The organism is Marichromatium purpuratum 984 (assembly GCF_000224005.2).
Taxonomy (GTDB): Bacteria; Pseudomonadota; Gammaproteobacteria; order Chromatiales; family Chromatiaceae; genus Marichromatium; species Marichromatium purpuratum.
Genome location: NZ_CP007031.1, coordinates 3286988 through 3400682, shown reverse-complemented (window position 1 = coordinate 3400682; position 113695 = coordinate 3286988). Strand labels below are relative to the sequence as shown.

Below are 113695 nucleotides of genomic sequence, written 5' to 3'. Positions count from 1 at the left end.
GTCGGCGCTCGATGCTGCGCTGAGCGGGGCCTCGTCCCTGCCCGAGGGGCGCCGGATGTATTCCCCCAGGCTGCTCGCCGCCTTCTATGCCGCGCGTGACCAGCGTCCGGTGTGGACCTCGCGGGCGCGGGTCGGCTCGCTCGCCCGGTTGCTCGCCGGGGTCGAGCGCGAGGGCTTCTCACCGGAGGACTTCCATCTCGCGACGCTCGCCCGTCTGACCGTTGCGCCGCCGCGTGACGAACGGGTGCGTGCCGGGCTGGAGCTGTTGCTGAGCGATGCGCTGCTGCGCTATGTCCATCACACCCGCTACGGCAAGCTCGACCCGGTACAGATCGCGCCCGGGCACAATGATCGTGCGCCGGTCGCGGCGGCGCAGATCCTCGCCGACATGCGTCTGGCGCTCGCCGCCGAGGACATGGCCGAGGCCCTTGCCGGACGCTTCTCGTTGCCCTTCTGGTATCGCGATCTGCGCCGCGCCCTGCGCGACTATGTCGCCCAGGACCACCTGCTCGAGCTGCCTCCACTGCCCGCCGGTCCGCCGCTCGGCCTCGGCAGCCGCGGCGAGCGGGTCGTCGAGGTGCGCGAGCGGGTCCGCCTGATCGCCGGTGAGGCGCTGCCGGCGGCGGGCGACGAGACGGCGCGCCGCTTCGACGCCGGGCTCCGCGAGGCGGTGCGCGAGTTGCAGCGGCGCTACGGGCTGGTCGACGACGGTGTCGTCGGGCCTCGGACCTTGGCGGTCCTCAACCGCCCGATCGATGCCGCACGGATCGCGCGCGCGCTGATCAACCTGGAGCGGATGCGCTGGTTGTATGCTGAGCTGCCGCCGGACCATCTGTTCGTCGATCTCGCCGGGTATCGGGTGGTGTTGGTGCGCGGCGGCGAGGCCGTCTGGGAGACCCGGGCGATCGTCGGCAGCGTTGAGGACCAGACGCCGATGTTTCGCGATCGCATGGACCATCTGGTGATCAACCCGACCTGGACGGTACCGGTGTCGATCCAGAAGGGAATGGGCTGGGTCTCGCAGAACTATCTGCTGGTCGATCGCCGCAGTGGAGCGGTACGCCGGGGGGGCGACGCCAGCAACTATCGGCGCTACCAGCTGGTGCAGAAACCCGGTGCCGACAATGCCCTGGGACGGGTCAAGTTCATGTTCCCAAATCGCCACGCCATCTATCTCCACGACACCCCGAGCCGCTGGCTGTTCTCGCGACGGCAGCGGACCTTCAGCCACGGCTGCATCCGGGTCGACGAGCCGGTCGCGCTGGCCACCACCCTGCTCGAGGGGAGCGCCTGGGACCGGGAGCGGATCGAGCGTCAGATCGCGCGCGGTCGCACCCGGCACATCCATCTCGAACGCCCCCTGCCGGTGCTGCTCTATTACCTGACGGTGCGTGCCGACGACGCCGGTCGACTGGTCTTTCGCGACGATGTCTATGATCGCGACCCGACGCTGCTCGAGGCCTTCTTCGCGCCGGTGCTCGGCACGCGCATCGATTTCGAGGGTGTCGGGGATCCACTGCGGCTCGGTCGGGCCGGAGACGATGGCTGAGTCCGGAGAGTCTTGCACCGCCCCGGGATCCCTTCGTCTTTCCTCCGTGCGCGGTTAGAATCCGGTCATATTTTGAATCCATGCCTCCCCGCTCATCGCCGCGATCCCCGATGGTCGTCGGTCACGGCGCGCCCGTGCGTGTCCGCGATGCTCCGGGTGGGGTGAGACAGCAGGCGGAGGAAGGCGTTTGAACAGTAAATGGATTGGCGCGCTGGTGGCGCTGCCCCTGGCGTGCGCCGGGGCGCTGGTCGAGGCGAGCGTGAGCGAGGGGGTTGCGTCCTATTATGCCGATCGCTTCAACGGCCGGCTCACCGCGAGTGGGGTCCGCTTCGACATGCACGCCTTGACCGCGGCACACCGGACCCTGCCGTTCGGCACCCGGGTGCGGGTCAAGAACAAGGACAATGGTCGGTCGGTGGTGGTCACCATCAATGATCGGGGGCCCTATATCGATGGGCGCTCGATCGATCTGTCGAAGGGTGCGGCAAAGGCGCTCGGCATGCTGCACACCGGGCTGGCACGGGTCGAGCTGCGGATCCTCGATGTCGACGAGCCGGTCACACCCTCGGGACAGACGGTGGCCGAGGCACAGGCGGTGCTGATGGCGCTGTTCTGATCGAGCCGCCGAGACGCTTCCCGGCGGTGCCGGGGCGGCGTCGCGATCAGTATCCCGCGCCGCGCAGCTCGAAGCGCTCGAAGCGCTCGGTGGGGAGTTCGGTGACGAGCTGGCGCAGGGCGGTGGCGGGCAGTTCGCGCAGCCCCGGGTCGAGGCTCAGGGTCGCGTCGCAGCGCTGCAGACAGTAATCGCGCACGCCGGCCTCGGCGAGTGCCGTGACCAGGGGGGCGAGTTGCTCCAGGCCCCAGCCTGGCGGGACCGTGGTGCGGACCTCCAGTGCCACCTCGGAGGCGAGCAGCAGTGCGAGACTCTCCCACGCCGGTTGGCCCGAGCCGGTCACCCCGGTGAGCGCCGGGTAGTCGTCGGCCAGCGCCTTGATGTCGAGCGCGACCCAGTCGACCAGCGGCAGGATCCGCCGCAGTCGTTGCGGGTAGGCGCCGCCGGTGTGCAACCCGACCTTGAAGCCGAGCGCGCGCGCGGCGCGCATCGCCGCGCCGAGTGCGCCCTGGGCGGTCGGCTCGCCGCCGCTGAACACCACCGCGTCGAGCAGCCCCCGGCGATCCTCCAGGAAGCCCATCACCTGATCCCAGGCAATCCTCTCCCCATCGCTCGCGTCCTGTTCGAGCAGATGGCCGTTGTGACAGTAGCGACAGCGCCAGGGGCAGCCCTGACAGTAGATCACCGCCGCCAGCTCACCCGGGTAGTCGATGGTGGTCAGCGGGGTCAGGCCGCCGACGCGCAGCGCGTCGGCCTCGGCTGGGTCGTGCACGCGGATCAGGCCGCGACGCGCTCGTCGTCGGCGCGAGCGGTAGGGTTCTCGGTGAAGTAGCGACGCTGGGCGTGCTCGGCGCGCTTGCCGCCGTTGAACGCCGAGACCGGGCGGTGATAGCCCATCACGCGGGTCCAGACCTCGCACTGGGTGCGCTCTTCGGGCTTGAGTTCGATGTTGGTGTCGGTCATTGCGTGGCTCCTTGGTCGATGCGGTTGCAAGTGGCCCTTGCGGGCTTGTTCGGGTCGATGGGCCGCGCCCCGACCGGGGCGCGGCCGCCGCCTTGTTGGGCGGGTGATCGTGGGCGAATCAGCAGGCGCAGGCCTGGCTGGCGCGCTTGTGGGCGATCAGCTCCTCGTCGCACAGCGGGCAGAACTCGTGCTCGCCGGAGATGTAGCCGTGCTTGGGGCAGATCGAGAACACCGGGGTGATGGTGATGTAGGGCAGACGGAAGTTCTCCAGCGCGCGGCGCACCAGACGCTTGCAGGCGTCGGTCGAGGAGATCTGTTCGGCCATGTAGAGGTGCAGCACGGTGCCGCCGGTGTACTTGCTCTGCAACGCTTCCTGCTTGGCCAGTGCCTCGAAGGGGTCGTCGGTGTAGCCGACCGGCAGCTGCGAGCTGTTGGTGTAGTAGGGCGTCTCTTCGGTGCCGGCCTGGATGATCGCCGGGTAGCGCTTCTTGTCCTCGCGGGCGAAGCGATAGGTGGTGCCCTCGGCCGGCGTCGCCTCGAGGTTGTACATGCTGCCGGTGCTCTCCTGGAATTCGACCATGCGGGCGCGCACGTGGTCGATGAGACGGCAGGCGAGGGCATGGCCCTGCGGCGTGGTGATGTCCTCGGCGTCCTTGGTGAAATTGCGCACCATCTCGTTGATGCCGTTGACGCCGATGGTGGAGAAGTGGTTGCGCAGGGTGCCGAGATAGCGCTTGGTGTAGGGGAAGAGCCCGGCGTCCATGTGACGCTGGATCACCTTGCGCTTGATCTCGAGGCTGTTGCGGGCGATCTCGAGCAACTCGTCGAGTCGCGCGAGCAGGCCCTGCTCGTCACCCTGGTGAGTGTGACCGAGCCGCGCGCAGTTGATGGTGACGACGCCGAGCGAGCCGGTCTGCTCGGCCGAGCCGAACAGGCCGTTGCCGCGCTTGAGCAGCTCGCGCAGATCGAGCTGCAGACGACAGCACATCGAGCGCACCATGTTCGGCGAGAGTTCGGAGTTGATGAAGTTCTGGAAGTAGGGCAGGCCGTACTTCGCGGTCATCTCGAACAGTCGCTCGGCGTTCTCGCTCTCCCACGGGAAGTCCGGGGTGATGTTGTAGGTCGGGATCGGGAAGGTGAAGATCCGGCCCTTGGCATCGCCCTCGGTCATGACCTCGATGTAGGCACGGTTGATCATGTCCATCTCGGTCTGCAGCTCGCCGTAGGTGAACGGCTGCTCCTCGCCGCCGATCACCGGCACCTGTTCGCGCAGGTCCTCGGGGCACACCCAGTCGAAGGTGAGGTTGGTGAAGGGCGTCTGGGTGCCCCAGCGCGAGGGCACGTTGAGGTTGTAGATCAGTTCCTGGATGTACTGACGCACCTGCGGGTAATCGAGCCCGTCGACCCGCACATAGGGGGCCATGTAGGTGTCGAAGCTGGAGAACGCCTGGGCGCCGGCCCACTCGTTCTGCAGGGTGCCGAGGAAGTTGACGATCTGGCCGATGGCGCTCGACATGTGCTTGGGCGGCGCCGCCTCGACCCGGCCGGGCACGCCGTTGAGGCCCTCGGTGAGTAGGGTGCGCAGCGACCAGCCGGCGCAGTAGCCCGAGAGCATGTCGAGGTCGTGGATGTGCAGGTCGCCGTCGCGGTGGGTCTGGCCGATCTCGGGCGGGTAGACGTGGTTGAGCCAGTAGTTGGCGATCATCTTGCCCGAGGTGTTGAGGATCAGCCCGCCGAGCGAGTAGCCCTGGTTGGCGTTGGCCGAGACGCGCCAGTCGGAGCGGTCGAGGTACTCGTTGATCGAGCTGCCGACGTCGACCAGGGTACGGCTGTCGTCGCGCAGCTTCTTGTGCTGCTCGCGATAGACGATATAGGCGCGCGCGGTCTCGAAGTGATTGGCGCTGATCAGGGTCTGCTCGATGATGTCCTGGATGCCCTCGATGTCGGGGCTGCGACCGTCGTCGCTGCGGTGTGCCAGCACCTTGATCACCTGAGCGGTGAGCAGCCGCGCCTCGGCGGCGTCGAACTCGCCGCTGGCCTGGCCGGCGCGCAGGATCGCCGACTCGATCTTGGACACATCGAAACGCACCTCCGTGCCGTCACGCTTGAGCGCGCGGGTGGGAATCGCTGGGAGGTCGGTCTGCGTCGTGTCCATGAAAATCGGTCTCTCTGGTGGGTGGCACAAGATATTGTGGCGCGAACTATAGCGCCAACAAGATGGTGTGTATAGGGCGTTTGTCTTTTTGTTTTTTGTTGATTTAGGTCAGTGTTTTTGGGTTGCTTTTTGCGGCATTTCTGTCCCCGTGACCGTTGCCGCTCAGCCCTTCAGTCTTGACAGTCTGCTCGCGAGCCAGCACAGTTATTCGTTTCCTGTCATTCTCGGCCCAAAGTCCGGAGTCCCGTTTCCGGTCCATGTCGTCGCCGCGCTCGCGGCCCCGGCGCAACTCACAGACGGCCATGCATCGCAAGCTCTACATACAGACCTACGGCTGCCAGATGAACGAGCACGACTCCGCGCGCATCGCGGATCTGCTGCGTGTCTCGGCCGACATGGAGCTCGTCGAGCGTCCCGAGGACGCCGATGTGCTGCTGCTCAACACCTGCTCGATCCGCGAGAAGGCGCAGGAGAAGGTGTTCTCCCAGCTCGGACGCTGGCGCCCCTGGAAGACGCGCCGTCCCGAGCTGGTGATCGGCGTCGGTGGCTGCGTGGCCAGCCAGGAGGGCGAGGCGCTGCGCCAGCGCGCGCCCTTCGTCGACCTGGTGTTCGGCCCCCAGACCCTGCACCGGTTGCCGCAGATGCTGCGCGCGCTGGATGCGGGTGAGCCGCCCCAGGTCGATGTCTCCTTCCCCGAGATCGAGAAGTTCGACCGCCTGCCGGCGCCGAGCGTCTCCGGGCCGAGCGCCTTCGTCTCGGTGATGGAGGGCTGCTCGAAGTACTGTACCTATTGCGTGGTGCCCTACACCCGCGGCGAGGAGATCAGTCGGCCGTTCGACGACGTGATCGCCGAGGTCGCGGGACTGGCCGAGCGCGGGGTGCGCGAGGTTAACCTGCTGGGGCAGAACGTCAACGCCTATCAGGGACCGATGCACGAGCCGGCCGGTGAGTGCGCCGACCTGGCGCTGCTGGTACACTACGTGGCGGCGATCGAGGGCATTGAGCGCATCCGCTTCACCACCAGCCACCCGCTGGCCTTCTCCGATGCGCTGATCGAGGCCTTCGCCGAGGTGCCGCAGCTGGTCGATTTCCTCCACCTGCCGGTGCAGTCGGGCTCCGATCGGGTGCTCGAGGCGATGAAGCGCGGCCATACCGCGGGCGAGTATCGCGACAAGATCGCGCGGCTGCGTGCGGTGCGCCCGGACATCTGCATCTCCTCGGACTTCATCGTCGGCTTCCCCGGCGAGACCGAGGCGGACTTCGAGGAGACCCTGGCGCTGGTCGACGAGATCGGCTTCGACCACAGCTACAGCTTCATCTACAGCCGGCGTCCCGGGACACCTGCGGCCGATTACCCGGACGATGTCCCGCTGGAGGTCAAGAAGCATCGCCTGGAGCGCCTCCAGCAGCGCATCGACACCAATGCCCAGCGCATCAGCCGACAGATGGTCGGCACGGTGCAGCGGGTGCTGGTCGAGGGACCCTCGCGCAAGGATCCCTTCCAACTCGCCGGCCGCACCGAGAACAATCGGGTGGTCAACTTCACCGGGGACCCGGCGCTGATCGGCGACTTCGTCGACCTGATCATCACCGAGGCCCTGCCCAATTCACTGCGTGGGCGTCTGGACGTCTAGGATCGCTTGTCTATTCAACCCGAAACCCTCGATCTGGAACTCGAACCCGAGGACAATCTCCGTCTGGCCAATCTCTGCGGTCAGTTCGACCAGCACCTGCGTCAGCTCGAGCGGCGCCTCGGCATCGAGATCGGTAACCGTGGCACGAGCTTCCGCCTGATCGGCGAGCGCGATGCCGTGCGCCTCGCCGAACAGTTGCTGCAGACGCTCTACCGCGAGGCCGCCGAGACCACGCTGACCCCGGAGTCGATCCATCTCGCGCTCCAGCAATCGGGTGCCGACGCCCTGCTCGAGCAGGTCGGGGCACGGCTGCCCGAGGTGGTGATTCGTACCAAACGCGGGCTGATCAAAGGGCGTGGTCCCAGCCAGCAGGCCTATCTGCACGCCATCCTCAACCACGACATCAACTTCGGGGTGGGGCCGGCCGGCACCGGCAAGACCTATCTGGCGGTGGCCTGCGCGGTCGAGGCGCTGGAGTCCGACCGGGTGCGCCGGGTGCTGCTGGTGCGCCCCGCGGTCGAGGCCGGCGAGCGTCTGGGGTTCCTCCCCGGCGATCTGGCGCAGAAGATCGATCCCTATCTGCGCCCGCTCTACGACGCGCTGTTCGAGATGCTCGGCTTCGAGAAGGTCAACAAGCTGATCGAGCGCAACGTCATCGAGGTCGCGCCGCTGGCCTACATGCGCGGGCGTACCCTCAACGAGTCCTTCATCATCCTCGACGAGGCGCAGAACACCACGCCCGAACAGATGAAGATGTTCCTCACCCGCATCGGCTTCGGTTCCACCGCGGTGATCACCGGTGACGTGACCCAGGTCGATCTGCCGCGTGGTCAGCTCTCCGGGTTGCGTCAGGCCGTCGAGATCCTCAGGGATGTCGACGGCATCAGCTTCAGCTTCTTCAGCGCGCGCGACGTGGTGCGTCATGCCCTGGTGCAGCGCATCGTCGGTGCCTACGACGCCTTCGAGAGCGCCGGTTCGCGCTCGGGGGCCTGAACGGAGTCTCCCTCCATGTCACTCGAACTGGATCTGGACCTGCAGGTCGCCACGACCGCGGCGGGGTTGCCCGCGCACGCCGATTTCGCGGACTGGGTGGCGGCGGCGGTGGCCGAGCGCCGTGCCCGTTGCGAACTCACCATTCGTCTGGTCGATGCCGACGAGTCGCAAGCGCTCAATGCCCAATATCGTGGTGTCGACCGCCCGACCAATGTACTCTCGTTTCCCTTCGAGCTGCCGCCCGGGGTCGATTCCACCGATCCGGTGGCCGACTATCTCGGGGATCTGGTGATCTGCCCCGAAGTGGTGCGCCGCGAGGCGCTGGAACAGGGCAAGCAGGATGCTGCGCACTGGGCCCACATGGTGGTCCATGGCGTCTTGCATCTCTTTGATTACGATCATATTACCGATGAGCAGGCGGCGGAGATGGAAGGTCTGGAAACGACTATCCTGAGCAGGTTAGGATTTCCGCCGCCCTATGAAGACGACCCCCCAACGGAGGATCCATAACCCCCCATGACGAGCGATCGATCTACCGAGGGTTCGCATCCACGCAGCTGGTTCGAGAAGATTGGCCAGCTGTTCGGGAGCGAACCACAAGACAAGGAACAACTCGTCGAGTTGCTCAAGGATGCGCGCCAGCGCGAGCTGCTGGACACGGACGCCCTGAACATGATCGAAGGGGTATTGCAGGTCTCCGACCTGCGGGTCCGCGACATCATGATTCCACGTGCGGAGATGGTCTATCTGCGCCGTGACGACCCCCTGGAACAGATCCTCAAGGTGGCGGTCAAGTCCGCCCACTCACGCTTCCCGGTGATCGGTGAAGACAAGGGCGAGGTGGTCGGCATCCTGCTGGCCAAGGATCTGCTCTCCTTCTGCCTCGATTCCGGCCATCGTCGGGCCTTCAACATCCGCGACCTGTTGCGTTCGGCGGTCTTCGTCCCTGAGAGCAAGCGACTCAACGTCCTGCTCAAGGAGTTCCGTACCAGTCGCAACCACATGGCGATCGTGGTCGACGAGTACGGTAGCGCCGCTGGTCTGGTGACCATCGAGGACGTACTCGAGCAGATCGTCGGCGAGATCGACGACGAGCACGACTTCGACGACGGCTTCGGCATCTTCCGCCGCAGCCACAATGAGTTCAGCGCCAAGGCGCGCACCCCCATCGAAGACTTCAACGAGTACTTCGGTTGTGCACTCCCCGACGACGAGTTCGACACCATCGGTGGGCTGGTGGTCAACGCCCTGGGGCACCTGCCCAAGCGTGGTGAATCGGCGCGTATCGACGATTTCCGCTTCACCGTGATGCGTGCCGACAGCCGTCGTGTCCATTTGCTCAGCGTCGAGCGGATCGACCCGGATGCCCCCGAGACCCCCGGGTCTGCTCCCCGCTCTCCCGACGAGTCGCACTGAAGGTAGGGCCGTCCCCTCCCTGGCCGCGGCGGTGCAGTCGGCACCGCCGCCGGATTCCGATGTCAACGATTGGTGTTTCGGTCTTGCGCCGGACGTGTTGTGTCACCATTGAAAAATCATGGCAACAGTGAGCGTTCGTCCATCCGTGTTGCCGTGACCCGCCCAGGATTCTATTCGGTCTGTGCCGAATGATCGTGTGTTGAGGCGGTACCCTGGTCATTTCGAGCCTGGCGGTGGTCCAACCCCGGAAATCCTCATGTTTCTCTCCGATTCCCTTTTTATTTCATCGTGTTGATGATTGTTGAAGGGGCGTCTCTTGACAGTGGTATATTAGAGGATCATTTCACACTCATCGCGGCGTGAGCAGCGGGTGAAGTGCGAAAGAGACATTAAAAGAGAACGAGGAGATCAGCATGTCGAAGAAACACCCGATCATTGCCGTGACCGGTTCCTCGGGGGCGGGGACCACCACCGTCAAGCGTGCCTTCGAACACATCTTCTATCGCGACGGCATCAGTGCCGCGGTGATCGAGGGCGACAGCTTCCACCGCTACGACCGCACCACGATGAAGGCGGAGATGGCGCGCGCCTCCGAGCAGGGGCGCAACCTCAGCCACTTCGGCCCCGAGGCCAATCGCTTCGACCTGCTCGAGGAGCTGTTCCGCGACTATGGCGAGAGCGGCACCGGCAACAAGCGTTATTACATCCACAGCGATGAAGAGGCCGAGTTCCACAACACCCGGCTCAGCACCCAGCTGCGCCCGGGCGAGTTCACCCCCTGGGAGCCGGTGCCGGAGAAGACCGACCTGCTGTTCTACGAGGGCTTGCACGGGTTGGTGGTGACCGAGGACGTCAATGTCGCTCACCATGTCGATCTCGGCGTGGCGGTGGTGCCGATCGTCAATCTGGAGTGGATCCAGAAGATCCATCGCGACAATCTCGAGCGCGGTTACTCGGCCGAGGCCATCGTCGACACCATCCTGCGGCGGATGCCCGACTACATCAATTACATCACCCCGCAGTTCACCCTCACCGACATCAACTTCCAGCGGGTGCCGACGGTCGATACCTCCAACCCCTTCATCGCCCGCGACATCCCCACGCCCGACGAGAGCTTCGTGATCATCCGTTTCAAGGACCCGGAGAAGCTCGAGGTCGATTTCCCCTATCTGCTGTCGATGATCCACGACTCCTTCATGTCGCGGCGCAACAGCATGGTGGTGCCGGGCGGCAAGATGGGGATGGCGATGGAGGTGATTCTGCAGCCGATCATCGAGCGCATGATGGAGGCGCGCAAAGTGTGAACCGGGGCCGGGCGGACGTCTTGCCGCGCCCGCCCGGCCCGGCTGGAGAGGTTCGTCCCGGCCGGTTGCGCTCCCGCCCCCCGACCCGATTTCCAGAAGATGCTCGAAACCTCCTCGATCACCACCGTCGCCCATGTCATTGAGCTGGCCGTGGCGCCGGTGTTCCTGCTCTCGGGCATCGGTGCCATGCTGGCGGTGATGACCAATCGGCTCTCGCGCATCGTCGATCGTGCCCGCCGGGTCGAGGCCAGGCTCGGTGGCGACGACGAGCCGGCCATCCGCGCCGAGCTGCGCGTACTGGTGCGTCGCGCGCGGCTGATCAGCCTGTCGATCGGGCTCTGTACCTCGACCGCGCTGTTGATCTCCGGGGTGATCGTCAGCCTCTTCCTCAGCGCCTTCCTGCGCTTCGATGCCGCCTTGCTGGTCTCGCTGCTGTTCATCGCCGCGATGCTCGCCTTCATCGTCGCGCTGCTGTGCTTCCTGCGCGAGGTGCTGTTGGCGACCGCCGGGCTGCGCTTCGGACGCCCCGGCTGAGCGCTACTCAGTCGTCGTGTCGCGCCGGCGCGCGCTCGAGCAGCGCCGCGGCGGTGGCCTCGGGGATCACCGAGGCGTCGCCTCGGGCGCGCTCGCGCCCCTGGTCGAGCACCAGGATCTGGTCGACCCAGTCGAGACCGGCCGGTCGGTGGGTGATCAGCAACACGGTACGTCCCTGCATCAGTCGGTCGAGCGCGGCCATCAGGCTGCGCTCGGTCGCGGCGTCGAGTCCCTCGGTGGGTTCGTCGAGCAGCAGGATGGGCGCATCCTTGAGCAACGCGCGAGCGACCGCGATACGCCGCCCCTGTCCGCCCGAGAGCCGCACCCCGGTCTCTCCGACCCAGGTGTCGTAGCCCTCCGGCAACTCGGCGATGAAGTCATGGATCTGCGCGACCCGACAGGCCTGCTCGAGTTCGGTCTGGGTGGCCTCGGGACGGGCCACCAGCAGGTTCTCGCGGATGGTGGTGTCGAACAGGTGGGTGTGCTGGCTGACCACGGCGATATGGCGGCGCAGGGTCTCGCTGTCGATGTCGCGGATGTCGTGGCCGCCGACACGGATGCTGCCGCAGTCGGTCGACCAGAAGCGCAGCAGCAGATTGAACAGGGTGCTCTTGCCCGAGCCGGTGGCGCCGACCACCGCGGCGCGGGTGCCCTCGGGGACTCGCAGGTCGATCTCGGCGAGCGCCGCGCGATCGGCGTCGGGATAGCTGAAACCAACCCCCTCGAAGACGATGTCGAACTGTTCCAGTCGCGGCGACGGGCCGTCCGGCTCGCGGATCGCCGGGGCGGTGTCGACGATGGCGAACAGCCGTCGCGCCGCAGCGAGCGAGCGTCCGAGCAGCTGGAAGGCGTGGGGCAGGGGGGCGACGGCCTCGAAGCTCGCGAGGGTGAAGAGCGCGAGCATCGCCAGCTCGGGCGGCGGCAGCTCGCCGGCGCGCACCAGCGGGATCGCCAGCCACAACAGCAGCCAGAGGTTGAGGTTGGCGCACAGCCCGATCGCCGCCTGGGTCAAGCCCTGGTCGCTGTTGATCCGCGCCTGATCGGCGATCAACTGCTCGCTCAAGCCCTCGATGCGTCGCGCCTGACGCTCGGTGGCGCCGTAGACGGTGAGTTCGGCCATGCCCTGCACACCGTCGATCACCGCGGCGCGCAGCGCGCCCTCCTGCTCGGCCAGCCGCTGTCCGGGCGCACGCCCGCGCAGCTCGGCCCACCACGGCAGCCCGATCCCGGCAAGCAGCAGGAAGACGAGTCCGAGCAGTGCCAGGGCGGGGTCGTGGAGGGCGAGGAAGACGACGAACAGAGTGACGCTGATCAGCGCCACCACCACCGGTACCAGGACCCGGACATAGAGGTTGTCGAGCGCATCGATGTCGGCGCGGATCCGGCTGAGGATGTCGCCGCTGTGGTATTGCTGCAGTCGCGCCGGGGCGAGTGGTTCGAGGTGACGGTAGAACCACACCCGCAGGCTGGCGATCAGGCGGAAGGTCGCCTCGTGATTGACCAGACGCTCGCCGTAGCGCCCGGCGGTGCGGATCATCGCACTGCCGCGGATCAGCGCTGCCGGGGCGAAGTAGTTCATCGCCACCCCGGCGGCGCCGGCGCTTGCCATCGCGGCGATGAACCAGCCCGAGGCAGCCATCAGGGTGACGTTGGCGAGCAGGGTCAGTACCGCCGCCAGGGTGCCGAGCAGCATCCAGGCGCGATAGGGCCGGAACAGCCTCCACAGTCTCAGCAGTTCGCGCATCTGCGCATCACTCCTCTGTCGTGACGCCGGTGAGCGCCGGCGCGTCTCCGTAGGCGGCGGTCATCCGCGCATAGAGCCCGGCGGCGGCGATCAGCTGTCGGTGATCGCCCTGCTCGACGATGCGTCCCTGGTCGAGCACCAGGATGCGGTCGGCCCGGCGTACCGTGGCCAGGCGGTGGGCGACGACCAGCAGGGTGCGGTCGCGGGCGAGATCGTCGATGCCCTGCTGTACCAGCCGTTCGCTCTCGGGGTCGAGGTTGGCGGTGGCCTCGTCGAGGATCACCAGCGGCGCGTCACGCAGGAAGGCGCGCGCCAAAGCAATACGCTGGATCTGGCCGCCGGAGAGCCCGGCGCCACGCTCCCCGACCGGGTGGTCGTAGCCCTGGGGCAGGGCCTCGATGAAGTCCGCCGCGCGCGCCCGCTGCGCCGCCCGGCGTATCGCCTCGGGATCGGCCTCGGGGAGACCGAGACGGATGTTGTCGGCGATGCTCCCCTGGAACAGCCGTGGCTGCTGCGGCACCCAGGCGAGATGGGCGTGCCAGTGCGCCGGGTCGAGGGTGGCGAGGTCGGTGTCGCCGATGAGGATCCGTCCGCGGGTCGGCTGGAGAAAGCCGAGCAGCAGGTTGATCACCGTGCTCTTGCCGGCGCCGCTGGTGCCGACCAGGGCGACGCGTGCCCCGGGCGGGAGTTCGAGGTCGATCGCGCGCAGCGCCTCGCGCTCGGGCTCGTAGGCGAAACCGACCTGCTCGAAGCGGACCCCGAGCGGCGCGGGCAGCGCCGGGCGGGCGGTGCCCGGGGTGATCGCCGGTGGGGTGTCGAGTACCTCGATGAGCTGCTCGGCGGCGGCGACCGCGGCCATGCGAGCGTGGTACTGGGTGCCCATGTTGCGCAGCGGGGCATAGAACTCGGGGGCGAGCATGAGCACGAACAGCCCTTGGAGGAAGCCGATGTCGGGCACGCTCAGCCAGTGCGGCACCGGCAGCGCGAGGTCGTAGAGCCGGAAGCCGATGAACACCGCGACGATGGCGATGCCGACGGTGGCGAAGAACTCCAGCACCGAGGAGGAGAGGAAGGCGATGCGCAGCACCTGCATGGTGCTGGCGCGGTAGTCGTCGGAGATGCGCCCGATCACCTCGACCTCGCGACGGCTGGCGCCGAACAGCTTGAGCGTGGTCAGGCCCTGGATGACGTCGAGGAAGTGCGCGCTCATCCGCGCCAGTTGCTTCCACTGGCGCTGGTTGCGTGCCTCGGCCCCGGAGCCGATGAGGATCATGAAGACCGGGATCATCGGTGCGGTGATCAGCATCACCACCGCCGAGAGCCAGTCCATCGGCAGCACCACCATCAGCAGTGCCAGCGGCAGCACCATGGTCAGGGTCATCGCCGGGAGGAAGCGGGCATAGTAGCCTTCCAGGTCGTCGATGCCTTTGGTCAGGGTCTCGACCAGGGTGCCGCTGCGGGTGCCGGAGAGATAGGCCGGACCGAGCCGTTGCAGGTGACGGTAGACCTGGTCACGCAGTCCGGCGCGCACCCGCGCCGCGGCGGTGAAGGCGGCGCGCTCGGAGAGCCAGGTGATGAGCGCGCGCAGCGCGAGCAGCGCGAGCAGCCAGCCGAGCCAGTCGCCGACCTCGGCGAGTCCGGCCCCGCCGAAGATGACCGCGTCGAGGATCAGGGCGAGAAACCAGGCCTGGGCGACGGCCAGCAGGGCATGGATCAGGCTCAGCACGATCGCTCCCTTGAGGGCGTGACCGGCGAGTGGACGCTGGGACTTGAGCCAGGCGTTGACGGACATGGTGCGAGCTTCCGGGTAGTCTGTCTGGTGTTGGCGTCGGGAGGACGAGGATACGGAAGCAGCCAGGGAGGCGGCAACGGAAATTCACAAGCTGCGATCGCTCGATGCCGTGCCCCGCTGGTCGGCGCTGCTCGATCGAGGCCATCGATTGGAGGAGGGGATGCTGCGCAATCCATTGCTGCTCACCGCGCTCGGGCTGACCTCGGTGGTCGCGCTCTGGGGGGTGTTCGACACCGAGAGCCTGGCGCGACTGGCGCAGGCGCAGGTGGCACAACAGTTCCGCAGTCGCGCCTGGTTCATCATGCTGATGACCAGTCTGGTCGTGGTCACGGTGCTGACCCTGGCGTTCTCGCGTTTCGGCGCCATCCGGCTCGGGCGCGATGACGAGCGCCCGGAGTTCTCCACCCTCAGTTGGCTGACCATGCTGTTCGCCGCCGGCATGGGCGTGGGCTTGCTGTTCTACGGCGCTGCCGAGCCCCTGACCCATTATCAGTTGGTGAGCGGGCGGGCCGAGTCCGATCTGGCGGCAAGCTATGCGTTGGTCACCACGATCTTCAACTGGGGGCTGCACGCCTGGTCGATCTATGCCATCACCGCACTGGTGATCGCCTATTTCAGCTACCGCAAGGGGCGCCCGGGGTTGGTCAGCAGCCCGATCCGCTACACCTTTCGTCGTGGCCGCTGGGTGGGCGCACTGGCCTGGGTCGCCGACCTGCTGGCGATCTATGCCATTGCCATCGGTCTGGCCGGGTCGTTGGCGATCGGGGTGTTCCAGGTCGAGGGCGGGCTGGGGCATCTGTTCGGGATCACCGGTGACTGGGTGAGATACCTGGTCTTCGGCGCGCTCTGTCTGGCCTTTCTGGCGCCGCTGACCCTGGATCTCGGTCGCGGCATGGCGCTGCTGTCGAATCTGGCGATGGCCATCGCCCTGGGGCTGATGGTCTATCTGTTGCTGGTCGGGCCGACTCACTACCTGATGAACGGGGTGGTCGATACCCTGGGCGCCTATCTCTCGGGGGTGGTGCAGCAGGGCTTCGCCACCTATCCGTTCTTCGGTAAGGCCTTCCAGGACTGGTTCCATGGCTGGACGCTGAACTACATGGTGTGGTGGATCGCCTGGGCACCCTTCGTCGGGGTGTTCGTGGCGCGGATCTCGCGCGGGCGCACCATCCGCGAGTTCGTCTTCGGCGTGGTGCTGGTGCCGACGCTGTTCTCGCTGCTGTGGTTCGGGGTCTTTGGCGGTACCGGGTTCTACGCCTTGCTGCGCGAGGGTCTACCGTTGCTCGAGGTGGTGCGCGAACGCCCCGAGGATACCACCTTCTTCGTGCTCGAGGCGTTGCCGCTGGCGTGGCTGACCGGCTCGGCGAGCATGATCGCCGCCTTCCTGTTCCTGGTCACCAGCGTGGTGAGCGCGGCCTATGTGCTGGCGATGTTCTCCACCAGTGGTGATGAGGACCCGCCGGTGCGGGTCAAGCTCGCCTGGGGGGTGCTGTTGGCGCTGCTCGGGTTGGCGATGCTGCTCGCCGATGATGTGACGACGGTGCGCGCGATCATTGCGCTCGGTGCCATGGCCTTCGTCTTCATCCTGCCGCTGCTGGTGGTGGCTCTGCTCAAGACGCTGATGCGCGAGGAGCGGCGATGATCTGGGAGAACCTGCTCGACACCCTGCTCAATCTGATCGTGTTCGCCTTCATCGGCGCGCTGGTCTGGCTCTATGTCCGCGACGAGGGCGACGGCGGCTAGCTCGCCGTCTCCCACTGCTGCGGCACCCGCTCGATGCGATCGGTGTCGTAACCGATGCCGGCGAGGAAGGCGAGGATCTCGCGATAGGTCGCGGGGGCGATCTCGGGCGCGCGCGCCATGATCCAGACATAGTCGCGCTTGGCCCGTCCGATCACGGTGACACTGTAGTCCGGGGCCAGCCAGATGATGCGGAAGTCGCCCTTGAACGGCCAGATGAACTGCATCCCCCAGTGTGCGTTGGTGGTGGTGTCGAGCACGAAGCCCTTGGGGTTGTAGGTCTTGAGCGGGCCGTCGAAGGCGTCCTTGTGGAAGGTGAAGGTGGTGGCGATGGTGCCGTCGGGGTTGAGCGCGTAGGACTCGATGGCGTTGTGCGCGCCCTTCTCGACGAAGGTTGGAATGTTGGCGATGACGTACCAGTCGCCCATGAAGCGTTGCAGGTCGACCTGATCGACGGTGTCCATGGGACGGCCTCCGGTCTCGGTGCAGGCGTTGACGAGGAGCAGCGCGGCGAGCGCGGCCAGGGATTTGAGTGAGCGGTTCATGGTGGTGTATCCGCGGGGTTGGGGTGCGGTGCTCGGGTGCGGGCGTCAGCGCCCATCGCCGCCCCCAGCGGGTGCGCGGCGCGGTGGACCGGGGATGAAGGCATTGGTGCGCGCGACATAGTCGCGGTAGCCGGGACGACGCTCGCCGATGTCGCGCTCGAGCAGGGCGACGCCGGAGACGCGCAGCAGCAGGATCGTCATCAACAGCGGCGCGATCAGGGCCCACCAGGCCCCGGCGGCGAGGGCGAAGAGGTAGAAGGCCCACCAGATGCAGGCCTCGCCGAAATAGTTGGGGTGACGGCTGTAGCGCCACAGCCCGCGGTCCATCACCTGTCCGGCGTTCTCGGGGGCGGCCTTGAAGACGGCCAGCTGGCGGTCGGCCAGCGCCTCGAAGGCGAAGCCCAGGCACCACAGCGCCAGCGCCAGCGCGTCGAGCCAGCCGAGTGGGGCGGGTAGCGCCATGGCGCCGAGCAGCGGCAGCGAGATCACCCAGGCGAGGATCGCCTGCAGGCCGAACACCAGATAGAGACTCTTCCACCAGAACCCGGGGTCGTTGTCGGCGCGGATGGCCCGATAGCGCCGGTCCTCGCCCTGGCCCTGGTTGCGACGGCTGATGTGCAGGCTCAGTCGCACCGCCCACAGCGTCAGCAGCACGAAGACCAGCAGCGCACGCGGTCCGGTCTCGGGGATGAGCAGCATGTAGACCAGCCCCATCAGCAGGAAGAACAGTGACCACAGCGCGTCGACGATGCTGACGTCGCGCGCGATCACACTCGCCCCCCAGCCGCAGATGCCGAGCACCAGCGCGGCGGCCAACCCCGAACCATAGACGAAGAGATCAGGCATCGGCGCCCTCGCTGTTGATGGGTCCCTCGGGTGTGTCGCGCTCGGCGGCGGTGCGGGCGAAGCGCGCGGCGATTGCCAGACTCGCCGGCATCAGGAACGACCAGCCGCCGCCGAGCACCGCCAGTGCCACCACTGGGTCGGGAAAGTGCACGCCGCCGAGTTTGGCACCGGCGTAATAGGCCAGTGGCGCGCCCAGGGCGCCGATGGTGAAGGCCAGGTACCAGCGGCCCTGGAGCCAGGCGAGCGAGACGTTGAGGGTGGTGGCGAAGGCTACCCAGATAGCGATGATCCACACCGGGGCGAGCCAGGGCAGCAGCATCCCCGAGGGATAGACGAGAAAGCCGAAGCGTGCCAGCAGCCCGTCCCACAGCGCGCCCATGACCGCGATCAGCACCAGCAGCCGGGCCTCGCTGCCGCGTTCGGGCGTGGTCGTCAGGTGCAGTGCAGCAACCAGCGCCACCACGCCGACGCCGAGCCAGGGCAGTTGGTGCGCGCCGCCGAGCACGCAGGCGAACCAGCCGGCCTGGAAGGCGGCGAGGTTGATGAGGATGCGGGCGAGCGACGGGGTTGCTGACATGGACTGGACTCGATCTTGTGGGTTCGCGGAAACGAGACCGGCTTGAGCTTCAGGTGATGCCGGCCGGAAGGGTTACAAGGGGTGGTTGAGGCCCGTGCGTGTCGACGCTGCTATGATCTGCATCCCCGGCCGTATACGGCCGATCGTCGCAACACGCAGGAGTTTTGATGAAGCATACAGCGCTTACCAAGGGTACCGCGGCCGCCGCCGTGGTGGCGGTCCTGATCTCCGGCTGCGCCGCCGATGGCTCGGGGATGACCGAGACCGGCCAGGGGGCGGCGATCGGCACCGCCACGGGCGCCGCGGCCGGGGCGATCATCGGCTCGTTCAGCGGTAACGCCGGGCGCGGTGCGCTGATCGGCGCCGTCGGTGGCGCGCTCGCCGGCGGCATGGTCGGTGCCTACATGGAGGAGCAGCGGCGTGACTTTGAGCGCGCGCTGGCCGACGAGATCGCGCGCGGTGTGATCCGGGTGCAACTGCTGCCCGGCGATCAGCTGGTGGTGGGAATGACCGGTGCGACCAGCTTCGAGGTCGACTCCGATCGCATCAAGCCCGGTTTCTACAGCACCATGGACAAGATCGCGGCGATCGTGCGGCGCTACGGCAAGACCGAGTTGCGGGTCGCCGGTCACACCGACAGCACCGGCTCGGCGAGCTACAACCAGACGCTCTCGGAGCGTCGGGCCGTCGCCGTGGAGGGGTATCTGGAGCGTAGCGGCGTGATGCCGCAGCGTATCTTCGCGCGCGGTTATGGTCAGGACCGACCGATCGCGAGCAACGCGAGCGAGGCGGGACGCCGGCTCAACCGGCGGGTGGAGATCACCATCGTGCCGATCCAGGCGCGGGGCTGAACGCACCGCGCCCGGGCGGCGAGATCAGTCGTCGTCGGCCGGGCCGCGGAACTGCTCGGACTCGTACCACATCACGTTGATGACCCCGAAGGCGAGCGCGAGCAGCACGCCGAGGAGCCAGGAAAAGTACCACATGGATGCGATCCTCCCAGTATGACCCCGCCCGGCATCGGCGGGCGGGGTCGGCTGTAACGTGCGCGCGGTCGGACCGCGCGCGGTTGCTCAGTAGGCCAGGTGGTCCTGTGCCTCGATCTCCTCGACCGTTACCCGTCGCCACATCTTGGCGTAGGTCCAGGTGGTGTACATCAGGATCAGTGGGACGAAGATCACCGCTGCCCAGAACATCACCGTCAGGGTGAGGTGACTCGACACCGCGTCCCAGACGATCAGGCTGCTGTCGGGGTTGGTGCTCGAGGGCATGATGAAGGGGAACATCGCCGCCCCGGCGGTGACGATGATCCCGGTCAGTCCCAGACTGCTGGCGACCAGACCGAGCCCTGGTCGGTCACGCAGCGACAGCAGCACCGCCAACCCCAGTCCGGCGAACCCGAGCACCGGGAAGAGCAGCGTCCAGGGGTGAGTGCCATAGTTGGCCAGCCAGGCATAGGGGACGATCTCGACGTCCTTGGTCAGCGGATTGGGAGTGGCGTCGAGTGCCGGCATCGCGCTCACCCGATAGCCGTCGACTCCCAGCGTCAGCCACAGCCCGGCGAGGGCGAAGGCGATGATGGTGAACAGCCCGGCGAGCTTGACCATCCGTTTGGCGCGCCCGGCGATCGGCTCGGCGGTGCGCAGCTGCAGCCAGACCGCGCCGTGCATCACCAGCATCCCCAGGCTCACCAGCCCGGCGAGCAGGGCGAAGGGATTGAGCAGACCGAAGAAGCTGCCGGTGTAGTAGGGGCGCAGCAGGTTGTCGAGATGGAAGGGCACGCCCTGGAGCAGGTTGCCGAAGGCAATGCCGAACACCAGCGCTGGGACCGCGCCGCCGATGAACAACCCCCAGTCCCAGGCGTTGCGCCAGTGGGGGTTGGCGATCTTGCTGCGGTAGTCGAAGCCGACCGGGCGGAAGAACAACGCGAACAGCGCCAGCAGCATGGCGAAGTAGAACCCCGAGAAGGCGGTCGCATAGACCAGCGGCCAGGCGGCGAAGATCGCGCCGCCGGCGGTGATCAGCCACACCTGATTGCCGTCCCAGTGCGGGCCGACGGTGTTGATGATCACTCGCCGCTCGCTGTCGTTCTTGCCGAGAAAGGGCAGCAGGGCGCCGACGCCCATGTCCATGCCGTCGGTGACGGCAAAGCCGATGAACAGCACCCCGACCAGCACCCACCAGATGAATTTCAGGACTTCGTAATCGAGAATCATGTCTGATCTCCGTCTCAGTCGCTCTGTTTCTGCGGGGCGGTGGCCGGCGTCATGCCCGCGCTCGGGCTGGCAAGACGTTCGTGGTGATAGCGCCCGGTGTGCAGCGAACTCGGGCCGAGTCGCGCGAACTTGAACATCAGATACATCTCGATCATGAACAGCAGGGTGTAGAACAGGATGAAGCCGGTGAGGCTGATCACCAGGTCGTTGACCGTCAGGCTGGAGGCGGCGATGCTGGTCGGCAGCACCTCACCGATGGCCCAGGGCTGACGGCCGAACTCGGCGACGAACCAGCCGGTCTCGGCGGCGATCCAGGGCACCGGGATGCTGTAGAGGAACAGGCGCAGCAACCAGCGCTTTTCCTGGATCACCCGCTTGGCGTTGTAGTAGAAGCCGAGCGCCAGCAGCAACAGCATCCACACCCCGGCGGCGACCATGACGCGGAAGGTCCAGAACAGCGGCGCGACCTCGGGGATCGAGTCCTTGACCGCGAGCTGGATCTGCTCCTCGGTGGCCTCGGCGGGGTTGTCGGTATAGGGCTTGAGCAGCAGCCCGTAGCCGAGATCGTCCTTGTGCTCCTCGAATACCGCGCGGTTGGCCGGAGTGTCCTCGCCGCCACGCAGTCGCTCGAGGTAGTCGTAGGCGATCATGCCGCTGCGGATGCGCACCTCGTGCTCGTGCATCAGATCCTTGAGCCCCTCGACCTCCTGGTCGAGCGAGCGGGTGGCGATCAGCCCGAGCAGCCAGGGGATTTTCACCGCGTCGTGCGTCTCCTCGTCCTCGTTACTCGGTCGACCGTAGAGGGTGAAGGCCGCCGGAGCCTCCTCGGTGTGCCATTCGGCCTCGATCGCCGCGAGCTTGACCTTCTGCACGTCGCCGACCTCGTAGCCCGACTCGTCACCGAGCAGGATCACCGACAGGATCGAGGCCAGGCCGAAGCCGACCGCGACCGAGAACGAGCGCTTGGCGAAGGCCAGGTCACGGCCTTTGAGCATGTACCAGGCGCTGATCCCGAGCACGAACATCGAGGCGGTGACATAACCGGCGGCGACGGTGTGCACGAACTTGACCTGGGCGACTGGATTGAAGACCACCTCCATGAAGCTGGTCATCTCCATGCGCATGGTCTCGTAGCTGAACTCAGCTCCCACCGGGTGCTGCATCCAGCCGTTGGCGATGAGGATCCACAGCGCCGAGAGGTTGGAGCCGAGCGCGGTGAGGAAGGTCACGGTCAGGTGCTGGCGCTTGGAGAGCCGCTCCCAGCCGAGGAAGAACAGGCCGATGAAGGTCGACTCGAGGAAGAAGGCCATCAGCCCCTCGATCGCCAGCGGTGCGCCGAAGACGTCGCCGACATAGTGGCTGTAATAGGCCCAGTTGGTCCCGAACTGGAACTCCATGGTCAGACCGGTGGTGACACCGAGGGCGAAGTTGATACCGAACAACTTGCCCCAGAACTTGGTCATGTCGCGATAGATCTCGCGACCGGTCATCACATAGACGCTCTCCATGATCACCAGGATCCAGGACAGACCCAGGGTCAGGGGGACGAACAGGAAGTGATACATCGCGGTGCTGGCGAACTGCCACCGCGAGAGTTCGATCATGGTACTGTCGAGCATAGGCGGGTCTCCAGAGGGAGCCGAAACATAGGGTGAAGCGACGACGTCGCTGCGCTGGATCAATGACGTGCCACCCTGATGGCGGCGGTGGCGCGTAAAATCCAGCCCGGGGGCGCCTGAGGCCACAGGTTAGTGCGCGGAATATGCGAGAGGAATGACCTGCGGCAAGATCGGTGGGCAGGCGGAGGTCAGCCGTCGGCTGCTTCAGTGGGGGCGGAGCGCCCCATCAGGGTGTGTCCGAGGCTGTGCCTGGGCTTCTTCAAGTGTTTGTTTCGGAAAGACTTGTCGGCAAGGCTAGAGCCTTGCCGATGAGGCCGAACCTGTCAGGTTGGAGGGCTAATCGGCGCTCTTCCCCACGTTTTCTTCGTGGGATTGGCGCCGCTCGCTGAGGGACGGCGGCGCGGTCGGTTCAGTGCTCGTGCGGGCGTGCAGCCGGGAGCAGTTTGCCGGCGGCGAGCATGGTTGCGGCCTCGAACGGATCGGTGGCGCTGGTGGTGTGTACCACTACACCTTGTCGCGACATGCGCTGCACGAACCCCTGACCGGCGCCCTGGGTGAGCAGCGCATCGAGCCCGAGCATGAACAGTGGGTGGTCGTCGCCGTGGTAGTCGTGCAGCGACATGCCCGCGGGCAGATCGAGCCGCTCGATCTCGGTGGCGCCCTCGGCACCGGCCTCGAGGATGAGGAAGCGACGGGTCTTGCCGGCGTGTCCGGTGATGGTGCGGAAGTTCTGGCTGGTGACGGCGATGCGCATGGCACGGCTCCGGTTGCTGGTCGTTGGCAGGGGATGTCTGTCGCAGAGACCGCAGGCCCAGTCCTCCATCGCGGCGTTGACCACCGGCATCGGGGCTTCCATGAAGGTGATGACGAAGCCGGACTCGGTCTCGGCGATGCCGATCGAGCGGGGACGCAGCGCCAGCACCTGAACGTCCGGCAACGAGATGCCGAAGCAGAAGATCAGGTTCTTGGCCGCGAGGATGCCCTCGCCGACGTGGCCCTCGGGCAGCGCGCTGGTGTGGGCGTGGTGATCGAACTCGGCGATGAAGCGCGCCGAGTCGTAGCGCTCGATACAGGCGCGGAAGTAGTCGCAGATGGCTTCGACCGAGTCGTAGCTGGTCTCTTCGCGACCGATCTCGAGACAATAGACCGGATACCGTTCCTGGTACAGGCTCTGTTTCATGCGCTCAAAAACTCCGTCGGTGATCGCGCGCGTGTCTGGCCCTGCCTCCTTGCGCGTCCGCCGGCGGGCGGCTGGTCTCCTCTATCCCTTGGGAGTCGAGACCTCGGGCCGCGAGAGCGGAAGCTGGTGGGTGTGGCGCTCGGCTTCCAGAGCGGGGAGGGTAGGGCGCGGCCCCCGAGGGGGCATTGAAATCGGTCAACCGCGTGGCATGGCGGACTCGGCTCAGTCCTCGGCGATGCGGCGCAGGTTGGGGATATCGAGCAGGAAGGTGTTGGGCGCGGTCTCGACCAGCAGGCTCTGACGCTTGAACTCGGCGATGGTGCGACTGGCCGTCTCGGTGGTGACACCGAGCATGGCGCCCATATCCTCGCGGCTGAACAGCTGGCATTCGCTGGTCTGGCGGTCGCGCACCAGCCGCAGCAGCAGGCGCGAGACGCGCTGTCGGGCCGATCCGGTCGAGAGTTCGGTGAGCCAGGCGTCGGCCTCGCTCAGGGCGTGTTGCCAGCGCGCCATCAGCTCGCGGTGCAGTGCCGGGTTCTCGATCCCCAGCTCGCGCACCGCGCGCGCCGGGAAGCGGCAGACCTCGGTCGGTTGCAGGGCGACGGCATCGTGGTGGTAGCTCTCCTCGAGCAGCGCCTCGAGCCCGAGCACGTCGGTGGTGCGCACGATGCGTACGATGCGTTGGCTGCCGTCGGGGAGGTACTGCACCAGCTTGAGCGCCCCGCTGCGGACCGTGAACATGAACCCGGCGGCGTCGCCGGCCTGATAGAGGGCGGTGCCTGGTTTCAGCGTGAACTGGTCGATCGGGTCGTGGATGCGCTCGAAGTCCGTCTCCTCGAGCCCGGCGAACAGCACCGAGGCTCGCAGCGAGCAGTTCAGGCAGTTTGCCTCTCCGGACCAGGCATCCCGAAGTGTGACGCTCTTCACCATCGGATCGGTATCAACTCCAGGGTGGCGCGCGGGTCGCGCGTGCGAATCAGGGACTGAGAGTGTACCCCGTTTTCGTCTCGTGGGCGCAGCCACCCACCCAGGGTGGCGGCGGTGTCGGCTGTTGCGCGCCTTGGCCGCCCTCTCTAACCTCGGGGATCTTCGATCGGCCGTGCCGACGCTCTTTTCCCGCAATCGCATCAGGATACCCGATGAGCCTACTCAGTCTCGATGATGTTTCCCTCTCCTATGGTCTGCCGCCGTTGCTCGACGGTGTCTCCTTCACCATCGAGCGGGGCGAGCGCGTCTGTCTCATCGGTCGTAACGGCGCCGGCAAGTCGACGCTGATGCGGATCGTCGCCGGCGAGGTCCAGCCCGATGGCGGCCAGCGCCGGGTGGGGCAGGGGATGCGTATCGCCAAGCTCGATCAGGAGTTGCCGGTCGGTCATGAGGCGAGCGTGTTCGAGGTCGTCGCCGGTGGACTCGGCGAACTCGGCGAGCTGGTGCGCGAGTATTTCACCTGCTCGCACGCCCTCGGCGCCGATGCCGGCGAGGACGAGCTGGCGCGGCTGGCGCGGCTGCAGCAGCGGCTCGACGACGAGGGCGGCTGGGAGATCGAACAGCGCACCGAGCGAGTGATCTCGCGCCTCGGGCTGGACCCGCAGGCACGCTTCGAGGCGCTCTCCGGCGGTCAGCAACGCCGCGTGCTGCTCGCCCGTGCCCTGGTCACCGAGCCCGATCTGCTGCTGCTCGACGAGCCGACCAACCATCTCGACATCGACTCGATCGACTGGCTCGAGTCCTTCCTCGTCGACTTCCAGGGGGCGCTGCTGTTCATCACCCATGATCGCCGCTTCCTGCAGCGGCTCGCCACCCGCATCCTCGAACTCGATCGCGGCAAGCTCACCGACTGGCCGGGCGACTACGCCAACTATCTGCGCCGGCGCGAGGAGCGGCTCCACGCCGAGGCCCAGGCCGCCGCCCAGTTCGATCGCCGGCTCGCCGAGGAAGAGCGCTGGATCCGTCAGGGCATCAAGGCCCGGCGCACCCGCAACGAGGGCCGGGTGCGCGCGCTCGAGGCGATGCGCGAGGCGCGCCGGGCGCGGCGCGAGCAGCAGGGGCAGGCGCGGATCCGCGTCGACGCCGGCGAGCGCTCGGGCAAGCTGGTGGTGGAGGCCGAGGGGCTTGCCCACACCTGGGGCGAGAAGACGGTGATCCGCGACTTCTCCACCCTGATCCTGCGCGGCGACAAGGTCGGGGTGATCGGTCCCAACGGTGCCGGCAAGAGCACCCTGCTCAAGCTGCTGCTCGGCGCGCTCGAACCGCAGCAGGGGCGGGTGCGGCTCGGGACCAATCTGGAGGTTGCCTATTTCGATCAGCTGCGCGCCCAGCTCGACCCCGAGCGCAGCGTCCAGGACAACGTCGCCGAGGGCAGCGACCAGATCGAGGTCGAGGGCCGCAGCCTGCACGTGCTCTCCTATCTCAAGGACTTCCTGTTCACCCCGGAGCGGGCGCGCCAGCCGGTCAAGGCGCTCTCCGGCGGCGAGCGCAATCGCCTGCTGCTGGCCAAGCTGTTCACCCGACCGGCCAACCTGCTGGTGCTCGACGAGCCGACCAACGATCTCGACGCCGAGACCCTGGAGCTGCTCGATGAGCTGCTGGTGAACTTCCAGGGCACCCTGCTGCTGGTCAGCCACGACCGCGCGCTGCTCGACAACGTGGTCACCAGCACCCTGGTGTTCGAGGGTGATGGGCGGATCGGTGAGTATGTCGGCGGTTATACCGACTGGCAGCGTCAGCAGGCGCGTCGCGAGGCCGAGGCGGCCGCCGCCGAGCGCGAACGCGCCCGCCCGGCCAAGACGGCGCCGGCGCCGCGGCCCAAGCGCGAGGGCGGTAAGCTCGGCTACAAGGAGACCCGCGAGCTGGCCGAGTTGCCGGCGCGGATCGAGTCGCTCGAGCAGGCCCAGGCCGAGCTGCACGCGCGCATGGCCGATCCCGCGTTCTATCGCGAGGCGGGCGAGGCGGTGGCGACGACGCGTGCCGAACTTGAGGCGGTGGAGCGCGAGCTGGAGCAGGCCTTCGTGCGCTGGGAGGCGCTCGAGGCGCGGCGTGGTTGACGCCGACGCTGGTCAGCGCTGGACGGACTGACTACCATCGGGTGCAGATCCCGGTCGCCGCCGCCGGGCGCGGGGCTCGCCTCGCCGGCGCGCGGTGATCGTCCATCGCAGCATCCAGGAGCATTGTCCTTGAAGTTCACGGTCGAAGAATTCCGCGCTTGGCCCCACAAGTGCGTCACCCTGCTCGGCATGTCCGGTGTCGGCAAGACCCATCTGTCGGCGATGCTGCGCCGTCAGGACTGGTTCCACTATTCCGGCGACTACCGCATCGGCACCCGTTATCTCGACGAGCCGATCCTCGATCTGGTCAAGGCGCATGCGATGCGCGATCCCTTCTTGCGCGAGCTGCTGCGGCGCGACTGGATTTCGATGCGCAACAACATCAAGGTCACCGACCTGGGGCCGGTGATGAGCTTCGTCGGCAAGCTCGGCAACCCCGAGCGCGGCGGGCTCGGACTCGAGGAGTTCAGCCGCCGTCAGGCGCTCTATCGTCAGGCCGAGATCGCCGCCATGCTCGACCTGCCCGAGTTCGTACGCAAGGCGCAGGACATCTACAACTATCCCCATCTGGTCAACGATGTCGGCGGCAGCCTGTGCGAACTCGACGAGCCGCGAGTGATCGATCTCCTGGCCGCGCACAGCCTGATCCTCTATATCCGTGTCCCCGAGGTCGACGAGATCAAGCTGATCGAGCGCGCCCAGGCCGATCCCAAGCCGCTCTATTATCGTCCCGACTTCCTCCGCGAGGCGGTCTCCGACTATCTCGCCGAGCGCGGTCTCGACTATGTCGCCGAGATCGAACCCGATGACTTCACCCGCTGGGTGTTCCCGCGTCTGTTCCACTCGCGGGTACCGCGCTACGAGGCCATCGCTCGTCCTCACGGCTATACGGTCTCCTCGGAGGACGTTGCCCAGGTGCGTGACGAGCAAGACTTTCTGCAGTTGGTCGAATCGGCGATCGCCGCCCAGGCGGTGGCCGCCTGATCGAGAGGAGCACTGAGACGTCCATGCCCATCGTCGCCCACAACGATCTGCCCACCTTCAGCCGGTTGCGCGAGGAGGGGCAGACCATCCTCGAGCCCAATCGCGCGTTGCAGCAGGACATCCGCGAGCTGCACATCGGGTTGTTGAACATGATGCCGGACCCGGCGCTGGCGGCCACCGAGCGGCAGTTCTTCCGGCTGATCGGTCAGAGCAACCAGATCGCCCAGTTCTACATCCACCCCTTCACCCTCGACGGGCTCAAGCGTAGCGACGAGGCCCGCGCCTATATCGAGCGCTATTACGAGTCGTTCGACACCATTCGCGCCGAGGGGCTGGATGCGCTGATCATCACCGGCGCCAACGTCACCGGCCCGGAGCTGGCCGACGAGCCGTTCTGGGCGCCGTTGATCGAGGTGGTGGAATGGGCCAGTGAGTACGTCTGTTCGACCCTGTTCTCCTGTCTGGCGACCCATGCGGTGCTGCAGTTCGCCTATGGCCAGCGTCGTCGGCGCCTGATGGAGAAGCGCTGGGGGGTCTATCCGCACCGGGTGTTCGATCGCTCCCATCCCCTGGTGAGCAACGTCAACACCTGTTTCGACGTGCCGCACTCGCGCTACAACGAGGTCTCGCGCGCCCAGTTCGAGGCCGCCGGCCTGCACGTGCTCGCCGAGAGCGCGGCCGGGGTGCACCTGGCGGTGAGCGCCGATGGGCTGCGTCAGGTCTTCTTCCAGGGCCACCCGGAGTACGACACCATCTCGCTGCTCAAGGAGTACAAGCGTGAGGTGCGTCTGTTCTTCGCCGGTCAGCGCGCGGAATATCCGCCCTTCCCCGAGGCCTACTTCGGGCTGCAGGCGCGGGCCATCCTCGACGAGTATCGCGCTCGGGTGGTCGCGGCGCAGGCACGGGGGGATGCGCTGCCGCCCTTCCCCGAGGCGCGGATCGTCGCCGGACTCGACAACACCTGGCACGACACCGCCGAGGGCGTGCTCGGCAACTGGATGGGCCTGATCTATCAGGTCACCAACAGCGATCGCAAGCTTCCCTTCATGCCGCATATCGACCCGCGCGACCCGCTGGCCCTGAGCTGGCGTCGCGATGAGGCGGTGCATCCAAGCTGATCCCGCTCCGCGTTCGGCGCCACCGGCGCCGCGCCGGAGTCGTCGTATTCGTATCGTGTGCGATGTGCGTGAAGCCTCTCATCGTCGCTTCTTGCGCGCTCCAGCACCTCATTCATCCTGTTTCCCCTGGCCGGGATCGCGCGCCATGACTGGCGATGGTCGAGATGGGATGTTTTCAAGTCGCTGTTTTGATTGGACCATCGCCAGTCCGAACAGCCCCGTCCGGTGCACCCCCGTCTCTCGTACACTGCGTCTTGTTGCGCTAAGGTTACACAAAAGGTCTTCGTGTTGTGAAAAATCCACGATCGTCACAGGGCGATTGCCTGGATGGAACCTGTATCGGGTTTTGTGAAGACAGCATCAGTTTCCAGCTTTATGGACATTTCGACTCGATTGTGCTTGTTGGCTGTTGCTTTTTTGTACTAGACTGAAAGTGTGAGATAGCGTTGATGATGCAACCCGGATGGTTTGTTGCTTATTTGCATCATTCCTGTTCCCAGTTGGCCACAGGTACCGCGTCTCCCCTCGATCGCCCGCCCCTCAAATGCTCAACCGGACCAGGCCCGACAATGTTTGACGAAACTGAAAACAGCATCCGTTACAAGTGGAATCCACGCACCCAGACCGGCTACAAGCTGCGCTTCGATGCCGAGGGTGCCGCCAAGGGTGGTCACTGCTGCTATCACGTCGAAGACTGGAATTGCCACACCGTCACCAACGAGTGGCCGTGCGAGAACCTCGACGAGGCGCTGCAGGTGCTCAACCACTTCTTCTCGCTCGACCTCGAGCGCGAGCGTGAGCGACTCAGCTCCTGGCTGCCTCGCTACAACGCCGCCTGATCATGACCTGATGCCTGCCGGCGACGCATGGATGCGTCGCCGCCCCTTGCGGACGCCTGCGGCGTCCGTTTTCGTTCCCGCTTCCCGCTTCCCGCTTCCCGCTTCCCGCTGGTCCGTCTGCTTGTCCTGCGTTGGTCACCATGGTGGTATTCATTTGTATAAATAAAATGAATAGGCCAATCATTTAATAAGCTTTTTCATCGGCATCTTTGGGTTTGAAAGATAGACGACTGCAATATTAGAATGCGGTAAAACAAATCATCCCCAAGGGTGTGCCGATGCAAGAAGCTCCCAGTCATTCGGATAGCGCGCTCGGTCAGGTCGAGATCAAGGAGACCACCTGCTATATGTGCGCCTGTCGCTGTGGCATTCGCGTGCATCTGCGTGACGGCGAGGTCCGCTATATCGATGGTAACCCGCGTCATCCGCTCAACAAGGGGGTGATCTGCGCCAAGGGCAGCTCGGGGATCATGAAGCAGTACTCGCCGGCGCGCCTGACCCGCCCGCTGCGGCGCAGGCCCGGGGCCGAGCGCGGCGAGAGCGCCTTCGAGGAGATCTCCTGGGACGAAGCGCTGGAGCTGCTCGAGACCCGGCTGCGCCGACTGCGCGCCGAGGACCCCAAGCGTTTCGCGCTGTTCACCGGGCGCGATCAGATGCAGGCGCTCACCGGGATGTTCGCCAAGCAGTTCGGCACCCCCAACTATGCCGCCCACGGTGGCTTCTGCTCGGTCAACATGGCCGCCGGGATGATCTACAGCATCGGTGGTTCGTTCTGGGAGTTCGGTGGCCCGGATCTCGATCGCGCCAAGCTGTTCGTGATGATCGGCACCGCCGAGGATCATCACTCCAATCCGCTCAAGATCGCGATCTCCGAATTCAAGCGGCGTGGCGGTCGATTCATCTCGATCAATCCCGTGCGTACCGGTTATTCGGCGATCGCCGATGAATGGGTGCCGATCCGTCCGGGAAGCGATGGCGCCTTGTTGCTCGCGATCAATCACGAGATCCTTGAGCGCGGGCTGTTCGATCGCGACTTCCTCATTCAATACACCAATGCCGCCGAACTGGTGGTGAGCGATGAGGCGCATGACGAGGCCGGTCTGTTCTATCGTATCGAGACCGATGCCGCCCCCGACTGTTTCGATCCCCAGGACCGGCTGTGGTGGGATCGCGCGAGCGATGCCGCGGTGCGCGCCCGCACCCCCGGCGTCGAGCCGCGGCTGCTCGGCGCCTATACCCTGGAGGACGGTACTGCGGTCACACCCGCCTTCCAGCTGCTCAAGGACCGACTTGCCGACTACACCCCGGAGTGGGCCGCCGAGGTCACCGGCATCCCCGCCGCGACCATCCGCCGGCTCGCCCACGAGATGGGCGTGACCGCGCGCGATCATCAGATCGAGCTGCCGATCCCCTGGACCGACTGCTGGGACCGCGAACACGCCTCGGTCACCGGCAATCCGGTGGCCTTCCACGCCATGCGCGGCATGGCCGCGCACTCCAACGGCTTCCAGGGCATCCGCGCGCTCGGCGTGCTGATGAGCCTGCTCGGCACCATCGACCGCCCCGGCGGCTTCCGTCACAAGGCGCCCTTCCCACGCCCGATCCCGCCCTGTCCCAAGCCGCCGAACGACCCCGCGGCGGTGCGCCCGGATACCCCGCTCGACGGTCTGCCGCTGGGCTGGCCGGCCGACCCGGACGATCTCTTCGTCGATGACGCGGGCGAGGCGGTGCGGCTCGACAAGGCCTTCTCATGGGAGTACCCGCTGGCGGTGCACGGGCTGATGCACAACGTCATCACCAACGCCTGGCGCGGCGACCCCTATCCGATCGACACCCTGGTGCTGTTCATGGCCAACATGGCCTGGAACTCGACGATGAACACCAGCGAGGTGCGACGGATGCTCGTCGACAAGGACGAGCAGGGCGACTATCGCATCCCCTTCCTGGTGGTCTGCGACACCTTCTCCTCCGAGACCGTCGCCTTCGCCGATCTGGTGCTGCCCGATACCAGCTATCTCGAGCGTCACGACGTGCTGTCGATGCTCGATCGGCCGATCTCCGAGTTCGACGGTCCGGTCGACGCGGTGCGGGTGCCGGTGCTGCCGCCCAAGGGCGAGTGTCGGCCCTTCCAGGACGTGCTCATCGAACTCGGCAGCCGGCTCGGGCTGCCGGCCTTCGTCGACGGCGAGGGACGGCGCAAGTACCGCGACTACCCCGACTTCATCGTCAACTACGAGACCTCGCCCGGCTCCGGCATCGGCTTCCTCGCCGGCTGGCGCGGCGCCGAGGGCGATCAGGTGCTCAAGGGCGCGCCCAACCCCGAGCAGTGGGAGCGCTATGTCGAACACGGCTGCGTCTTCCACCACCAGTTGCCGCCGAGCTACCAGTACATGCGCAACTGGAACAAGGGCTATCTGCACTGGGCGCGCGCCCACGGCATGATCCGCTATGCCGACCCGATCATCATCCACCTCTACTCCGAGGTGCTGCAGCGCTTCCGTCGCGCCGCCCAGGGCAAGGGCGAGGGACGGCGCCCGCCGCCGCGGCTACGCGAGCGCATCGCCACCTACTTCGATCCCTTGCCCTTCTACTACGCGCCGCTCGAGGACGGGCTGATCGATGCCGAGCGCTATCCGCTCAACGCCCTGACCCAGCGACCGATGGCGATGTATCACAGCTGGGACAGCCAGAACGCCTGGCTGCGTCAGATCCATAGCCACAACTATCTGTTCGTCAATCCACGGGTCGGCGCCGCCGAGGGCTTCGCCGACGGCGACTGGATCTGGGTGGAGTCGGCACACGGTCGGGTGCGCTGCATGTGTCGCTTCTCCGAGGCCGTCGAGCCCGGCACGGTGTGGACCTGGAACGCCATCGGCAAGGCCGCCGGGGCCTGGGGGTTGGCGGCCGATGCCGACGAGTCGCGCAAGGGCTTCCTGCTCAATCACCTGATCGCCGAGGAGCTGCCCGAGCACGCCGCCGGGGCGCACCTCTCCAACGCCGATCCGGTGACCGGCCAGGCGGCCTGGTTCGATCTGCGGGTGCGGGTCTACAAGGCCGACCCCAGGGAGCCTGCGATCACCGCGCCGCAGTTCGCGCCGATGCCGCGACTGCCCGGTCAGGAGCCGGGGCGTGGCCGCTGGCAGGCCTATGTGGCCGGCATCTTCTCCAAGAAATGAGCCCCCGGCGACTGCATCGCGAGTGCCGGCGTCTGCGCCACGCCGTCTCGCCGATCACTGACCGTTGGTGGCAGGAGGCCCTCTGACATGACCCAACTCGCCCTCGTCATCGATCTCAACGTCTGCGTCGGTTGTCATGCCTGTGTCACCTCCTGCAAGGAGTGGAACACCTCGGGCGCGGCCGGTCCCCTGGTCGACGAGCATCCCTACGACGGCTCGCCTAGCGGTACCTTCTTCAACCGTGTCCAGACCTTCGAGGTCGGCACCTTCCCCGACACCGAGACCGTCCACTTCCCCAAGAGCTGTCTGCACTGCGAGGATCCGCCCTGCGTGCCGGTCTGTCCCACCGGTGCTTCCTACAAGCGTGCCGACAACGGCGTGGTGCTGGTCGACTACGACAAGTGCATCGGCTGCAAGTACTGCTCCTGGGCCTGCCCCTATGGCGCGCGCGAACTCGACGCCCAGGAGCGGGTGATGAAGAAGTGCACCCTGTGCATCGACCGCATCACCGACGACAGCCTCCCCGAACGTGACCGTCAGCCGGCCTGCGTGCTCGCCTGCCCGACCAGCGCACGACTGTTCGGTGATGTCCACGATCCCGACTCCGAGGTCTCGGTGGCGATCCGCGAGCGCGGCGGTTATGCGCTGATGGCCGAGTGGGGCACCAAGCCCGCCAACCACTATCTGCCACGCCACAAGACCCGGATGCACATCGCTCCCGAGGACCTCGAGCGGGTCGACAACCCGCTGCGTCGCGAGGACCTCACCGACTACACCGGCGAGGAGTCCGTCGACGACGTGGCCTGGTAAGAGCCGTTCCCGTCCACCGCAACCAGGAAGCCGCCCATGCATCCCGCCTTCTCCGTGATCCTGCTGACCACCCTGATCGGCGCCGGCCAGGGGCTGTTCCTGGCGATGTTCACCGGACAGCTCTATGCCATCGCCCACTTCTTGCCGCTGCAGACCTCGGACTTCTACGCCAGCGGCAGCCTGCTCGCGCTGTCGCTGCTGCTCGGCGGGCTGGCCGCTTCCTTCTTCCATCTCGGTCGTCCCGAGCGCGCCTGGCGCGCGGCGAGCTGCTGGCGCACCTCGTGGCTCTCGCGCGAGGTGATCGTGCTGCCACTGACCATGGGACTGGTCGCGGCCTATGCGCTGACCCACCTGTTGGGCTGGACCGCGCCCTGGTTCCGGGTCGGCGCCCTGGCCGTCGACCTGTCGTTGGTCCTCGGCGTGCTCGGCACCTTGGCGAGTCTGGCGCTGTTCGTCTGCACCGCGATGGTCTATGCCGCGGTACGCTTCCTTGAGGAGTGGCACTCGCCGCTGACGGTGACCAACTTCCTGCTGCTCGGTACCGCCTCGGGCTTCATGCTGGCGGCGGCCTATTCGGCCTGGCTCGGCAACCCGCTGGTCGGCTTCTTCGGCACCTGGGCGGTGATTCTCACCCTCGCGGCCGCGCTCTCGCGTAGTGCTCACCTGCTGCGCAACGCCCGGCTCGAGCCTCGCAGCACGGTGCAGAGCGCCATCGGGGTACGTCACAGCGCCTTGCTGCAGAAGGCCCAGGGCGCCACCGGCGGCAGCTTCAACACCCGCGAATTCTTCCACGGGCGCAGCGCGCGGACCCTGCGCTGGGTGCGGGCCTTCTTCCTCGTGACCGTGTTCCCGCTGCCGGTGGTGTTGATCGCCCTGGCCCATGCCGAGGCCTCGAGCCCCTTGGCGCTGACCGCCTTCGTCGTCCAGTTCGTCGGCCTGATGGCCGAACGTTGGTACTTCTTCGCCGAGGCCCGCCACCCGCAGAACCTCTACTATCAATCGGTGGCCTGACCCCCTCGGTCATCGGCCGCTGTCACGGCTGAGACGAATATCCGCCATGTGTCACCCTTGGCGCTGCGCTGGCGCGTTTGCTCGATTGAAGCCCTGGGCAAGTCGGCGTCTGCATCGCTGACCGGCCCTGACCCTATTCGAGGCGACGGCGTGGTTCGCGGTCCCTGACCTGCGGTGATTGATCGCGCTGTCCGGCGAGCGTATCTTGCCTCCTCAATACAGCACGCGCGCCCTTGGATCCGGCGCTCGCTCGACCGCCCCTCCGCGCCCCTCCAGCCGATGAAACCCCCCTTGTGTGACCAGATCGTGCTCGTTAGCGCCGACTCCGAGGCCCGACGGGTTCGTCTCACCCTGCGTGCGTCGCTGCTCGGGGTGGCTCTGAGCGCGTTCTTCACTTGGTTCGACTTCTGGGTCACCGGCTATCTGTTCCACGCCGTCGCCGAGGGGAGCTTCTGTGTCCTGCTGTCGTGGCTCGCCTGGGGACTGTATCGCGGTCACGGCCAACGCATTCTGCCGCTGCTCGGTGTGGTCCTTGCCGGAGTGTTGCTCGCGGTGCTGTCGATCACCGGTGAGGCCGGTGACGGAGTGTTGATCTGGGCGGCGTTGCTGCCGCCGCTGGCCTTCTTCGTGCTCGGACTGTGGTTGGGACTGGCGGTCTCGCTGGGGTTCTGCGTGGTGCTGGTGTCGATACTGTGGCTGCGGATCGCGTTGGATCCCGGCTTCGGCCTGAACTGGCTGGCGATGGTCAATGGTGGTGGGGCCTTGCTGGCCTCGACCGTGATCTCACTGCTCTACGAGCACAGTCGTGCCCATACCGCGCGGCGCCTGGCCCATGTGGCCAACACCGATCCGCTCACCGGGGTGGCCAACCGGCGTGGCTTCCTCGCCGGTTTCGCGTGCCGGATGACGCTGGCGCAACGGTCGCGGACGCCGGTCTCGCTGCTGCTCTTCGACCTCGACCGGCTCAAGCAGCTCAATGACGAGCTGGGGCATGCGGCGGGGGATGCTGCCATCCGTCATGTGGTACGGGTGATCCAGGGGCTGGTGCGGCGCCAGGACCTGTTGGCGCGGCTCGGCGGTGATGAGTTCGCGCTGCTGTTGCCCGACACCGACCTGGATGGGGCTGCGACCCTCGCGCACAAGCTGCGCGAGACGCTGGCGCGTGCGCCGCTGGAGATGGCGGGATGCACCCGGGCGCTGACCCTGAGCATCGGGCTGGCCCAGGCCGAGCCGGGCGAGACCGACTACGATCGGCTCGCCTCGGTGGCTGACCGCTGTCTCTACCGCGCCAAGGAAGGGGGGCGCAATTGCGTGGTCGATCGCTGCTGAGGGCTGGCGCGTCGTGGCGCCAGCCCGGTGCGCGTCAACAACCGTATTCGCAGACCTGATAGCTGCTGACGGTGCCGCCACAGTTCTCGTAGCAGAGACGGTACTCCTCCTCGCACTGCCTGGTGTCGGCGTCCTGGCTGCAGTAGCTGGTCGCGGAGCACTTGCTGCGCTCGCTGTCGCTCTTGGCCGTGGCCATGCAGGCGGTATAGTTGATCATGGCGTTGCGCTCGCAGTCGGCGCGGGCATTGGCGGCGCGGCTCTCGGCCTGGCTGCGGCACATCGCGCGCATGTTCAGGCACTGGTTCAGACACTGTTTGCCGGCACGGTCGGCCGGGGGGACATAGCTGTACTCGGTGCGATAGACCGGCCCGCAGGCGACGAGCGCGACGGCGAGCGTGGCGAGGAAGACGAGACGCTTCAGCGAGCGTGATGACATGGGCATGGTCAATCCTTGAGCCGGTATCCGGCTGTCGTTGGGTCCGTCGAATTCTAGCCAATTCTGTCCCTAATGCAGGTGCGCTGGCGCAGGTCGTGACGTCTTCATTGAGGTGCCGGGGCGAAGCGGTGGGTCAGGGCGCTCGGTCCGCTCGGCCATTGTCCCTTGAGCCGATTCTCGGCGCGTGCGCCGACGAAACCGAGATAACCGTACTTGCCGTAGTGCGGCAGCTTGCGGGCCAGTGCCGGCAGCGCCTCGGCCAGCTCGGTGCCGAGCCAGGCGAGCGGCTGTTCACCACGCGTGGCGGTGAGCACGATGCTGTCGAGCCCGTCGAGACGTTGCGTCGGGGGCGCTGCGGTGGGGTCGGGGACGGCGTGCTCGAAGGTTGCGCGATGGCGATTCTCCCAGCCGAGCAGCCAGATTGCGCCGTGCTCGGGCAGGGTCTCGAACGCGCTGTCGAGTGCCACCCGCCAGCCCGGATGTCCGCTGCGCCAGCGCTCGGCCAGCGCCCGATAGCCGTCGAGCAATGCTGCCGGCGCCCGTGCTGGCAGCAGGATCAGCCCCTGCTCGGCACCGAACAGGTTGCCGAGTGCCACCGGGGTCTCGCCGGGCAGCAGGGTGCGGAAGACGTCGAATCCGGGGTCGACGGCGAGGGCGAGCGGGCGCTGTTCGAGCGCGATGCCGAACGCCTGGGCGTGCTCGGTGGTGTCGATCCAGACCGTGCGACTGCTGCCGTCGGGCAGTGCGAGTCGCAGCGGCAGGTGCAGCGGGAAGGGCGCGCCGGGCTGGGTCTGGCGGATCTCGCCGTGGACCTCTATCTGGCCGTCGTGTTGTTCGAGTCTGACTCCCTCGAGCGCCAGGGTCGGCGCCCCGGGTCGCTCGGCCCAGGCGGCGAAGAACTCGCCGAGGCCGGTGCCCGAGACTTGCTCGAAGGCATGTCGCAGCTCGGCGTAGCCGGCGGCGCGGAAACGGTTGTCGGCATAGAAGCGGCGCAGCCCGGCGTCGAAGGTGTCGTCGCCGAGGCGGCGGCGCAGCATGTGGAAGACCATCGCCCCCTTGCCGTAGCCGATCGCCTGGGAGCCGCCGTCGTGACGGGCACGGAAGGCGCTCAGCGGGAAGTCCTCGCCGTGGTGGACGTGATCGGCGTAGGCCTTGAGCATCTCGCGTCTCGCCTCGAGCCCGGTGCCGGCGCGCTCGCGCTGCCAGTAGTCGGCGAGATAATTGGTCAGCCCCTCGCTCCAGTTGCCCGAGTCGGCGTCGACATAGACCCCGTTGCCCCACCAGTTGTGGAGGATCTCGTGCGGGTAGGAGGTGTGGAGGATGAAGGGCAGGCGGATCACCCGTGAGCCGAGCAGGGTGAAGGAGGGCATGCCATAGCCGCTCTCCCAGAAGTTCTCGACCAGCGCGAACTTGGCGTAGGGGTAGGGGCCGATGCGCTCGGCGTAGTCGCGCAGATAGCTGGCGGTGGCGTCGAGATAGCGTCGCGCGAGTGCGGGGTCGGGCGCGCGCAGATAGACCTGGGTGGCGATGCCCTCGCTGCTGTCGCGATAGAGGGTGAAGGGTGCGGCGACCAGATAGATCGACTCCTGCGGCTGCGTCTCGCGCCACTGTGAGCGTCCCGACTCGGGTGCCGCGCCGGGACCACTGCCCTGGGAGACGGCGATCCAGCCCGCGGGCAGGGTGACATCGAGCGTGAAGCGCAGTCGCTGCCCGGGCAGCAGCGGGTACCAGCCGCTGGCCCCGGAGAGGAAGATGCCATCGCCGCTGATGGTGCCGAGCGACCACTGTCGGTCGCGTCCAACCCCCTCGATCTGGCGGCGCAGGCCGTGACGGATCTGACCCCGGTAGTCGAGGGTGAGCGGCCCGGTGCCGGCGTGTCGCAACCGATAGACGGTGAGGTGGCCGCGTCGCCCGACCGGGGTGAGGGTCGCCGTCTCGTCGCCGACGGTGGGCGTGAGTCCGGCATCGAGCAGCAGCAGGGTGTCGTCGAGCCCGGCGGGGAGCTGCAGCCGATCGCTCGCCTCCAGGGTGCCGGTGGCAGGGTCGATGTGCACCGCGAGCTGGTGCTCGACGAGCGGCGGCTGTGGCGCGGCCTGGGCTGGGATCAGGCCGAGCAGCAGCAGGGTTGAAAGGATCAAGTGTCGCATCAGTATCCGGATCCTCGGCAGAATAGGGAGCGGGGCGGTGTGTGCCCCGGGCAACAGGGTCGGTGCTCGGCGTTTCTTCTCGATGCTCGAGGGAAACGCAGAGCGCGTGACCTGGTCAATCATGCGGGCCGCGGTGGCCCGAAACCAGCGGGGTGAGACGTGTCCTACAAAAGCTTGGCGATGATTGCCGTCGCCGTCGTGCTGGCGGCGCCGGGGGCGAGTGTCCTCGCGCGGGATGCCGAGCCTGTGGCGGGGGCGGCCACCCGGGTGCTCGAACTCGATGCGCTGACCGGGGTCGAGGCCCTGCTCGGGCGCATCGCCGAGCGGCGTGTGGTCTATGTCGGCGAACACCATGATCGCTATGCCGACCATCTCGACCAGCTGGCGGTGATCCGCGGCCTGCATGCCCGTGGCAAGCCGCTGGCGATCGCTCTGGAGTGCTTCCAGCAGCCCTTCCAGATCCATCTCGACGCCTATGTCGCCGGCGCCATCGACGAGGCGCAGATGCTGCGCCGCACCGAGTACTTCGAGCGTTGGCGCTTCGACTACCGGCTCTATCGTCCGATCCTGCGCTTTGCGCGCGAGCACGAGATCCCGCTGATCGCGCTCAATCTCGACCAGGCCCTCACCCGTCGGGTCGGCGAGGTCGGCATCGACGGGCTCGACCGTCACCAGCGCGCCGCCCTGCCCGCGTCGCTCGCTCCGCCCGACGAGGCCTATCGCGAACGGCTGCGCGAGATCTTCGCCCAGCACCCCTTCGGCGACGAGCGCGATCTCGATCACTTCATCGAGGTCCAGCTGCTGTGGGACGAGGGCATGGCCGCGCGCGCCGCCGACTATCTCGCCGCCAACCCCGAGCGCACCCTGGTGGTGCTCGCCGGGGCCGGGCACCTCGAGTACGGCATCGGCATCCCCGACCGGGTCGAGCGCCGGCTCGGGCTGCCGGGTGCGGTGTTGCTCAACGGCGAGGGACGACCGATCGAGCCGCCGGCGGCCGATTTCTATCTCTACCCCGCCCCGGCCGAGCTGCCCCCGGCCGGGCTGCTGGGGGTGCAGCTCGGCGAGGGCGAGGAAGGGGCCGGCACCCGCGTGGTCGGCTTTGCCGCCGACAGTGGCGCGCAGGCCGCCGGGGTAGCGGTGGGAGACCGCATCCTCGCCCTTGCCAGGCGCCCGATCGCCGACTATGCCGACATCCGCCTGGCGCTGCTCGATCGCACCCCCGGCGAGCGGGTCGCGGTCACCATCCTGCGTGGCGCCGAGGAGCGGCTCGATCTCGAGGTGGAGTTGCGCTGATGTCGATGTCGCCCCGTCCCGAGCTGCTCTCCCCGGCCGGCAGCCCCAGCCATCTCGACTATGCCTTCGCCTATGGTGCCGATGCCGTCTACGCCGGGCTGCCCCGATACAGCCTGCGGGTGCGCAAGGGCGGCTTCGACGCCGCCTCGCTCGCCACCGGCATCGCCACGGCCCATGATCTCGGCAAGCGCTTCTATCTCGCCGTCAATCTGATGCCGCACGGGGCCAAGCTGCGCACCTTCGTCGACGACATCGGCGCACTGGTCGCGCTCGGCCCCGATGCGCTGATCATGGCCGACCCCGGGCTGATCATGCTGGTGCGCGAGCGTTGGCCCGAGCTGCCGATCCATCTCTCGGTGCAGGCCAACACGGTCAACGCCGCGGCGGTGCGCTTCTGGGCGGCGCAGGGGGTCGAGCGGGTGATCCTCTCGCGCGAGCTTTCGCTCGACGAGATCGCGGCGATCCGCGAGGCCTGCCCCGACACCGAGCTGGAAGTCTTCGTCCACGGCGCGCTCTGTATCGCCTATTCCGGGCGCTGTCTGCTCTCGGGGTACTTCAACCACCGCGACGCCAACCAGGGGGTGTGCACCAACGCCTGTCGCTGGCGCTACCGCCTGGGCGAGGTGGGTGGCGCCGAGCCCGAGTTCGTGCTGGAGGAGGGTGAACGCCCGGGCGAGTACATGCCGGTGTTCGAGGACGAGCAGGGCACCTACATCATGAACTCGCGCGATCTGCGCGCCGTCGAGCACGTCGCCCGGCTGATCGAGATCGGCATCGACTGTCTGAAGATCGAGGGGCGCACCAAGTCCGACTACTATGTCGCGCGCACCGCCCAGGTCTATCGTCAGGCGATCGACGACGCGCTCGCCGGGCGCGCCTTCCGTGTCGACCTGCTCGAGGCGCTCGAGGGCCTGGCCAATCGGGGCTACACCGAGGGCTTCTATCGCCGTCACGGCGCCGATCCGGCGCTGCAGAACTACGACTGCGGCGCCTCGCGCAACCAGCGCCAGCTGTTCGTCGGCGAGGTGCTGGCGGTACGCGACGGCTGGGCCGAGGTGGCGGTGCGTAACCGCTTCGCCCGTGGCGATCAACTGGAGTTGATGAGCCCGGGCGGCAACCACCCGTTCCGTCTCGAAGCGCTCAGCGATCGCGAGGGCGCGCCGCTCGAGGTCGCGCCGGGTGCGGGTTGGACGGTGCGGGTGCGCCTGCCTGAGGGTGTCGTGCCCGGGGCGCGGGCGCTGCTCACCCGCGCGGTCTGAGCGCGGCGGCTCAGCGCACCCAGTCGATCAGGTGCATCAGCGGATTCTCGCCGGTCTCCGGGCTGAGCACGCGTCCGCGCACGCTCTCGCCGGCCTCGACCACCGACTCCGGGTCGCCGCTGATCAGCGGGTGCCAGCGCGGTAGGGGGCGGCCCTCGGCGAGCAGCCGGTAGGCGCAGGTCTCCGGGAGCCAGGTGGGGTCGTCGAGGTGCGCCAGGGTGAGGGTGATGCAGTCGGGCATGTGACGCGCGCGGTTGGGGTAGTCGCGGCAGCGGCAGGTGTCGAGGTCGAGCAGGGCGCAGGCGATGCGCGAATAGACGATGCGACCCGTGTCCTCGTCCTCGAACTTCTCCAGACAGCACTTGCCACAGCCGTCGCAGAGCGCGTCCCATTGCTCGGCGTCCATCAGCTCGAGCGGGGTGGTCTCCCAGAAGGGGGCGGCAATCTGGTTCATGCGGGGTCCTCGGTCGCCCGATCGGGCGCGAAAAGCGCTTCATCTTGCCGTAAAGCCGAGGGTCTCGCCAGGGGGATGATTGAACCGCAAAGACACAAAGGAGCAGAGTGCTAACAGCGTCCTGTCGCCTGTGGATGCATTCAGCTTGCTCGGCGATCCCCGGCGAGCGGTGTTGCTTGCGGGTGGGCGAGTCTGGGGGACCACTGGAGGTGGTCATCCCGTCAGCGCTTTGCGCGCTTTGGGTCTTTGCGGTTCAGACCGTCCCTGGTTGCTGAAGGTCGACCGCCGGGCGCCTGGGCTATAATCGCCGGTCCGGTCGCTGGGCCGGTGGCCGGGTCGAGGAGGAGGGAAACATGGCGAAGGCGCTGATCCAGGCCCCGTTCGGGCCGATCGCCGTCGACTGGCGCGGGGGTGCGTTGGCCGGAATCGATCTCGTGGCGCAGGGCGAGGAGAATTGCGCCGCGCCGTTGGCCGTCAAGCGCGGGTTGCTGCGCCACGAAGGCTGGGAGGAGGACTGATGGCCGAGGACGGGATCCTGATCGAGCGCTTCGTCGAGTCGCTGTGGCTCGAGCGCGGCGCGAGCCGCAACACCCAGAGCGCCTATCGCTCCGATCTGCGCGCCTTCGCCGCCTGGCTCGCCGCCGAGCGCGAGCGCGGGTTGGCCGCGGCCGCGCGTCAGGACCTGCTCGACTATCTGGCGCTGCTCGCCGAGCAGGGGCGCAAGCCGCGCTCGAGCGCCCGGCTGGTCTCCTCGCTGCGTCAGTTCTATCGCTATCTGCTGCGCCGCGAGGTGATCGCTGACGACCCCAGCGCGCGCATCGAGACCCCGCGCCTGGGTCGCCCCTTGCCCAAGAGTCTGAGCGAGGCCGAGGTCGAGTATCTGCTGCGCGCGCCCGATACCACCGACCCGCGCGGTCATCGCGACCGCACCATGCTCGAGGTGCTCTATGCCAGCGGGTTGCGGGTGACCGAGCTGGTCACCCTGATGCCTGCCCAGATCAGCCTCACCCAGGGGGTGGTGCGGGTGCAGGGCAAGGGCGGGCGCGAGCGTCTGGTGCCGCTCGGCGACGAGGCCACCCACTGGGTGCGCGAATACGTCAAGGGGCCGCGCCTGGAGCTGCTCGGCGGGCGTTGCAGCGACTATCTGTTCCCCACCAGTCGCAGCGAGCACATGAGCCGTCAGGCATTCTGGATGCTGATCAAGCGCTATGCCATTGAGGCCGGGGTGCTCAAGCCGCTCTCGCCCCACACCCTGCGTCACGCTTTCGCCACCCATCTGCTCAATCACGGCGCCGATCTGCGCGTGGTGCAGATGCTGCTCGGGCACAGCGACCTTTCAACCACCCAGATCTATACCCACGTTGCCCGTGAACGGCTCAAGCGGATGCATGCCGTGCATCATCCGCGCGGCTGAGCCGGTCGGGCCATATCCCTGTTCGAGGTTCTTCATGCCATCGTTTGACATCGTTTCCGAGTTCGATCTACAAGAGGTGCGCAACGCGGTCGATCAGGCCAATCGCGAGATCGGTACCCGCTTCGACTTCAAGGGCGTCACCGCCAGCTTCGAACTCGCCGAGGACAAGATCCAGCTCGTCGCCGAGCAGGAGTTCCAGCTCCAGCAGATGCTCGACATCCTGCGCCAGAAGCTGGTCAAGCGTAAGATCGATCTCGCCGCGCTGGAGCCGGGCGAGGCGGTGCAGACGCTCAATGCCGCGCGCCAGGAGATCGTCCTCAAGCAGGGCGTCGACAGCGACACCGCCAAGCGCATGGTCAAGGCGATCAAGACGAGCAAGCTCAAGGTGCAGGCCCAGATCCAGGGCGAGCAGGTGCGGGTCACCGGCAAGAAGCGCGACGACCTGCAGGCGGTGATCACGCTACTGCGTGAGTCCGACTGGGGGCTGCCGCTGCAATTCGAAAACTTCAGAGACTAGGAAGCCCCATGCTGAGAATCAGATCCCTCGCCCTGGCCGCCACCCTCGGCTGCCTCGCCACCGCCGTCCACGCCGGTCCCGAGCAGCAGATTCGCGCCGCGCTCGAGGCGGTGTCCCCGGACATCGAGATCCGTGACATCCGCCCGGCCCCGATCGATGGCCTCTACGAGGTGCTCGTCGGCAGCGAGCTGATGTACATGACCGCCGACGGTCGTTATTTCATCGATGGGCGCATCGTCGACCTCAAGACCCGCACCGATCTCACCGAGCCGCGTCTGGCCGAGGCCCGTAAGGGGTTGATCGACGCCCTTGGCGAGGAGTCGATGGTGAGCTTCGGTCCCGCCGACGCCGCGCACACGGTGACGGTGTTCACCGACATCGAATGTGGCTACTGCCGCAAGCTGCACAGCCAGATCGACGACTATGTCGCCAACGGCATCCGCGTGCGCTATCTGTTCTTCCCCCGCGCCGGCGAGGGCAGCGAGGCCTATCGCGAGGCCGTCTCGGTGTGGTGCGCCGGTGATGCCGAGGCGCGTCGCGAGGCGATGACCGAGGCCAAGCAGGGCAAGTCGATCGAGATGCGCAAGTGCGACAACCCGGTGGCCGAGCACATGGCGCTGGGGCGTGAGCTGGGGCTGCGCGGCACCCCGGCGATCGTCACCGAGGACGGCACCCTGATCCCGGGCTATGTCGATCCCAAGCGCCTCGCGGTCGAACTCGACCAGATGGCCGGCTCCTGAGCGCGGCGACGGCGAGTGGCCCCGTGATGTGGTCGCATCAGCTCGAGTACGCCTGGCAGACCGACTGCGGTCGGGTGCGCGCGCACAATGAGGACGCCGTCGGCGTCCATCCCGCGCTCGGCCTGATCGTGGTCGCCGACGGGGTCGGTGGCGCGAGCGCCGGCGAGGTGGCCAGCCGCACCGCGGTCGAGACCATCGCCGAGCGCTTCCGTCGCCACCCCTCGCCACGCCACGACGCCGAGCGTACCCGGCTGTTCGTCGAGGCGGCGATCGAGGAGGCCAACATCGCCATCTGGCGCCATGCCAACACCAATCCGGGGTGCGCCGGGATGGGGACCACGGTGGTGCTCGGCGTGCTCGGTCCCGGCTGGATGGTGGCCGCCCATGTCGGCGACTCGCGTCTCTACCGGCTGCGCGACGGCGTACTCGAACAGCTCTCGCGCGATCACAGCCTGCTCCAGGAGGTGCTCGACCAAGGGCTCTACGACTCGCGCGAGGAGGCGATGGCGAGCGGCATCGGCGAGAACATCCTCACCCGTGCGCTGGGTTCGCTGCCGAGCCCCGGAGTGAGTTCGTCGATCTGCACCCTGGCACCCGGAGATCTCTATCTGTTCTGCAGCGACGGGCTGAGCGGCATGCTCGGCGAGGCGCAGCTGCGCGAGGCGCTGCGCGCGGCCGACCCCGCGTCCCTGGGACGGACCGCCGAGGACCTGATCACCGCGGCCAACGCCGCGGGCGGCAAGGACAACATCACCCTGGCGTTGCTCGGTGTCGGCCCCCGGCTGGTGCCGGAGACCGATCCGCTCGGCTGAGCGGCGTGCCGGCTCAGTTGGTCGTCAGCAGTGCCCGCAGTCGGTAGAGCGCGTCGAGCGCCTCGCGCGGGCTGAGCGCGTCGGGGTCGAGTGCCTCGAGCGCCTCGTGCAGCGGGTCCGGTGCCGGCGGTTCGGGCGTGGGTGCGGCCGCCGGCTCGGCGGCGAACAGCGACAGCTGCACCGTCTCGCGCTCGGCGTGGGCGCGGGCGTTGTGCTCCAGCTCCTGCAGCCGCGTGCGGGCCCGCGCGATCACCGGCTGCGGCACCCCGGCGAGCGCAGCCACCGCCAGTCCGTAGCTCTGGTTCGCCGGTCCCTCGCGCAGCGCGTGCATGAACACCACGGTGTCGCCGTGCTCGACCGCGTCGAGATGGACGTTGGCGATCCCCGGATACTCCTCGGGCAGCGTGGTCAGCTCGAAGTAGTGGGTGGCGAACAGGGTGTAGGCGCCGATCCCGGTGGCCAGCTCGACCCCGCACGACCAGGCCAGCGACAGCCCGTCGAAGGTGCTGGTGCCGCGACCGATCTCGTCCATCAGCACCAGGCTCTCGGCGGTGGCGTTGTGGAGGATGTTGGCCGTCTCCTCCATCTCCACCATGAAGGTCGAGCGCCCGCCGGCGAGGTCGTCGGAGGCGCCGATGCGCGAGAACACCCGGTCGACCGGGCCGAGCCGGGCGCTGCGCGCCGGTACGAAGCTGCCGGTATAGGCCAGCAGCACGATCAGCGCGCACTGACGCATGTAGGTCGACTTGCCGCCCATGTTGGGGCCGGTGATCACCAGCATCCGCCGCTCGGCGTCGAGGCTGAGCGAGTTGGCGACGAAGGGCTGGTCGATGACCTGCTCGACCACCGGGTGACGGCCGTCGACGATCTCGATCCCGGGCGTGTCGTCGAGCGTCGGGCGCGCCCAGCCGAGGCGCTCGGCGCGCTCGGCGAGGTTGGTGAGCACGTCCAGGGTGGCGATCCCGGTGGCGCTCCTCTGCAGCGGCGCGAGCCGTTCGGCCAGGGTCGTGAGCAGCGCCTCGTAGAGCGCCTTCTCGCGGGCCAGGGCGCGCTCGCGGCTGCTCAGGATCTCGTCCTCGAAACCCTTCAGCTCCGGGGTGATGTAGCGCTCGGCGGCCTTCAACGTCTGGCGGCGCACGTACTCGACCGGCACCGCGTCGCCGTGGCTGCGCCCGACCTCGATGTAATAGCCGTGCACCCGGTTGTAGCCGACCTTGAGGGTGGCGATGCCGGTGCGCGCGCGCTCGCGCTGCTCCAGTTCGACGAGGAAGCGGTCGGCGTTCTCCGAGAGGCCGCGCAGCCGGTCGAGTTCGGCGTCATAGCCCGCGGCGATCACCCCGCCGTCGCGGATCAGCAGCGGTGGCTGAGGGATGACGGCGCGGGCGAGCAGACCCTGGGTCTCGGGGTGGGTGGCGATCCTGTCGGCCAGCTCGGCGAGCAGCGGGTCGTCGATCGCCTCGAGGTGTTCGCCGAGTGCCGGCAGCAGTGCCAGCGAGTCGCGCAGCACCGCGAGGTCGCGCGGGCGCGCCGAGCCGAGCGCGACCCGGGCGAGGATGCGTTCGAGGTCGCCGATGCCGGCGAGCAGCTCGGCGAGATCATCACGCCCCGGGGCCGCGAGCAGCGCGGCGACCGCGCCGTGACGGCGGGCGACGGCGTGACGGTCGCGCAGCGGGCGGTTGATCCAGCGGCGCAGCAGCCGGCTGCCCATCGCTGTGGCGGTGTGATCGATCACCCCGGCGAGGGTGTGCTGGTGCTCGCCGCCGAGGCTCTCGGTCAGCTCCAGGTTGCGCCGAGTGGCGGCGTCGATGATCAGCGCCTCGTCGCGCTGCTCGGTGCTCAGCCCGCGGATGTGGGGCAGGGCGGCGAACTGGGTGTCGCGTACGTACTGCAACAGACAGCCGGCGGCGCCGATCGCCAGCGTCATGCCGGCGCAGCCGAAGCCGCCGAGGTCGCGGGTGCCGAATTGCTCGCAGAGCATGCGCGCGCCGTTGTCGGCCTCGAAGTGCCAGGCCGGGCGACGGGTGAGGCCGCGCTCGAGGCGCAGCGCCTCGGGCAGCGAGGACGACTCGTCGACCAGCACCTCGGCGGGGCGCAGGCGTTCGAGTTCGCTGGCGAGTGCCTCGCGTCCGCTGACCTCGAGCACCGAGAAGCGGCCGCTGGAGAGTTCGAGCTGGGCCAGCCCGTAGCCCGCGCGCGCCGATTCGGCGATCGCCACCAGCAGGTTCTCGCGACGGTCCTCGAGCAGCGCCTCGTCGGTGAGGGTGCCGGGCGTGACCACGCGGGTGACCTTGCGCTCCACCGGTCCCTTGCTCTTGGCCGGGTCGCCGATCTGCTCGCAGATCGCCACCGATACGCCCTGACGCACCAGTCGCGCGAGATAGCCCTCGGCGGCGTGATAGGGCACCCCGGCCATGGGGATCGGACGCCCGGCCGACTGGCCGCGCTTGGTCAGGGTGATGTCTAGCAACCGGGCGGCGCGCTCGGCGTCCTCGAAGAAGAGTTCGTAGAAGTCCCCCATGCGATAGAACAGCAACAGGTCCGGGTACTCCGCCTTGAGTCCGAGGTATTGCCGCATCGCCGGGGTGTGCTGAGAAAGATCCTGGGACATCCGCGCTCGTCTGCCGTGGCCGGGTGGAAAAGGCCAGCTAGTCTAGAGACTTTGACGCATGCGTGCAGCGGGGGAATTTGAACCGCGAGACGCCAGGTGCGCAAATCGGTTGCAAGTTGCAAGCGACCCGCGAGCAATGGCTGTGCGTCCTCGACGGCAGCACGGCTTGCCATCAGCCGTGGCGCACGTGCTCGGCGTCAGTGTTTGAGGGTCGGCAGCGACTGGCGACTGGTTGCTAACTCCGCCCGTAGACCGGGATCGCCGCGCCGGTGACGGCGCGTGCGGCGGGGGAGGCGAGGAAGACGATGACCTCGGCGATCGCGGCCGGCTCGACCCAGTCGCCGGGGTCCTGGTCGGGCATGGCGGCGCGGTTCTCCGGGGTGTCGACGGTGCCGGGGAGGATGCAGTTGACGTTGATGCCTTGGTCGCGCAGCTCGGCCGAGAGGGTCTCGGTGAGTGCGATCACCGCCGACTTGGCGGCGCTGTAGGGGCCCATGTAGGCGCCGGCGGGGCGGGCGGCGCGGGCCGAGACATTGACCATGGCGCCGCCGCCGCCGGCGATCAGGTGAGGCACGGCGGCGCGCGCGCCGTGCAGCAGGGTGCGGACGTTGATGTCGAGCATCCGGTCCCAGTCGGCGTCACTGGTCTGGTGCAGCGGCGTGCCCATGGCGAAGCCGCCGGCGAGGTTGGCCAGGGTGTCGAGTCGGCCGTGGCGTTCGACCAGCCGGGCAAGCTCGGCGCCGAGCGCGTCGGGGGCGAGCAGGTCGCAGGCGAGGCACTCGACGGTGATCCCGGTGCCGAGTTCGTCGCGTGTGCGTTCGAGCGCCTCGCGGTCGCGCGCGAGCAATGCCAGCCGGGCGCCACGTCGGGCGAAGGCGGCGGCGGTGGCGCGGCCGAGGTTGCCGGTGGCGCCGGTGATGAGGACCAGTTGCTGGTCGGGTTCGCGGATCATGTTCGGACCTCCTGCCCGAGGGGCTCGTGCCGAGCAATCTGGGGTGGTCGCGGGACGGACTCAAGGCCGACCGGCCCGGAGGCCTCGGCGTGCCTCGTGCGGTCGGTCGTGCCGGCCTGTTATGATTGAGACGGTGAGCGACCGATCCGGATCACTTGACGGCCCCCCTCTCGGTCCTTGCGCTCCTGGGGTGCGAGGTACACGGGCGGTCATGCGCGTGCCGCACGGTGACGCTTGCCGTGATCCCTTGCCGTGGTCGTGCCGCGCAGCCTCAGGCACGGCCCCGGCCCGGCTCGATGGAGTGCGCGCGTGATCGAGATCCTGTTCCTGCTGCTGCCGGTTGCGGCGGCCTCCGGTTGGTGGCTGGCGCGACACGAGCGTCCCGCGCCCCGGCGGTCTCGCCGCGCGGCCCATCCGAGCTTCCTGCGCGGACTCAACTATCTGCTCGACGAGCAGCCCGACAAGGCGCTCGACATGTTCATCGAGCTCGCCGAGGTCGACGACGAGACCGTCGAGACCCATCTCGCCCTCGGCAGCCTGTTCCGTCGCCGTGGCGAGGTCGACCGCGCGATCCGCATCCACCAGAACCTGATGGCGCGTCCCAGCCTCGATGCCGAGCAGCGCGGCTATGCCCTGCTCGAGCTGGGCCAGGACTACATGAGCGCCGGGCTGCTCGATCGCGCCGAGCTGCTGTTCCAGGAGCTCGCCGGGCTCGGTCTGCACCGTCAGCGCGCGCTCGCCGGGCTGCGCGAGATCTATCAGCAGGAGCGTGACTGGGAGCGCTGTCTGGAGGTCGCCGAGCAGCTGCGTCCCGGCGGCGAGTCGGTGCTCGACGCCGAGATCGCCCACTATCACTGCGAGCTGGCCGAGGAGGCGCGCCGTCGCGGCGAGCACGAGCGCGTTCGCGCGCAGCTCGCGCGGGCGTTGCAGATCGACCCCGAATGCGTGCGCGCCAGCATGCTCGAGGCCCGGGTGGCGCTCGAGGAGGGCGAGCCTCAGCGGGCGCTGGCGCTGTTTCGCGGGCTGGTCGAACGCCACGGCGCCTATCTGCCGGAGATCCTGCCGGCGCTGATCGAGGCGCTCGAGCGTGTCCCCGGGGAGGACCCGCTGGCGGTGCTCGAGGGGCTGGCGGCGCGTCATCCCAGTCCGGCGTTGGTGGTGACGCTGGCCGAGCGGGTCGCCGCCGAGCGCGGTCGCGCCGAGGCGCTCGACCTGCTCTGCGCGCACCTGCGTCGGTTCGCCGACCTGGTGGGGCTCGAGCGCCTGCTCGCGCTCGAGCTGACGGAGCTGCCGGACGCCGCCGATGTCCATCGGCTCGAGCGCGCGCTGGCGGTGATCCGCCATCTGGCCGCGCGCCAGCCGGCCTATCAATGCGATCATTGCGGCTTCCAGGCGCGCTCACTGCACTGGCAGTGCCCGAGCTGCAAACGCTGGGGCTCGGTGGTGCCGGTACAGCCCGAGCCGCTGGTGATCGACGCCGGGCTCGACGGCCCGCGCCTGGCCTAGACGCCGATCTCAATCCGAACCCTTGAAGGAACCCTCGTGACCCAGTCGACACGCATCATCGTGGCCCTCGATTTCCCCGCCCGCGAGCCGGCGCTCGCCCTGGTCGATCAGCTCGACCCGGCACGCTGTCGCCTCAAGGTCGGCAAGGAGCTGTTCACCCGGCTCGGGCCGGACTTCGTCGCCACCCTGCAGGCGCGCGGCTTCGAGGTCTTCCTCGACCTCAAGTTCCACGACATCCCCAACACCGTCGCCGCGGCCTGTGCCGCGGCGGCCGATCTCGGGGTGTGGATGGTCAACGTCCATGTCACCGGCGGGCGGCGGATGATCGAGACCACCCGCGAGCGGCTCGATGCCCTGCCCAAGGCGCCGCTGCTGATCGGGGTGACCGTGCTCACCAGCCTCGACGGTGACGATCTGGCCGAGGTCGGCTGTCCGGGCGAACCGGCCGAGCGGGTGCTCGCGCTCGCCGAACTCGGCCGCGAGGCCGGGCTCGACGGCATCGTCTGCTCGCCGCGCGAGGCCGCGGCGGTGCGGGCCGCCCTCGGCGAGGATTTCGTGCTGGTCACCCCGGGTGTGCGCCCGAGCTGGGCGGCGACGGGGGATCAGAAACGGGTGATGACCCCGCGCGAGGCGGTTGCCGCCGGCTCCGATCATTTGGTGATCGGTCGTCCGATCGCCGCCGCGCCCGATCCGCTGGCCGCGCTGGCCGAGATCGAGCGCGAACTCGCGGGCTGAACACGGCGCCCCGCCGGTGCCGGTCGAAGCCGATCGGGCCTCCCGCCGGCGATGCGTGGAGGTGCTCGCCCCGGGCGGGGTGCGCCGTATCAAGCAATCAATATCGACGAGAGGAGATGACTCGATGGCGAAGATTCACAAGGCAGTCTTTCCGGTGGCCGGTCGCGGTACCCGCTTCCTGCCGGCGACCAAAGCCAGTCCCAAGGAGATGCTGCCGATCGTGGACAAGCCGCTGATCCAGTACGCCGCCGAGGAGGCCGAGGCCGCCGGAGTGGAACAGTTGGTGTTCATCACCGGACGTCACAAACGCTCGATCGAGGATCACTTTGACAAGGCCTTCGAGCTGGAAGTGGAGTTGGCCGAGGCGGGCAAGGACAAGCTGCTCAAGGTGGTGCGCAACGTGCTCGCCGAAGGCACCTCCTGTGCCTACGTGCGTCAGGCCGAGGCCCTGGGGTTGGGCCATGCAGTGCTCTGTGCCAAGCCGGTGGTCGGCCGCGAACCCTTCGCGGTGCTGCTCGCCGACGACCTGATCCGCGCCGAGGGCAAGGGCGTGGTCGAGCAGATGGCCGAGGTCCACGCGCGCCATGGCTGCAGCGTGCTCAGCGTCCAGGAGGTGCCGCGCGAGGAGACGCACAAGTACGGTATCGTCAAGGTCGAGCCCGGCCCCGATGGCGAGCTGCGAGTGGTCTCGATCGTCGAGAAACCGGCGCCCGAGGACGCGCCCTCGAACCTCGCCGTGGTCGGGCGTTACCTGCTCACCCCGGCGATCTTCGACAAGCTCGAGAACACCGGAACCGGCGCCGGCGGTGAAATCCAGCTCACCGACGCGATCTCGGCATTGCTCGCCGACGAGCCGGTGATCGCTCACCCCTTCGAGGGCAAGCGCTACGACTGCGGCAGCAAGCTCGGCTATCTGGAGGCGACGGTGGAACTCGGTCTCGACCACCCCGAACTCGGCGAGCGTTTTGCCACCTATCTGCGCGATTTCATCGCGCAGCAGTAGGGGGTTGGCAGAGGCGTCTTTGAACCGCTAAGACGCCAAGAACGCAAAGGGGAAGACAGCTACCAGCTACCAGCTGGCAGTCACCAGTGAGCGGTCTGACTCGACCGTGACCATGGCTGCCAGAGTCACCGGAGGCAGGGAGGCCCGGAAGACTGCCTGCAAAGGTGACCGACAACCACAAGGCTTGAGGCCTCATTCCCTTCGCGCCCTTGGAGTCTTTGCGGTTCAACTCCCCTGGTCGCTGTCACTGATCCGCTGGCAGCGGCGCGCGGCGCGTCTGCGGGACGCGTTCGATGCGCCAGTGCGCGGTGGCGTGTTCCCAGAAGCGCTGCAGGGTACAGTGCGGCGGCGGGGGCGGCTGACCGAGGAAGGCCCAGGCGCGGTGCAGTGCTGGTAATGGGTCTGCGGGATCGACCGGGGCGGCGGCGAGACGCTTGCTGAGCTTGCGCCCCTCGGGGTCGAGCACCAGCGGGACATGGGCGTAGCGCGGCTGGGGCAGGTTCAGAGCGCGCTGCAGCCAGATCTGGCGTGGGGTAGAGTCGAGCAGGTCGGCGCCGCGCACCACCTGATCGATGCCCTGCCAAGCGTCGTCGACCACCACCGCGAGCTGGTAGGCGTGGATGGCATCGGCACGATGCAGCACGAAGTCGCCGACCGCCTGTTCGAGATTCTGCGTGCACGGGCCGAACACCCGGTCGTCGAACTCGACGGGGATGCTGTCGGTGCGCATGCGGATGGTGCGCGGCGCGCGCCCGGGCGGCAGCCCGGCGCGACAGGTGCCGGGATAGATCGGTCCTTCGTCGCCGCGCGCGGCGCGGTGGGCGATCTCGGCGCGACTGCAGCCGCAGGGGTAGGTGAGTCCGCGTGCGGCGAGCCGGGCGAGTGCGGCGTCATAGGCGGTGAGCCGGTCGTGCTGGTAGCACACCGGTCCGTCGTGGCGCATGCCGAAGGCGGCGAGGGTGTCGAGGATGGCGCGAGCCGCCCCCGCGACCTCGCGCGGGCGGTCGAGGTCTTCGATACGCACCAGCCACTCGCCGCCATGGGCGCGCGCATCGGCATGGCTGGCCACCGCAGTGACCAACGAGCCGAAGTGCAGTGGCCCCGTGGGGGAGGGGGCGAAGCGCCCCCGGTAACCGGTGATCAGCCGCGCTGACGCTCGCGGATCTCGTCGAGCGTCTTGCAGTCGATGCAGAGCGTGGCCGTCGGCCGGGCCTCGAGCCGGCGGATGCCGATCTCGACGCCGCAAGCGTCGCAGTAGCCGTATTCATGCTCGTCAAGACGATCGAGTGCCTCGTCGATCTTCTTGATCAGCTTGCGCTCGCGATCGCGGGTACGCAGCTCGAGGCTGAACTCCGACTCCTGGGTGGCGCGATCGTTGGGGTCGGGGAAGTTGGTCGCCTCGTCCTGCATGTGATGCACGGTGCGGTCGACCTCTTCCATCAGCGACCGTTTCCAGGCCTGGAGGATGGCGCGAAAGTGCGCCTCCTGCTCGGGGCTCATGTAGTCCTCGTCGCTCGCGGCTTCATAAGGTTCGAAACCGAACGCCTTGGCGTCTTGTGCTCTTGCTTCGGCCATGGATGTGCTCCCGAAGGCTCTTCTCGTGGGGTGTCCTAGCGACCGGGTCCATTCGGACCTGTTCGCGAAAAACGCCCTTAAGTACCAGATCCCCGCGCGGTGGGCAACTCATGATGAGACGTTCGGCCGTGCGCGGGCGTCGCTGGTCGGCTAATCTGGGAGGCTTGCCGCCACCCGCCGTCTTCCGTCAGTACAACAGGAGATCGAGCATGTATCCCTTTGAGGCGATCATCTGGGATGTCGACGGCACCCTCGCCGATACCGAGCGTGACGGCCATCGTCGCGCCTTCAACGCGGCCTTTGCCGAGGCCGGCCTGGACTGGTGCTGGGATGTTGCTACCTATGGCGAGCTGCTCGAGGTGACCGGTGGGCGCGAGCGCATCGCCGCCTTCATCGCCGCGCGCCGCCCGGCGTTGCCGCCCGGTGTCGAGTCCGAGGCGCTCGCCGCGCGCCTGCACCGGGCCAAATCACGCCACTATGCGCGGTTGCTCGCGGCTGGCGCGATCGGGTTGCGACCAGGCGTGCTGCGACTGTTGCGCGCGGCGCGCACGGCGGGTATCCGTCTGGCGATCGCCACCACCTCGACACCGGAGAACGTGCACGCATTGCTCGCGCATGTCGGCGAGTCGGGGCTGGCCGAGTGGTTCGAGGTGATCGCCGCCGGGGACATGGTGGCGCACAAGAAGCCGGCGCCGGATGTCTACCTGCTGGCGCTCGAGCGCCTCGGGCTCGGCGCCGCCGCTTGCGTGGTGGTGGAGGACTCGACACCGGGTCTGCGGGCGGCCCGCGCCGCCGGACTCGAGACGGTGGTGGTCACCGTCAATGACTATACGCGTGGGCAGGCATTCGCAGACGCCGCCCTGGTGGTCGACGGGCTCGGCGAGCCCGGGACGCCCGTCAGCGTGCTGCATGGACAGCTCGAGGGACGCTCCCATGTCGATCTTGCGACGCTCGCGGACCTTGTACGCGCGCGCCATCCTGAAAGCTCATAGACCAAGATGCAATCCACAGAACAACCCAGACTGGCACCGCGCGCACGCGCGGTCGAACCCTTCCATGTGATGCGCCTGCTCGAGCGGGCCAAGACCCTGGAGGCCGAGGGGCGCTCGATCATCCATCTCGAGGTCGGCGAGCCCGACTTCCCGACCCCCGAGCCGATCCTCGCCGCGGCACGCGCCGCGCTGGAGGACGGCGCCGTGCACTACACCCCCGCCGCGGGCCTGCCGCAGTTGCGCGAGCGCCTGTCGCGCTATTACGCCGAGCGTTACGGTGCCAGCGTCGAGGCCGACCGCATCCTGATTACGCCGGGGGCCTCGGGTGCGATCCAGCTGGTGTTCCAGGCGCTGCTCGAGCCGGGTGACGAGGTGCTGATCTGCGATCCCTCCTACCCTTGCTATCGCCAGGTGCTGCGGTTGCTCGGGGTGGAGCCGCGTGCGGTGGCGGTCGATGCCGACGACGACTTCCAGCTCAGTGCGGCGCGCGCCGAGGCGGCCTGGTCGCCACGGGTGCGCGCGCTGATCGTCGCCTCGCCGGCCAATCCGAGCGGCACCCTGCTCGGGCGCGAGCAGCTCGCCGAGCTGCATGCGCTCTGCCGCGCCAGGGGGGCGGCGCTGATCGTCGACGAGATCTATCAGGGGCTGGTCTACGATGCCCCGGATCATAGTGCGCTCGAGCTGGCCGAGGATGTCTATGTCATCAACAGCTTTTCCAAATATTTCGGTATGACCGGCTGGCGACTCGGCTGGTTGGCCGCGCCGCAGGCGGCGGTCGAGGTGATGGAGCGGATGGCGCAGAACCTGTTCATCGCCCCCAACACCCCGGCACAGCATGCCGCGCTCGCTGCCTTCGCGCCTGCCACCCTGGAGATCCTCGAACGGCGGCGCGCCTGTTTCCGCGAGCGTCGCGACGCCCTGCTCGATGGCTTGCGTCGACTCGGCTTCGGTATCGACGGTGAGCCCAAGGGGGCTTTCTATCTCTATGCCCGGCTGCCCGACTGGGTGGGGGTGGACTCGATGCAGTTCGCCACCACCATGTTGGAGGAGGTCGGGGTGGCCGCGACTCCGGGGCACGACTTCGGTTGTCATGGCGCCGAACGTCACGTGCGTTTCGCCTACACCTGCGATCTGCCGGTGATCGACGAGGCGCTGGGGCGTATCGACCGCTTCCTCGTCCAATGCCGGTCGCGTTGAACGCCATCGCCATGCGGGGCCAAGGTCCCGCAGGCTCCCTCTGCATCCACACACAAGCTTCGAGAGACCTGCCTTGACCGCTTCATCCCCATCCTTCGCCGATCGATCCAGTTTCCAACCTCGCGACCCGGCGCAGCGTGAGGCGCATGCGCGCCTGCTCGCGCTGCACCAGGCGCTCGAGCAGGCGCCGGCGCCCGGGCGAGGGTTGTTCGGTCGGGTGCGTCGTCGTCTCGGTGGCGAGGTGACGCCGGTACGCGGGCTCTATTTCTGGGGTGGCGTGGGGCGCGGCAAGACCCACCTGATGGACTGGTTCGTCGAGGGGCTGGAGCTGCCGGGCAAGCGGCGCATGCACTTCCATCACTTCATGCGCGAGGTGCACGGCCATCTGGCGCGGCTACCGCGCCAGACCGATCCGCTCGACCGGGTCGCGGAGCTGATGTGTCGCGATCTGCGGGTGCTCTGTCTCGACGAGTTCCTGGTCACCGATATCACCGACGCCATGCTGCTCTACGGTCTGCTTAAGGCGATGTTCGCCCGTGGCGTGACCCTGGTGACCACCTCCAACACTCCGCCCGACGACCTCTATCGCAATGGTCTGCAGCGCCAGTCCTTCCTTCCGGCGATCGATCTGATCAATCGTCATACCGATGTCTTCGAACTCGACGGTGGCCAGGACTACCGGTTGCAGACGCTGATGCGCGAGGGCGTCTATGTGCTCGCCGGCGAGGACGGCGATGCGCGGCTGGCGATCGACTTCGACGAACTTAGCGGCGGGCACCGGGTCGCCGCCTCCTGGCTCGAGGTCAATGGCCGGACGATCGAGGCGCGCGCGCTCGGCAGCAACGTCGCCTGGTTCGACTTCGACGCGCTCTGTGCCACCCCGCGCTCCACCGCCGACTACATCGAGATCGCTCGCGACTACCTCACCGTGCTGATCTCCGGGGTGCCGCAGCTCGGTCCCGGCTGCGACGCCGCGGCGCGGCGTTTCCTGCACCTGGTCGACGAACTCTACGATCGCCGGGTCAAGCTGGTGCTGTCGGTCGACGTGCCGCTCGACCAACTCTATGCCGGCGGCATGACCGACTTCGCCCACGCCCGCCTGCTCAGCCGCCTGCAGGAGATGCAGTCGGTCGAGTACCTGGCCGCCGCGACCGCCGCCGAGTCCGAACCGGACAGCGTCGCGGCCTGATTGGCGCCAGTCGTCAGCCGCCAGCCTTCAGCCGCCAGCTACCAGTCGCGCTGTCGATCGGCTCCTCGGGCGCCCCTCCGGGCTCCCGGCTTGCTGTGGGCCTGGACGCTGCGGTCGTGATTGAGCAAAGCCGCCCACTGGCGGCTGGCGGCTGGCGGCTGGCGGCTGGCGGCTGGCGGTTGGCGGCTGGTCGCTAAAGCCTGCCAGCTTGCCTCCACGGGCTTGAATCCGCCATGATCGACTCCATTGGATGTCAATTAACCGGTATTCCAGGGAGTTCGTCGATGCCTACCGCCCATCTCACCGCTCCGAGCGTCGATCCCGAGGAGGTCGCCTATTACGAGCGGCTGGCGCATCGCTGGTGGGATGCCGAGGGCCCCTTCTGGCCGTTGCACCGGCTCAATGCCTTCCGGGTCGGCTATCTCCGTGAGCGCCTGGCTGCGGTGTTCGGGCGTGATGCGCGGGACACGCGTCCGTTCGCCGGGCTGCGGGTGCTCGATATCGGTTGTGGCGGCGGTATCCTCAGCGAATCCATGGTGGCGCTCGGCGCCGAGGTCACCGGGATCGACATCACCGAGAAGACCCTGAGGGTCGCGCGCATGCATGCCGAGGCGGGCGGACTCGCCGTCGACTATCGGCTGGCGAGTGCCGCCGAGATGCGCGAGGCCGGCGCGACCTTCGACGTGGTCCTCAACATGGAGGTGCTCGAGCACGTCGAGCACCTCCCCGACTTCCTCGCCGACAGTGCCGAGCTGGTGCGCCCCGGCGGGGTGATGCTGGTCTCGACCATCAATCGCACCCCGATCGCCTGGCTGATGGCGATCATCGGCGCCGAGTACGTGTTGCGCTGGCTGCCGCGCGGTACCCACCGCTATCGCAAGCTGGTGCGTCCCGACGAGGTGCGCGGCGGACTCGGCGAGGGCTTCGACCTGCTGCACCGGACCGGTGTGCGGGTCAACCCCTTCAATCGCGCCTTCTCCTTCACCGGCTGGATGGGCGTCAACTACATGATGCTGTTTCAGCGCGGCTGAGCCGGTTTTCGGCTCGGTCCACTGCGATGACGCAACCCGGATTTCCGGGTTGCGCATGGGGCGAGGGAGATCGCCCCGGATACCGAACGATCGCAACGAGGGATGTCATGAGCGAAAACAAGCGGGAATTCGATCGATGGGTCGCGGCGATCAGCCGCGGTGGTCTCGGTCATGTCTATGTCCGTCTCTATCAGGACGCCCCGACTTGGGTGCGTGACATGGCGGTCAATCGCTACGGCAAGGGCACGGTATTTCTGCCGGCACAGCGATCGTGCGCGCGTGCGTCGGTCGCGGCCTGAACTCAGTCGGCGCGCAGCGCCTCGATGCGGATCCGCTCGGCGCTCACGCCGCCCGCCCTCAGGGCCTGCTCCAGGGTGCTGACGGTGATCTTCGGCCCCGCGAGATAGAGGCTCTGGTGCTGGTGAGGCGGGTGTTCGTCGAGGATGCGCGTGGCAAGCCGGTCAGCGGGCGTGGCCTCGAGCAGCGTGTAGGTGAAGTCGTCCAGGGCGTCGCCGAGCGCACGCGCCCAGTGCGCCAGGTGATGCCCCTCGGGGGCGCCGGTCTCCCAGTAGAGGTGATAGCGGGGGATGGCGTCGATCGCGACTGCCTGCTCGATCAGGCTGCGGATCGGGGCGATGCCGTCGCCGCAGGCGACGAAGAGCGCCTCGTCGGTCGCTGATTCGTCGAGCACGAAGTCGCCGTAGGGTCCTTCCAGGTCGAGCCGTTGCCCCGGTCCCAGCCGATCGTCGAAGAGCGCGCGAGCGAGGGCCTCATCAGCGGCGCGGATCAGGAAGCGCAGGTTGCGTCCGTCGCAGGGACAGCTGGCGATCGGCAGCTCGCTCGACGGCTCGTCCGGGGGGGCGAGCCGCGCGCGCTGCCCGGCCATGAAGCGCAACAGCTGGTTGCGCGGTGTCTGGATCTGGAGCGCGCGCAGCGTCGGGCCGAGCGTCTCGACACGGCGCACGCTGACGCGGATGCGCTGCAGCGGCAGCTCGGCGCTCGAACGCGCCTCGCCGACCTCCAGGGTGAGGTCGGTAAGCGCGGTATGGGCGCAGGTGAGCAGATAGCCAAGTCGGCGCTCGCGCTCGCCGATCGAGTAGTCGTGGGGTCTGATCTGGCGGGTCTCGCCGCTGACCAGCCGCGCTTTGCAGCCGCCGCAGTTACCGCTGGCGCAGCCGTGTTCGAGATGGATGCCGGCGTGCACCGCGGCCTCGAGCAGTGACTCCTCTCCCTCCACCAGGAAACTGTGTCCACTGGGGATCAGCCGTACCCGGGCGGCCAGGGTGCGCGTCGGCGTCGGCCGCTCCTCGGGCGTCTCGTTGGCGGGTAGCGCGGTACGTGCCTCGGCGAGCCAGTGGCCGAGGGCCGCGAGTGCCGTGGGCAGCGTGGCGGGGTCGCTGGCGGAGAGCGCCGCGATCCGCTCGGCGACCTGCTCGATCAGTCCGCGCGCGGCCTCTCCGGCCTCGATCTCGCGCGCCAGTGCCGCGCTCAGGTCGTGGGCCCGTTCGAGCAGGATACGGGCGTCGGGCAGCGCTGCCGGTTCGGGTTTGAGCCGGGGGCGGGCGTTGTCGACGATCTCGCGCACCTGTTCGAGCGCGCCCTCGTGCTCGAGGCTCAGGCTAGGGTAGAGGCGCAGTAGATCGTGCGCGGCCACCTCACCCTCGAAGGTCGTCAGCTCGGCGCGGCGGATGCGTCGTTGCAGCTCGCTGCGGCTGACTCCGGCCAGCCGGGCGGCGCGCGAGAGCGTCAGGTAAGTCGTCACGGGCACGCCTCTAGATGACTCGGCGTTTCATGTGAGCAGGTAGTGCTTCTCCACCGGTTCGAGGATCTCCCAGGTGCAGTTGAGTCCGACGGGGAAGCGGATCAGGTCGCCGCGAGCGTACTCCCGTGGTGCGCCGCCCTCGGGGGTGACGCGGAAGCGTCCGCGCACGATGTAGCAGGTCTCCTCCTGGCGGTAGTGCCAGGGAAAGGTCGCCACCTCGCGGCGCCACACCGGCCAGTGCTCCACGCCCATGACCTCGAGCTTGGCGGGGGAGGGGCGTTCGTGATGGATCTCGGTGTCGTCCATTGGTTTGGGGTCCGTGCTGCGCGTGGTTTCGAGAGATAGAGTCTGAGGTCGCCGCCCGGTGCTTTCCAGCCCGACAAGGATTGCCCGACGAGTCGAGCTGGGCGACACTCCGTACCATGGATGATGTAAACGATTCTCCTGCCCTGGAGGTGCTCGCCCGTCGTCTGGGCGAGGCGTTGCGTGCGCGTGGCTGGCAGCTGGCGACGGCCGAGTCCTGTACCGGCGGCTGGGTGGCCAAGGTGATGACCGATGTCGCCGGCAGCAGCGCTTGGTTCGAGCGCGGCTTCATCACCTATTCCAATGACGCCAAGCGCGAGCTGCTCGGGGTCTCGGACGATGCGCTCGAGCGCTATGGCGCGGTGAGCGAGCGGGTGGTCGCCGAGATGGTGAGCGGCGCGCTTGCCCGCAGTCGCGCTGATGTCGCGGTGGCGGTCAGCGGCATCGCCGGCCCCGGTGGCGGCACGGTCGACAAGCCGGTCGGTACCGTGTGGTTCGCCTGGGGCTTTCCCGGCGAGGGCCCGACGGCGCGCTGTTTGTGCTTCGACGGCGATCGCGAGGCGGTGCGCGAGCAGGCGGTGCGCGCTGCGCTGCTGGGCCTGCTCGGCGGCCTCGGCGCCGATGGCTGAGCGCTGGTTCTTCGCGCTCTGGCCGCAGCCGGCGCTGCGTCGGGCGCTGCTCGGGCGCATGCCGGGCTGGTTGCCGCCGGGCGCTCGCTCGGCCCACGGCGAGGATCTGCACCTGACGCTGGTCTTTCTCGGTGCGTTGACGCCGCCGCAGCTCGATGCGGTGGGCGCGGCGGCGCAGCGGGTCGCCGCGCCGCCCTTCGAGCTGGTGCTCGATCGGCTGGGTTATTTCGCGCGTGCCGGCGCGGCCTGGTGCGCGCCACAGCGGGTGCCGGAGTCGCTGCTGGCGTTGCAGCTGGCGCTGGTCGAGGCGCAGCGCGTCTGTGGCTTGACCCAGGAGCTGCGGCCCTATCGGCCACACCTGACCCTGGCGCGGCGCAGCAGGGCGCCGAGCGCGTCGTTCGGGGCGCCGTTGCGCTGGCCGGTGCGTGAGTTCGTGCTCGCCCGCAGCGTCCCGGGGTGTGTGCCGCGCTATCGGGTCGAGCGGCGTTGGCCGCTGCGCCCCGGCTATGACGTGAGCATGCCGCCTATGCGATAATCAGCGATGATTCGCGCGGCCCGCTCGAAAGATCACGAGACACGAACCGACCGACACGCGATCGCCTCGGGCGACGCGCGGCGGACGGCTGCGCTCAAGAGTTGACGGAGATCCAATGGACGACAATCGCAAGAAGGCGTTGGCCGCCGCGCTGACCCAGATCGAGAAGCAGTTCGGCAAGGGTTCTGTGATGCGCATGGGCGATGCCGGCGCGGTGCGCAACATCGAGGCGATCTCCACCGGCTCGTTGGGGCTGGACATCGCCCTCGGTATCGGCGGCTTGCCCAAGGGGCGGGTGGTCGAGATCTACGGTCCCGAGTCCTCGGGCAAGACCACCCTCACCCTGCACGTGGTCGCCGAGGTGCAGAAGCTCGGCGGCACCGCGGCCTTCGTCGATGCCGAGCACGCGCTCGACCCGGTCTATGCCGAGAAGCTCGGGGTGCAGATGGAGGACCTGCTGGTGTCGCAACCCGACACCGGTGAGCAGGCGCTCGAGATCACCGACATGCTGGTGCGCTCGGGGGCGGTCGACGTGGTGATCGTCGACTCGGTCGCGGCGCTCACCCCCAAGGCCGAGATCGAGGGCGAGATGGGTGACTCGCACGTCGGCCTGCAGGCACGACTGATGTCGCAGGCGCTGCGCAAGCTCACCGGTAATATCAAGCGCTCCAACTGTCTGGTGGTCTTCATCAACCAGATCCGCATGAAGATCGGGGTGATGTTCGGCTCGCCCGAGACCACCACCGGCGGTAATGCGCTCAAGTTCTATTCCTCGGTGCGACTCGACATCCGCCGTATCGGCAGTCTCAAGAAGAGCGACGAGGTGGTCGGCAGCGAGACCAAGGTCAAGGTGGTCAAGAACAAGGTTGCGCCGCCGTTCAAGCAGGTCGAGTTCGACATTCTCTACGGCCAGGGGATCTCGCGCGAGGGCGAGATCATCAGCCTGGGCGTGGCCGAGGGCATCGTCGACAAATCCGGTGCCTGGTACAGTTACCAGGGCAACCGTATCGGCCAGGGTAAGGACAACGTCCGCGCCTTCCTCTGCGAGAACCCTGAGCTGGCTCAGGAGATCGAGGCGAAGATCCGCGCCAAGCTATTGCCCCAGCCGAGCGAGGCGACGGCCGAGGCCGTCGCCCCGGCGGAGGACTGATCCTGGACGATCGCCCCGCCAGCACCCTCCTTGATGCCGACCTGCTCGCCGAGATCGAGCGGTCGGCGCTGCGTCTGCTCGCCATGCGCGAGCACTCGCGTCTGGAACTCTCGCGCAAGCTCGGTGCGCGTGGTTTCGAGTCCGCCGCCGCTGCCGCCGTGCTCGACCGGCTCGAGGCCAGTGGCGTGCTCGACGAGGCGCGTCTGGTCGAGCGCTATGTGGCCGAACGCATGGAAAAGGGCTTCGGGCCGCTGCGCATCCAGGCCGAGTTGAACGACAAGGGTGTGGCCGATACCTTGATCGAACCCCAGTTACGGCAACTGCGCGAGGCGTGGCCGGAGCATCTCGCCGCGCTCCATGCGCGTCGCTTTGGTGATGCGCCGCCCGCCGATCGTGCCAGCTATGCCAAGCGCGCGCGCTTTCTGGCGCGGCGCGGTTTCCCCACGGACATGGTCCGGCGCCTGCTGCGCTGGAACGACTGACCGAACCGCCCGCGCGGTTCATTCGAGAACTCCCACATGACTACGAGTGCAGAGCTTCGAGCGAGCTTCCTTGATTATTTCGCGCAACGCCAGCATGAGCAGGTGTCTTCCAGCCCGCTGGTTCCCGCCAATGATCCGACCCTGCTGTTCACCAACGCCGGAATGGTCCAGTTCAAGGATGTCTTTCTCGGTCGCGAGCGTCGGGGCTATTCGCGGGCGGTCACCGCGCAGCGCTGTGTGCGTGCCGGTGGCAAGCACAACGACCTCGAGAACGTCGGCTACACCGCCCGGCATCACACCTTCTTCGAGATGCTCGGCAACTTCAGTTTCGGCGACTACTTCAAGCGCGAGGCGATCGGCTTCGCCTGGCAGTATCTGACCGGCGAGCTGGGTCTGCCCGCCGAGCGGCTCTGGGTGACCGTCTACGAGGACGACGACGAGGCCGCCGACATCTGGCTCAAGGAGATCGGGGTCTCGGCTGAGCGCTTCTCGCGCTGCGGTGCCAAGGACAACTTCTGGTCGATGGGCGACACCGGCCCCTGTGGTCCGTGCTCGGAGATCTTCTTCGATCACGGGCCCGAGATCGCCGGCGGTCCGCCCGGCTCGCCCGACGAGGACGGCGACCGCTACGTCGAGATCTGGAACCTGGTGTTCATGCAGTTCAACCGTGACGCCGAGGGCAACATGACCCCGTTGCCGCGTCCCTCGGTCGACACCGGCATGGGACTCGAGCGTCTGGCCGCGGTGCTCCAGGGCGTGCACAGCAACTACGACATCGACCTGTTCCGCAATCTCATCGCCGCCGCCGCCGAGGCGACCGGCTGCGAGGATCTCGGCGACAAGTCGCTGCGGGTGATCGCCGATCACATCCGCTCGAGCGCCTTCCTCATCGTCGACGGGGTCACCCCGGGCAACGAGGGGCGCGGCTATGTGCTGCGTCGGATCATGCGTCGCGCGATCCGTCACGGCTATCGTCTCGGCCAGTCGCAACCCTTCTTCCATCGTCTGGTGGCGGCGCTGGTCGCCGAGATGGGCGCGGCCTATCCCGAGCTGGTGGCAGCTCAGGCGCACGTCGAGCGGATCGTGCGGCTCGAGGAGGAGCGCTTCGCCGAGACCCTCGAGCACGGCATGCGTATCCTCGACGAGGCGATCGCCGGACTCGGGGACACGTGCACCATCCCCGGCGAGACGGTGTTCAAGCTTTATGACACCTACGGCTTCCCCACCGACCTGACCGCCGACATCGCCCGCGAGCGCGGGCTCGGCGTCGACCTCGAGGGCTTCGAGGCGGCGATGGCCGACCAGAAGGCGCGTGCCCGTGCGGCCAGTCAGTTCAGCGGTGGGCAGGACGTCGAGATCGATCTCCAGGGCGAGACCGAGTTCCGCGGCTACGAGCGCTGCGAGGACGAGGCCACGGTGGTCGCGCTCTATCGCGACGGCGAGTCCTGCGACTCGCTGGGTGGCGGCGAGCGCGGCATGGTGATCCTCGACCTCACACCTTTCTACGGTGAGTCCGGCGGTCAGGTCGGTGATCGTGGCTGGATCACCGGTAGCGGTGGGCGTTTCGAGGTCACCGATACTCAGAAGAAGGGCGGTGCCCTGGTCTGCCATATCGGTGAGCTGCGCGAGGGCGAGCTGTGCGTCGGTGACATGGTGTGCGCCGAGGTCGATGGCGAGCGGCGGCGTGCCATCGCGCTCAACCACTCGGCCACCCATCTGCTCCACGCGGCGCTGCGCCGGGTGCTCGGCGAGCACGTGCAGCAGAAGGGCTCGCTGGTCGGTCCCGAGCGGCTGCGTTTCGACTTCTCGCACTTCGAGCCGGTCTCGCGCGAGCAGTTGCGCGAGATCGAGCGTCTGGTCAATGGCGAGATCCGTGCCAACCACCTGGTCGAGACTCGCATCATGAGCCTGGAGGATGCCAAGGCCTCCGGGGCGATGGCGCTGTTCGGCGAGAAGTATGCCGATCAGGTACGAGTGCTGCGGATGGGCGAGTTCTCGGTCGAACTTTGCGGCGGGACCCATGTCAAGGCGGTCGGTGACATCGGTCTGATGAAGATCGTCTCCGAGGCCGGTATCGCCTCCGGGGTGCGTCGTATCGAGGCGGTGAGCGGGGCCGGGGCCCTCGACTGGATCGAGGCCGACGAGCAGCGGGTGTTGCGCATCGCCGGGCTGCTCAAGGGCGCCCGCGAGGACGTCGACGAGCGCGTCGAGCAGCTGCTCGAGCGTAGTCGTCGGTTGGAGAAGGAGCTTGAGCAGCTCAAGTCCAAGCTCGCTAGCGCCGCCGGTCAGGATCTTGCCGCCCAGGCCGAGGAGGTCGCCGGGGTGCGGGTGCTTGCCGCCGAACTCGAGGGCGCCGATCCCAAGGGGCTGCGCGAGACGGTCGACCAACTCAAGGACAAGCTCGGCTCGGCGGTGATCGTGCTCGCGACCGTCAGCGAGGGCAAGGTTGCGCTGGTCGCCGGCGTCACCAAGGATCTCACCGGCCAGTTCAAGGCCGGTGAGCTGATCCGCGAGGTCGCAGCCAAGGTCGGCGGCAAGGGCGGTGGTCGGCCCGACATGGCGCAGGCCGGGGGCAGCGAGCCCGATGCACTGCCCGCTGCGCTGGCGCTGGTGCGCGACTGGGTCGCGCAGCGCGGCGCCGCCTGATGCGGCAACCGGGTCGGGATCGCCGGCCCATCACCGGGGACCGTCGGGCGGCACAGCGCCGCCGACGGTCCCATCGTTTCAATCGGGGAGACCTGAAAGACGTGGCTGGCAGGAGTAGTCGATGGCGCTGATCGTCCAGAAATACGGCGGGACGTCGGTCGGGAGCGTGGAGCGTATCCAGGCAGTGGCCGAGCGGGTCAAGCGCTGGCACGACCAGGGCAATCAGGTGGTGGTGGTGGTCTCGGCGATGTCCGGCGAGACCGACCGTCTGGTGGGCCTGGCCAAACAGATCCAGGAGCGGCCCGAGCCGCGCGAACTCGATGTGCTGCTCTCCACCGGCGAGCAGGTCACCATCGCACTGTTGAGCATGGCGCTGGCCGCGCGTGGTTGTCCGGCGCGCTCCTATACCGGCGCCCAGGTGCACATCCTCACCGACAGCGTGCACAACAAGGCGCGTATCCGCGACATCGACGCGGCGCGTGTCGGGGCCGATCTGAAGGCGGGGCGCGTGGTGGTGGTCGCCGGGTTCCAGGGGGTCGACGAGAGCGGTGACATCACCACGCTCGGGCGCGGCGGCTCGGATACCTCGGCGGTGGCGATCGCCGCGGCGCTCAAGGCCGACGAATGCCAGATCTATACCGACGTCGACGGTGTCTACACCACCGATCCGCGGGTCGAACCCAAGGCGCGCAAGCTCGATCGCATCACCTTCGAGGAGATGCTGGAGATGGCCAGTCTCGGCTCCAAGGTGTTGCAGATCCGCTCGGTGGAGTTCGCCGGCAAGTACCAGGTCCCCCTGCGCGTGCTCTCCAGCTTCGGCGAGGGCGAGGGCACGCTGATTACCTTCGAGGAAGATGAAGTGGAAGACGCAAAGATCGCCGGCATCGCCTTCAGCCGTGACGAGGCCAAGCTGACCATCCTCGGCGTGCCCGACCGTCCTGGCGTGGCGCACGAGATCCTCGGCGCGATCGCGGCGGCCAACATCGAGGTCGACATGATCATCCAGAACGTCGCCGCCGAGGAGGCGACGACGGACTTCACCTTCACCGTCCAGCGCGGCGATTATGCGCGGGCGCTGGAGATCCTGCAGGCGCGTGCCGATGCGCTGGGCGCGCGTCAGGTACTCGGCGACGAGCAGATCGTCAAGATCTCGCTGGTCGGCGTCGGTATGCGCAGTCATGCCGGGATCGCCAGTCGGATGTTCGAGACCCTGGCACACGAGGGCATCAACATCCGCATGATCTCGACCTCCGAGATCAAGATCTCGGTGGTGGTCGACGAACGCTATCTCGAACTCGGCGTGCGCGCGCTGCACGGCGCCTTCGGTCTGGACCAGAACGGCGAGGTCTAGGCTTGCGATGACCCTGCTGCCGTCCCGCTAGGGCTCGGTGGGATATGTCTCCAAGGGCTGAGGGGGTGACACGCGGCGGACTGAGCTGAATCCGGTCGGTGCTGCGGTGGTCGTTCCTCTTCGCTTTTTTGTCGATCTCCATGAACGACGTCTCGTCGCTGCTGGCGTTGGACGTCTATGCTGGCGCTGCGCGGTTGAGAGCGTGAGCGGTCGTGTGACGGTGGCTACCAGTCATCGGGAACCCAACGGATTTCGTCTTGGATTCACGCACAAGAGACAAATGTCAATGAACCTGAGCAAATTGCCATGGAATCGACGTGGCAGTTGCTAAGCTTCCGTCATGGGCCATGGGGTCCCGGGCGGAATCGGGTGTAAACACCCTCCGGATGACGCCGCTGGAGTCGGGTTGAGTCGCCGGTCTGGGTATTACCATCAAGCTGGAAAGGGAAACTAAAGGGAGAACATAGCGATGTTGATCTTGACTCGTCGGGTCGGCGAAACCCTCATGGTTGGTGACGAAGTCACCGTTACTGTCCTTGGCGTCAAGGGCAATCAGGTGCGTATCGGCGTCAACGCCCCGCGTGACGTCGCGGTCCACCGTGAAGAGATCTACGAGCGCATCAAGCGTGAGCAGGCCGAGACCACCCCGGGTGTCGCGGTAGTCGATCAGGGTGGCCAGATCGAGTGATTGGCAACCGGCTAACGAGTGGGTTATAATCACTCGATCAAGCGCGATAGCCCCTGATCGACGCGGCGTCGAATGGCAAAAGGGGTCCCGTGACCCGGTGTCTCTTCCAGATCCCGGGTCATCGCACGAGACGGTTGTAAACCGTTGCTCATGCATGGAGAGATGGCCGAGTGGCTGAAGGCGCTCCCCTGCTAAGGGAGTATGGGGTTAATAGCTCCATCGAGGGTTCGAATCCCTCTCTCTCCGCCATACAATAAAAACCCCCGCCTGGTCGAGACCAGGCGGGGGTTTTTATTGTGCGCCCATTGTCTGGGACGCCGTCCGTTCTCAGTACTTGCCGAGCGCCTTCATGATCAGCTTGTGGATGCTGTGATAGGTCAGGCCGGGCTTGAGATACATCACCGCGCAGGTCCCCGTGCGTAGGTTGATGCCATGCTCCCTCGCCGTTGCCACGGCCTCAGGGGTGTCGTGCGCCATGTGGATCCAGACATCCTTGATGCCGGCGTCGGCGGCTTGCGCCACCCAGTCGGCGGTCTCCTGTTTCGGGGTCTCGATGATCAGGCCCTCGACCGTGCCCGGTAGCGAGTTCAGGTCGGCGAAGCTCGGATCGCCGTCGATCTCGCTGGTGCTGGGGTCGACGGCATAGACGGTTTTGCCGAGCTTCTTGAGCCGACGATAGCTGAGGATGGGAAAGGGCTTGGTTGCCGAACGCCCGACGAGCGCGAAGCTGCCGAGCTGGAAGAAGGTCTCGTGATTCGATGCCATGATGATGCTCCAATGCCTGGGTGGGTGCGAGCCGTCCATGAGCGGACGCGAGCGCGCGTGCCTGGGGTGCGACTTCTCCGTACAGGTCGCCGGGCGCACTCTAGTGTGTGGAGCGGGCCGCGTCCTTGCGGCTCGTCAACCGGGACTCAGCGCATCAGCAGGGTGGGGATGCGTGCCGAGCGCAGCAGGTCGGTGGTCTTACTGCCGAAGAGCAGAGTGCGCAGCGGTGAATGGGCGTAGGCGCCCATGATCAACAGGTCGATGTCCTGGGCGATCACGGTCTGGGCGATGATACTTTCGGCATCGCCCGGGATCAGCCAGGCGGGGGCGTCGAAGCCGGCGGACTCGAGCCGTTGGCGTGCCCAGTCGAGCTGCTTGCGGGCATCGCCACGGGCCTTGCCCGACATCAGCAGGTGCACGGTGAGCCCCTGGAACAGCGGACTCGCGGCGACCATCTCGACGCCCTGACGGGTCGCGGCGCTGCCGTCGAAGGCGACCATCACCCGTTGCGGTTCCTTGAATCCCTCGGTGACGGTGAGGATCGGGCGATGAAGCGCGCGCACCATGCGCTCGACGTTGCGCCCGAGATCGCGTTGGGTGGTCTCGGCGGCGGTGCCGCGTCGACCGAGCACGAACAGGCGGACGTCGTCCTCCTGCTCGACCAGGGTCTCCTCGAGCGCGCCGTGACGCTGGCGGATGTCGGGCGAGGGGACTCCGGCGGCGATGGCGCGCTCACGCAGCCGGTTGAGGAACAGTCGCCCACGCTCGCGGGCATCACGGCTGCGGGTCTCGTCCTGGTTCGACAGTTCAGTGAGCAGTGTCTCCTGGGCGCCGATGCCGATCGCACCACTGTGGTCGACGCCGGTGGCGATCTCGGGGTGACGGCTGAGGATGTGGAGGAACTCCAGGGGAGTCTGCATGCGTTGCGCCGCCCAGGCGGCATAGTCGGCGACATAGTCGGCGAAGCGCGACTGGTCGACGCAGGCCAGGATCTTCTCGTCTGTATGCATCTTGCTGCCTTCCTTCCTCAATGACCCATGAGCTGTTCGACGGCCTCGGGCTTGTCGTGCACCGCGAAGCGATCGACCATGGTTGCGCTCGCCTTGTTGAGTCCGATCACCTCGACCTCGGTGCCCTCGCGGCGGAACTTCACCACCACTTTGTCGAGCGCGCTGACTGCGGTGATGTCCCAGAAGTGGGCGCGGCTGACATCGATCCGCACCCGCTCGATCACCTCCTTGAAGTCGAACGAGGCGACGAAGCGTTCGGCCGAGGCGAAGAACACCTGACCGACCACGCGGTAGGCGCGGACCCGGCCCTCGTCCTCGGCGTGCGAGCCGACATAGAGCACCTGGCCGACCTTGTGGGCGAAGAAGAAGCCCGAGAGCAGCACCCCGACCAGCACGCCCTTGGCCAGATCGTGGGTGGCGACCACCACCGCTACGGTGGCGATCATCTCGATGCTGGAACTCTTGGGGTGCTCGCGCAGGTTACGGATCGAGGCCCAGTTGAAGGTACCGATCGAGACCATGATCATCACCGCCACCAGCGCGGCCATCGGGATCTGCGCCACCCAGTCGCCGGCGAAGACCACCAGCATCAGCAGCACGACGCCGGCCGTCAGGGTCGAGAGTCGACCGCGTCCGCCCGACTTCACGTTGATCACCGACTGACCGATCATTGCGCACCCGGCCATGCCACCGAGGAAGCCCGTGGCGATGTTGGCCGTGCCTTGGCCGACACATTCGCGGTTTTTGTTGCTCGACGAGTCGGTGAGGTCGTCGATGATCGAGGCGGTCATCATCGATTCGAGCAGACCGACCGCCGCCAGGGTGAGCGAGACCGGGAAGATGATCGCCAGGGTTTCGAGGTTGAGCGGTACCTCGGGGAGCAGGAAGATCGGCAGGGTGTCGGGCAGCTCGCCCATATCGCCGACGGTGCGGATGTCGAGTCCGAGAGCGATCGAGACCGCGGTGAGCACGATGATGGTGATCAGCGGCGAGGGCACGGCGCGGGTCAGGTAGGGGAAGAGATAGATGATCGCCAATCCGGCGGCGACCATCGCATAGACCTCCCAGGGCATGCCGATCAACTCCGGCAGCTGGGCCATGAAGATCAGGATCGCCAGGGCGTTGACGAAGCCGGTGATCACCGAGCGCGAGACGAAGCGCATCAGCGAGCCCAGGCGCAACCAGCCGGCAAGGATCTGCAACACGCCGGTGAGGACGGTGGCGGCGAGCAGGTACTGCAACCCATGATCCTTCACCAGGGTGACCATTACCAGCGCCATGGCGCCGGTGGCCGCCGAGATCATCCCCGGTCGGCCGCCGGCGAAGGCGATCACGGTAGCGATACAGAAAGAGGCGTAGAGCCCGACCTTGGGGTCGACACCGGCGATGATCGAGAAGGCGATCGCCTCCGGGATCAGTGCCAGCGCGACCACCAGGCCCGCGAGCAGGTCGTTCTTGACGTTCGATAGCCAGTCCTGGCGTATGGCGTTCATCATCGGCGGTTCCGTGGTTGGTGCGCGACGGTCGGACCCGGTGCGGAGCTGAGGCCGCCGGTCCAGCCGCAATGGCGGTGACTGTGATGCATCGAGACGGCTTGCCCCGGTCGCCGGTGACGGCCGGGGTCTGGGGGACGGTGAATGCCCGGTGCCGGAATCGGCAAGCCCTGCTCGACCACGGCCGCCGGGGCGGTCATCGGGCCGATCTGGTCTCGTCTGGTGGCGTTACGAATGGACGGTCCGCGGACAGGATGGCCGCGTGGATGACCTCGGCGCGGAGGCGGGAGGCCGGGTCGTCTCGAAGGGCGGGCATTATACGGAGCCTGTTGCGATGCAACAAGCGGAACGGTTGAACCGCACAACGCCACAGGGTGCGAAGGTCGGTGGCGGATGCGTGCGTAGCGATTCGCTCTCCGTCGTCCGTGCGCGGTCGCGTTGCTGAAGTCAGCGGTGGGCTGTCTGACGGCACCACCCCAAGCTGTTGCCTGCCTTTCCTTCGCGCCATTGGCGTCTTATACGCCACCGATTCCCGGGCAACCCTCTCGCTGGAGGCTGGAGGCTGGAGGCTGGAGGCTGGAGGCTGGAGGAGCCCCCGCCGCGCCAGATGACGACGGCGGGGTGAGTGTGGGCGGGGTCAGCGCTTGAGCTGGCTGAGATCACGCACGGCGCCGTAGGCGGCGCTGGTGGTCAGGGCGGCATAGGCCTGCAGCGCCTTGGAGACCTTGCGCTCGCGCTCGCCCGGCTGCCAGGCGGCCTCGCCACGGTCCTCCATCGCCTGACGACGTGCGGCCAGGGTCTGCTCGTCGACGGCGAGGTGGATCCTGCGACCGGGGATGTCGATCTCGATCCGGTCGCCTTCCTCGACCAGCCCGATCAGACCACCTTCGGCAGCCTCCGGCGAGACGTGACCGATCGACAGCCCGGAGGTGCCGCCGGAGAAGCGCCCGTCGGTGATCAGCGCGCACTGCTTGCCGAGCCCCTTGGACTTGAGGTAGCTGGTGGGATAGAGCATCTCCTGCATCCCCGGTCCGCCCTTGGGTCCCTCGTAGCGGATCAGCACCACGTCGCCGGCCTGGATCTGGTCGCCGAGGATGGCTGCGACCGCGGCGTCCTGGCTCTCGAAGATCCGCGCCGGGCCGGTGAAGCGGAGGATCGAGGCGTCGACCCCTGCGGTCTTGACGATACAGCCGGCCTCGGCGAGGTTGCCGAACAGCACCGCCAGTCCGCCGTCCTGACTGTAGGCGTGCTCACGCTCACGGATGCAGCCGTTGGCGCGATCGAGGTCGAGTTCGGGCCACTGCTGGTCCTGACTGAAGGCCTGCTGGCTCGGCACGCCGCCGGGCGCGGCACGATACAGGGTCTCGGCCTCGGGGGCGGCAGTGCGCTTGAGGTCCCAACGCTCCAGCGCCTCGCCCAGGCTGGGGCTGTGCACGGTGGCGACCTCACGGTGGAGCAGTCCGGCGCGGTCGAGTTCGCCGAGGATGCCCATGATGCCGCCGGCGCGATGCACGTCCTCCATGTGATAGCGCTGAGTCGCGGGAGCCACTTTGCACAGATTCGGCACCTTGCGGCTGAGCCGGTCGATGTCGGCCATGGTGAAGTCGACCTCGCCCTCGTGCGCGGTCGCCAGCAGGTGCAGCACGGTGTTGGTCGAGCCGCCCATGGCGATGTCGAGGCTCATCGCGTTCTCGAAGGCGCGGCGGTCGGCGATGGCGCGAGGCAGCACGCTGGCGTCGTCCTGCTCGTAGTGACGCCGGGCCAGCTCGACGATCAGTCGTCCGGCCTCCAGGAACAAGCCTTTGCGCGCGGCGTGGGTGGCGAGCAGCGAGCCGTTGCCCGGCAGGCTCAGGCCTAGCGCCTCGGTGAGACAGTTCATCGAGTTGGCGGTGAACATCCCCGAGCAGGAGCCGCAGGTGGGACAGGCCGAGCGCTCGATCTGGGCGACCGCCTCGTCGCTCTCCTCGGGGTTGGCCGCGGCGACCATGGCGTCGACCAGATCGAGTCGCAGCTCGTCACCGTCGCGCAGTACCTTGCCCGCCTCCATCGGCCCGCCCGAGACGAACACCGTGGGGATGTTGAGGCGCATCGCCGCCATCAGCATCCCGGGGGTGATCTTGTCGCAGTTGGAGATACAGACCATGGCGTCGGCGCAGTGGGCGTTGACCATGTACTCGACCGAGTCGGCGATGATGTCGCGCGAGGGCAGCGAGTAGAGCATGCCGTCATGCCCCATGGCGATGCCGTCGTCGATGGCGATGGTGTTGAATTCCTTGGCCACGCCGCCGTTGGCCTCGATCTCGCGGGCGACCAGCTGACCGAGGTCCTTCAGGTGCACGTGTCCGGGGACGAACTGGGTGAAGGAGTTGACGACCGCGATGATCGGCTTCTCGAAGTCGCCATCCTTCATGCCGGTGGCACGCCACAGCGCGCGCGCGCCGGCCATGTTGCGGCCCTGGGTCGAGGTTCTGGAACGGTATTGGGGCATAGTGGGACAGACCTGAAGGGTTGAACTTGACACGCTTCGATTATACGCCCCTCACCGCCACGGTCTGAGGCGCGGGCGTATGGGCCGCAGCGAGCACGATCGGGGGGCGCAGTACGGCAGGGACGCAGCCCGGGCGCGCGTTGGCGTCCAGGCGGGAGGGGAGGTTGCGCGACCACCGCCAGGGCGGTCGCGCGTATCGCTTTACAGCGAGGCCCAGGAGCTGCGCCGCCGTCGCCAGCGCAGGTGCGGCAGCAGCAACCCGAGGAAGACGCCGCCGGTGACCACGCCCGCGCCGATCAGGAACCAGCGCTGGTGGGTCTGGTTCTTGAGATCGCGGTTCTCCTGCTGCAGGTCGGCGCGCTCGCGGGTGAGTTCGCTGACCTGGATGCGCAGCCGATCGCGGTCCTCGGTGATCTCGAGGATGTTGGCCGAGGCGTGACGGACGGTCGCCAGCTCCTGCTCCAGGCGCTGTTTCTCCTGACGCAGTGCCGCATTGTCGGCGCTCACCTGCTCGTGCTCGGTCTGCAGCTTGCTCAGCTGGGCGGCGAGTGCGTCGGGCTTCTGTTGCAGCTCGGCGAGCTTGGCCTCGAGTGTGGCCACGCGCTCACGCGCCGCCGGTTCGTCCTGGAGTTCGTGCACCAGGACGTAGCCACTGGTACCGTCCTCGGTGCGTACCCGGGCATACTTGGTGGCCCGGTTGACGCTCAGCACCTCGAGCGGGGTGCCGCTCGGCAGCATGCGGATGATGCGATAGCGGGTGCTCTCGCCGGTGCGCAGGGTGATCTCGAGCTCGTCGGTCACATAGCGGGTCTCGGCCTGGGCGATGGCGGCTTGACCGAGCAGCGTGGCCAGGAGCGTAAGGGATAGGAGCGCGATGCGTATCACGAGGCGTCCTCGACTCGGCTGGGGTTGAATCTGCTGTACGCCGGGCGCCTGCCCGGCATCTTCGATGGCTGGCGATCGCGCCGACAAGGGCGGCGCTCGACCGACAGCACGGGTTGGCTTCAGGCCGCGGGCCTGAGCAGGAATTCGAGCAGTGCCTTCTGGGCGTGGAGCCGGTTCTCGGCCTCGTCCCAGACCACCGATTGCGGGCCATCGATCACCGAGGCCGAGACCTCCTCGCCACGGTGCGCCGGCAGGCAGTGCATGAAGAGCGCGTCCTTGGCCGCACGCGCCATGATCGCGTCATCGACCTGGAAGGGGGCGAACAGCGCCTGGCGGTGCGCTTGCTCGTCTTCCTGGCCCATGCTCGCCCAGACATCGGTGGCGATCAGGTCGGCACCCTCGGCGGCCTTGGCCGGGTCGTGGACGATGATGCAGCGGTCGCTGGCGGCGGCGTAGATGGCGCCGTCAGGCGCGTAGCCCTCGGGGCAGGCGATGCGCAGCTCGAAGTCGAACAGCCGTGCGGCGTTGATGAAGGAGTGGCACATGTTGTTGCCGTCACCGATCCAGGCCACGCGCTTGCCACGGATGTCGCCGCGATGCTCGACCAAGGTCTGGACGTCGGCGAGCAGCTGGCAGGGGTGGAAGCGGTCGGTGAGGGCGTTGATCACCGGCACCGAGGAGTACTCGGCGAAGCGCTCCACCGTCTCCTGGTCGAAGGTGCGGATCATGATGCCGTCGACCATGCGCGAGAGCACCCGCGCGCTGTCCTCGATCGGCTCGCCGCGCCCGAGTTGGGTGTCGCGCGGCGAGAGGAAGAGGGCATGGCCGCCGAGCTGGAACATCCCGGTCTCGAACGAGACCCGGGTGCGCGTCGAGGACTTCTCGAAGATCATCCCCAGCGCCTTGCCGGCGAGGGTGCGGTGGTCCTCTCCGGCCCGCTGCATGCGTTTGAGTTCGATGGCGCGGGCGATCAGCGCCCTGGCCTCCTCGCTGCTCAGGTCCAGCAGCGAGCGAAGGTGTCTGCAGTGCGGGGTGTGACCGGCATCCATGGTTTCAACTCTCCAGCGCCGTGGCGCTCAATCGGTTTCCAGGAAACGCCGGACGAGTCCCGTCAGCGTTTCGACCAGTTGTTCGGCTTCGGCCTGCTGCAGGATCAACGGCGGCAGCAGACGGATGACGCGTTCGGCGGTGACATTGATCAGCAGCCCGGCCTCGAGTGCCTGGCCGACCAGCACGCCGCAGGGGCGATCGAGTTCGATGCCGATCATCAACCCGCGACCGCGCACCTCGACCACCCCCGGGGTCCCGGCGAAGGTCTCGCGCAGGGCTTCCATCAACCATGCACCGATCGTGTCGGCGTGGCTGCAGAGGTCCTCGTCGCGCAGCGTCTCGAGTACCGCGCGCGCCGCGCGCGCAGCCAGGGGGTTGCCGCCAAAGGTCGAGCCGTGGCTGCCGGGGCCGAAGGTATCGGCGGCCTCGCCCCGCGCCAGACAGGCACCGATCGGCACGCCGTTGGCCAGCCCCTTGGCGAGGGTGACGACATCGGGCTGGACACCGTCGTGCTGGTGTGCCAGCAGACGTCCGGTGCGGCCCATGCCGGTCTGGATCTCGTCGTGGATCAGCAGCCAGCCCTCGCGATCGCAGATCGCGCGCAGCCGGGCGTTGTAGTCAGCGGCGGGGACATTGATGCCGCCCTCGCCCTGGATCGGCTCGACCAGGATGGCGACGATGTTGGAGCGGTTGGCCGCGGCCGTCTCGATCGCCTCGATGTCGTCATAGGGGACACGCACGAAGCCCTGGACCAGGGGTTCGAAGCCGGCCTGTACCTTGCGGTTGCCGGTCGCCGAGAGGGTCGCCAAGGTGCGGCCGTGGAAGCTGCCCTCGGTGACCAGGATCGCCGGGTTGTCGATGCCCTTGCGATGGGCGTGCAGCCGGGCGAGCTTGATCGCCGCCTCGTTGGCCTCGGCCCCGGAGTTGCCGAAGAACACCCGCTCCATCCCGGTCTGTTCGATGAGCAGGTCGCCGAGGCGCTGCTGCTCAAGGACACCATAGAGGTTGGAGGTGTGGACCAGGGTTCCGGCCTGCTCGCAGAGCGCGTCGCGCACCGCCGGGTGGGCATGGCCGAGTCCGCAGACGGCGATCCCCGCGAGCGCGTCCAGGTATCGCCTGCCCTCGGTATCCCACAGCCAGACGCCTTCGCCGCGGGCGAAGGTGACGGGCAGACGGTTGTAGGTGGCCATCAAGGAATCGCTCATTGCGGCAGGGCCCCGCTCGGTCTCCGGTGAAAAAACGAAAAGAGGCGGTTCCTCGGTGCGGAAACCGCCTCCAAACAAAGGCGAAGTGAGTGAATATAACGCGAATGCCGTGATGGTTACAAGGAAACCACCTTGCGCGCGTGGGTGTTGCGAGATGTTTGCAAGTTCATGAATCCTATTGATAAAGCTTGCATGCTGGAGGCTGGGGCACGCCCGGCGACGCCGGGCGTGAGGCGATCAGGCCGAATAGTTGGCCGCGACGAAGTCCCAGTTGACCTTGTCCCACAGGGCCGCCAGATACTTCGGACGGGCGTTGCGGTAGTCGATGTAGTAGGCGTGCTCCCAGACGTCGACGGTCAGCAGCGGCGTCTTGCCCTCGGTCATCGGGTTGGCGGCGTTGGAGGTGTTGACGATCTCCAGCGCACCCTCGGCGTTCTTCACCAGCCAGGTCCAGCCGGAGCCGAAGTTGCCCGCGGCCGACTGCTCGAACTGTTGCTTGAAGGCATCGAAGGAGCCGAAGGTCGAGTCGATCGCGCTGGCCAGGGCGCCTGCCGGCTCGCCACCGCCGTTGGGCGAGAGACAGTGCCAGTAGAAGGTGTGGTTCCACACCTGGGCGGCATTGTTGAAGACGCCGCCCTGGGCACTGTTGATGATCTCCTCGAGCGAGGCCGACTCGAATTCGGTGCCGACGATCAGGTCGTTGAGCTTGGTGACATAGGTCTGGTGATGCTTGCCGTAGTGGTAGTCGATGGTCTCGGCCGAGATCACCGGCTCGAGTGCGTCCTTGGCATAGGGCAAGGGTGGGAGTTCGTGTGCCATTGGGGTTCCCCTCCTGAATAACGGGTGCGGCTTGTCGATAAGATGCGTGGGTCGTCATGGGGCTCGTGCCCCGTGACCGAATCCTGCGTGTCCCGGGTCGTGGCTGGCGGGCCCGGCTCGGACTTGGCTTCGCCTTGCGGCCCAAACTGAGGTCAGACGGTCGCTTTTGCAACGGCCGGCGTCGCTGTGTGACCATCGCGGTAGATGTTCCGGGGAGGCGCCGAGACCGCCCCGGACCCCGACTGTGAATCGAAAAGAACACGATGGAGTGAGCACGGATGTGCGGAATCTGCGGTGAGTTGCGCCTCGACGGCGCCCCGGCCGATCTTGGCGCGATCGAGACGATGATGGCGCGCCTGACCCGACGTGGCCCCGACCATGGGGGCAGCTACAGCGACGGTGCCCTGGCCCTCGGGCACCGCCGTCTCTCCATCATCGACCTTTCGGTGCGTGCCAATCAACCCATGGTCGATGCCGAGCTGGGGCTCGCGCTGGTGTTCAACGGCACCATCTACAACCACCGCGAACTGCGCGCCGAGCTTGTCGGGCGCGGCTACCGCTTCTTCTCCGAGGGTGACGGCGAGGTCATCCTCAAGGCCTGGCACGCCTGGGGCGAGGGCTGCTTCGAGCGCCTCCACGGCATGTTCGCCTTCGGTCTGTGGGATGCGCGCGAGCGGGCGCTGATCCTCGCGCGCGACCGCTTCGGCATCAAGCCGCTGTATTGGTCGGAACAGACCGGGCGGGTGCGTTTCGCCTCCAACTCCCAGGCGCTGTTGGCCGCCGGCGGGGTCGATACCGCGGTCGATGCGGTGGCGCTCCATCATCTCTTCACCCTGCACGCGGTGGTGCCGGCGCCGCGCACCATCCTGCGCGGGGTGCGCAAGATCGAGCCGGGCCACTGGCTGCGTCTCGACGCCGATGGCCGACGCAGCGGCGGGGCCTACTGGCAGCTGGAGGCGACGCGTCCGGCGCAGCCGCGCGACGAGGGCGAGTGGCTGGAGGCGATCCATGCCGAGCTGCGCCGCGCGGTGCGGGTGCGCAGCGAGGTCGCCGACGTACCGGTCGGGGTGCTGCTCTCCGGCGGGCTCGACTCCAGTCTGCTGGTGGCGCTGCTCGCCGAGACCGGGGTGAGCGATCTGCGCACCTTCTCGGTCGGTTTCGAGGACACCCCGGAGGAGTCGGGCAGCGAGTTCTTCTACTCCGACCAGGTCGCGGCCCATTACGCCACCCGCCACCAGCGCTTCCAGGTGCCCAACGACCAGGTGCTCGAACGTCTGCCCGAGGCGATCGACGCCATGGCCGAGCCGATGTTCGGCCAGGACGCGGTGGCCTTCTATCTGCTCGCCGAGCAGGTCTCGCGCGAGATCAAGGTGGTGCAGTCGGGGCAGGGGGCCGACGAGGTCTTCGGCGGCTACTTCTGGTATCCGCGGATGCAGGCCGAGGCCGGCGGCAGCCGGCTCGAGCGCTTCGCCAAGCACTATTTCGACCGCGATCACGCGGAGTACCTGCGGATGGTCGCGGCTGCCCACGGCGGTGCCGATCACACCGCCGAGCTGATCGGCCCGGCGCTCACCGCGCCCGGTGCCGATACCTTCATGGATGCGGTGCTGCGTCTCGATGTCACCACCCTGATCGTCGACGACCCGGTCAAGCGGGTCGACAACATGACCATGGCCTGGGGGCTGGAGGCGCGGGTGCCCTTCCTCGACCATCGGCTCGTCGAGCTGGCCGCGCGCTGCCCGCCCGAGCTGAAGCTGCGCGAGGGTGGCAAGTACCCGCTCAAGGCGCTGGCGCGCGGGCTGCTGCCGGCGGCGGTGATCGATCGCCCCAAGGGCTATTTCCCGATGCCCGCGCTCAAGTACGTGCGCGGGCCCTTCCTCGCCTTCATGCGCGAGCTGCTCGACTCACGCGCCTGTCGCGAGCGCGGGCTCTACCGGCGCGACTACATCGAGCAGCTGCTCGCCGCCCCCGACATGCACCACACCCGCATCCAAGGTAACAAGCTGTGGCACCTCGCCGCGCTCGAGCTGTGGCTGCAGCGCAATGTCGATGGCGTCGGCGCCGGTTGAAATCGGCCCGGTCGGCCCGATCCTCGTGCCAGCGATGACAGGATCAAATCCGGTACGAGGTGAGCGATGGACGTGTTGGAGCGTATTGGCGAGCAGGTCAAGAACAACCCGGTGGTGATCTACATGAAGGGCACGCCGCAGTTCCCGCAGTGCGGGTTCTCGATGCGTGCGGCGCAGGCACTCCAGGAATGCGGCGTGCCCTTCGCCTATGTCAACGTGTTGCAGGACCCGGAGATCTTCGAGCACCTGCCGCGCTATGCCGACTGGCCGACCTTTCCCCAGCTCTATATCGACGGCGAGCTGGTCGGTGGCTGCGACATCACCCTCGAGCTGCATGCCGGGGGCGAACTCAAGCCGATGATGGAGCAGGCGGCGGCGCGCGCCGAGGGCGGCGCCGACTAGCGCCGCCTGGGTCTCACTCGGGGGCGGGCAGTCGCTCGCCGCTCTCCCAGAAGCGCAGTGGATCGAACTCGTTCCAGCGGTTGACGATGGTGCAGAACAGTCGCGCGGTCTGCTCGGCGTCGTAGAGCGCCGAGTGCGCCTCGCTGTTGCTCCAGCCGAGCCCGGCGGCGCGCGCGGCGTTGGCGAGCACGGTCTGGCCGAACATCAGCCCGCTGAGGCTGACGGTGTCGAAGACGCTGAAGGCATGGAAGGGGTTGCGCTTGAACTCGGTACGATCGACCGCCGCCTTGATGAAGCCGAGGTCGAAGTGGGCGTTGTGCCCGACCAGGATGGCGCGGGTGCAGCCGGTGTTCTTCACCGCCTTGCGGACCGGGGAGAGGATGCGGTTGAGCGCCTCGTGTTCGGGCACGGCGTCACGCAGCGGATGGTCCGGGTCGATGCCGTTGAAGGCGAGCGCCCTGGGGTCGAGTTCGGCGCCGACGAAGGGCAGCACGTGGCAATGGACCGCGGGCGCGGGTTCGAGCCGGCCATCGGGCGCCATGCGGATGACCACCGCGGCGATCTCGAGCAAGGCGTGGCGCTGGGCGTCGAAGCCCGCGGTCTCGACATCGACGACGACCGGCAGGAAGCCGCGAAAGCGCTGTGCAATGCCGTCTGGAATCTGTTCTTCACCGTTCATCGCGACAGCATAAGTGGTTTGGTCGGCAACGCCAATCCTGTTGCCCATGCCGGCCGCGTCAGGGGGCTGCGCTGTGGTAGGATCGCGACTCGTTGCGTTGAATCAGGTGAAGGACGTCGAGATGGACACACGCGGGTTCAAGTGGCTGGGAATCTTCGGGGCGGCACTGCTGCTGGCCGGTTGCGCCTCCGGCGCGGCGCGCGTGAGCGATCCACGCGACCCGCTCGAGCCTTACAACCGGGCCGTCTATCGCTTCAACAGCGATTTCGACAAGGCCTTCATCCAACCCACGGCGCGCGCCTATCGCAAGGTCACGCCGGAGCCGGTCGATCGCGGCGTGACCAACTTCTTCGCCAATGTCGCCGACATGACCTCGGCGGTCAACAACGTGTTGCAGTTCAAGATGTCGCGCGCCGGCAGCGATGTCGGTCGAGTGTTCATCAACTCCACCGTGGGCATCCTCGGGGTGTTCGACGTTGCCACCAACGTCGGGCTGCCGAGCTACAAGGAGGACTTCGGTCAGACGCTCGGTTACTGGGGGCTTGAGTCCGGCGCCTACTTCATGTTGCCGATCGTCGGTCCGAGCAGCATCCGCGACACTTTCGGCTTCGCCGGTGACGTGGCGCTCGACCCCTTCTTCAGCCTGAAGAAGAACCAGATCTACTGGGGAGCCGTCGTGCTGCGCGCGATCGATCAGCGGGCCGACCTGCTCGATGCCAGCGATATCCTTGAGGAGGCCGCGCTCGACCCCTACAGCTTCCTGCGCGAGACCTATCTGCAGCGCCGTGAGAGCCTGGTCCACGACGGCAACCCGCCGAGTGGTGCAGGCGGCGGCGACGTCTGGGACGAGATCGACTTCGACAGTCCCGCCGAGATCTGATCCCGCCATCCGGCGTCCCCGCCCGGGGACGCCAGAGCCTCTTCCAGAACGGCCCGATCAGGCCGTCTCGAGCCGCCAGCTGAGGGTCTCCCCGGCACGCAGCGGCACCACGCAGTCCTCGCCGAACGGATAGTGCGCCGGCACCTGCCAGGGCGTGCGGGTCAGCCGCACCCGTTCCTGGTTGCGCGGCAGTCCGTAGAAGTCGGCGCCGTGATGACTGGCGAAGCCCTCGAGCCGATCCAGCGCGCCGGCCTCGTCGAACACCTCTGCATACAGCTCCAGCGCCGCGTGCGCGCTGTAGGCGCCGGCGCAGCCGCAGTCGCTGAGCTTGGCCGTGCGCGGGTGCGGGGCGCTGTCGGTGCCGAGGAAGAAGCGCGGATGACCGCTGGTTGCAGCCTCGACCAGCGCCTCGCGGTGACGCTCGTGCTTGAGCACCGGCAGGCAGTAGAAGTGCGGACGGATGCCGCCGGCGAGCAGAGCGTTGCGGTTGTAGCGCAGGTGGTGCGGGGTGATGGTGGCGCCCAGGGTCTCCGGGCCCTCGCGCACCAGGGCCACACCGTCGGCGGTGGTGACGTGCTCGAAGACCACCTTCAGCTCGGGGAAGTCGCGCAGCAGCGGCACCAGCTTGTCATCGATGAAGCGCTGTTCGCGCTCGAAGATGTCGACCTCGGGGTCGGTGACCTCGCAGTGCACCAGCAGCGGCATGGCGTTGCGCTGCATCGCCTCGAGCACCGGGGCGATGCGGGCGATGTCGGTGACGCCGCTGTCGGAGTTGGTGGTGGCGCCGGCCGGGTAGAGCTTGCAGGCGGCCACCGCGCCGCTGGCGCGTGCCCTGTCGATCTCCTCAGGCCGGGTGAGGTCGGTGAGATAGAGCGTCATCAGCGGCTCGAAGCCGCTCCCCTCCGGCAGTGCCGCCAGGATGCGCTCACGATAGGCGAGCGCCAGGGCGGTGTCGGTCACCGGCGGCTTGAGGTTGGGCATGATGATGGCGCGCGCGAACTGGCGCGCGCTGTGTCCCACCACATCGGCCATCGCCGCGCCGTCGCGCAGGTGCAGGTGCCAGTCGTCGGGGCGGGTGATCTCGATCGTCTCGGTCATCGCGATCAACCCGCCTGCGGGCCGGCGGCGAGGATCGCGGCATCGACCTCGTCGGTGAACTTGGTGAAGTTGTCGCGGAACATCCCGGCGAGCTTGCGTGCCTGGGCATCGTAGGCGGCCGGATCGGACCAGGTGGCGCGCGGGTCGAGGATCTCGCTCGGCACCCCGGGGCAGGTCTCGGGGATGTTGAGCCCGAAGATCGGGTCGGGACGGGTGGCCACGCCCTCGAGCTTGCGATCGAGCACCGCGTGCACCATGGCGCGGGTGTGGGGGATGGCGACACGCTTGCCGACGCCATACGGGCCGCCGCTCCAGCCGGTGTTGATCAGCCATACCTGGGTGCCGTGCTCGGCCAGGCGCTTGCCGAGCAGCTCGGCGTAACGTTGCGGGTGGCGCGGCATGAAGGGCGCGCCATAGCAGGCGCTGAACACCGGCGAGGGCTCGGTGACGCCCTTCTCGGTGCCGGCCACGCGCGCGGTGTAGCCGGAGATGAAGTGATACATCGCCTGCTCCGGGGTCAGCCGCGAGATCGGCGGCAGCACGCCGAAGGCGTCGCAGGTGAGAAACAGGATGGCGTCCGGGTGTCCGCCCATGCCGGTGTCGCTGGCATTGGGGATGGCGCTGATGTGATAGGCGCCGCGGGTGTTCTCGGTCAACGAGTCGTCGTCGAGGTCGAGCCGGCGCGTCTCCATGTTCATGGTGACGTTCTCGAGGACGGTGCCGAAGCGACGCGTGGTGGCGTGGATCTCGGGCTCGGCATCGGCCGAGAGCCGGATCATCTTGGCGTAGCAGCCGCCCTCGAAGTTGAACACCCCGTCGTCGCTCCAGCCGTGCTCGTCGTCACCGATCAGGGTGCGCGAGGCGTCGGCCGAGAGGGTGGTCTTGCCGGTGCCGCTGAGACCGAAGAAGAGCGCGGTGCGACCGTCCTCGCCGATGTTGGCCGAGCAGTGCATCGGCAGCACGCCGCGCCCCGGCATCAGGTGGTTCATCACCGTGAACAGCGACTTCTTGATCTCGCCGGCATAGCTGGTGCCGCCGATCAGCACCAGACGCTTCTCGAAGTTGACCAGGATGCAGGTCTCGCTGTTGGTCTTGTCGAGTCCGGGGATGGCGTGGAAGTGCGGTGCGGCGATGACGGTGAACTCGGGCGCGAAGTGCTCCAGCTCTTCGGGTTTGGGCTGGATGAAGAGATTGCGCGCGAACAGGCTGTGCCAGGCCTTCTCGGTGATCACGCGCGCCGGCAGCCGGTAGTTGGGATCGGCGCCGACGAAGCAGTCCTGGACGTAGACGTCCTTCATCTGCAGGTAGGAGGCGAGACGATGATGGACCAGGTCGAAGTGTTCGATGTCGATCGGGCGGTTGACCTCGCCCCACCAGATGTCGTCGCGGCTGCTCGGCTCCTCGACGATGAACTTGTCGTTGGCCGAACGCCCGGTGTGATGGCCGGTGCGCACCACCAGCGGACCCATGTGGGCGACCTGTCCCTCGTAGCGCGCCAGCGCCTGCTCGTAGAGTTCCGCGGTGGGGAGGTTCCAATGGACGGCGCTGAGGTTGTAGAGGCCGTGTTGTTCGAGCGGGTGGTCGCTGTTCGGACGTCCGGAAACGCGCATTGCTGGCTCCAATCTGGGTTTTCTGGGCAAGGGAGGCTGGACAAGTGCTCGGATCTTGCCGCAACGGGGTCGATAGGCGTGGAGCCTACACCAAATCGACCCCGCTGCGGACGCTCGAGCGGTGCGATACCCGCTTCCTTTGCGACGGATCAGGATCGTGCCGGGCGCGCGATCATGAACTGGCCGGTCGCGCGCCCGAGCCGCTGCTCGTCCCCTGCTTCTTGCCGCTACCGCTGCTGCGGCAGTGACCGGAGACCTTGACCCCGTCCTTGCGGGTGTAGGGATCGACCCAGTGACACTCGCCCTTGCGCTCGCAGGCGCCCTTGTCGAGTCCCTTGCAGGCCGAGGCGGCATGGGGCGTCGGGGCGGTTCCGAGCATGAGTGCGGTGGTGGTGATGGACAGCACGAGACGCGGGTTGATGCGCATGCTTCCCTCCGGTGCGTGTCGGTTGCGGGTGAAACTCCCTGCCGTGTACGTGGCGTGAGGAAAGCTAGGTCGCGCTCAACCGCTTTGCAAGTCGGTCTTCCCGGCGGTCAGCCTCAGGTAGTGCTGGTGCAGGCGCCGTACCTGCTCGGCGAGATCCTGCGGCTCGCCGCTATTGTCGATCAGGTCGTCGGCGCGCGCGCAGCGGCGGGCGCGCGGGATCTGCGCGGCGATGATGCGGGCGATCTCGTCGTCGGCCAGCCCGCTGCGCGCACGCACGCGCTCGATCTGTGCCGACTCGGGGAGGTCGACCACCAGCACCCGGTCGGCGAGACGCTGCTGTCCGGTCTCGAACAGCAACGGGATCACCAGCACCGCGTAGGGGGTACGCAGCGCGGCGCGCTCGGCGCACATCCGCGCCTCGATGCGCGGGTGCAGGATGGACTCGAGTCGCTGGCGGGCCTCGGGGTCGGAGAACACCCGCGCGCGCATCGCGGCGCGATCCAGGGTGCCGTCGGCAGCGATCATCTCGCCACCAAAGGTGGCGGCGATCGTCGCCAGGGTGTCGGCGTCGTCACGGGTGAGGGCGTGGGAGATGTGGTCGGCATCGATCACGCCGGCGCCGAGTCGCTCGAGCTGCGCGGCGACGGTGCTCTTGCCGCTACCGATGCCGCCGGTGAGGGCGATGGTCAGCATGGCGCTCATCCCAGTCCGCTGAGGCGCAGATAGGCGCCGGTGATCTGCTCGCCCCACAGCAGTGCGACCCAGCCGGCGACGGCGAGGAAGGGACCGAAGGGCATGGCGGTGTCGCGCCCCTGGCGTCGCAGTGCGATCAGCACGCCACCAATCAGCGCCCCGGAGACCGCCGAGAGCAGTATCACCAGGGGCAGCGCCTGCCAGCCGAGCCAGGCCCCGAACAGGGCCAGCAGCTTGAAGTCGCCATAGCCCATGCCTTCCTTGCCGGTGAGCAGGCGAAAGGCGTGATAGAGGCTCCACAGCAACAGATAGCCGGCAGCCGCGCCGATGATCGCCGCCTGGGCGTCGGTGAACACCCCGAACAGGCTGAGGATCAGCCCGAGCCACAGCAGCGGCAGGGTGATGCGGTCGGGCAGCAGCTGGGTGTCGAGGTCGATCACCGCCAGTGCGACCAGGCCCCAGGTCAGCACCAGCGCGGCGAGTAGCTGCACACTGGCGCCGAAGTGCAGCGCCGCGACGAGACCGAGCAACGCGGTGAGCAGCTCGACGGCCGGATAGCGCCAACCGATCGGCGTCTTGCAGGCGCTGCAGCGTCCGCGCAGCAGCAGGAAGCTCAGCAGCGGGATGTTCTCGTGGGCGCGGATGCGGTGACCGCAGTGCGGGCAGGTCGAGGGCGGGCGCGCCAGCCCTGGGGGCGGCGTCGCGTCGGCGGACTCGCCGGCGAACTCGGCGCACTGCGCGCGCCACTCGTGCTCGAGCATCCGCGGCAGACGCAGGATGACGACGTTGAGGAAGCTGCCGAGGATCAGTCCGAGCAGCGTGACGGTGACATAGAGCAGCATGGGGGACTGCTGGAATGGCTCTAGCCAGGGCATGGTCGAGTCCTTGCTGGGGCGGGTCGGGAGAGGCGACGCCGGGGCGTCGCCACGAGGTCAGACGACGGAGGCGAGCTTGAAGATCGGCAGGTACATGGCCACCACCAGGCTGCCGACCAGGCCGCCGATGATCACCATGATCATGGGTTCGAGCAGGCTGCTGAGGCTGTCGACGGCGTTGTCGACCTGCTCCTCGTAGAAGTCGGCGACCTTGCCGAGCATGGTGTCGAGCGCGCCCGACTCCTCGCCGATCGAGGTCATCTGGATCACCATGTGGGGGAAGAGGTCGCGCTGGCGCATCGCCAGCTGCAGCGACTGACCCGTGGCGACCTCCTCGCGCATCTTCAGCACCGCGTCCTGGTAGACGATGTTGCCGGTGGCCCCGGAGACCGACTCGAGCGCGTCGACCAGCGGCACACCGGCGGCGAACATGGTCGAGAGGGTGCGGGCGAAGCGTGCCAGTGCGGCCTTGTTGAGGATCGAGCCGATCACCGGGATGCGTAGCACCATCCGGTCGATCCCCTCGCGCAATCCGCGGCTGCGCTTGTAGAGTGCGGTGAAGCCGTAGCCGAGGGCGCCGAGTCCGAGGAACACCGCCCACCACCACTGGCGCAGCAGGTCGGAGAGGTTGATCACCATCAGGGTGAAGGCCGGCAGGTCGGCGCCGAAGCTCGAGAACAGGTCCTTGAACTGGGGGATGACGAACAGCAGGATCACCACGGTGACGATCACCGCCACGGCGATCACCGCCGCGGGATAGAACATCGCCTTCTTGATCTTGCCCTTGATCGACTCGGTCTTCTCCTTGTAGGTGGCGATCTTGTCGAGCAGCACGTCGAGCACACCGGCCTGCTCGCCGGCGGCGACCAGGTTGCACACCAGGTCATCGAAATAGAGCGGATACTTGCCGAGCGCCAGGGCCATCGCGGTGCCGCTCTCGATGTCCTGCTTGATCGCCAGGATCATGTCCTGCATCGAGGGGTTGTCGTGACCACGCCCGACGATGTCGAAGGCCTGCACCAGGGGTACGCCCGCGGCCATCATGGTGGCGAGCTGGCGGGTGAACACGGCGATGTCGGCGGTGGTGATCTTCTTCTTGCGGGTGCCGAGCAGCGGCTGGGGTTTCTTGCGCACCTTGGTCGGATTGACGCCCTGGCGACGCAGTTCGGCGCGGACCAGGTTCATGGTGGCCGCGCGGCTCTCGCCCTTGATGCGGGAGCCCTTGCGGTCGACCCCTTCCCAGAGGAAGACGGTGGCCTTGTCCTTGTCCTTGGTCTTGTTCTGGGAGGCCTTCGGTTTCTGTTTCGCTGCCAGCGCCATGGGTGCCTACTCTTTGGTGACGCGGTTGAGTTCTTCGAGGCTGGTGAGCCCGTTCTTGACCTTGCGCAGACCAGACCGGCGCAGGTCGGCGACGCCCTCGCGCCGCGCCTGGTCGGCGAGCTGCATCGAGTTGCCACCCTCGAGGATCAGCCGGCTGATCTCCTCGGAGATGGGCATCACCTGGAAGATACCAACGCGCCCCTTGTAGCCCTTGGTGCAGCGCTCGCAGCCGACCGGCTTGTAGATGGTCAGCCCGGCCTCGATCTCCTCGTCGCTGAAGCCCTCGGCGCGCAGCGCCTCGGGCGGCAGCTCGTGCGGTTCGCGACAGTGCAGGCAGAGCCGGCGCGCCAGTCGCTGGGCCATGATCAGCAGTACCGAGGAGGCGATGTTGAACGGCGCCACGCCCATGTTGGCCAGACGGGTGAGGGTCTGGGGGGCGTCGTTGGTGTGCAGGGTGGAGAGCACCAGGTGGCCGGTCTGGGCGGCCTTGACGGCGATCTCGGCGGTCTCGAGGTCGCGGATCTCGCCGACCATGACGATGTCCGGGTCCTGGCGCAGGAAGGCGCGCAGCGCCGAGGCGAAGGTCAGCCCGGTCTTGGGGTTCATGTTGACCTGGTTGATGCCGGGCACCTGGATCTCGACCGGATCCTCGACGGTGGAGATGTTGATCTCGGGTTCGTTGAGGATGTTGAGCGCGGTGTAGAGCGAGACGGTCTTGCCCGAGCCGGTCGGGCCGGTGACCAGGATCATGCCGTAGGGCTTCTTGATCGCCTTGAGGAAGGTGTCGCGCTGCTCGGGCTCGAAACCGAGCGCGTCGATGCCGACCTGCGCCGAGGACGAGTCGAGGATACGCAGCACCACCTTCTCGCCGTAGAGGGTGGGCAGGGTGTTGACGCGGAAGTCGATGTCGCGCGAGCGGCTGAGCTTGAGCTTGATGCGCCCGTCCTGGGGGATGCGCCGCTCGGCGATGTTCATCCGCGACATCACCTTGAGTCGGGCGATCAGCCGGTTGGCGATGCTCTGCGGCGGGTTGGCCACTTCCTGGAGCAGGCCGTCCTGGCGGAAGCGCACACGGAAGAACTTCTCGTAGGGCTCGAAATGGATGTCCGAGGCCCCGGCGGTGATGGCGTCGACCAGGATCTTGTTGACGTAGCGCACGATCGGCGCCTCGTCGATATTGGCCTCGCTGCCGTCGTCGCGTTCTTCGTCCTCGTCCTGGGCGATCTCGAGCTTCTCCAGGTCGGCGTCCATGATCTCGCTCATGGTCGTGTCCTGGGCCTCGATCGCGCTGTCGATCGCCGCCTGGAGCTTGTCCTCCTCGACCAGCACCGCGTCGGTGGCCAGCCCGGTGTTGAAGCGGATCTCCTCGAGCGCCTGGTCGTTGGTGGGGTCGGAGACGGCGAGGAACAGTCGATTGCCGCGTCGGAACAGCGGCAGTGCATGGTGTTTGCGGATCAGTCGCTCGTCGACCAGGCTGGTCGGCAGCTCGGAGACCTCGACCGAGCCGAGGTCGATCAGCGGCACGCCGAACTCGTGCGCCGCAGCGACCGCGATCGAGCGGCTCGAGAGCAGCCCCTGGCCGACCAGATGACCGACGAAGGTCCGCCGCTGACGGGTCGCTTCTTCCTGTGCATCGACCGCCTGCTGCTCGCTGAGCAACTCGTCCCTGACCAAGCGCAAGGCCAGTCCCGAGAGCTTGACGTTGGCGGCATCTAGCGACATGGGATCGAGGCTCCGGTGGGATGGTGGCGCCGCCGCCCGCGCGTGCTCGGACGGTGCGGCGAACGAGGCCGGTGGCGGGCGGGACGGAGCGGGATCACTTGTTCTTGTGGTCCTGGTTGACCTTGTAGGCGTCCCTGATGTTGGTGGCGATCAGGCCGTCTTGCTGCTCGCTCGGCTGGAGGTAGAACTCGAACACGAAGTCACGACTCATCAGATGCCTGTCCTCGATCCCGTGATCCACCTCGCTCTTGTGGAAGAACACCGAGCTGTAGGGGGATTGCGGGTTGCGGGTATCGGTGACCCACTGGTCGGCGGAGATCCGGTTGAGTACCCGCATGAAACCGTAGCCCTTGTCCTTCAGCCAGTTGACGCAGACGCCGCGCACGCACGAGCCGATTTCGCCCCACTGGTTGTCCTTCTCGTAGTGGATCGGCAGCAGGTCGGGGATGGTGAAGCCTGAGTAGAAGGCGTCGACCTGTTGCTGCAGTTCCTCCGAGATGTGCTTGAAGCCGATCAGCTCGACCCGGCACCCCTGGTTCTGCAGTGCCCGCACCAGCGGGAGGAAGTCGCCGTCTCCGGTGACCAGCAGGATGTGGTCGAGCCGCTCGGCTTGCAGCATGGCGTCGACCGCCAGGTCGAGGTCGGCATCGGCCTTGCTGTTGGTGATGTTGCCGTCCTCGTCGCGATAGTGACGCACGTGCTTGAGATTGACCTTGTAGCCGAACTCACGGATCAGCTGATGGTACTCGTGACACTTGCGCTTGTAGTCCTCGTCACCATCCTTGTCCGCGCGCTCGACATCATAGGCGATGTAGGTGTTGAGGCGCTGCAGTCTCCCTCCCTCGCGTGCGGCGAACCGTCTCAGCACATCGTAGCGCATCTGGTAGCCGCCGTTGTAGCGGATGTTTTCCGCGTCGATGAAGACACCGACCCTGGGTTGTGGGCTCATGTTGGATGGTTTGCTCGTTGTCTCGACCAACTGTTTGCAATGGTCTCAGTATGGATTCTGAGTCCGTTCGTGGACGCCGGGCACGGCGCTTGGGCACATCCGTGACGTCGCCCTTCGAAGCGAGGGCGTGGCGGACGACCAGCCGCGGTAAGAGGCCGCTGGATGCCCGTGGTCGCGATGCCGGTTGTGGGGCAGGCTGGCAGACGCCATCCGCTCCCGAGTCACCTCCGAGGGCTCGGGGGTGGTTTCAAGGTGCTTGGCATCGGGTCACATCGCAGGGGCTGGGGTCGTGCCCCGAGGGGCGGTCGTCCAACTGGGCAGACGGACCGATGGTGTGGTGTTTGCTCGAATGAATCAAGACGGCGTCCGGCAATCGTGTTCCCGGACGCCGCGCCGGAGCGCGCCCGGTGTTCCCGGGCGCGGCGCGTCCATGCGCCTCGGCGGCGGTCCTCAGTGGTTGAGTCGGCCGTCGATCAGCTCGTTGACCACGGTCGGGTCGGCGAGCGTCGAGGTATCGCCCAGCGAGTCGATCTCGTTGGCGGCGATCTTGCGCAGGATGCGGCGCATGATCTTGCCCGAGCGGGTCTTCGGCAGGCTCGGCGCCCACTGGATGAGATCGACGATGGCGATCGGGCCGATCTCGCCGCGTACCAGCGAAACCAGCTCCTTCTTCAGCGCATCGCTCGGCTCGACCCCGGCCATCGGGGTGACATAGGCATAGATGCCCTGGCCCTTGACCTCGTGCGGATAGCCGACCACCGCGGCCTCGGCCACGTGCGGGTGCAGTACCAGCGCCGACTCGATCTCGGCGGTGCCGAGACGGTGGCCGGAGACGTTGAGCACGTCGTCGATGCGTCCGGTGATCCAGTAGTAGCCATCGGCATCGCGCCGTGCACCGTCACCCGAGAAGTAGTACCCCGGGTACTGCTTGAAGTAGGTGTCGATGAAGCGCTGGTGATCGCCGTAGACGGTACGCATCTGCCCCGGCCAGGGACGGGTGATGACCAGCGCGCCCTCGCCCTCGCCCTCGATCGGGGTGCCCTCGGCGGGATCGACCAGCGCCGGCACCACGCCGAAGAAGGGGCGGGTGGCCGAACCCGGCTTGAGCGCGGTGGCGCCCGGCAGCGGGGTGATCAGGTGACCGCCGGTCTCGGTCTGCCACCAGGTGTCGACGATCGGGCAACGCTCCTCGCCGACGATGTGGTAGTACCACTCCCAGGCCTCGGGGTTGATCGGCTCGCCGACCGAGCCGAGGATGCGCAACGACTTGCGCGAGGTCTGCTTGACCGGCTCCTCGCCGGCGCGCATCAGCGAGCGGATCGCCGTGGGTGCGGTGTAGAAGCTGTTGACCTGGTGCTTGTCGACGACCTGCCAGAAGCGCGACATGTCGGGGTAGTTGGGGATGCCCTCGAACATCAGCGAGGTGGCACCGTTGGCCAGCGGACCATAGACGATATAGGTGTGTCCGGTGACCCAGCCGACGTCGGCGGTGCACCAGTAGACCTCGCCCTCCTGGTAGTCGAAGGTGTACTTGTGGGTCATCGCGGCATAGACCAGGTAGCCGCCGGTGGTGTGCAGCACGCCTTTGGGTTTGCCGGTCGAGCCCGAGGTGTAGAGGATGAACAGCGGATCCTCGGCGTCCATCTCGGTCGGCTCGCAGGTCGGTGCAGCCGCGGCGATGGCCTCGTGGTACCAGATGTCGCGACCCTCGACCCACTCGACCTCGCCACCGGTGCGCCGCACCACCACCACGGTGTCGACGTTGGGGCACTCCTGCAGCGCGGTGTCGGCGTTGCGCTTGAGCGGGATGTGACGGCCGCCGCGCACGCTCTCGTCGGAGGTGATCACCACCTTGCACTCGGAGTCGAGCACGCGATCGCGCAGCGAGTCGGGCGAGAAGCCGCCGAAGACGATCGAGTGCACCGCGCCGATGCGCGCGCAGGCGAGCATTGCCACCGCCGCTTCGGGGATCATCGGCAGATAGATGCACACCCGGTCGCCCTTCTCGACCCCGCGCGCCTTGAGCGCGTTGCCGAGACGCGAGACCTCCTCGTGCAGCTCACGATAGGTGATGCTGCGATCCTCGTTGGGGTCGTCGCCCTCCCAGATGATGGCGACCTGGTCGCCACGGGTCTCGAGATGGCGGTCGAGGCAGTTGTAGGTGACGTTGAGCTTGCCGCCCTTGAACCACTCGACGTGCAGGTCGTCGGCCTGGTAGCTGTAGTCGAGGACGCTGTCCCACTTCTTGAACCAGGTGACGAACTGCTCGGCGTGCTCGCCCCAGAAACCCTCGGGGTCATCGACGGAACGTCGATACATCGCCTCGTAGGTGGCAGCGTCGATGTGGGCGTTGGCGGCAGTTTCCGCCGGCACTGGATAGACCTTTTGCTCCGACATGGATGTCGTCTCCTCTTATCGTGGTCTCTTCTTGTAGGGTGATTCGGTGCCGGCGAACTGCTTGAAGCAGCGTCGATACCGTGAGGCCGGCGTCTAGTTGTGCGCACATGGTAAACGGTCATACCTGAGGCATCTAGCCATTCCCCGGGGCACGTCCGTCGCGTGCGTCGTCGCGGGTGGTGATGGCGAGCCCTTGCGCGATGTCATGTTCCTTTCGTGTTCTCCACGTCGCTGTGCCCTCAGTCCTGGCTCAGCACAGAAAGGCGCCGAGCGCTACGCCCTTGCCGTCGTCGCGGTAGGCCGCTTGGGCGAGGAACAGTTCGGCGGCGGCGAGGGCGTCGCCGAGCGCGTCGTGGGCGCCGTGACGGGGCAGGTTGTAGCGGTCGCAGAGCGCGTAGAGACGCAGGTCAGAGCCGCGAAAGGGGATCTGGCGACGCTCGAAGGTGCGATGCGCCAGCACCTGGGTGTCGATCACCCGGGTCAACAGCCCCTGGCGCCACAGGCGCCTGCACGCCGCCGAGAGGAAGCCAAGCTCGATGCTGGCGTGGTGTGCGATCAGCACCCGTCCGGCGAGCGCCGCGAGCAGCTCGGCGAGGACCGGCTCGAGTTCGCCGCCGCAGGCCGCCTGGTCGTCGGTGATCTGATGGATCACCGCGCTCTCCTCGGGGATCGCGCCGCCGACGCGCACCAGATGACGGCGCGCGCTGGAGAGGTCGATGGCCGCGCCGCGCACCACCACATGACCGACGCTGAGGATCTGGTCGTTGCGCGGATCGAGCCCGGTGGTCTCGAGGTCCACGGCGAGATACTCGACCTCGCGCCAGTCGGCGCGCGGGCGTGGTGTCGGCTGGGCGAGGTGTTCGCGCAGCGGCCCTTGGGGCGCGCGGCGCAATCGCCAGCGCCGGCGCCATTCGATCGGTCCTGGCATCCGGCGTCCTCAGGTGAAGCGGCCCGCCTGATGGCGTTGTCCGAGTGACTCCTGCATGGTGTTGATCAGCAGGAAGGCGTCCTTGAGATGGCCGCGCTCGAGCGGTGAAAGCTCGTCGGGCGAGAGGAAGTTGTCGGCCTTGGCGCCGCGGCGCAGCTGGTGGGCCTGATGGCGCATGCGCAGGGTGGAGATGAACTCCGAGGCATCGACCAGATTGGCCGCGCCGTCGCGGCTCAGCGCGCCGCACTCGGCCGCCGCGCGTAGTCGCTCGCGGGTGTTGGTCTCGGTGAGTCCGGCCGAGAGCGCATAGACCCGCGCCAGATCGATGATCGGCACGGTGCCGCGATGCTTGATGTCGAAGGTGTGGTCGTGGTCGCCGCCGTGGATCAGCACGATGTTACGGAAGAATCCGAGCGGCGGGCGGTACTTGAGTGCGTTGGCCGCCATGTAGGCGATGAAGATGCGGTTGGCGCGGGTGCGCTCGAGCATGCGCTGCTGCAGCGGCTCGAACAGGCTCGCCGGGTCGTGCAGCGGGCGCAGGTCGAAGAACACGCTGGCGAGCATCAGCGCCAACGGCTCGGGTTTGACGATCCAGGTGGCGAAATAGTCGTGCCAGATCCGCAGTGGTTGGCGCCACTTGGGGTTGGAGGCCATCACGTCGCCCGGACAGTAGATGAAGCCGCAGGCGTGCAAGCCGTCGTTGACGAAGCGGGCGAGTGCGGCGAAGTAGGCGTCGTGCTCGGGGCCGGCCTCGTCGGCGAGCAGCAGGGCGTTATCCTGGTCGGAGTGCGAGGACTGTTCGCGCCTGGCCTGGGAGCCGCCGACCATCCAGCAGTAGGGGACCGGCGGCGCGCCGAGTTCGGCCTCGGCCAGCTCCAGCAGGCGTCGGGTGATGGCGTCGGTGATGGTGCTGATCGCCTGGCCGACCTGGTGGGCGGTGGCTCCGGCGGTGACCAGATGGACCTGCAACTCGGGGATGCGCGAGCCGATCTCCACCAGGGTCTCGAGGGACTCGGCGCGATGGATGTCGCCGACCAGATAGACGGCGTTGGCGCTCTGGAAGCGGGTCAGGTCGGTGCTCGAGACCAGCCCCATCACCCGCCCGCGCTCGATCACCGGGAGGTGATGGACGTTGAGCCGGGTCATGGTCAGTAGTGCCTCGAAGCCCAGGGTGTCGGGTTCGATGCTGTGCAGTCGCTCGGTCATGATCTCGCGCACCGGTCGCTCGCTCGGCAGTCCGGCGGCGAGACAGCGACTGCGCAGGTCGCGATCGGTGATCATCCCCGCCAGGTGCTCGCCCTCCATGATCAGCAGCGAGGAGACGCGGTGCTCGGACATGATCCCCGCCGCCTCGCGTATGCTGGTCTCCGGGCCGGTGCTGATCGGTGCGCGGTTGATCATGCTGCGCACCCGTACCGTCATCAGTCCGGTGCCCGACGGCGGGGTGTCGCGCACCACGTCGAGGGCCTTGCGCAGGCGGTTGGAGATCGACTGCTCGAAGTGTTCGGCGAAGCCGGCATGGCGCTCGCGCAACGCCTGTAGTTCGCCGCAGGGCAGGGCGTAGACCAGGGTGTCCTCGACGGCGGTGGCGCGGTAGCGATCGCTGTCGTCGCGACAGCGCAGGTCGTACAGATCGCCCTCGGCGAGCTTGCCGATCAGTTCGTCATCGTCGTTGCGCAGTTCGATCGCGCCGCGTCGCAGGATATAGAGCCGGGGACCGTCCTCGTCCTCCGGCGGAAAGGCGCTGTCACGACGCACATAGCGCACCTGGAGGCGTCGCGGCAGTTGCGCTAGCGCCTCCTCGGGCAGCTGGTCGAAAGGCGGCCTGCCGGCGAGGAATTCCTGGATCTCGATCAGTTCGATGTCCATGGTCGATGTCCCGTGCCCGTGATCTGAAGTGGCTCGGCCGGGTCGTTGGCGGTGTGCGCCGGCCCGGCGTTGTCGGTGTCCGTTCGTGGGCCGCCCTGTCGCAGCCTGTTGCGACAGGGCGAAAAAGCCCCGCCGAAGCGGGGCTTGGGTCAACGCTCAGGGAGTGAGCGCGGCGTCCATCAATGGCCGCCGGCCTCGCCGGCGCCGCGCGGGATGCGCACGTCCTCGACGAGGTGCTGGATGTGCTCCGGCGGCGGTGCCGTCAGCTTGGCGACGATGATGGCCACGGTGAAGTTGACCAGTGCGCCGACCGCGCCGAAGGCGTTGGGCGAGATCCCGAAGAACCAGTCCTTGCCCATGCCCAGCTCGGGCATCAGGAAGGAGGTCCCGGGGACGAAGAAGATGCCCTTGTGCTGGAACACGTAGAGCAGGGTCACGGTGATGCCCGCGATCATGCCTGCGACCGCCCCAGCCTTGTTCATCCGGGTGGCGAAGATCCCCATCATCAGCGCCGGGAACAGGGAGGAGGCGGCGAGCCCGAAGGCGATGGCCACGGTGCCGGCGGCGAAGCCCGGCGGATTGAGACCGAGATAGCCGGCGACCATGATCGCCACCAGCATCGACACGCGTCCGGCCATCAGCTCGTTCTTCTCCGAGATCTTCGGCATCATCACGCCCTTGAGCAGGTCGTGGGAGATCGCCGAGGAGATCGCCAGCAGCAGTCCCGCTGCGGTTGAGAGCGCTGCGGCCAGACCACCGGCGACCACCAGTGCGATCACCCAGGCCGGCAGGCCGGCGATCTCGGGGTTGGCGAGCACCATGATGTCGCGGTCGACCTTGACCATCTCGTTGCCGGCCCAGCCGTAGGACTCGGCCTCGGCGGCGAACTCGGGATCGGCGTCGTTGTAGTACTGGATGCGACCGTCGCCGTTCTTGTCCTCGAACTGCAGCAGGCCGGTCTCCTCCCACTTCTTGAACCAGTCGGGACGCTCGTCATAGAGCAGGTTACCCTCGACGCTGCCGATCGGACCGATCTGGATGGTGTCCATCAGGTTGAGTCGCGCCATGGCGCCGACGGCCGGGGCGGTGGTGTAGAGCAGGGCGATGAAGACCAGCGCCCAGCCGGCCGAATAGCGTGCGTCGCGCACCTTGGGCACGGTGAAGAAGCGGATGATGACGTGCGGCAGACCGGCGGTGCCGATCATCAGCGACAGGGTGTAGGCGAACATGTTCAGGGAGTTGCCCATGGTCTGGGTGGTGTACTCCTTGAACCCGAGATCGGTGACCACCTGGTCGAGCTTGTCGAGCAGCGACATGCCGGTGGCGATACCGTTCTGGACGTATTCGCTGCCGAGCCCCAGCTGGGGCAGCGGGTTGCCGGTGAGGTTGAGCGAGATGAATACCGCCGGCACGGTGTAAGCGAAGATCATGACCACATACTGGGCGATCTGGGTATAGGTAATACCCTTCATGCCGCCGAGCACGGCGTAGATGGCGACGATGCCCATGCCGATATAGAGACCGGTGTCGTAGGGCACTTCGAGGAAGCGCGAGAAGGCCACGCCGATCCCCTTCATCTGACCGATGACATAGGTGATCGAGGCGAGGATCAGGCAGATGACCGCGACGATGCGCGCCGACTGCGAGTAGTAACGATCACCGATGAACTCGGGCACGGTGAACTTGCCGAACTTGCGCAGATAGGGCGCGAGCAGCAGCGCGAGCAGCACATAGCCGCCGGTCCAGCCCATCAGGAAGACGGATGCGCCATAGCCGTTGAAGGCGATCAGCCCGGCCATGGAGATGAAGGATGCCGCCGACATCCAGTCGGCGCCGGTGGCCATGCCGTTGGCAACCGGGTGAACGCCGCCGCCGGCGACGTAGAACTCGCCGGTGCTACCGGCGCGGGCCCAGATGGCGATGCCGATGTACAACGCAAAGGTCGCGCCGACAACGCCGTAGGTCCACATATCAAGAGGCGTCATGATCTGTGCTCCTTACTCTTCGCCGACGTCGAACTTCTTGTCGAGCCTGTTCATGTTCGCCGCATAGACGAAGATCAGTACCACGAAGGTATAGATCGAGCCTTGCTGGGCGAACCAGAAGCCGAGTTTGTAGCCCCCAAGGGAAATGGCATTCAAGGGTTCGACCAGGATGATCCCGAACCCATACGAGACCACGAACCAGATGGTCAGCAGAACCACCAGCAGGCGAATGTTCGCCCGCCAGTACTCTGCCCGTTTTTCAGGTGTCATTTCGATGTCACTCCGTATCGACAAGTGGATTGCGTAATTGCTCGGGGTGACGGGGCGTTGACCAGCAGCCGCGCGCAAGCACGGGCCCGGTGGTCAGACCGCGACAGATGCCCCCTCATTCTCTTTCTTCTAGTGTGTGTGTGCCGTATCTGTCAGTTCAGGCGCACGCTTTGCATTGTCTGGGTGCCTTTGCCGCAATGTCAACGATTCGAAGTGACCGCGGATTCAATGGTGATCATTGTGATGCGGGTGCAGCATTCATCACGGGACGATGGTGAACGTGCCCGGGGGGCACGCCACGGTTGCCAAGCGTGGCCAGGTTTTTTACTCTCAACCATTTCCCCGGCGTTCGCTGGGAGCAGGGGGTGGACTGCACTGCGCCCGCTCCTCCGAGCACGCTCCGGGCACGCCGCCTCGCCACCACCGGGGTGTCTGCCCGTCTCGTCCATCGTCTCCCGACGCCTGCACGGAGCGCACGTCCGAGGCCGCGTGCGGGTGCCGGCGCCCGCTCGTCTACAGCAACCAGTCAACACAGAGAACGAGATGCACTACTTGAGTACCCGCGGGGGTGTCACCTCCATCGGTTTCGCCGACGCGGTCACCATGGGACTGGCCACCGATGGTGGTCTGCTGGTCCCGGCCGAGTTGCCCCGGGTCGATGCCGCGACCCTGCGCGCCTGGTCGCAGCTGAGCTTCCAGGAGCTGGCCCTCGAGGTGTTCACCCCCTTCGTCGGCGACGAGATCCCGCGCGAGGACCTGCGCGCGCTGATCGATCGCTCCTACGCCGGCTTCTCCCACCCCGAGGTCACCCCGGTGGTCGAGGCCGGCGGGGCGCGCATCCTCGAACTCTTCCATGGTCCCACCGCCGCGTTCAAAGATGTGGCGCTGCAGTTCCTCGGCAACCTCTTCGAGTATCTGCTGGCGCGTGACGGCGGTGAGTTCAACATCGTCGGCGCCACCTCGGGCGATACCGGCTCGGCGGCGATCTACGGGGTGCGCGGCAAGGCGGGCATCCAGGTCTTCATCCTCCACCCCAAGGGCCGGGTGTCGCCGATCCAGGCGCGTCAGATGACCACGGTGCTCGACGACAACGTCCACAACATCGCCGTCGAGGGGACCTTCGACGACGCCCAGCGCATCGTCAAGACGCTGTTCAGCGACCTGCCGTTCAAGCGCAGCCACCACCTCGGCGCGGTCAACTCGATCAACTGGGCGCGGATCCTCGCTCAGATGGTCTACTACTTCTACGCCTGGGGTCGGGTCAGCGGTGGCGATCCCGAGCGTGCGGTCAGCTTCTCCGTGCCCACCGGCAACTTCGGCGATGTCTTCGCCGGCTATCTCGCCCGTCGCATGGGGCTGCCGGTGCGTCGACTGGTGATCGCCACCAACCGCAACGACATCCTCACCCGCTTCGTCGACAGCGGGATCTACGCCGCCGAGTCGCAGGTGCACCGCACCCTCAGCCCGGCGATGGACATCCAGCTCGCCTCCAACTTCGAGCGCTATCTCTACTTCCTCCACGACGGCGACTGCGCGCGGGTGCGTGCGCTGTTCGAGGGGCTGCGCGAGCATGGCCGCATCGAACTCGACGCCGAGCGCCATGCCCGGGTGCGCGCCGACTTCGACGCCCGTGCCGCGAGCGATGCGGAGACCCTGGAGCAGATCCGCGCCAGCTACGAGCACGACGGCTATATCTGCTGTCCGCACACCGCCGTCGGTGTCCATGCCGCACGCGGCATGGACGACGCCGTCTGTCTGGCCACCGCGCATCCGGCCAAGTTCAACGAGGCCGTCGAGCAGGCGATCGGGCGCGGCGCGCCGCTGCCGTCGTCGCTGCAGGGGTTGATGGAGCGCGAGCAGCGTTGTGTCGATCTCCCGGCCACGGTCGAGGCGGTCAAGTCCGAGATCGAGCGCACCCTCGCCGCCACGGGGGCGGGTGCATGAGCGAGTCCGCCGAACGCTATGTCCAGATCATGGACACCACCCTGCGCGACGGGGAACAGACCCAGGGGGTGTCCTTCTCGCCGGCCGAGAAGCTCAATCTCGCCAAGACTCTGCTCGAACAGGTACGGGTCGATCGCATCGAGGTCGCCTCGGCGCGGGTCTCCAGCGGTGAGGCCTACGCGGTGCGCCAGATCATCGAGTGGGCCGAAGATCGCGGATGCGCCGAGCGGGTTGAGGTCCTCGGCTTCGTCGACCAGGGGCGCAGCATCGAGTGGATCCGTGGCGCCGGCGGGCGGGTGCTCAACCTGCTGACCAAGGGCAGCGAGCGTCACTGTCACGGCCAGCTCGGCAAGACCCTGGAGCAGCACGTCGGCGATGTGCGCGCCTGCGTCGCCCGCGCCCAGGAGGCGGGGCTTGCCGTCAACCTCTATCTCGAGGACTGGTCGAACGGCTATCGCGACACCCCGGACTATGTCTATCGCTTCGTCGAGCAGCTCGCCGACAGCGGGGTGGGGCACTTCATGCTGCCCGACACCCTCGGGGTAATGACCCCGGAGCAGGTCGAGGCGGCGATCGCCGACATGGTCGCGCGCTTCCCCGGGCTGTGCTTCGACTTCCACCCCCACAACGACTACGGCCTGGCCACCGCCAACGTGCTCGCCGCCGCGCGCGCCGGGGTGAGCGCGCTGCACTGCACCGTCAACTGTCTCGGCGAGCGCGCCGGTAATGCCTCGCTGGCCGAGGTCGCGGTCAACCTGCGCGATCAGCTCGGTTATCGCACCGGCATCGACGAGACCCATCTCGCCCGCGCCAGCGAGCTGGTCGAGTACTTCTCGGGCAAGCGCATCGCCGACAACGCGCCGATCGTCGGCGCCGACGTCTTCACCCAGACCGCCGGCATCCATGCCGACGGAGATCGCAAGGGCAGTCTCTACCACTCGCGGCTCTCGCCCGAGCGCTTCGCCCGGCGACGCAAGTACGCGCTCGGTAAGCTCGCCGGCAAGGCCTCGCTGGCGAAGAACCTCGAACGACTCGACATCGAGCTCTCCGAGGAGCAGCAGCAGACGGTGTTGCGCCGTATCATCGAACTCGGCGACTCGAAGAAGACCATCACCACCGAGGACCTGCCCTTCATCATCGCCGAGGTGCTGGAGAGCAAGGACTACGACCACGCCGAGCTGCTCGCCTGCTCGGTGGCCTCGACCATGGACCTGGAGTCGACCGCGAGCATCAAGCTCCGTATCGAGTGCGACGTCTATACCGCCGTGGGTAGCGGCAACGGTGGCTTCGATGCCTTCATGAGCGCACTCGCACGGGTGGTGAAGAAGCGCGGCCTGACCCTGCCGCGGCTGACCGATTACGAGGTGCGCATCCCCAAGGGTGGGCGCACCGATGCCCTCACCGAGTGCAGCATCGTCTGGCAGACCGACCTGGGCGAGCTGCGCACCCGCGGGGTGCATGCCAACCAGGTGTTCGCCTCGATCGCGGCGACGCTGCGCATGCTCAACATCGTCATCCACCGCGCACTCAAGCAGGCGGCGGCTGCCGAGTCCGCGACGACGGGCGACTGAACCCTGTCTCGTCGGCTGTCGTCGTGCGCGGCGGCAGCGGCGTCAGCCAGCCGATCCCCATCATCAGCCCACCGACGGCGAGGAAGGAGACGATGCGCTCCACCCCGCCGCGCGCGGCCAGATCGATCGCGAACAGCTTCACCACCGCCAGCGTCAGCACCGCCGCCGCGCCGAACCAGAGCGCGCGCGAGCCCCAGCGCCGCGCGCCCAGCAACAGCGCCACCGCGCACAGCCCCCAGCTCACCGAGAGGACCATCTGGGTCGGCGCCGAGTCGAGCAGCGCCGCCACCCGGTAGTCGACGTCCCAGGCATGGTGCAGCGCGCGCAGCAGCACCAGGTTGAGCCAGCCGAAGCCGAGCACCCCGAACAGCGCGGTGACGGCTCGTCGGCCCGGTGCGCCGGGGGCGATCAGACCGTGCGTCTCGAGCGCGCGCCACCAGCGCCACAGCGCGACGAGTACCAGCGCGGTGACGAGATCGAGCGGGTTGACGAGCGGCAGCCGTGGCCAGGGTGCGCTACCGCCGGTGACCCCGATCGACCAGACCGACCAGAGCGCCAGCCCGAGCGCGAGCGGCGCGCCGAGCGCGCCGACATGGACCCGGGCCCAGGTCAGCGGCCAGGGTCGCGCCCGCGTGGCCAGCAGTAGCGCCACGGCCGGGAGCAGCACCAGCGCCGCGGCGTGCCAGCCAGGGGCGGGCTGGTGCGCGACCAAGGCCCACCACAGCCAGCCCCAGTCGAGCACCAGCAGGGTCGTCAACCCCTGGGTGAACAGGCCCCAGCCGATGCCTGGGGCGAGTGCGCGGCGCTCGACCCGCCACAGCAGCAGATAGCCGAGGCTGACGAAGGCCGGCCAGGCGAGCGCGCCGCCGGCGCCGAACGGTTGCTCCAGCCGCTCCGCGCTGGCCGCCAGCGCGATCAGCCCGAGCAGCGGCAGCCCGCCGAGCAGGGCGTCGAGTCGCGCCCAGCGCAGCCGGGTGGCGGCCAACTCGGCGAGCAGCGCGCCGAGCAGGGCGTAGCCGAGCAGGCGCGCCGGCAGCACCGCGCCGGGGTCGAGACGCCACAGCTCGGCGCTCCCGGCACCGAGCCACCACAGCGTCCCCCAGCCGACCAGCCAGGGCGCCAGGGCGTGGCACCAGGGACGGGCGCGGTCGAACCAGTAGGCGCTCACCAGCCCGGCGAGGGCGATGGTCAGCGCGCCGAGCACCTCGGCGCCGAGGAAGGGGGGCGGGTCGGCGGCGGTCTCGGCGAAGGGTAGCGCGAGCGCCGCGCCGAGCTGGAGCAGCAGCGCGAAGACCAGCACCCGCGTTTGCTCCTGACGGGCGCCGATCCAGGCCATGGCCGCGCCCTCGAGCGCCCAGAAGCCAGCGGTCAGTTCGGCATCGAGGGCGAAGGCCGGGGTCAGCGACAGCAGGATCACCGCGAGCGCGAGGAAGGTCTGGGCGAGCAACGCCGTGGCAGGATGCCCGTCGCGTCGCAGCCAGCCGGCGAGGGCGAGATAGAACAGCCCCATCGCCAGGGTCGAGTAGGCCTCGCCCCAGGGCTGGTGGGCAACCAGCGCGAGCTGGCAGGCGAGGGTCAGCAGCGGGGTGCCGAACACCAGGGTGGCGTCGACCGGGGTGGCGGAGCCCGGCGGCCGGTGCCGGGCGTGGAGCACCGCCACGGCGACATAGACGAGGAAGAAGTAGATCAGGAAGGGTTCGACCCGATGGAACAGCGCCGGCTCGTAGCGCAGCACGCCCCAGACGATGCCGATGACGAAGGTAAAGGCGAAGCCGAGCAGGTTGAGCGCGCGCCAGCCGCGCGCCCAGGCCAGCGCCAGCACCAGGGTGTCGAGCAGGGCGTAGTAGCCGAACAGCACCACCGGGTCGCCGCCGCCGTCGGCGCTGATCAGTGGCGCGAGGAAGCCGCCGATCAGGCCGAACCAGGCGAGGCTGCGCGCCTCCTGGGTGAGCGCCAGGGCGAGACAGACGAGCGCGATCAATGCCAACAATGCGAAGGCGGCGACGGGTCCGAGCAGCCCGGCAAGCACATGGGCGCCGTGGACGTCGAGATAGAGGATGCCGATGGCCGCGCCCTGGAGCAGCAACCCGTAGTCGCGATTGCGCGCACGCACCCGCCAGCCGAGCCCGAGCAGCCCCAGCGCGGCCAGGGCGATGGCGCCGAGACGCAGCTCCAGCGACAACCGCAGCCACTGCTGGTCGACCGCGTACTTGATCAGGAAGCCGGTGCCGACGAACACCAGCAGGATACCGATGCGCACCAGCGGGTTGGCACCGAGCAGGCGCTCGCGCAGCCGCCAGGGCGCGCGTGGCTGGGGCGTTGACCGGGGCGTGACCGGCGACGGTGCGGGCAAGTCGAGCGACAGTGGCTCGGAGTCGGGTGCTAGCTCCGGTTGCGGCAGGGGGGCGGCGGGCGGCGGGGTCGCGCGTCCCAGCTGCTCGCGCAGCATCCGCTCGAGCAGCTGCTGGCGGGCGAGCACGAAACCGAACAGGGCGCCGATCAGCGGTGCGGCGAGCCCGTCGAGTCCGGCCTCCGCCAGCCACAGCCCGCCGGCGAGACCGATCAGGGTCAGCATCAGGGTCAGGGCCATGCCGGGATCCTCGTACCGCCGTGTATGCCGACACGTTAGCCCGGCGGGCGGGGCTGGGGCAATCGGGGGCGGTAGCGATCAGCCGCCAGCCTCCAGCCACCAGCTGCCGGCCACCAGCTACCAGCCACCAGTCGTCAGCCGTTGCCGCCAGTCGCCAGCTGTCAGTGGACGCTTGTGCTCAACGACGGTGGTCAAGGACTGCCCGCCCTTTCGCTGGCGGCTGGTAGCTGGTGGCTGGCGACTGGTAGCTGCCCACCGGCAAACTGCTATGATGCGCCGGCAATCTGGCCGCCATCGTGTTCGTGCCCGCTCGGGCCCCTTGTTGCGGAGAGACGGATGAACCCCGAAAAGGTCGTCTTCAGCTTCTTCATCGTGCTCGCCCTGACGCTGAACTTCGGGTTCTTCGTCGGCGAGATCGACAACCCCAACCATCATCACGCCTGGGAGCTGTTCGCGGTGATCGTGGTCAACCTCGTCGCCACCGTGCTCAAGTTCGGCGATCGCACCCAGCTCGGCGCCGTGCTGCTCGCCACCAGCCTGGTGGCGATCCTGCAGCTCATCGCCGCGGCGCTGGTGTGGACGGTGGTGGTACACGTCGGCGAGGACGGCATGACCCCCTCGGCGATGTCCAGTATCGTCTCGCTCGCCGGCGGGGCGATGATCGCCAACGTGGTCTCGGTGGTGCTGTTGCTGATCGAGACGGTGATGCTGCGCCGCTGAGCGGCGCCTCCGTTGCGAATCGAGGGCCGACACGATGCATATCATCGTCTTCCTCGTCTTCCGGCGCATGCGCGCGCCCTTGCTGTCGCTGATCCTGGTCTATGCGGTGGCGATGGCGGGGCTGGCGTTGATCCCGGCGCGGGATGCCGGCGGCGCCCCGGCGACGATGAGCCTGTTCCATGCCTTCTATTTCGTCAGCTACATGTCGACCACCATCGGTTTCGGCGAGCTGCCGAACACCTTCACCGATGCCCAACGGATCTGGGTCTCGGGGTGTGTGTTCGCGACCGTGGCGGTGTGGATCTATGCCGTCGGCACCCTGATCGCGCTGCTGCAGGACGCGACCTTCCAACGCGCGATCCGCGAGCTGCGGTTCCGTATCCAGGTCCGTGGGTTGCGCACCCCCTTCTATCTGGTCTGCGGCTATGGTCAGACCGGGAGCGCCCTGGTGCGGGGGCTAACCGATCGGCACCTGCACGCGGTGGTGATCGACATCGACGCCGAGCGCATCAATCTGCTCCAGCTCGAGAATCAGCGCGAATACGTCCCCGCGCTCTGCGCCGACGCGCGCAGTCCGGCGCACCTCGAGGCGGCCGGACTCATACATCCGCTGTGTCAGGGGGTGGTGGCGCTGACCAACGTCAACGAGACCAACCTCAAGATCGCCATCGCCGCCAAGCTGATGCACCCCGAGGTGAAGGTGATCTGTCGTGCCGATTCGCACGAGATCGAGGCCAACATGGCCTCTTTCGGCACCGACCACATCTACGACCCTTTCGACACCTTTGCCAATGACGTGGCCACGGCCATTCAGGCGCCCTGTCTGACTCTGTTGCTCGACTGGTTCTCGAGCTTTGGTGGCGAGCGGCTCAAGGAGCCGCTGTTCCCGCCGAGCCGAGGGCGCTGGGTGATCTGCGGCTATGGTCGCTTCGGCAAGGCGATGTACAAGCATCTCAAGGCGCAGGGGCTCGAGGTGCAGGTGATCGAGGCGCTGCCGCACCAGACCGGCATCCCCGAGGAGGGTGTGGTGCAGGGGCGCGGCACCGAGGCGGTGACCCTGGAGCAGGCCGGGATCCGTCGCGCCGTGGGGTTGGTGGCGGGCACCGATCACGACGCCGACAACCTCTCGATCGTGATGACCGCGTTGATGCTCAATCGCGGGCTATTCGTGATCGCGCGCGAGAACCAGCACCACAACCATCAGCTGTTCGGTCGGGTCGGTGCCCATGCGATCATGCACCCCAGCCTGATCGTCGCCAATCGTATCGGTATCCGGTTGGTCAACCCGCTGCTCTCCGACTTCACCACTCTGGCGCGACTCGAGGACGAGCCCTGGGCCTGCGAGTTGGTGAGTCGGGTGCTGGGGGTGGTCGGAGACTGTGCGCCACATGTCTGGGAGATCGCCCTCGAGCCCGAGCGCGCCCGTGCCGTGTGTGAGGCGATCGCGCGCGGTGAGCCGCCGACCCTGGAGGTCCTGTTTCGCGACCCACGGGCACGTGCGCAATGCCTGCCGGTGATTCCCCTGCTGCTGGCGCGTGACGGTGCCCGATGGTTGCTCCCGGGGCCGGAGACCGAACTCGAGAGCGGTGATCGGCTGCTCTGCTGCGGTCGCGAGTGGGCGAGTCGGCGCATGGGCTGGACGCTGCAGAACCTGCACGCGCTCGACTATGTGTGTGGTCGTGAGGGCTGGCGCGAAGGGCCGGTCTGGCAGTTGCTGGCCCCATTGCTGCGTCGCGCCCGCGATCATTGACCGCCGCGCCGGGAACCCCGGCCGATGCCGCTCGTCTGATGCTGGACGAGACGCCGGACGCGGATCGCGCGTGCCTTGGCACGGCTGGGGATGATGGCATACTGGATCGATTGAGACGATTGCCACCGACTAGGAGAAAGGCCTATGCACCCGGTGATGACCCGACTGGGCCAGGACCACGCCCGTCTCGTCAAGCTGCTCGACCTGTTCGAGACCCTGCTCGACCGCTTCCACGCGGGCGAGGAGCCCGACTACGACCTGATGAGCGAGATGCTCGAGTACATGGACGGCTATGCCGACAGCGTCCATCACCCGACCGAGGACATCATCTTCCGTCGTGCCCTCGCCAAGGGCGCCGGGCAGCACGAGGTGTTCGACGTGCTGATGCGTCAGCACGCGAGCCTCAGCCAGATCAACAAGCGCTTCCGTCAGTCGCTCGACGGCATCCTCAACGAGGAGGTGCTGTTGCGCGAGGACGTCGAGGCCAATGGCCGCGAGCTGGTCGCGACCATGCGCGCGCACCTCTCGCTCGAGGATCGCGAGGCCTTCCCGATCGCCCTCAAGGTGCTCGACGAGGCCGACTGGGAGGCGGTGGCGGCCGAGGCGCCCTCGGCCGAGGACCCGCTGTTCGGCGCCCCAGATCCCGAGCGTTTCCAGGCACTCTACCGACTCCTTTCCGAACAGGCCCAGTCCGAGACCCCTTGATGAAGTTCGTCGATACCCCCGCTTACCGTCATGACGTCCCCGAGTCGCTCGGGGTGCTGCTGATCAACCTGGGCACGCCCGACAGCACCAGCGTGCCGGACGTGCGCCGCTATCTCGCCGAGTTCCTCTCCGACCCCCGGGTGGTGGAGATGTCGCGTGCGCTGTGGCTGCCGCTGCTCCACGGCGTCATCCTGCGCACCCGGCCGGCGCGCTCGGCGCGCGCCTATGAGTCGGTGTGGACCGAGGACGGCTCGCCGCTGTTGGCGATCTCGCGGCGGCAGCGCGACGGCGTCGCCGAGCGGCTGAGCGCGCGCCTCGGGGGGCCGGTCAAGGTCGCGCTGGGGATGCGCTACGGCAACCCCTCGGTGGCCTCGGCGCTGGCCGAGCTGCGCGCGGCCAATGCCCGACGCATCCTGGTGTTCCCGCTCTATCCGCAGTACTCGGCCACCACCACCGGCTCGGCCTTCGACGCCGTCACCGCCGAGCTGCGGCGCTGGCGCTGGCTGCCGGAGCTGCGCTTCATTAACCAGTATCACGACGATCCGGCCTATATCGACGCCCTGGTCGCCAGTATCCGCGCTCACTGGGCCGAGCACGGCGAGCCCGAGCGGCTGCTGTTCTCCTTCCACGGCATCCCCAAGGACTACTTCGACAAGGGCGATCCCTATCACTGTCTGTGTCGCAAGACCGCGCGGCTGGTGATCGAGTCGCTGGGGCTGGCTGAGGATCGTTGGGGCATGTCCTTCCAGTCGCGTCTCGGTTCGAGCGAGTGGCTTCAGCCCTATACCGAGACCACCCTCAAGCAATGGGGCGCGTCCGGGGTGAAGTCGGTCCATGTGCTCTCGCCCGGGTTCTCCGCCGACTGTCTGGAGACCATCGAGGAGATCGACGAGGAGAACCGCGAGTACTTCCTCGAGGCCGGCGGCGAGCACTATGGTTACATCCCCTGTCTCAACGACGCACCGGCACACCTCGACCTGCTCACCGAGCTGATCCTGCGTCACTGCGCCGGCTGGCCTGGGCTCGACGCCCCGACCGAGGATGCCGAGGCGCTCGCCGAGCGCCAGGCCCGCGCCCGTGCGCTCGGCGCCGAGCACTGATCGCGGAGGTCTCCATGGACGACACCCACCCCCTGCCTACCGAGATTCGCCTGCACCAGCGCTCGCGGGTGCTGGAGCTGGTCTTCGACGACGGCTCGCGCTTCCGGCTGCCGTGCGAGTACCTGCGGGTCTACTCGCCCTCGGCTGAGGTGCGCGGTCACTCCCCGACGAGCGCCAAGCTGCAGCTCGGCAAGGAGCGGGTGAACATCACCGCGATCGAGCAGATCGGCGCCTATGCGCTCAAGATCCGCTATGACGACGGCCACGACTCCGGGCTCTACGACTGGGGCTATCTCCATCGCCTTGGTCGTGCCTGGCAGCCGCTGTGGCAGGACTATCTCAAGCAGGTGGAGGAGGCCGGCGCGCACCGTGACGGTCCCGACCCCTTCGAGCAACTGCAGGCGCGCGGCGAGGTGCCGGCAGAGACGGCGGCGACGGCGCGCGACTGACACCCGGGAGCGGGCGCGACCCGCGGGAGTGGGGCACATGGATGGAGGCCTGATGTGTCGCTGGACAGTGGCGCTGTGCGCGCTGCTCGGCGCCCTCGCTGTCGAGGCCGCGCCACCCGAGGCGCAGGGCTGGCGCGCCGAGGTGGTGACGCGCGGGCTCGAACACCCCTGGGCGATCGCCTGGCTGCCCGACGGCACGGCGCTGATCAGCGAGCGACCGGGCCGGCTGCGTCGGCTCGCGACCGACGGCCGGCTCGACCCGACGCCGATCGAGGGCGTGCCCGAGGTGCTCGCCGAGGGGCAGGGCGGTTTGCTCGACGTCGCCCCACACCCCGACTTCGCCCGCAACCGGCTGGTCTATCTCAGCTATGCCGAGGGTACGGCCCGCGCCAATCGCACCGCGCTGGCGCGTGCGCGACTGGTCGACGGCGCGCTGCGCGATCTCGAGCGTCTCTACGCCAACCCCGGCCGCAAGCGCGACACCCAGCACTTCGGCTCGCGCATCCTCTGGCTCGACGACGACAGCCTGCTGCTCAGCATCGGTGACGGCGGCAACCCGCCGATTCGCTTCGCCGACGGACTGATCCGCGAGCAGGCGCAGCGTCTCGACAGCCACTTCGGTAAGATCCTGCGGCTGCGCGCCGACGGCAGCCCCCACCCCGACAACCCCTGGTACGCCGCCGGCGGCGCGCGCGCGGCCATCCACAGCCTCGGCCATCGCAACATCCAGGGACTCGCGCGCGATCCGGCGAGCGGACGGGTGTGGGCCAACGAGCACGGCGCGCGCGGCGGCGACGAACTCAATCGCATCACCCCCGGTGCCAACTACGGCTGGCCCGAGGTCACCACCAGCCACGAGTACTGGGGGCCGGCGATCTCCAACGTCCACCAACGTGCCGACGTCACCGCACCGCTGCTCGAATGGACCCCCTCCAAGGCGCCGAGCGGCCTCGCCTACTACAGCGGACGGTACTTCCCGGCCTGGCGCGGCGACCTGTTCAGCGGCGCGCTCAAGTTCGGCGAGGTGCGGCGTATCGACCTGGAGAACGGCGTGGTGATGGGCGAGGAACGGTTGACCATTGGCACTCGAGTGCGCGACGTTCGCGAGGGCCCCGACGGCCATCTCTACGTCCTCACCGATGCGCCCGACGGCGCGTTGTTGCGGATCGTCCCGGACTGAGGGCGTCAACCGTAGGGGATTGAACCGCGAAGCCGCCAGCCGCCAGCCGCCAGCCGCCAGCCGCCAGCCGCCAGCCGCCAGGGGATTGAACCGCAAAGACCCAAAGGACACGAAGAAAGCGACCAGCCTCCAGCAAACAGCCTCCAGTGTCGGTATGCGGTCAACCACGACGCGACGAGATAACCCTGCCCCCTCACTGGAGGCTGGCGGTTCGAACCAGCTTCCAGCGATCAGCTTCCAGCCTCCAGTCGGGGAGACTGCGCCTTGCCCGGTCTGCGGATCTGCAGACCGTCCGCTTGCTTTGCGTCCTTCGCGCCTTGGCGGTTCAATCTTCTGGTCGCTGGTCGCTGGTCGCTGGTCGCTGGTCGCTGGTCGCTGGTCGCTGGTCGCGCCTTTCGCTGGGCACGCGACGCTTTGCTCAGCCTATGCACTGAGCGGCGTCAACCGTAGGGGATCGAACCGCAAAGCCGCAAAGAACGCGAAGAGGTTCAAGTTGCCAGTGACTAGCTGACAGCCGGCAGCCTTCAGTCTCCGCTTGCAATCAACTGGAGCGTGACGAGGCAGGCACCGCTCCTCACTGGAGGCTTTTCTGTTCTTCGCGCTCTTTGCGTCTTGGCGGTTCAAGTCTCTGGAGACCGTCGCCGCAGGACGCGGCGACGGTGGCCCGGCCCGGGGGGCCGGGTGGGGGATCAGCCGCGCTTGCGGCCGGCCACGCGCAGGCGCAGCGAGTTGAGGCGGATGAAGCCGGTGGCGTCGGTCTGGTCGTAGGCGCCGGCGTCCTCCTCGAAGGTCGCGATCGACTCGTCGAACAGGCTGTTGGTCTCGGAGCGACGGCCGAGCACGCTGACGTTGCCTTTGTAGAGCTTGAGACGGACCACGCCGTTGACCACCTGCTGGCTCTCGTCGATCGCCGCCTGCAGCATGCGCCGCTCGGGGGCGAACCAGTAGCCGTTGTAGACCAGGCTGGCATAGCGCGGCATCAGCTCGTCCTTGAGGTGCGCGGCCTCGCGGTCGAGGGTGAGCGACTCGATGGCGCGGTGCGCCTTGAGCATGATGGTGCCGCCGGGGGTCTCGTAGCAGCCGCGCGACTTCATGCCGACATAGCGGTTCTCGACGATGTCGGCGCGCCCGATGCCGTTGGCCCCGCCGATGCGGTTGAGTTCGGCGAGCACCTCGGCCGGGCTCATCGCCTTGCCGTCGATGGCGGTGATGTCGCCGCGCTCGAAGGTCAGCTCGATCTCGGTGGCCTGGTCGGGGGCCTGCTCGGGCGAGACGCTCCAGCGCCACATCGCATCGCCGGGCTGGGTCCAGGGATCCTCGAGGTCGTAGCCCTCGTAGGAGATGTGCAGCAGGTTGGCGTCCATCGAGTAGGGCGACTTGTTGCCCTCGCGCTTCTGCTCGACGCCGATGCCGTGCTTGGCGGCGTAGGCCATCAGCTTCTCGCGCGAGAGCAGGTCCCACTCGCGCCAGGGGGCGATGATCTTGATCTCGGGGTTGAGCGCGTAGGCGCCGAGTTCAAAGCGGACCTGGTCGTTGCCCTTGCCGGTGGCGCCGTGGGAGATGGCGTCGGCGCCGGTCTCGGCAGCGATCTCGATCAGGCGCTTGGCGATCAGCGGCCGCGCGATCGAGGTGCCGAGCAGGTACTCGCCCTCGTAGACGGCGTTGGCGCGGAACATCGGGTAGACGAAGTCGCGCACGAACTCCTCGCGCAGGTCGTCGATATAGATCTCCTTCACGCCTGCGGCCTCGGCCTTGGCGCGCGCCGGTTCGAGTTCCTCGCCCTGGCCGATGTCGGCGGTGAAGGTCACGACCTCGCAGCCGTACTCCTCCTGCAGCCACTTGAGGATCACCGAGGTGTCGAGTCCGCCCGAATAGGCCAGAACGACTTTCTTGACTGCGCTTTGCGCCATCGTCTTGCTCCAGAATCGTGAAGGGGTGTTTGCAGGGGCCGGGCGAGCGCCTCGCCCTCCCCGGTGGCGGATACCGGTGGCGCGCGGCGCCATGGTAGGTCCGACGGCCGCGTCCCGGGTAATCCGCCAGTATAGAACGTCGAGCGGGATCAAGGGGAGGGGCGGAGGGCGGCTTCGGTTCAGTCGTCAGTCGCCAGCTACCAGCCTCCAGCTTCCAGCCTTCAGTCGTTGGTCGCCAGTCGCCGGCCTCCAGCTTCCAGTCGTCAGTTGTCAGTCGTCAGGGGGATTGAACCGCAAAGGCCCAAAGGGCGCGAAGGGGATGTTCGGTTGGCAAGGTGTTTGCGGCCAGCCGCCGGCCTCTAGCTACCAGCCGTCAGCCTCCAGTGGGGAAGGCTTGGCGCCGTTGGCTGGAGACGGCAGGCTGGAAGCTGGCGGCTGACGACTGGAGGCTGGGAGCTGGTGGCTGGAAGCTCCCTCTAGGGCCGCACCGCCAGCACCGAGCAGGGGGGCTGGTCGAGGATGGCCTCGACGGTGTTACCGATCAGCAGGCCGGTGAGGCCGCGTCGTGCGGCGGTGCCCATCACCACCAGGTCGGCGTCGAGCTGACCGGCGAGCAGGCGGACCTGTTCGGTGGCCAGTCCGCGGGGCAGGTGCAGACGGGGGGCGAGATAGTCGTGGGCCTCGGCGCCGAGGAGTTCGCGCAACACCATGTTGAGCGTCTCGAGCCCGCGGCGGTGACGGATGCGCTCGCTCTCGACATAGTCGCGCGGGGAGTTGTCGGGGGCATCGGACCAGACACGGAACAGCAGCTCCGCCGGGGTATCCCAGACATGCACCAGATGGAGCGCGGCGAAATCCGAAAGTGCCAGCGAGCCGGCGAGGGTGAGCAGTCGGCGGTTGAGCGGGGTGTCGATCGAGTCGGGCTGCGCCGGATCGTAGTCGAGCGCGAGCAGAATGTTGTCGTAGTTGTCGCGCTCGCGTGGCTGCATCAGCCAGACCGGGCAGGGGCTGTTGCGCAGCAGCTGGCGGTCGTCGCCGCCGAGGAAGCGCTCGAGCCGCTCCGGCGGCTGGGCGGGGTTGATCACCAGGTCGTGACCACGCTGCTCGATCTCGCGCAGCGCCTCGCGCGCGAGGGCGCCGACCCGCACCTCGATGCGCAGCGCGCAGCAGTCGTGGTGGGCCGCGAGGCGAACCTTCAACGCGCGTTCGATGCGCGCGATCGTCTCCTGCACGGGCTCGTTCGCCGGCGGCGCGGTTAGCACCACGAGCACGGTGAGTCGGGCCTGGTTGTTGTGCGTGAGCGTCAGCGCGCGCGCCAACGCATGCTCCGGCCCGACACCATTGGCGATGACATAGAGGATGTTCTTGAATCGTTTCATCACATGCCCTCGGCAGCTCCGCCCGCAGGTCGTCCCGGCGCGCAATCCTCACTCAGTCGCTGCGCCGCGCTGCGCGCGGCGTCGGCATAGGGAATGAATACCAGATCTGCCCCCTGCTGTGCGAACCATTGCGCGTCGGCCTCGCAGGTGGCCGAGAGCGCGACCCGGCCACCATAGCCCTGCTGGCGCAGCCCCTGGAGCAGCAAGCGGTTGATCGCGCGATCGCGCACCGTGCTCACCACCCAGTGTGCGCGGCGCAACGCCAGCGTGGCGATCAGCTCGGGGTCCTCGATGTCGCCGTAGTGGACGTGGTAGCCGGCGCGGGCCTGGCGACGTACCACGTCGGGGTCGAAGTCGACGGCGAGCACCCGGCGACCACGCTCGCGCAGCCCGTCGGCCATGACCGCGCCGAAACGCCCGAGCCCGAACAGCAGGATCTCGGGCTCGTCGGTCTCTTCCGGCTCCTGCTCGATCTCGCGATGCGGCACCCGGCGCTCGAAGCGGACGAGGTAGGGGGCGAGCCGTTCGTAGAGCGGATGTGAGTAGAGGATCAGGTAGGTCGAGGCGCTGATGGTGATCAGCCCGACCAGGGTGATCAGTCCCAGGGTCTCGGGGGCGAGATGGCCGAGGCTCAGGCCGAGTGCGGCGAGGATCAGCGAGAATTCGCTGATTTGCGCCACCGTCAGCCCGGCGAGGAAACCGGTGCGTCGGCGATAGCCCATATAGCCCATGATCGCCATCACGATCAGCGGATTGCCGATCAGCACGAACAGCGACAGCACCGCCGCCGCGCCGAGCTGGCCACCGATCAGTCCGAGTTCGAGTGTCGCGCCCAGCTCGATAAAGAAGAACAGCAGCAGGAAGTCGCGCAGCGTCACCAGCCGCGCAGCGATCTGCTCGCGATAGCGGGTCGAGGCGATCGACACCCCGGCGAGGAAGGCGCCGACCTCGCGGCTGAAGCCGAGGGCGTCGCCGGCGAGTGCGCCGAGTACTGCCCAGGCGATGGCAAACAGCATCAGCAGTTCGGTCGAGCGCGCCAGCCGATGCAGCAGCCAGGGCAGCACATAGCGCATCAGCAGCGCCACGGTGGCCAGCATTGCCGCCCCCTTGAGCAGGATGGCCAGCGCCTCGCGCACCGGGTGGACATCGCCCTCGGCCTGGCCGACGGCGGTCAGCGCGATCATCACCAGCACCACCACGATGTCCTGGACGATGAGGAAGCCGACGGCGATGCGCCCGTGCAGGGCATCGACCTCGCGTTTGTCCGAGAGCAGCTTGACGATGATGATGGTGCTCGAGAAGGTCAGCGCCACTGCCACGTAGAGCGCGGCCACCGGCTCCAGCCCGAGGAGTCGGGCGATGACGTAGCCCA

Annotated in this window: 98 protein-coding genes, 1 tRNA gene and 1 pseudogene (2 of these 100 cut by a window edge); 52 read left to right on the top strand and 48 right to left on the bottom strand. The window is 67.6% G+C overall.

Going from position 1 to position 113695, the window contains the following annotated elements; all coding sequences use genetic code 11:
- Both MARPU_RS14755 and MARPU_RS14750 read left to right on the top strand, forming a co-directional pair.
- Positions 1–1549: the 3' portion of a L,D-transpeptidase family protein gene (locus MARPU_RS14755; protein ID WP_005223975.1), read on the top strand. The gene continues 77 nt to the left of window position 1, outside the view; only the last 1549 of its 1626 coding nucleotides appear in the window; its start codon lies off the left edge, out of view; it ends in the stop codon at positions 1547–1549.
- Positions 1550–1736: 187 nt separating this feature from the next.
- Positions 1737–2165, top strand: a complete 429-nt coding sequence (locus MARPU_RS14750; protein ID WP_005223976.1) for a septal ring lytic transglycosylase RlpA family protein — start codon at positions 1737–1739, stop codon at positions 2163–2165.
- 46 nt (positions 2166–2211) lie between these two features.
- Here the strand turns inward: MARPU_RS14750 and MARPU_RS14745 are convergent, their stop codons facing one another.
- The 3 genes from MARPU_RS14745 to MARPU_RS14735 form a co-directional block, all read right to left on the bottom strand.
- Complete coding sequence (locus MARPU_RS14745) at positions 2212–2934, bottom strand: anaerobic ribonucleoside-triphosphate reductase activating protein (protein ID WP_005223977.1); 723 nt, start codon at positions 2932–2934, stop codon at positions 2212–2214.
- Positions 2935–2939: 5 nt separating this feature from the next.
- Complete coding sequence (gene nrdD / locus MARPU_RS14740; RefSeq protein ID WP_005223978.1) at positions 2940–3125, bottom strand: anaerobic ribonucleoside-triphosphate reductase; 186 nt, start codon at positions 3123–3125, stop codon at positions 2940–2942.
- Positions 3126–3243: 118 nt separating this feature from the next.
- On the bottom strand, positions 3244–5280 hold the full coding sequence (locus MARPU_RS14735) for a ribonucleoside triphosphate reductase (protein ID WP_005223979.1): 2037 nt from the start codon (positions 5278–5280) through the stop codon (positions 3244–3246).
- 302 nt (positions 5281–5582) lie between these two features.
- Between MARPU_RS14735 and miaB the strand changes: the two genes are divergently transcribed.
- The 6 genes from miaB to MARPU_RS14705 all read left to right on the top strand — a co-directional run bounded on the left by miaB (position 5583) and on the right by MARPU_RS14705 (position 11161).
- A complete protein-coding gene (gene miaB / locus MARPU_RS14730) occupies positions 5583–6914 on the top strand; it encodes a tRNA (N6-isopentenyl adenosine(37)-C2)-methylthiotransferase MiaB (protein WP_005223980.1) in 1332 nt (443 codons plus the stop codon).
- 6 nt (positions 6915–6920) lie between these two features.
- Positions 6921–7907 carry a PhoH family protein gene (locus MARPU_RS14725; RefSeq protein WP_005223981.1) on the top strand — a complete coding sequence of 329 codons (987 nt, stop codon included), beginning with the start codon at positions 6921–6923 and terminating at the stop codon, positions 7905–7907.
- 15 nt (positions 7908–7922) lie between these two features.
- Entirely contained in the window at positions 7923–8417 is a 495-nt protein-coding gene (gene ybeY / locus MARPU_RS14720) for an rRNA maturation RNase YbeY (RefSeq protein WP_005223982.1), read from the top strand.
- 6 nt (positions 8418–8423) lie between these two features.
- On the top strand, positions 8424–9323 hold the full coding sequence (locus MARPU_RS14715; RefSeq protein WP_005223983.1) for an HlyC/CorC family transporter: 900 nt from the start codon (positions 8424–8426) through the stop codon (positions 9321–9323).
- 413 nt (positions 9324–9736) lie between these two features.
- Entirely contained in the window at positions 9737–10627 is an 891-nt protein-coding gene (locus tag MARPU_RS14710) for a phosphoribulokinase (RefSeq protein ID WP_005223984.1), read from the top strand.
- Positions 10628–10726: 99 nt separating this feature from the next.
- The gene (locus MARPU_RS14705) at positions 10727–11161 is read left to right on the top strand and encodes a DUF2721 domain-containing protein (protein ID WP_005223985.1); all 435 of its coding nucleotides are present in this window, start codon (positions 10727–10729) and stop codon (positions 11159–11161) included.
- Between the two features lie 7 nt (positions 11162–11168).
- Here the strand turns inward: MARPU_RS14705 and cydC are convergent, their stop codons facing one another.
- Entirely contained in the window at positions 11169–12905 is a 1737-nt protein-coding gene (gene cydC, locus MARPU_RS14700) for a thiol reductant ABC exporter subunit CydC (RefSeq protein WP_005223986.1), read from the bottom strand.
- A gap of 7 nt (positions 12906–12912) precedes the next feature.
- Entirely contained in the window at positions 12913–14697 is a 1785-nt protein-coding gene (gene cydD / locus MARPU_RS14695; protein WP_005223987.1) for a thiol reductant ABC exporter subunit CydD, read from the bottom strand.
- A gap of 160 nt (positions 14698–14857) precedes the next feature.
- Here cydD and MARPU_RS14690 point away from each other — a divergent pair, with 160 nt between their 5' ends.
- Positions 14858–16339, top strand: a complete 1482-nt coding sequence (locus MARPU_RS14690; RefSeq protein WP_005223988.1) for a BCCT family transporter — start codon at positions 14858–14860, stop codon at positions 16337–16339.
- A gap of 97 nt (positions 16340–16436) precedes the next feature.
- Here MARPU_RS14690 and MARPU_RS14685 read toward each other — a convergent pair whose 3' ends face one another.
- Genes MARPU_RS14685 through MARPU_RS14675 form a run of 3 tightly spaced genes read right to left on the bottom strand, consistent with a single transcriptional unit; the run spans position 16437 to position 18405 of the window.
- Positions 16437–16982 carry a lipocalin family protein gene (locus tag MARPU_RS14685; protein WP_005223990.1) on the bottom strand — a complete coding sequence of 182 codons (546 nt, stop codon included), beginning with the start codon at positions 16980–16982 and terminating at the stop codon, positions 16437–16439.
- A 45-nt stretch (positions 16983–17027) separates the two neighbouring features.
- Positions 17028–17828: a DUF1295 domain-containing protein gene (locus MARPU_RS14680; protein WP_005223991.1), complete on the bottom strand. Its 801-nt coding sequence runs from the start codon at positions 17826–17828 to the stop codon at positions 17028–17030.
- The gene (locus MARPU_RS14675; protein WP_005223992.1) at positions 17821–18405 is read right to left on the bottom strand and encodes a DUF2878 domain-containing protein; all 585 of its coding nucleotides are present in this window, start codon (positions 18403–18405) and stop codon (positions 17821–17823) included. The genes MARPU_RS14680 and MARPU_RS14675 overlap by 8 nt, the downstream gene beginning before the upstream one ends.
- A gap of 167 nt (positions 18406–18572) precedes the next feature.
- Here MARPU_RS14675 and MARPU_RS14670 point away from each other — a divergent pair, with 167 nt between their 5' ends.
- Positions 18573–19256: an OmpA family protein gene (locus tag MARPU_RS14670; protein ID WP_005223993.1), complete on the top strand. Its 684-nt coding sequence runs from the start codon at positions 18573–18575 to the stop codon at positions 19254–19256.
- 24 nt (positions 19257–19280) lie between these two features.
- Here the strand turns inward: MARPU_RS14670 and cydX are convergent, their stop codons facing one another.
- The 5 genes and pseudogenes from cydX to MARPU_RS14640 all read right to left on the bottom strand — a co-directional run bounded on the left by cydX (position 19281) and on the right by MARPU_RS14640 (position 24350).
- Complete coding sequence (gene cydX, locus MARPU_RS17345; protein ID WP_005223994.1) at positions 19281–19391, bottom strand: cytochrome bd-I oxidase subunit CydX; 111 nt, start codon at positions 19389–19391, stop codon at positions 19281–19283.
- Between the two features lie 87 nt (positions 19392–19478).
- On the bottom strand, positions 19479–20621 hold the full coding sequence (cydB, locus tag MARPU_RS14660; protein WP_005223995.1) for a cytochrome d ubiquinol oxidase subunit II: 1143 nt from the start codon (positions 20619–20621) through the stop codon (positions 19479–19481).
- A 14-nt stretch (positions 20622–20635) separates the two neighbouring features.
- On the bottom strand, positions 20636–22240 hold the full coding sequence (locus MARPU_RS14655) for a cytochrome ubiquinol oxidase subunit I (protein WP_005223996.1): 1605 nt from the start codon (positions 22238–22240) through the stop codon (positions 20636–20638).
- A gap of 790 nt (positions 22241–23030) precedes the next feature.
- Positions 23031–23420: pseudogene (locus MARPU_RS18190) on the bottom strand (DUF6858 family protein); the annotation flags it as partial.
- Positions 23421–23642: 222 nt separating this feature from the next.
- Positions 23643–24350, bottom strand: coding sequence for a Crp/Fnr family transcriptional regulator (locus MARPU_RS14640; protein ID WP_005223998.1), 708 nt, complete (start codon positions 24348–24350; stop codon positions 23643–23645).
- Between the two features lie 209 nt (positions 24351–24559).
- Here MARPU_RS14640 and MARPU_RS14635 point away from each other — a divergent pair, with 209 nt between their 5' ends.
- The 8 genes from MARPU_RS14635 (at position 24560) to MARPU_RS14600 (ending at position 35731) form a co-directional block, all read left to right on the top strand.
- Positions 24560–26464: an ATP-binding cassette domain-containing protein gene (locus MARPU_RS14635; RefSeq protein WP_005223999.1), complete on the top strand. Its 1905-nt coding sequence runs from the start codon at positions 24560–24562 to the stop codon at positions 26462–26464.
- A 129-nt stretch (positions 26465–26593) separates the two neighbouring features.
- A complete protein-coding gene (locus tag MARPU_RS14630; protein ID WP_005224000.1) occupies positions 26594–27448 on the top strand; it encodes a hypothetical protein in 855 nt (284 codons plus the stop codon).
- A gap of 23 nt (positions 27449–27471) precedes the next feature.
- Positions 27472–28566 (top strand): homoserine O-succinyltransferase MetA, encoded by a 1095-nt coding sequence (metA, locus tag MARPU_RS14625; protein ID WP_005224001.1) that lies wholly within the window; start codon positions 27472–27474, stop codon positions 28564–28566.
- Positions 28567–29135: 569 nt separating this feature from the next.
- A complete protein-coding gene (locus MARPU_RS14620) occupies positions 29136–29405 on the top strand; it encodes a hypothetical protein (protein ID WP_005224002.1) in 270 nt (89 codons plus the stop codon).
- Positions 29406–29683: 278 nt separating this feature from the next.
- On the top strand, positions 29684–32581 hold the full coding sequence (soeA, locus tag MARPU_RS14615; protein WP_005224003.1) for a sulfite dehydrogenase subunit SoeA: 2898 nt from the start codon (positions 29684–29686) through the stop codon (positions 32579–32581).
- A gap of 87 nt (positions 32582–32668) precedes the next feature.
- Positions 32669–33391 (top strand): sulfite dehydrogenase subunit SoeB, encoded by a 723-nt coding sequence (soeB, locus tag MARPU_RS14610; RefSeq protein ID WP_005224004.1) that lies wholly within the window; start codon positions 32669–32671, stop codon positions 33389–33391.
- A 36-nt stretch (positions 33392–33427) separates the two neighbouring features.
- A complete protein-coding gene (gene soeC / locus MARPU_RS14605) occupies positions 33428–34402 on the top strand; it encodes a sulfite dehydrogenase subunit SoeC (RefSeq protein WP_005224005.1) in 975 nt (324 codons plus the stop codon).
- Positions 34403–34693: 291 nt separating this feature from the next.
- Entirely contained in the window at positions 34694–35731 is a 1038-nt protein-coding gene (locus MARPU_RS14600; RefSeq protein WP_025275385.1) for a GGDEF domain-containing protein, read from the top strand.
- Between the two features lie 34 nt (positions 35732–35765).
- Here the strand turns inward: MARPU_RS14600 and MARPU_RS14595 are convergent, their stop codons facing one another.
- Positions 35766–36173, bottom strand: coding sequence for a hypothetical protein (locus MARPU_RS14595; protein ID WP_005224007.1), 408 nt, complete (start codon positions 36171–36173; stop codon positions 35766–35768).
- Positions 36174–36271: 98 nt separating this feature from the next.
- Positions 36272–38314, bottom strand: a complete 2043-nt coding sequence (locus tag MARPU_RS14590) for a M1 family metallopeptidase (protein WP_005224008.1) — start codon at positions 38312–38314, stop codon at positions 36272–36274.
- Positions 38315–38473: 159 nt separating this feature from the next.
- On the opposite strand from MARPU_RS14590, the gene MARPU_RS14585 reads away from it, so the two are divergent.
- Both MARPU_RS14585 and MARPU_RS14580 read left to right on the top strand, forming a co-directional pair.
- Complete coding sequence (locus tag MARPU_RS14585; protein ID WP_232229478.1) at positions 38474–39607, top strand: ChaN family lipoprotein; 1134 nt, start codon at positions 38474–38476, stop codon at positions 39605–39607.
- Positions 39607–40866, top strand: coding sequence for a peptidase U32 family protein (locus MARPU_RS14580; RefSeq protein ID WP_005224010.1), 1260 nt, complete (start codon positions 39607–39609; stop codon positions 40864–40866). Before MARPU_RS14585 ends, MARPU_RS14580 begins: the two co-directional genes overlap by 1 nt.
- Before the next feature lie 10 nt (positions 40867–40876).
- Here the strand turns inward: MARPU_RS14580 and MARPU_RS14575 are convergent, their stop codons facing one another.
- Positions 40877–41320 (bottom strand): YcgN family cysteine cluster protein, encoded by a 444-nt coding sequence (locus MARPU_RS14575; RefSeq protein WP_005224011.1) that lies wholly within the window; start codon positions 41318–41320, stop codon positions 40877–40879.
- 353 nt (positions 41321–41673) lie between these two features.
- On the opposite strand from MARPU_RS14575, the gene MARPU_RS17760 reads away from it, so the two are divergent.
- Genes MARPU_RS17760 through MARPU_RS14555 form a run of 5 tightly spaced genes read left to right on the top strand, consistent with a single transcriptional unit; the run spans position 41674 to position 44803 of the window.
- The gene (locus tag MARPU_RS17760; RefSeq protein WP_005224012.1) at positions 41674–41838 is read left to right on the top strand and encodes a hypothetical protein; all 165 of its coding nucleotides are present in this window, start codon (positions 41674–41676) and stop codon (positions 41836–41838) included.
- Positions 41838–42734: a site-specific tyrosine recombinase XerD gene (xerD, locus tag MARPU_RS14570; RefSeq protein ID WP_005224013.1), complete on the top strand. Its 897-nt coding sequence runs from the start codon at positions 41838–41840 to the stop codon at positions 42732–42734. The genes MARPU_RS17760 and xerD overlap by 1 nt, the downstream gene beginning before the upstream one ends.
- A gap of 34 nt (positions 42735–42768) precedes the next feature.
- Positions 42769–43251, top strand: a complete 483-nt coding sequence (locus MARPU_RS14565) for a YajQ family cyclic di-GMP-binding protein (protein WP_005224014.1) — start codon at positions 42769–42771, stop codon at positions 43249–43251.
- An 8-nt stretch (positions 43252–43259) separates the two neighbouring features.
- Positions 43260–43991, top strand: a complete 732-nt coding sequence (locus tag MARPU_RS14560; protein WP_005224015.1) for a DsbC family protein — start codon at positions 43260–43262, stop codon at positions 43989–43991.
- 26 nt (positions 43992–44017) lie between these two features.
- Complete coding sequence (locus tag MARPU_RS14555) at positions 44018–44803, top strand: PP2C family protein-serine/threonine phosphatase (RefSeq protein WP_005224017.1); 786 nt, start codon at positions 44018–44020, stop codon at positions 44801–44803.
- A 13-nt stretch (positions 44804–44816) separates the two neighbouring features.
- Here MARPU_RS14555 and mutS read toward each other — a convergent pair whose 3' ends face one another.
- Entirely contained in the window at positions 44817–47411 is a 2595-nt protein-coding gene (gene mutS / locus MARPU_RS14550; RefSeq protein ID WP_005224018.1) for a DNA mismatch repair protein MutS, read from the bottom strand.
- Between the two features lie 235 nt (positions 47412–47646).
- Entirely contained in the window at positions 47647–48363 is a 717-nt protein-coding gene (locus MARPU_RS14545; RefSeq protein WP_005224019.1) for an SDR family oxidoreductase, read from the bottom strand.
- Positions 48364–48672: 309 nt separating this feature from the next.
- Here MARPU_RS14545 and lapB point away from each other — a divergent pair, with 309 nt between their 5' ends.
- From lapB to galU, 3 genes are all read left to right on the top strand, one after another.
- On the top strand, positions 48673–49869 hold the full coding sequence (gene lapB, locus MARPU_RS14540; RefSeq protein ID WP_005224020.1) for a lipopolysaccharide assembly protein LapB: 1197 nt from the start codon (positions 48673–48675) through the stop codon (positions 49867–49869).
- A 36-nt stretch (positions 49870–49905) separates the two neighbouring features.
- Complete coding sequence (gene pyrF, locus MARPU_RS14535; RefSeq protein WP_005224021.1) at positions 49906–50604, top strand: orotidine-5'-phosphate decarboxylase; 699 nt, start codon at positions 49906–49908, stop codon at positions 50602–50604.
- Positions 50605–50728: 124 nt separating this feature from the next.
- A complete protein-coding gene (galU, locus tag MARPU_RS14530; RefSeq protein ID WP_005224022.1) occupies positions 50729–51607 on the top strand; it encodes a UTP--glucose-1-phosphate uridylyltransferase GalU in 879 nt (292 codons plus the stop codon).
- Between the two features lie 244 nt (positions 51608–51851).
- Here galU and gluQRS read toward each other — a convergent pair whose 3' ends face one another.
- Together gluQRS and dksA are read right to left on the bottom strand one after the other, a co-directional pair.
- Entirely contained in the window at positions 51852–52703 is an 852-nt protein-coding gene (gene gluQRS / locus MARPU_RS14525) for a tRNA glutamyl-Q(34) synthetase GluQRS (protein WP_407636540.1), read from the bottom strand.
- Positions 52704–52747: 44 nt separating this feature from the next.
- Positions 52748–53182, bottom strand: a complete 435-nt coding sequence (gene dksA, locus MARPU_RS14520; protein WP_005224024.1) for an RNA polymerase-binding protein DksA — start codon at positions 53180–53182, stop codon at positions 52748–52750.
- A 209-nt stretch (positions 53183–53391) separates the two neighbouring features.
- On the opposite strand from dksA, the gene MARPU_RS14515 reads away from it, so the two are divergent.
- The 5 genes from MARPU_RS14515 (at position 53392) to MARPU_RS14495 (ending at position 57890) form a co-directional block, all read left to right on the top strand.
- Entirely contained in the window at positions 53392–54174 is a 783-nt protein-coding gene (locus MARPU_RS14515) for an HAD-IA family hydrolase (protein WP_005224025.1), read from the top strand.
- Positions 54175–54180: 6 nt separating this feature from the next.
- Complete coding sequence (locus MARPU_RS14510; RefSeq protein ID WP_005224026.1) at positions 54181–55371, top strand: aminotransferase class I/II-fold pyridoxal phosphate-dependent enzyme; 1191 nt, start codon at positions 54181–54183, stop codon at positions 55369–55371.
- 73 nt (positions 55372–55444) lie between these two features.
- Positions 55445–56560 carry a cell division protein ZapE gene (zapE, locus tag MARPU_RS14505; protein ID WP_005224027.1) on the top strand — a complete coding sequence of 372 codons (1116 nt, stop codon included), beginning with the start codon at positions 55445–55447 and terminating at the stop codon, positions 56558–56560.
- Between the two features lie 284 nt (positions 56561–56844).
- Entirely contained in the window at positions 56845–57591 is a 747-nt protein-coding gene (gene ubiG / locus MARPU_RS14500; protein WP_005224028.1) for a bifunctional 2-polyprenyl-6-hydroxyphenol methylase/3-demethylubiquinol 3-O-methyltransferase UbiG, read from the top strand.
- Positions 57592–57698: 107 nt separating this feature from the next.
- The gene (locus MARPU_RS14495; RefSeq protein WP_005224029.1) at positions 57699–57890 is read left to right on the top strand and encodes a hypothetical protein; all 192 of its coding nucleotides are present in this window, start codon (positions 57699–57701) and stop codon (positions 57888–57890) included.
- 2 nt (positions 57891–57892) lie between these two features.
- Here MARPU_RS14495 and MARPU_RS14490 read toward each other — a convergent pair whose 3' ends face one another.
- Both MARPU_RS14490 and MARPU_RS14485 read right to left on the bottom strand, forming a co-directional pair.
- On the bottom strand, positions 57893–59353 hold the full coding sequence (locus MARPU_RS14490; protein WP_005224030.1) for a 2Fe-2S iron-sulfur cluster-binding protein: 1461 nt from the start codon (positions 59351–59353) through the stop codon (positions 57893–57895).
- 27 nt (positions 59354–59380) lie between these two features.
- Positions 59381–59659 carry a cupin domain-containing protein gene (locus tag MARPU_RS14485; RefSeq protein WP_005224031.1) on the bottom strand — a complete coding sequence of 93 codons (279 nt, stop codon included), beginning with the start codon at positions 59657–59659 and terminating at the stop codon, positions 59381–59383.
- A 116-nt stretch (positions 59660–59775) separates the two neighbouring features.
- On the opposite strand from MARPU_RS14485, the gene pncC reads away from it, so the two are divergent.
- The 8 genes from pncC to MARPU_RS14445 all read left to right on the top strand — a co-directional run bounded on the left by pncC (position 59776) and on the right by MARPU_RS14445 (position 67386).
- Entirely contained in the window at positions 59776–60285 is a 510-nt protein-coding gene (pncC, locus tag MARPU_RS14480) for a nicotinamide-nucleotide amidase (RefSeq protein ID WP_005224032.1), read from the top strand.
- Entirely contained in the window at positions 60278–60820 is a 543-nt protein-coding gene (thpR, locus tag MARPU_RS14475) for an RNA 2',3'-cyclic phosphodiesterase (protein ID WP_005224033.1), read from the top strand. Before pncC ends, thpR begins: the two co-directional genes overlap by 8 nt.
- A 115-nt stretch (positions 60821–60935) precedes the next feature.
- Positions 60936–61970: a recombinase RecA gene (gene recA / locus MARPU_RS14470; protein WP_005224034.1), complete on the top strand. Its 1035-nt coding sequence runs from the start codon at positions 60936–60938 to the stop codon at positions 61968–61970.
- Positions 61967–62452, top strand: coding sequence for a regulatory protein RecX (locus MARPU_RS14465; RefSeq protein WP_407636539.1), 486 nt, complete (start codon positions 61967–61969; stop codon positions 62450–62452). The genes recA and MARPU_RS14465 overlap by 4 nt, the downstream gene beginning before the upstream one ends.
- Positions 62453–62488: 36 nt before the next feature.
- The gene (gene alaS, locus MARPU_RS14460; RefSeq protein WP_005224036.1) at positions 62489–65098 is read left to right on the top strand and encodes an alanine--tRNA ligase; all 2610 of its coding nucleotides are present in this window, start codon (positions 62489–62491) and stop codon (positions 65096–65098) included.
- A 121-nt stretch (positions 65099–65219) separates the two neighbouring features.
- Positions 65220–66449: an aspartate kinase gene (locus MARPU_RS14455; protein ID WP_005224037.1), complete on the top strand. Its 1230-nt coding sequence runs from the start codon at positions 65220–65222 to the stop codon at positions 66447–66449.
- 469 nt (positions 66450–66918) lie between these two features.
- A complete protein-coding gene (gene csrA, locus MARPU_RS14450) occupies positions 66919–67137 on the top strand; it encodes a carbon storage regulator CsrA (protein ID WP_005224038.1) in 219 nt (72 codons plus the stop codon).
- 156 nt (positions 67138–67293) lie between these two features.
- Positions 67294–67386 (top strand) — tRNA-Ser (locus MARPU_RS14445).
- Between the two features lie 78 nt (positions 67387–67464).
- Here MARPU_RS14445 and MARPU_RS14440 read toward each other — a convergent pair.
- From MARPU_RS14440 to MARPU_RS14405, 8 genes are all read right to left on the bottom strand, one after another.
- Complete coding sequence (locus MARPU_RS14440) at positions 67465–67902, bottom strand: CoA-binding protein (protein WP_005224039.1); 438 nt, start codon at positions 67900–67902, stop codon at positions 67465–67467.
- 146 nt (positions 67903–68048) lie between these two features.
- Positions 68049–68912 carry a universal stress protein gene (locus tag MARPU_RS14435; RefSeq protein ID WP_005224040.1) on the bottom strand — a complete coding sequence of 288 codons (864 nt, stop codon included), beginning with the start codon at positions 68910–68912 and terminating at the stop codon, positions 68049–68051.
- Positions 68913–68929: 17 nt separating this feature from the next.
- Positions 68930–70408: a SulP family inorganic anion transporter gene (locus MARPU_RS14430; protein WP_005224041.1), complete on the bottom strand. Its 1479-nt coding sequence runs from the start codon at positions 70406–70408 to the stop codon at positions 68930–68932.
- Positions 70409–71042: 634 nt separating this feature from the next.
- Positions 71043–72893 (bottom strand): dihydroxy-acid dehydratase, encoded by a 1851-nt coding sequence (gene ilvD, locus MARPU_RS14425; RefSeq protein WP_025275379.1) that lies wholly within the window; start codon positions 72891–72893, stop codon positions 71043–71045.
- Between the two features lie 201 nt (positions 72894–73094).
- Entirely contained in the window at positions 73095–73778 is a 684-nt protein-coding gene (locus tag MARPU_RS14420; RefSeq protein WP_005224043.1) for a TIGR04211 family SH3 domain-containing protein, read from the bottom strand.
- Between the two features lie 119 nt (positions 73779–73897).
- On the bottom strand, positions 73898–74827 hold the full coding sequence (argF, locus tag MARPU_RS14415) for an ornithine carbamoyltransferase (protein WP_005224044.1): 930 nt from the start codon (positions 74825–74827) through the stop codon (positions 73898–73900).
- 27 nt (positions 74828–74854) lie between these two features.
- Positions 74855–76033: an aspartate aminotransferase family protein gene (locus tag MARPU_RS14410; RefSeq protein ID WP_025275378.1), complete on the bottom strand. Its 1179-nt coding sequence runs from the start codon at positions 76031–76033 to the stop codon at positions 74855–74857.
- A 237-nt stretch (positions 76034–76270) separates the two neighbouring features.
- A complete protein-coding gene (locus MARPU_RS14405) occupies positions 76271–76852 on the bottom strand; it encodes a superoxide dismutase (protein ID WP_005224046.1) in 582 nt (193 codons plus the stop codon).
- Positions 76853–77130: 278 nt separating this feature from the next.
- On the opposite strand from MARPU_RS14405, the gene MARPU_RS14400 reads away from it, so the two are divergent.
- Both MARPU_RS14400 and grxD read left to right on the top strand, forming a co-directional pair.
- Positions 77131–78921: an N-acetylglutaminylglutamine amidotransferase gene (locus MARPU_RS14400; protein WP_005224047.1), complete on the top strand. Its 1791-nt coding sequence runs from the start codon at positions 77131–77133 to the stop codon at positions 78919–78921.
- Positions 78922–78987: 66 nt separating this feature from the next.
- Entirely contained in the window at positions 78988–79323 is a 336-nt protein-coding gene (gene grxD, locus MARPU_RS14395; RefSeq protein WP_005224048.1) for a Grx4 family monothiol glutaredoxin, read from the top strand.
- 13 nt (positions 79324–79336) lie between these two features.
- Here the strand turns inward: grxD and rnt are convergent, their stop codons facing one another.
- Entirely contained in the window at positions 79337–80002 is a 666-nt protein-coding gene (gene rnt / locus MARPU_RS14390) for a ribonuclease T (RefSeq protein WP_005224049.1), read from the bottom strand.
- Between the two features lie 121 nt (positions 80003–80123).
- Here rnt and MARPU_RS14385 point away from each other — a divergent pair, with 121 nt between their 5' ends.
- A complete protein-coding gene (locus MARPU_RS14385) occupies positions 80124–80882 on the top strand; it encodes an MlaA family lipoprotein (RefSeq protein WP_005224050.1) in 759 nt (252 codons plus the stop codon).
- Positions 80883–80939: 57 nt separating this feature from the next.
- On the opposite strand, the gene pyrC is transcribed toward MARPU_RS14385, so the two are convergent.
- The 13 genes from pyrC to MARPU_RS14320 form a co-directional block, all read right to left on the bottom strand.
- Positions 80940–81980, bottom strand: a complete 1041-nt coding sequence (gene pyrC, locus MARPU_RS14380; protein WP_005224051.1) for a dihydroorotase — start codon at positions 81978–81980, stop codon at positions 80940–80942.
- A gap of 5 nt (positions 81981–81985) precedes the next feature.
- The gene (locus MARPU_RS14375; RefSeq protein ID WP_005224052.1) at positions 81986–83590 is read right to left on the bottom strand and encodes a phosphoenolpyruvate carboxykinase; all 1605 of its coding nucleotides are present in this window, start codon (positions 83588–83590) and stop codon (positions 81986–81988) included.
- 172 nt (positions 83591–83762) lie between these two features.
- A complete protein-coding gene (locus MARPU_RS14370; protein WP_005224053.1) occupies positions 83763–84017 on the bottom strand; it encodes a hypothetical protein in 255 nt (84 codons plus the stop codon).
- 75 nt (positions 84018–84092) lie between these two features.
- Positions 84093–84719, bottom strand: coding sequence for a dephospho-CoA kinase (gene coaE, locus MARPU_RS14365; protein WP_005224054.1), 627 nt, complete (start codon positions 84717–84719; stop codon positions 84093–84095).
- A complete protein-coding gene (locus MARPU_RS14360; protein WP_005224055.1) occupies positions 84716–85585 on the bottom strand; it encodes a prepilin peptidase in 870 nt (289 codons plus the stop codon). The genes coaE and MARPU_RS14360 overlap by 4 nt, the downstream gene beginning before the upstream one ends.
- A gap of 57 nt (positions 85586–85642) precedes the next feature.
- The gene (locus tag MARPU_RS14355) at positions 85643–86905 is read right to left on the bottom strand and encodes a type II secretion system F family protein (protein ID WP_005224056.1); all 1263 of its coding nucleotides are present in this window, start codon (positions 86903–86905) and stop codon (positions 85643–85645) included.
- A 6-nt stretch (positions 86906–86911) separates the two neighbouring features.
- A complete protein-coding gene (gene pilB, locus MARPU_RS14350; protein WP_005224057.1) occupies positions 86912–88627 on the bottom strand; it encodes a type IV-A pilus assembly ATPase PilB in 1716 nt (571 codons plus the stop codon).
- 94 nt (positions 88628–88721) lie between these two features.
- On the bottom strand, positions 88722–89576 hold the full coding sequence (locus MARPU_RS14345) for a LabA-like NYN domain-containing protein (protein WP_005224058.1): 855 nt from the start codon (positions 89574–89576) through the stop codon (positions 88722–88724).
- A gap of 450 nt (positions 89577–90026) precedes the next feature.
- Entirely contained in the window at positions 90027–91973 is a 1947-nt protein-coding gene (gene acs / locus MARPU_RS14340; protein ID WP_005224059.1) for an acetate--CoA ligase, read from the bottom strand.
- A 250-nt stretch (positions 91974–92223) separates the two neighbouring features.
- Positions 92224–92901 (bottom strand): 3'-5' exonuclease, encoded by a 678-nt coding sequence (locus tag MARPU_RS14335; RefSeq protein WP_005224061.1) that lies wholly within the window; start codon positions 92899–92901, stop codon positions 92224–92226.
- Positions 92902–92910: 9 nt separating this feature from the next.
- Complete coding sequence (locus MARPU_RS14330; RefSeq protein ID WP_005224062.1) at positions 92911–94770, bottom strand: DUF294 nucleotidyltransferase-like domain-containing protein; 1860 nt, start codon at positions 94768–94770, stop codon at positions 92911–92913.
- A gap of 179 nt (positions 94771–94949) precedes the next feature.
- The gene (locus tag MARPU_RS14325) at positions 94950–96755 is read right to left on the bottom strand and encodes a sodium:solute symporter family protein (RefSeq protein ID WP_005224063.1); all 1806 of its coding nucleotides are present in this window, start codon (positions 96753–96755) and stop codon (positions 94950–94952) included.
- Positions 96756–96767: 12 nt separating this feature from the next.
- Complete coding sequence (locus MARPU_RS14320) at positions 96768–97025, bottom strand: DUF4212 domain-containing protein (protein ID WP_005224064.1); 258 nt, start codon at positions 97023–97025, stop codon at positions 96768–96770.
- Between the two features lie 543 nt (positions 97026–97568).
- Here MARPU_RS14320 and thrC point away from each other — a divergent pair.
- Together thrC and MARPU_RS14310 are read left to right on the top strand one after the other, a co-directional pair.
- Entirely contained in the window at positions 97569–98969 is a 1401-nt protein-coding gene (gene thrC, locus MARPU_RS14315; RefSeq protein WP_005224065.1) for a threonine synthase, read from the top strand.
- Positions 98966–100540 carry an alpha-isopropylmalate synthase regulatory domain-containing protein gene (locus MARPU_RS14310; RefSeq protein WP_005224066.1) on the top strand — a complete coding sequence of 525 codons (1575 nt, stop codon included), beginning with the start codon at positions 98966–98968 and terminating at the stop codon, positions 100538–100540. Before thrC ends, MARPU_RS14310 begins: the two co-directional genes overlap by 4 nt.
- Here MARPU_RS14310 and MARPU_RS14305 read toward each other — a convergent pair.
- A complete protein-coding gene (locus tag MARPU_RS14305) occupies positions 100497–103130 on the bottom strand; it encodes a DUF2339 domain-containing protein (RefSeq protein ID WP_005224067.1) in 2634 nt (877 codons plus the stop codon). The two genes, MARPU_RS14310 and MARPU_RS14305, sit on opposite strands and share 44 nt — an antisense overlap.
- Before the next feature lie 336 nt (positions 103131–103466).
- On the opposite strand from MARPU_RS14305, the gene MARPU_RS14300 reads away from it, so the two are divergent.
- The 6 genes from MARPU_RS14300 (at position 103467) to MARPU_RS14275 (ending at position 109034) form a co-directional block, all read left to right on the top strand.
- A complete protein-coding gene (locus MARPU_RS14300) occupies positions 103467–103850 on the top strand; it encodes a DUF6394 family protein (protein ID WP_005224068.1) in 384 nt (127 codons plus the stop codon).
- Between the two features lie 34 nt (positions 103851–103884).
- Positions 103885–105600 carry a potassium channel family protein gene (locus tag MARPU_RS14295; protein WP_005224069.1) on the top strand — a complete coding sequence of 572 codons (1716 nt, stop codon included), beginning with the start codon at positions 103885–103887 and terminating at the stop codon, positions 105598–105600.
- Between the two features lie 144 nt (positions 105601–105744).
- Entirely contained in the window at positions 105745–106305 is a 561-nt protein-coding gene (locus tag MARPU_RS14290; RefSeq protein WP_005224070.1) for a hemerythrin domain-containing protein, read from the top strand.
- Entirely contained in the window at positions 106305–107405 is a 1101-nt protein-coding gene (gene hemH, locus MARPU_RS14285; RefSeq protein ID WP_005224071.1) for a ferrochelatase, read from the top strand. Before MARPU_RS14290 ends, hemH begins: the two co-directional genes overlap by 1 nt.
- 14 nt (positions 107406–107419) lie before the next feature.
- Complete coding sequence (locus tag MARPU_RS14280) at positions 107420–107854, top strand: gamma-butyrobetaine hydroxylase-like domain-containing protein (RefSeq protein ID WP_005224072.1); 435 nt, start codon at positions 107420–107422, stop codon at positions 107852–107854.
- Between the two features lie 52 nt (positions 107855–107906).
- Positions 107907–109034: a PQQ-dependent sugar dehydrogenase gene (locus MARPU_RS14275; RefSeq protein WP_005224073.1), complete on the top strand. Its 1128-nt coding sequence runs from the start codon at positions 107907–107909 to the stop codon at positions 109032–109034.
- Positions 109035–109723: 689 nt separating this feature from the next.
- Here MARPU_RS14275 and MARPU_RS14270 read toward each other — a convergent pair.
- The 3 genes from MARPU_RS14270 to MARPU_RS14260 form a co-directional block, all read right to left on the bottom strand.
- Positions 109724–110944 carry an argininosuccinate synthase gene (locus MARPU_RS14270; RefSeq protein ID WP_005224074.1) on the bottom strand — a complete coding sequence of 407 codons (1221 nt, stop codon included), beginning with the start codon at positions 110942–110944 and terminating at the stop codon, positions 109724–109726.
- Between the two features lie 476 nt (positions 110945–111420).
- Positions 111421–112323 carry a universal stress protein gene (locus MARPU_RS14265; RefSeq protein WP_005224075.1) on the bottom strand — a complete coding sequence of 301 codons (903 nt, stop codon included), beginning with the start codon at positions 112321–112323 and terminating at the stop codon, positions 111421–111423.
- Positions 112323–113695 carry the 3' portion of a cation:proton antiporter gene (locus MARPU_RS14260; protein ID WP_005224076.1) on the bottom strand. It continues 298 nt past the right edge of the window, so the window shows 1373 of its 1671 coding nt (coding positions 299–1671); its start codon lies off the right edge, out of view; its stop codon occupies positions 112323–112325. Before MARPU_RS14260 ends, MARPU_RS14265 begins: the two co-directional genes overlap by 1 nt.

What these genes read in the sequence shown, in the direction of transcription:
- nrdD (WP_005223978.1), bottom strand. Translation starts at nt 3,125, where the DNA reads ATGACCGACACCAACATCGAACTCAAGCCCGAAGAGCGCACCCAGTGC.
- MARPU_RS14735 (WP_005223979.1), bottom strand. Translation starts at nt 5,280, where the DNA reads ATGGACACGACGCAGACCGACCTCCCAGCGATTCCCACCCGCGCGCTC.
- miaB (WP_005223980.1), top strand. Translation starts at nt 5,583, where the DNA reads ATGCATCGCAAGCTCTACATACAGACCTACGGCTGCCAGATGAACGAG.
- ybeY (WP_005223982.1), top strand. Translation starts at nt 7,923, where the DNA reads ATGTCACTCGAACTGGATCTGGACCTGCAGGTCGCCACGACCGCGGCG.
- MARPU_RS14715 (WP_005223983.1), top strand. Translation starts at nt 8,424, where the DNA reads ATGACGAGCGATCGATCTACCGAGGGTTCGCATCCACGCAGCTGGTTC.
- MARPU_RS14710 (WP_005223984.1), top strand. Translation starts at nt 9,737, where the DNA reads ATGTCGAAGAAACACCCGATCATTGCCGTGACCGGTTCCTCGGGGGCG.
- MARPU_RS14705 (WP_005223985.1), top strand. Translation starts at nt 10,727, where the DNA reads ATGCTCGAAACCTCCTCGATCACCACCGTCGCCCATGTCATTGAGCTG.
- cydC (WP_005223986.1), bottom strand. Translation starts at nt 12,905, where the DNA reads ATGCGCGAACTGCTGAGACTGTGGAGGCTGTTCCGGCCCTATCGCGCC.
- cydD (WP_005223987.1), bottom strand. Translation starts at nt 14,697, where the DNA reads ATGTCCGTCAACGCCTGGCTCAAGTCCCAGCGTCCACTCGCCGGTCAC.
- MARPU_RS14690 (WP_005223988.1), top strand. Translation starts at nt 14,858, where the DNA reads ATGCTGCGCAATCCATTGCTGCTCACCGCGCTCGGGCTGACCTCGGTG.
- MARPU_RS14685 (WP_005223990.1), bottom strand. Translation starts at nt 16,982, where the DNA reads ATGAACCGCTCACTCAAATCCCTGGCCGCGCTCGCCGCGCTGCTCCTC.
- MARPU_RS14680 (WP_005223991.1), bottom strand. Translation starts at nt 17,828, where the DNA reads ATGCCTGATCTCTTCGTCTATGGTTCGGGGTTGGCCGCCGCGCTGGTG.
- MARPU_RS14675 (WP_005223992.1), bottom strand. Translation starts at nt 18,405, where the DNA reads ATGTCAGCAACCCCGTCGCTCGCCCGCATCCTCATCAACCTCGCCGCC.
- MARPU_RS14670 (WP_005223993.1), top strand. Translation starts at nt 18,573, where the DNA reads ATGAAGCATACAGCGCTTACCAAGGGTACCGCGGCCGCCGCCGTGGTG.
- cydX (WP_005223994.1), bottom strand. Translation starts at nt 19,391, where the DNA reads ATGTGGTACTTTTCCTGGCTCCTCGGCGTGCTGCTCGCGCTCGCCTTC.
- cydB (WP_005223995.1), bottom strand. Translation starts at nt 20,621, where the DNA reads ATGATTCTCGATTACGAAGTCCTGAAATTCATCTGGTGGGTGCTGGTC.
- MARPU_RS14655 (WP_005223996.1), bottom strand. Translation starts at nt 22,240, where the DNA reads ATGCTCGACAGTACCATGATCGAACTCTCGCGGTGGCAGTTCGCCAGC.
- MARPU_RS14640 (WP_005223998.1), bottom strand. Translation starts at nt 24,350, where the DNA reads ATGGTGAAGAGCGTCACACTTCGGGATGCCTGGTCCGGAGAGGCAAAC.
- MARPU_RS14635 (WP_005223999.1), top strand. Translation starts at nt 24,560, where the DNA reads ATGAGCCTACTCAGTCTCGATGATGTTTCCCTCTCCTATGGTCTGCCG.
- metA (WP_005224001.1), top strand. Translation starts at nt 27,472, where the DNA reads ATGCCCATCGTCGCCCACAACGATCTGCCCACCTTCAGCCGGTTGCGC.
- MARPU_RS14620 (WP_005224002.1), top strand. Translation starts at nt 29,136, where the DNA reads ATGTTTGACGAAACTGAAAACAGCATCCGTTACAAGTGGAATCCACGC.
- soeA (WP_005224003.1), top strand. Translation starts at nt 29,684, where the DNA reads ATGCAAGAAGCTCCCAGTCATTCGGATAGCGCGCTCGGTCAGGTCGAG.
- soeB (WP_005224004.1), top strand. Translation starts at nt 32,669, where the DNA reads ATGACCCAACTCGCCCTCGTCATCGATCTCAACGTCTGCGTCGGTTGT.
- soeC (WP_005224005.1), top strand. Translation starts at nt 33,428, where the DNA reads ATGCATCCCGCCTTCTCCGTGATCCTGCTGACCACCCTGATCGGCGCC.
- MARPU_RS14595 (WP_005224007.1), bottom strand. Translation starts at nt 36,173, where the DNA reads ATGCCCATGTCATCACGCTCGCTGAAGCGTCTCGTCTTCCTCGCCACG.
- MARPU_RS14590 (WP_005224008.1), bottom strand. Translation starts at nt 38,314, where the DNA reads ATGCGACACTTGATCCTTTCAACCCTGCTGCTGCTCGGCCTGATCCCA.
- MARPU_RS14580 (WP_005224010.1), top strand. Translation starts at nt 39,607, where the DNA reads ATGTCGATGTCGCCCCGTCCCGAGCTGCTCTCCCCGGCCGGCAGCCCC.
- MARPU_RS14575 (WP_005224011.1), bottom strand. Translation starts at nt 41,320, where the DNA reads ATGAACCAGATTGCCGCCCCCTTCTGGGAGACCACCCCGCTCGAGCTG.
- MARPU_RS17760 (WP_005224012.1), top strand. Translation starts at nt 41,674, where the DNA reads ATGGCGAAGGCGCTGATCCAGGCCCCGTTCGGGCCGATCGCCGTCGAC.
- xerD (WP_005224013.1), top strand. Translation starts at nt 41,838, where the DNA reads ATGGCCGAGGACGGGATCCTGATCGAGCGCTTCGTCGAGTCGCTGTGG.
- MARPU_RS14565 (WP_005224014.1), top strand. Translation starts at nt 42,769, where the DNA reads ATGCCATCGTTTGACATCGTTTCCGAGTTCGATCTACAAGAGGTGCGC.
- MARPU_RS14560 (WP_005224015.1), top strand. Translation starts at nt 43,260, where the DNA reads ATGCTGAGAATCAGATCCCTCGCCCTGGCCGCCACCCTCGGCTGCCTC.
- MARPU_RS14555 (WP_005224017.1), top strand. Translation starts at nt 44,018, where the DNA reads ATGTGGTCGCATCAGCTCGAGTACGCCTGGCAGACCGACTGCGGTCGG.
- mutS (WP_005224018.1), bottom strand. Translation starts at nt 47,411, where the DNA reads ATGTCCCAGGATCTTTCTCAGCACACCCCGGCGATGCGGCAATACCTC.
- MARPU_RS14545 (WP_005224019.1), bottom strand. Translation starts at nt 48,363, where the DNA reads ATGATCCGCGAACCCGACCAGCAACTGGTCCTCATCACCGGCGCCACC.
- galU (WP_005224022.1), top strand. Translation starts at nt 50,729, where the DNA reads ATGGCGAAGATTCACAAGGCAGTCTTTCCGGTGGCCGGTCGCGGTACC.
- dksA (WP_005224024.1), bottom strand. Translation starts at nt 53,182, where the DNA reads ATGGCCGAAGCAAGAGCACAAGACGCCAAGGCGTTCGGTTTCGAACCT.
- MARPU_RS14515 (WP_005224025.1), top strand. Translation starts at nt 53,392, where the DNA reads ATGTATCCCTTTGAGGCGATCATCTGGGATGTCGACGGCACCCTCGCC.
- MARPU_RS14510 (WP_005224026.1), top strand. Translation starts at nt 54,181, where the DNA reads ATGCAATCCACAGAACAACCCAGACTGGCACCGCGCGCACGCGCGGTC.
- ubiG (WP_005224028.1), top strand. Translation starts at nt 56,845, where the DNA reads ATGCCTACCGCCCATCTCACCGCTCCGAGCGTCGATCCCGAGGAGGTC.
- MARPU_RS14495 (WP_005224029.1), top strand. Translation starts at nt 57,699, where the DNA reads ATGAGCGAAAACAAGCGGGAATTCGATCGATGGGTCGCGGCGATCAGC.
- MARPU_RS14485 (WP_005224031.1), bottom strand. Translation starts at nt 59,659, where the DNA reads ATGGACGACACCGAGATCCATCACGAACGCCCCTCCCCCGCCAAGCTC.
- pncC (WP_005224032.1), top strand. Translation starts at nt 59,776, where the DNA reads ATGGATGATGTAAACGATTCTCCTGCCCTGGAGGTGCTCGCCCGTCGT.
- thpR (WP_005224033.1), top strand. Translation starts at nt 60,278, where the DNA reads ATGGCTGAGCGCTGGTTCTTCGCGCTCTGGCCGCAGCCGGCGCTGCGT.
- recA (WP_005224034.1), top strand. Translation starts at nt 60,936, where the DNA reads ATGGACGACAATCGCAAGAAGGCGTTGGCCGCCGCGCTGACCCAGATC.
- alaS (WP_005224036.1), top strand. Translation starts at nt 62,489, where the DNA reads ATGACTACGAGTGCAGAGCTTCGAGCGAGCTTCCTTGATTATTTCGCG.
- MARPU_RS14455 (WP_005224037.1), top strand. Translation starts at nt 65,220, where the DNA reads ATGGCGCTGATCGTCCAGAAATACGGCGGGACGTCGGTCGGGAGCGTG.
- csrA (WP_005224038.1), top strand. Translation starts at nt 66,919, where the DNA reads ATGTTGATCTTGACTCGTCGGGTCGGCGAAACCCTCATGGTTGGTGAC.
- MARPU_RS14440 (WP_005224039.1), bottom strand. Translation starts at nt 67,902, where the DNA reads ATGGCATCGAATCACGAGACCTTCTTCCAGCTCGGCAGCTTCGCGCTC.
- MARPU_RS14435 (WP_005224040.1), bottom strand. Translation starts at nt 68,912, where the DNA reads ATGCATACAGACGAGAAGATCCTGGCCTGCGTCGACCAGTCGCGCTTC.
- MARPU_RS14430 (WP_005224041.1), bottom strand. Translation starts at nt 70,408, where the DNA reads ATGATGAACGCCATACGCCAGGACTGGCTATCGAACGTCAAGAACGAC.
- ilvD (WP_025275379.1), bottom strand. Translation starts at nt 72,893, where the DNA reads ATGCCCCAATACCGTTCCAGAACCTCGACCCAGGGCCGCAACATGGCC.
- argF (WP_005224044.1), bottom strand. Translation starts at nt 74,827, where the DNA reads ATGGATGCCGGTCACACCCCGCACTGCAGACACCTTCGCTCGCTGCTG.
- MARPU_RS14410 (WP_025275378.1), bottom strand. Translation starts at nt 76,033, where the DNA reads ATGAGCGATTCCTTGATGGCCACCTACAACCGTCTGCCCGTCACCTTC.
- MARPU_RS14405 (WP_005224046.1), bottom strand. Translation starts at nt 76,852, where the DNA reads ATGGCACACGAACTCCCACCCTTGCCCTATGCCAAGGACGCACTCGAG.
- MARPU_RS14400 (WP_005224047.1), top strand. Translation starts at nt 77,131, where the DNA reads ATGTGCGGAATCTGCGGTGAGTTGCGCCTCGACGGCGCCCCGGCCGAT.
- grxD (WP_005224048.1), top strand. Translation starts at nt 78,988, where the DNA reads ATGGACGTGTTGGAGCGTATTGGCGAGCAGGTCAAGAACAACCCGGTG.
- rnt (WP_005224049.1), bottom strand. Translation starts at nt 80,002, where the DNA reads ATGAACGGTGAAGAACAGATTCCAGACGGCATTGCACAGCGCTTTCGC.
- MARPU_RS14385 (WP_005224050.1), top strand. Translation starts at nt 80,124, where the DNA reads ATGGACACACGCGGGTTCAAGTGGCTGGGAATCTTCGGGGCGGCACTG.
- pyrC (WP_005224051.1), bottom strand. Translation starts at nt 81,980, where the DNA reads ATGACCGAGACGATCGAGATCACCCGCCCCGACGACTGGCACCTGCAC.
- MARPU_RS14375 (WP_005224052.1), bottom strand. Translation starts at nt 83,590, where the DNA reads ATGCGCGTTTCCGGACGTCCGAACAGCGACCACCCGCTCGAACAACAC.
- MARPU_RS14370 (WP_005224053.1), bottom strand. Translation starts at nt 84,017, where the DNA reads ATGCGCATCAACCCGCGTCTCGTGCTGTCCATCACCACCACCGCACTC.
- coaE (WP_005224054.1), bottom strand. Translation starts at nt 84,719, where the DNA reads ATGAGCGCCATGCTGACCATCGCCCTCACCGGCGGCATCGGTAGCGGC.
- MARPU_RS14360 (WP_005224055.1), bottom strand. Translation starts at nt 85,585, where the DNA reads ATGCCCTGGCTAGAGCCATTCCAGCAGTCCCCCATGCTGCTCTATGTC.
- MARPU_RS14355 (WP_005224056.1), bottom strand. Translation starts at nt 86,905, where the DNA reads ATGGCGCTGGCAGCGAAACAGAAACCGAAGGCCTCCCAGAACAAGACC.
- pilB (WP_005224057.1), bottom strand. Translation starts at nt 88,627, where the DNA reads ATGTCGCTAGATGCCGCCAACGTCAAGCTCTCGGGACTGGCCTTGCGC.
- MARPU_RS14345 (WP_005224058.1), bottom strand. Translation starts at nt 89,576, where the DNA reads ATGAGCCCACAACCCAGGGTCGGTGTCTTCATCGACGCGGAAAACATC.
- acs (WP_005224059.1), bottom strand. Translation starts at nt 91,973, where the DNA reads ATGTCGGAGCAAAAGGTCTATCCAGTGCCGGCGGAAACTGCCGCCAAC.
- MARPU_RS14335 (WP_005224061.1), bottom strand. Translation starts at nt 92,901, where the DNA reads ATGCCAGGACCGATCGAATGGCGCCGGCGCTGGCGATTGCGCCGCGCG.
- MARPU_RS14330 (WP_005224062.1), bottom strand. Translation starts at nt 94,770, where the DNA reads ATGGACATCGAACTGATCGAGATCCAGGAATTCCTCGCCGGCAGGCCG.
- MARPU_RS14325 (WP_005224063.1), bottom strand. Translation starts at nt 96,755, where the DNA reads ATGACGCCTCTTGATATGTGGACCTACGGCGTTGTCGGCGCGACCTTT.
- MARPU_RS14320 (WP_005224064.1), bottom strand. Translation starts at nt 97,025, where the DNA reads ATGACACCTGAAAAACGGGCAGAGTACTGGCGGGCGAACATTCGCCTG.
- thrC (WP_005224065.1), top strand. Translation starts at nt 97,569, where the DNA reads ATGCACTACTTGAGTACCCGCGGGGGTGTCACCTCCATCGGTTTCGCC.
- MARPU_RS14310 (WP_005224066.1), top strand. Translation starts at nt 98,966, where the DNA reads ATGAGCGAGTCCGCCGAACGCTATGTCCAGATCATGGACACCACCCTG.
- MARPU_RS14305 (WP_005224067.1), bottom strand. Translation starts at nt 103,130, where the DNA reads ATGGCCCTGACCCTGATGCTGACCCTGATCGGTCTCGCCGGCGGGCTG.
- MARPU_RS14300 (WP_005224068.1), top strand. Translation starts at nt 103,467, where the DNA reads ATGAACCCCGAAAAGGTCGTCTTCAGCTTCTTCATCGTGCTCGCCCTG.
- MARPU_RS14295 (WP_005224069.1), top strand. Translation starts at nt 103,885, where the DNA reads ATGCATATCATCGTCTTCCTCGTCTTCCGGCGCATGCGCGCGCCCTTG.
- MARPU_RS14290 (WP_005224070.1), top strand. Translation starts at nt 105,745, where the DNA reads ATGCACCCGGTGATGACCCGACTGGGCCAGGACCACGCCCGTCTCGTC.
- hemH (WP_005224071.1), top strand. Translation starts at nt 106,305, where the DNA reads ATGAAGTTCGTCGATACCCCCGCTTACCGTCATGACGTCCCCGAGTCG.
- MARPU_RS14280 (WP_005224072.1), top strand. Translation starts at nt 107,420, where the DNA reads ATGGACGACACCCACCCCCTGCCTACCGAGATTCGCCTGCACCAGCGC.
- MARPU_RS14275 (WP_005224073.1), top strand. Translation starts at nt 107,907, where the DNA reads ATGTGTCGCTGGACAGTGGCGCTGTGCGCGCTGCTCGGCGCCCTCGCT.
- MARPU_RS14270 (WP_005224074.1), bottom strand. Translation starts at nt 110,944, where the DNA reads ATGGCGCAAAGCGCAGTCAAGAAAGTCGTTCTGGCCTATTCGGGCGGA.
- MARPU_RS14265 (WP_005224075.1), bottom strand. Translation starts at nt 112,323, where the DNA reads ATGAAACGATTCAAGAACATCCTCTATGTCATCGCCAATGGTGTCGGG.